Origin of the sequence: Ferrovum sp. PN-J185, from assembly GCF_001581925.1 — a bacterium.
Lineage (GTDB): Bacteria > Pseudomonadota > Gammaproteobacteria > Burkholderiales > Ferrovaceae > PN-J185.
In genome coordinates, this window is the sequence record NZ_LQZA01000005.1 from 1 (window position 1) to 115,343 (window position 115,343).

General features: G+C 41.4%; 120 protein-coding genes, 2 tRNA genes and 1 pseudogene (1 of these 123 running past the window's edge). 39 read left to right on the forward strand and 84 right to left on the reverse strand.

The window, feature by feature from the left end; translation table 11 throughout:
* Nucleotides 1–138: 138 nt before the first annotated feature.
* From FV185_RS08425 to FV185_RS08460, 8 genes are all read right to left on the reverse strand, one after another.
* The gene (locus FV185_RS08425) at nucleotides 139–420 is read right to left on the reverse strand and encodes a transposase (RefSeq protein ID WP_067496421.1); all 282 of its coding nucleotides are present in this window, start codon (nucleotides 418–420) and stop codon (nucleotides 139–141) included.
* A gap of 38 nt (nucleotides 421–458) precedes the next feature.
* Nucleotides 459–779 carry an ABC transporter ATP-binding protein gene (locus FV185_RS08430; RefSeq protein ID WP_067496423.1) on the reverse strand — a complete coding sequence of 107 codons (321 nt, stop codon included), beginning with the start codon at nucleotides 777–779 and terminating at the stop codon, nucleotides 459–461.
* 7 nt (nucleotides 780–786) lie between these two features.
* On the reverse strand, nucleotides 787–1,728 hold the full coding sequence (truB, locus tag FV185_RS08435) for a tRNA pseudouridine(55) synthase TruB (protein WP_067496427.1): 942 nt from the start codon (nucleotides 1,726–1,728) through the stop codon (nucleotides 787–789).
* Nucleotides 1,703–2,071: a 30S ribosome-binding factor RbfA gene (gene rbfA / locus FV185_RS08440; RefSeq protein ID WP_067496428.1), complete on the reverse strand. Its 369-nt coding sequence runs from the start codon at nucleotides 2,069–2,071 to the stop codon at nucleotides 1,703–1,705. Before rbfA ends, truB begins: the two co-directional genes overlap by 26 nt.
* Before the next feature lie 5 nt (nucleotides 2,072–2,076).
* On the reverse strand, nucleotides 2,077–4,881 hold the full coding sequence (infB, locus tag FV185_RS08445) for a translation initiation factor IF-2 (protein WP_067496433.1): 2,805 nt from the start codon (nucleotides 4,879–4,881) through the stop codon (nucleotides 2,077–2,079).
* Nucleotides 4,882–4,898: 17 nt separating this feature from the next.
* Nucleotides 4,899–6,374 carry a transcription termination factor NusA gene (gene nusA / locus FV185_RS08450; RefSeq protein WP_067496436.1) on the reverse strand — a complete coding sequence of 492 codons (1,476 nt, stop codon included), beginning with the start codon at nucleotides 6,372–6,374 and terminating at the stop codon, nucleotides 4,899–4,901.
* Between the two features lie 10 nt (nucleotides 6,375–6,384).
* Nucleotides 6,385–6,825: a ribosome maturation factor RimP gene (rimP, locus tag FV185_RS08455; RefSeq protein ID WP_197457848.1), complete on the reverse strand. Its 441-nt coding sequence runs from the start codon at nucleotides 6,823–6,825 to the stop codon at nucleotides 6,385–6,387.
* 86 nt (nucleotides 6,826–6,911) lie between these two features.
* Nucleotides 6,912–8,372, reverse strand: a complete 1,461-nt coding sequence (locus tag FV185_RS08460; RefSeq protein WP_067496439.1) for a M17 family metallopeptidase — start codon at nucleotides 8,370–8,372, stop codon at nucleotides 6,912–6,914.
* 23 nt (nucleotides 8,373–8,395) lie between these two features.
* On the opposite strand from FV185_RS08460, the gene FV185_RS08465 reads away from it, so the two are divergent.
* Nucleotides 8,396–9,190 (forward strand): thymidylate synthase, encoded by a 795-nt coding sequence (locus tag FV185_RS08465; RefSeq protein WP_067496442.1) that lies wholly within the window; start codon nucleotides 8,396–8,398, stop codon nucleotides 9,188–9,190.
* Nucleotides 9,191–9,195: 5 nt separating this feature from the next.
* Here FV185_RS08465 and clpA read toward each other — a convergent pair whose 3' ends face one another.
* Together clpA and clpS are read right to left on the reverse strand one after the other, a co-directional pair.
* Nucleotides 9,196–11,454, reverse strand: a complete 2,259-nt coding sequence (clpA, locus tag FV185_RS08470) for an ATP-dependent Clp protease ATP-binding subunit ClpA (protein ID WP_067496445.1) — start codon at nucleotides 11,452–11,454, stop codon at nucleotides 9,196–9,198.
* Nucleotides 11,451–11,765 (reverse strand): ATP-dependent Clp protease adapter ClpS, encoded by a 315-nt coding sequence (gene clpS / locus FV185_RS08475; RefSeq protein WP_067496447.1) that lies wholly within the window; start codon nucleotides 11,763–11,765, stop codon nucleotides 11,451–11,453. Before clpS ends, clpA begins: the two co-directional genes overlap by 4 nt.
* A 287-nt stretch (nucleotides 11,766–12,052) precedes the next feature.
* Here clpS and cspE point away from each other — a divergent pair, with 287 nt between their 5' ends.
* Nucleotides 12,053–12,256 carry a transcription antiterminator/RNA stability regulator CspE gene (gene cspE, locus FV185_RS08480; RefSeq protein WP_056929853.1) on the forward strand — a complete coding sequence of 68 codons (204 nt, stop codon included), beginning with the start codon at nucleotides 12,053–12,055 and terminating at the stop codon, nucleotides 12,254–12,256.
* Nucleotides 12,257–12,339: 83 nt separating this feature from the next.
* Here the strand turns inward: cspE and icd are convergent, their stop codons facing one another.
* Entirely contained in the window at nucleotides 12,340–13,578 is a 1,239-nt protein-coding gene (icd, locus tag FV185_RS08485) for an NADP-dependent isocitrate dehydrogenase (RefSeq protein ID WP_067496450.1), read from the reverse strand.
* Between the two features lie 129 nt (nucleotides 13,579–13,707).
* Between icd and rraA the strand changes: the two genes are divergently transcribed.
* From rraA to mnmA, 5 genes are all read left to right on the forward strand, one after another.
* Entirely contained in the window at nucleotides 13,708–14,187 is a 480-nt protein-coding gene (rraA, locus tag FV185_RS08490) for a ribonuclease E activity regulator RraA (RefSeq protein ID WP_067496453.1), read from the forward strand.
* A gap of 30 nt (nucleotides 14,188–14,217) precedes the next feature.
* Entirely contained in the window at nucleotides 14,218–15,495 is a 1,278-nt protein-coding gene (gene aceA / locus FV185_RS08495; protein ID WP_067496456.1) for an isocitrate lyase, read from the forward strand.
* Nucleotides 15,496–15,637: 142 nt separating this feature from the next.
* Nucleotides 15,638–17,239: a malate synthase A gene (aceB, locus tag FV185_RS08500; protein WP_067496459.1), complete on the forward strand. Its 1,602-nt coding sequence runs from the start codon at nucleotides 15,638–15,640 to the stop codon at nucleotides 17,237–17,239.
* A gap of 93 nt (nucleotides 17,240–17,332) precedes the next feature.
* The gene (locus FV185_RS08505) at nucleotides 17,333–17,587 is read left to right on the forward strand and encodes a hypothetical protein (RefSeq protein WP_067496461.1); all 255 of its coding nucleotides are present in this window, start codon (nucleotides 17,333–17,335) and stop codon (nucleotides 17,585–17,587) included.
* A 15-nt stretch (nucleotides 17,588–17,602) separates the two neighbouring features.
* Nucleotides 17,603–18,655, forward strand: a complete 1,053-nt coding sequence (mnmA, locus tag FV185_RS08510; RefSeq protein ID WP_156474227.1) for a tRNA 2-thiouridine(34) synthase MnmA — start codon at nucleotides 17,603–17,605, stop codon at nucleotides 18,653–18,655.
* Nucleotides 18,656–18,742: 87 nt separating this feature from the next.
* Here mnmA and FV185_RS08515 read toward each other — a convergent pair whose 3' ends face one another.
* Genes FV185_RS08515 through queA form a run of 8 tightly spaced genes read right to left on the reverse strand, consistent with a single transcriptional unit; the run spans nucleotide 18,743 to nucleotide 26,754 of the window.
* Entirely contained in the window at nucleotides 18,743–19,354 is a 612-nt protein-coding gene (locus tag FV185_RS08515; RefSeq protein WP_067496467.1) for a glutathione S-transferase family protein, read from the reverse strand.
* Between the two features lie 17 nt (nucleotides 19,355–19,371).
* Complete coding sequence (gene purB / locus FV185_RS08520) at nucleotides 19,372–20,739, reverse strand: adenylosuccinate lyase (RefSeq protein WP_067496469.1); 1,368 nt, start codon at nucleotides 20,737–20,739, stop codon at nucleotides 19,372–19,374.
* Between the two features lie 46 nt (nucleotides 20,740–20,785).
* Nucleotides 20,786–21,442, reverse strand: a complete 657-nt coding sequence (locus FV185_RS08525) for a VTT domain-containing protein (protein WP_067496472.1) — start codon at nucleotides 21,440–21,442, stop codon at nucleotides 20,786–20,788.
* A gap of 11 nt (nucleotides 21,443–21,453) precedes the next feature.
* A complete protein-coding gene (secF, locus tag FV185_RS08530) occupies nucleotides 21,454–22,389 on the reverse strand; it encodes a protein translocase subunit SecF (RefSeq protein ID WP_067496475.1) in 936 nt (311 codons plus the stop codon).
* A gap of 5 nt (nucleotides 22,390–22,394) precedes the next feature.
* The gene (secD, locus tag FV185_RS08535) at nucleotides 22,395–24,272 is read right to left on the reverse strand and encodes a protein translocase subunit SecD (protein WP_067496478.1); all 1,878 of its coding nucleotides are present in this window, start codon (nucleotides 24,270–24,272) and stop codon (nucleotides 22,395–22,397) included.
* Between the two features lie 9 nt (nucleotides 24,273–24,281).
* The gene (gene yajC, locus FV185_RS08540) at nucleotides 24,282–24,542 is read right to left on the reverse strand and encodes a preprotein translocase subunit YajC (RefSeq protein WP_067496763.1); all 261 of its coding nucleotides are present in this window, start codon (nucleotides 24,540–24,542) and stop codon (nucleotides 24,282–24,284) included.
* Between the two features lie 50 nt (nucleotides 24,543–24,592).
* Nucleotides 24,593–25,708: a tRNA guanosine(34) transglycosylase Tgt gene (gene tgt, locus FV185_RS08545; protein WP_067496481.1), complete on the reverse strand. Its 1,116-nt coding sequence runs from the start codon at nucleotides 25,706–25,708 to the stop codon at nucleotides 24,593–24,595.
* Nucleotides 25,705–26,754 carry a tRNA preQ1(34) S-adenosylmethionine ribosyltransferase-isomerase QueA gene (queA, locus tag FV185_RS08550; protein WP_067496766.1) on the reverse strand — a complete coding sequence of 350 codons (1,050 nt, stop codon included), beginning with the start codon at nucleotides 26,752–26,754 and terminating at the stop codon, nucleotides 25,705–25,707. The genes tgt and queA overlap by 4 nt, the downstream gene beginning before the upstream one ends.
* Nucleotides 26,755–26,779: 25 nt before the next feature.
* On the opposite strand from queA, the gene FV185_RS08555 reads away from it, so the two are divergent.
* Nucleotides 26,780–26,866 (forward strand) — tRNA-Leu (locus FV185_RS08555).
* Nucleotides 26,867–27,060: 194 nt separating this feature from the next.
* On the opposite strand, the gene tnpA is transcribed toward FV185_RS08555, so the two are convergent.
* The gene (tnpA, locus tag FV185_RS08560) at nucleotides 27,061–27,471 is read right to left on the reverse strand and encodes an IS200/IS605 family transposase (RefSeq protein WP_067496484.1); all 411 of its coding nucleotides are present in this window, start codon (nucleotides 27,469–27,471) and stop codon (nucleotides 27,061–27,063) included.
* A 48-nt stretch (nucleotides 27,472–27,519) separates the two neighbouring features.
* On the opposite strand from tnpA, the gene FV185_RS08565 reads away from it, so the two are divergent.
* The 12 genes and pseudogenes from FV185_RS08565 (at nucleotide 27,520) to FV185_RS08620 (ending at nucleotide 36,963) form a co-directional block, all read left to right on the forward strand.
* Nucleotides 27,520–28,626, forward strand: coding sequence for an RNA-guided endonuclease InsQ/TnpB family protein (locus tag FV185_RS08565; protein ID WP_067496489.1), 1,107 nt, complete (start codon nucleotides 27,520–27,522; stop codon nucleotides 28,624–28,626).
* A 57-nt stretch (nucleotides 28,627–28,683) separates the two neighbouring features.
* A pseudogene (locus FV185_RS08570) lies at nucleotides 28,684–29,400 on the forward strand (DMT family transporter); the annotation flags it as partial.
* 69 nt (nucleotides 29,401–29,469) lie between these two features.
* Entirely contained in the window at nucleotides 29,470–30,534 is a 1,065-nt protein-coding gene (locus FV185_RS08575) for an NADH:flavin oxidoreductase/NADH oxidase (protein WP_067496496.1), read from the forward strand.
* A gap of 315 nt (nucleotides 30,535–30,849) precedes the next feature.
* Entirely contained in the window at nucleotides 30,850–31,530 is a 681-nt protein-coding gene (locus tag FV185_RS08580; RefSeq protein ID WP_067496499.1) for a response regulator transcription factor, read from the forward strand.
* A gap of 388 nt (nucleotides 31,531–31,918) precedes the next feature.
* On the forward strand, nucleotides 31,919–32,110 hold the full coding sequence (locus tag FV185_RS08585; protein ID WP_067496503.1) for a Flp family type IVb pilin: 192 nt from the start codon (nucleotides 31,919–31,921) through the stop codon (nucleotides 32,108–32,110).
* A 77-nt stretch (nucleotides 32,111–32,187) separates the two neighbouring features.
* Nucleotides 32,188–32,835: an SAF domain-containing protein gene (locus FV185_RS08590; protein ID WP_197457849.1), complete on the forward strand. Its 648-nt coding sequence runs from the start codon at nucleotides 32,188–32,190 to the stop codon at nucleotides 32,833–32,835.
* Complete coding sequence (locus tag FV185_RS08595; protein ID WP_067496509.1) at nucleotides 32,832–33,374, forward strand: pilus assembly protein TadG-related protein; 543 nt, start codon at nucleotides 32,832–32,834, stop codon at nucleotides 33,372–33,374. The genes FV185_RS08590 and FV185_RS08595 overlap by 4 nt, the downstream gene beginning before the upstream one ends.
* Nucleotides 33,371–33,781: a hypothetical protein gene (locus tag FV185_RS08600; protein ID WP_067496512.1), complete on the forward strand. Its 411-nt coding sequence runs from the start codon at nucleotides 33,371–33,373 to the stop codon at nucleotides 33,779–33,781. The genes FV185_RS08595 and FV185_RS08600 overlap by 4 nt, the downstream gene beginning before the upstream one ends.
* Nucleotides 33,774–34,292, forward strand: coding sequence for a TadE/TadG family type IV pilus assembly protein (locus tag FV185_RS08605; RefSeq protein WP_067496515.1), 519 nt, complete (start codon nucleotides 33,774–33,776; stop codon nucleotides 34,290–34,292). The genes FV185_RS08600 and FV185_RS08605 overlap by 8 nt, the downstream gene beginning before the upstream one ends.
* Before the next feature lie 10 nt (nucleotides 34,293–34,302).
* Nucleotides 34,303–35,496, forward strand: a complete 1,194-nt coding sequence (locus FV185_RS08610) for a CpaF family protein (protein ID WP_067496518.1) — start codon at nucleotides 34,303–34,305, stop codon at nucleotides 35,494–35,496.
* Nucleotides 35,493–36,236, forward strand: coding sequence for a type II secretion system F family protein (locus FV185_RS08615; RefSeq protein ID WP_067496521.1), 744 nt, complete (start codon nucleotides 35,493–35,495; stop codon nucleotides 36,234–36,236). The genes FV185_RS08610 and FV185_RS08615 overlap by 4 nt, the downstream gene beginning before the upstream one ends.
* Complete coding sequence (locus tag FV185_RS08620) at nucleotides 36,226–36,963, forward strand: type II secretion system F family protein (protein ID WP_067496524.1); 738 nt, start codon at nucleotides 36,226–36,228, stop codon at nucleotides 36,961–36,963. Before FV185_RS08615 ends, FV185_RS08620 begins: the two co-directional genes overlap by 11 nt.
* Nucleotides 36,964–37,016: 53 nt before the next feature.
* On the opposite strand, the gene FV185_RS08625 is transcribed toward FV185_RS08620, so the two are convergent.
* From FV185_RS08625 to FV185_RS08635, 3 genes are all read right to left on the reverse strand, one after another.
* Nucleotides 37,017–38,612 carry a gamma-glutamyltransferase family protein gene (locus tag FV185_RS08625; RefSeq protein ID WP_067496527.1) on the reverse strand — a complete coding sequence of 532 codons (1,596 nt, stop codon included), beginning with the start codon at nucleotides 38,610–38,612 and terminating at the stop codon, nucleotides 37,017–37,019.
* Nucleotides 38,613–38,621: 9 nt separating this feature from the next.
* Nucleotides 38,622–39,890 (reverse strand): oxalate/formate MFS antiporter, encoded by a 1,269-nt coding sequence (oxlT, locus tag FV185_RS08630; protein WP_067496530.1) that lies wholly within the window; start codon nucleotides 39,888–39,890, stop codon nucleotides 38,622–38,624.
* A 160-nt stretch (nucleotides 39,891–40,050) separates the two neighbouring features.
* Entirely contained in the window at nucleotides 40,051–42,264 is a 2,214-nt protein-coding gene (locus tag FV185_RS08635) for a heavy metal translocating P-type ATPase (RefSeq protein WP_067496533.1), read from the reverse strand.
* Nucleotides 42,265–42,313: 49 nt separating this feature from the next.
* Here FV185_RS08635 and ccmA point away from each other — a divergent pair, with 49 nt between their 5' ends.
* From ccmA to ccmE, 5 genes are read left to right on the forward strand one after another with little or no spacing between them, the layout of a single operon-like run.
* Complete coding sequence (gene ccmA, locus FV185_RS08640; RefSeq protein WP_067496536.1) at nucleotides 42,314–42,922, forward strand: cytochrome c biogenesis heme-transporting ATPase CcmA; 609 nt, start codon at nucleotides 42,314–42,316, stop codon at nucleotides 42,920–42,922.
* Nucleotides 42,919–43,593 (forward strand): heme exporter protein CcmB, encoded by a 675-nt coding sequence (gene ccmB, locus FV185_RS08645; RefSeq protein WP_067496539.1) that lies wholly within the window; start codon nucleotides 42,919–42,921, stop codon nucleotides 43,591–43,593. The genes ccmA and ccmB overlap by 4 nt, the downstream gene beginning before the upstream one ends.
* A gap of 9 nt (nucleotides 43,594–43,602) precedes the next feature.
* Complete coding sequence (gene ccmC / locus FV185_RS08650) at nucleotides 43,603–44,334, forward strand: heme ABC transporter permease CcmC (protein ID WP_197457854.1); 732 nt, start codon at nucleotides 43,603–43,605, stop codon at nucleotides 44,332–44,334.
* Nucleotides 44,321–44,488, forward strand: coding sequence for a heme exporter protein CcmD (gene ccmD, locus FV185_RS08655; RefSeq protein ID WP_067496545.1), 168 nt, complete (start codon nucleotides 44,321–44,323; stop codon nucleotides 44,486–44,488). Before ccmC ends, ccmD begins: the two co-directional genes overlap by 14 nt.
* Nucleotides 44,485–44,937, forward strand: coding sequence for a cytochrome c maturation protein CcmE (gene ccmE, locus FV185_RS08660; RefSeq protein WP_067496549.1), 453 nt, complete (start codon nucleotides 44,485–44,487; stop codon nucleotides 44,935–44,937). Before ccmD ends, ccmE begins: the two co-directional genes overlap by 4 nt.
* 105 nt (nucleotides 44,938–45,042) lie before the next feature.
* Here the strand turns inward: ccmE and ccmI are convergent, their stop codons facing one another.
* Genes ccmI through FV185_RS08680 form a run of 4 tightly spaced genes read right to left on the reverse strand, consistent with a single transcriptional unit; the run spans nucleotide 45,043 to nucleotide 49,195 of the window.
* Nucleotides 45,043–46,284 (reverse strand): c-type cytochrome biogenesis protein CcmI, encoded by a 1,242-nt coding sequence (gene ccmI, locus FV185_RS08665; RefSeq protein WP_067496551.1) that lies wholly within the window; start codon nucleotides 46,282–46,284, stop codon nucleotides 45,043–45,045.
* A gap of 3 nt (nucleotides 46,285–46,287) precedes the next feature.
* Nucleotides 46,288–46,740: a cytochrome c-type biogenesis protein gene (locus tag FV185_RS08670; protein ID WP_067496554.1), complete on the reverse strand. Its 453-nt coding sequence runs from the start codon at nucleotides 46,738–46,740 to the stop codon at nucleotides 46,288–46,290.
* Nucleotides 46,737–47,273 carry a DsbE family thiol:disulfide interchange protein gene (locus FV185_RS08675; protein WP_067496557.1) on the reverse strand — a complete coding sequence of 179 codons (537 nt, stop codon included), beginning with the start codon at nucleotides 47,271–47,273 and terminating at the stop codon, nucleotides 46,737–46,739. Before FV185_RS08675 ends, FV185_RS08670 begins: the two co-directional genes overlap by 4 nt.
* Entirely contained in the window at nucleotides 47,270–49,195 is a 1,926-nt protein-coding gene (locus FV185_RS08680; protein WP_067496560.1) for a heme lyase CcmF/NrfE family subunit, read from the reverse strand. The genes FV185_RS08675 and FV185_RS08680 overlap by 4 nt, the downstream gene beginning before the upstream one ends.
* Before the next feature lie 100 nt (nucleotides 49,196–49,295).
* Between FV185_RS08680 and FV185_RS08685 the strand changes: the two genes are divergently transcribed.
* Entirely contained in the window at nucleotides 49,296–49,724 is a 429-nt protein-coding gene (locus FV185_RS08685; protein WP_067496563.1) for a universal stress protein, read from the forward strand.
* Nucleotides 49,725–49,728: 4 nt separating this feature from the next.
* Here the strand turns inward: FV185_RS08685 and FV185_RS08690 are convergent, their stop codons facing one another.
* From FV185_RS08690 to FV185_RS08715, 6 genes are all read right to left on the reverse strand, one after another.
* Nucleotides 49,729–50,259 (reverse strand): hypothetical protein, encoded by a 531-nt coding sequence (locus tag FV185_RS08690; RefSeq protein ID WP_156474228.1) that lies wholly within the window; start codon nucleotides 50,257–50,259, stop codon nucleotides 49,729–49,731.
* A 100-nt stretch (nucleotides 50,260–50,359) separates the two neighbouring features.
* Nucleotides 50,360–50,809, reverse strand: a complete 450-nt coding sequence (locus tag FV185_RS08695; RefSeq protein WP_067496570.1) for a DUF2721 domain-containing protein — start codon at nucleotides 50,807–50,809, stop codon at nucleotides 50,360–50,362.
* A gap of 9 nt (nucleotides 50,810–50,818) precedes the next feature.
* On the reverse strand, nucleotides 50,819–51,547 hold the full coding sequence (locus FV185_RS08700) for an LrgB family protein (RefSeq protein WP_067496573.1): 729 nt from the start codon (nucleotides 51,545–51,547) through the stop codon (nucleotides 50,819–50,821).
* On the reverse strand, nucleotides 51,540–51,887 hold the full coding sequence (locus FV185_RS08705; RefSeq protein ID WP_067496576.1) for a CidA/LrgA family protein: 348 nt from the start codon (nucleotides 51,885–51,887) through the stop codon (nucleotides 51,540–51,542). Before FV185_RS08705 ends, FV185_RS08700 begins: the two co-directional genes overlap by 8 nt.
* The gene (locus FV185_RS08710; protein WP_067496579.1) at nucleotides 51,884–52,369 is read right to left on the reverse strand and encodes a Dps family protein; all 486 of its coding nucleotides are present in this window, start codon (nucleotides 52,367–52,369) and stop codon (nucleotides 51,884–51,886) included. The genes FV185_RS08705 and FV185_RS08710 overlap by 4 nt, the downstream gene beginning before the upstream one ends.
* A 39-nt stretch (nucleotides 52,370–52,408) precedes the next feature.
* The gene (locus FV185_RS08715; protein WP_067496581.1) at nucleotides 52,409–53,230 is read right to left on the reverse strand and encodes a tetratricopeptide repeat protein; all 822 of its coding nucleotides are present in this window, start codon (nucleotides 53,228–53,230) and stop codon (nucleotides 52,409–52,411) included.
* A 179-nt stretch (nucleotides 53,231–53,409) separates the two neighbouring features.
* Between FV185_RS08715 and FV185_RS08720 the strand changes: the two genes are divergently transcribed.
* A complete protein-coding gene (locus FV185_RS08720; protein ID WP_067496585.1) occupies nucleotides 53,410–54,057 on the forward strand; it encodes an energy transducer TonB in 648 nt (215 codons plus the stop codon).
* 71 nt (nucleotides 54,058–54,128) lie between these two features.
* On the opposite strand, the gene FV185_RS08725 is transcribed toward FV185_RS08720, so the two are convergent.
* The 19 genes from FV185_RS08725 to FV185_RS08815 all read right to left on the reverse strand — a co-directional run bounded on the left by FV185_RS08725 (nucleotide 54,129) and on the right by FV185_RS08815 (nucleotide 70,951).
* Complete coding sequence (locus tag FV185_RS08725) at nucleotides 54,129–54,815, reverse strand: response regulator transcription factor (RefSeq protein WP_067496588.1); 687 nt, start codon at nucleotides 54,813–54,815, stop codon at nucleotides 54,129–54,131.
* Nucleotides 54,800–56,635 (reverse strand): sensor histidine kinase, encoded by a 1,836-nt coding sequence (locus FV185_RS08730; RefSeq protein WP_067496591.1) that lies wholly within the window; start codon nucleotides 56,633–56,635, stop codon nucleotides 54,800–54,802. Before FV185_RS08730 ends, FV185_RS08725 begins: the two co-directional genes overlap by 16 nt.
* Nucleotides 56,636–56,671: 36 nt before the next feature.
* Nucleotides 56,672–58,423, reverse strand: coding sequence for a ShlB/FhaC/HecB family hemolysin secretion/activation protein (locus FV185_RS08735; protein WP_067496594.1), 1,752 nt, complete (start codon nucleotides 58,421–58,423; stop codon nucleotides 56,672–56,674).
* Nucleotides 58,424–58,566: 143 nt separating this feature from the next.
* A complete protein-coding gene (locus tag FV185_RS08740) occupies nucleotides 58,567–59,445 on the reverse strand; it encodes a hypothetical protein (RefSeq protein ID WP_156474229.1) in 879 nt (292 codons plus the stop codon).
* A gap of 8 nt (nucleotides 59,446–59,453) precedes the next feature.
* Nucleotides 59,454–60,290: a DUF4384 domain-containing protein gene (locus tag FV185_RS08745; RefSeq protein WP_067496600.1), complete on the reverse strand. Its 837-nt coding sequence runs from the start codon at nucleotides 60,288–60,290 to the stop codon at nucleotides 59,454–59,456.
* Nucleotides 60,280–62,004: a caspase family protein gene (locus FV185_RS08750; protein WP_067496604.1), complete on the reverse strand. Its 1,725-nt coding sequence runs from the start codon at nucleotides 62,002–62,004 to the stop codon at nucleotides 60,280–60,282. The genes FV185_RS08745 and FV185_RS08750 overlap by 11 nt, the downstream gene beginning before the upstream one ends.
* Nucleotides 62,005–62,334 (reverse strand): hypothetical protein, encoded by a 330-nt coding sequence (locus tag FV185_RS08755; protein WP_067496608.1) that lies wholly within the window; start codon nucleotides 62,332–62,334, stop codon nucleotides 62,005–62,007. It abuts the gene before it with no gap.
* Nucleotides 62,335–62,776: 442 nt separating this feature from the next.
* Nucleotides 62,777–62,852: transfer RNA gene (locus FV185_RS08760), tRNA-Lys, on the reverse strand.
* Between the two features lie 58 nt (nucleotides 62,853–62,910).
* Nucleotides 62,911–63,825 carry a tol-pal system protein YbgF gene (ybgF, locus tag FV185_RS08765; RefSeq protein WP_067496611.1) on the reverse strand — a complete coding sequence of 305 codons (915 nt, stop codon included), beginning with the start codon at nucleotides 63,823–63,825 and terminating at the stop codon, nucleotides 62,911–62,913.
* A gap of 4 nt (nucleotides 63,826–63,829) precedes the next feature.
* Complete coding sequence (pal, locus tag FV185_RS08770; protein ID WP_067496614.1) at nucleotides 63,830–64,327, reverse strand: peptidoglycan-associated lipoprotein Pal; 498 nt, start codon at nucleotides 64,325–64,327, stop codon at nucleotides 63,830–63,832.
* A gap of 101 nt (nucleotides 64,328–64,428) precedes the next feature.
* The gene (tolB, locus tag FV185_RS08775; protein WP_067496617.1) at nucleotides 64,429–65,706 is read right to left on the reverse strand and encodes a Tol-Pal system beta propeller repeat protein TolB; all 1,278 of its coding nucleotides are present in this window, start codon (nucleotides 65,704–65,706) and stop codon (nucleotides 64,429–64,431) included.
* Nucleotides 65,696–66,565 (reverse strand): cell envelope integrity protein TolA, encoded by an 870-nt coding sequence (locus tag FV185_RS08780; protein ID WP_067496619.1) that lies wholly within the window; start codon nucleotides 66,563–66,565, stop codon nucleotides 65,696–65,698. The genes tolB and FV185_RS08780 overlap by 11 nt, the downstream gene beginning before the upstream one ends.
* Entirely contained in the window at nucleotides 66,565–66,975 is a 411-nt protein-coding gene (gene tolR / locus FV185_RS08785; protein ID WP_067496622.1) for a protein TolR, read from the reverse strand. Before tolR ends, FV185_RS08780 begins: the two co-directional genes overlap by 1 nt.
* A 3-nt stretch (nucleotides 66,976–66,978) precedes the next feature.
* Entirely contained in the window at nucleotides 66,979–67,662 is a 684-nt protein-coding gene (gene tolQ / locus FV185_RS08790) for a protein TolQ (protein ID WP_067496625.1), read from the reverse strand.
* The gene (gene ybgC, locus FV185_RS08795; RefSeq protein ID WP_269446650.1) at nucleotides 67,659–68,081 is read right to left on the reverse strand and encodes a tol-pal system-associated acyl-CoA thioesterase; all 423 of its coding nucleotides are present in this window, start codon (nucleotides 68,079–68,081) and stop codon (nucleotides 67,659–67,661) included. Before ybgC ends, tolQ begins: the two co-directional genes overlap by 4 nt.
* Nucleotides 68,081–69,088 (reverse strand): Holliday junction branch migration DNA helicase RuvB, encoded by a 1,008-nt coding sequence (gene ruvB, locus FV185_RS08800; protein WP_067496628.1) that lies wholly within the window; start codon nucleotides 69,086–69,088, stop codon nucleotides 68,081–68,083. Before ruvB ends, ybgC begins: the two co-directional genes overlap by 1 nt.
* Nucleotides 69,085–69,681, reverse strand: a complete 597-nt coding sequence (ruvA, locus tag FV185_RS08805) for a Holliday junction branch migration protein RuvA (protein ID WP_067496771.1) — start codon at nucleotides 69,679–69,681, stop codon at nucleotides 69,085–69,087. Before ruvA ends, ruvB begins: the two co-directional genes overlap by 4 nt.
* Nucleotides 69,678–70,205 (reverse strand): crossover junction endodeoxyribonuclease RuvC, encoded by a 528-nt coding sequence (ruvC, locus tag FV185_RS08810; RefSeq protein WP_082787107.1) that lies wholly within the window; start codon nucleotides 70,203–70,205, stop codon nucleotides 69,678–69,680. Before ruvC ends, ruvA begins: the two co-directional genes overlap by 4 nt.
* Before the next feature lie 17 nt (nucleotides 70,206–70,222).
* The gene (locus tag FV185_RS08815; protein WP_067496774.1) at nucleotides 70,223–70,951 is read right to left on the reverse strand and encodes a YebC/PmpR family DNA-binding transcriptional regulator; all 729 of its coding nucleotides are present in this window, start codon (nucleotides 70,949–70,951) and stop codon (nucleotides 70,223–70,225) included.
* A 131-nt stretch (nucleotides 70,952–71,082) separates the two neighbouring features.
* Between FV185_RS08815 and slmA the strand changes: the two genes are divergently transcribed.
* Nucleotides 71,083–71,655, forward strand: coding sequence for a nucleoid occlusion factor SlmA (slmA, locus tag FV185_RS08820; RefSeq protein WP_067496634.1), 573 nt, complete (start codon nucleotides 71,083–71,085; stop codon nucleotides 71,653–71,655).
* Between the two features lie 100 nt (nucleotides 71,656–71,755).
* Here slmA and dksA read toward each other — a convergent pair whose 3' ends face one another.
* The 11 genes from dksA to FV185_RS08875 form a co-directional block, all read right to left on the reverse strand.
* Nucleotides 71,756–72,175, reverse strand: coding sequence for an RNA polymerase-binding protein DksA (dksA, locus tag FV185_RS08825; RefSeq protein ID WP_067496637.1), 420 nt, complete (start codon nucleotides 72,173–72,175; stop codon nucleotides 71,756–71,758).
* 81 nt (nucleotides 72,176–72,256) lie between these two features.
* Nucleotides 72,257–74,380: a polyribonucleotide nucleotidyltransferase gene (gene pnp / locus FV185_RS08830; protein ID WP_067496641.1), complete on the reverse strand. Its 2,124-nt coding sequence runs from the start codon at nucleotides 74,378–74,380 to the stop codon at nucleotides 72,257–72,259.
* Between the two features lie 94 nt (nucleotides 74,381–74,474).
* Nucleotides 74,475–74,744, reverse strand: a complete 270-nt coding sequence (rpsO, locus tag FV185_RS08835) for a 30S ribosomal protein S15 (RefSeq protein WP_067496643.1) — start codon at nucleotides 74,742–74,744, stop codon at nucleotides 74,475–74,477.
* A 167-nt stretch (nucleotides 74,745–74,911) separates the two neighbouring features.
* On the reverse strand, nucleotides 74,912–76,168 hold the full coding sequence (locus FV185_RS08840) for a type II toxin-antitoxin system HipA family toxin (RefSeq protein ID WP_067496647.1): 1,257 nt from the start codon (nucleotides 76,166–76,168) through the stop codon (nucleotides 74,912–74,914).
* The gene (locus FV185_RS08845; RefSeq protein ID WP_067496650.1) at nucleotides 76,168–76,476 is read right to left on the reverse strand and encodes a helix-turn-helix domain-containing protein; all 309 of its coding nucleotides are present in this window, start codon (nucleotides 76,474–76,476) and stop codon (nucleotides 76,168–76,170) included. Before FV185_RS08845 ends, FV185_RS08840 begins: the two co-directional genes overlap by 1 nt.
* 96 nt (nucleotides 76,477–76,572) lie before the next feature.
* A complete protein-coding gene (gene ggt / locus FV185_RS08850) occupies nucleotides 76,573–78,273 on the reverse strand; it encodes a gamma-glutamyltransferase (RefSeq protein ID WP_067496653.1) in 1,701 nt (566 codons plus the stop codon).
* A 137-nt stretch (nucleotides 78,274–78,410) separates the two neighbouring features.
* Nucleotides 78,411–79,160, reverse strand: a complete 750-nt coding sequence (gene pssA, locus FV185_RS08855; protein ID WP_067496777.1) for a CDP-diacylglycerol--serine O-phosphatidyltransferase — start codon at nucleotides 79,158–79,160, stop codon at nucleotides 78,411–78,413.
* Nucleotides 79,161–79,201: 41 nt separating this feature from the next.
* Nucleotides 79,202–79,849: a phosphatidylserine decarboxylase gene (locus tag FV185_RS08860; protein ID WP_067496656.1), complete on the reverse strand. Its 648-nt coding sequence runs from the start codon at nucleotides 79,847–79,849 to the stop codon at nucleotides 79,202–79,204.
* A gap of 3 nt (nucleotides 79,850–79,852) precedes the next feature.
* Nucleotides 79,853–80,869: a ketol-acid reductoisomerase gene (gene ilvC, locus FV185_RS08865; protein WP_082787108.1), complete on the reverse strand. Its 1,017-nt coding sequence runs from the start codon at nucleotides 80,867–80,869 to the stop codon at nucleotides 79,853–79,855.
* Between the two features lie 16 nt (nucleotides 80,870–80,885).
* A complete protein-coding gene (gene ilvN, locus FV185_RS08870; RefSeq protein ID WP_067496662.1) occupies nucleotides 80,886–81,377 on the reverse strand; it encodes an acetolactate synthase small subunit in 492 nt (163 codons plus the stop codon).
* A gap of 18 nt (nucleotides 81,378–81,395) precedes the next feature.
* A complete protein-coding gene (locus FV185_RS08875; protein WP_067496665.1) occupies nucleotides 81,396–83,105 on the reverse strand; it encodes an acetolactate synthase 3 catalytic subunit in 1,710 nt (569 codons plus the stop codon).
* Between the two features lie 298 nt (nucleotides 83,106–83,403).
* Between FV185_RS08875 and FV185_RS08880 the strand changes: the two genes are divergently transcribed.
* From FV185_RS08880 to FV185_RS09485, 4 genes are read left to right on the forward strand one after another with little or no spacing between them, the layout of a single operon-like run.
* The gene (locus FV185_RS08880) at nucleotides 83,404–83,967 is read left to right on the forward strand and encodes an RNA polymerase sigma factor (protein WP_067496780.1); all 564 of its coding nucleotides are present in this window, start codon (nucleotides 83,404–83,406) and stop codon (nucleotides 83,965–83,967) included.
* Nucleotides 83,964–84,329 (forward strand): DUF3619 family protein, encoded by a 366-nt coding sequence (locus FV185_RS08885; protein WP_067496667.1) that lies wholly within the window; start codon nucleotides 83,964–83,966, stop codon nucleotides 84,327–84,329. The genes FV185_RS08880 and FV185_RS08885 overlap by 4 nt, the downstream gene beginning before the upstream one ends.
* Nucleotides 84,314–84,709 (forward strand): DUF3106 domain-containing protein, encoded by a 396-nt coding sequence (locus tag FV185_RS08890; protein WP_067496670.1) that lies wholly within the window; start codon nucleotides 84,314–84,316, stop codon nucleotides 84,707–84,709. The genes FV185_RS08885 and FV185_RS08890 overlap by 16 nt, the downstream gene beginning before the upstream one ends.
* A 3-nt stretch (nucleotides 84,710–84,712) precedes the next feature.
* A complete protein-coding gene (locus FV185_RS09485; RefSeq protein WP_082787109.1) occupies nucleotides 84,713–85,144 on the forward strand; it encodes an RDD family protein in 432 nt (143 codons plus the stop codon).
* Here FV185_RS09485 and lptG read toward each other — a convergent pair.
* Nucleotides 85,116–86,192, reverse strand: a complete 1,077-nt coding sequence (lptG, locus tag FV185_RS08895) for an LPS export ABC transporter permease LptG (RefSeq protein ID WP_067496672.1) — start codon at nucleotides 86,190–86,192, stop codon at nucleotides 85,116–85,118. The genes FV185_RS09485 and lptG overlap by 29 nt on opposite strands.
* Before the next feature lie 14 nt (nucleotides 86,193–86,206).
* Nucleotides 86,207–88,183: an acetate--CoA ligase gene (gene acs / locus FV185_RS08900; RefSeq protein ID WP_067496676.1), complete on the reverse strand. Its 1,977-nt coding sequence runs from the start codon at nucleotides 88,181–88,183 to the stop codon at nucleotides 86,207–86,209.
* A 179-nt stretch (nucleotides 88,184–88,362) separates the two neighbouring features.
* Here acs and FV185_RS08905 point away from each other — a divergent pair, with 179 nt between their 5' ends.
* Entirely contained in the window at nucleotides 88,363–89,889 is a 1,527-nt protein-coding gene (locus FV185_RS08905) for a fumarate hydratase (RefSeq protein WP_067496679.1), read from the forward strand.
* Here FV185_RS08905 and mfd read toward each other — a convergent pair.
* Genes mfd through FV185_RS08935 form a run of 6 tightly spaced genes read right to left on the reverse strand, consistent with a single transcriptional unit; the run spans nucleotide 89,879 to nucleotide 97,437 of the window.
* The gene (mfd, locus tag FV185_RS08910) at nucleotides 89,879–93,289 is read right to left on the reverse strand and encodes a transcription-repair coupling factor (RefSeq protein ID WP_197457853.1); all 3,411 of its coding nucleotides are present in this window, start codon (nucleotides 93,287–93,289) and stop codon (nucleotides 89,879–89,881) included. The genes FV185_RS08905 and mfd overlap by 11 nt on opposite strands.
* 18 nt (nucleotides 93,290–93,307) lie before the next feature.
* Complete coding sequence (locus FV185_RS08915) at nucleotides 93,308–93,649, reverse strand: HesB/IscA family protein (RefSeq protein ID WP_067496685.1); 342 nt, start codon at nucleotides 93,647–93,649, stop codon at nucleotides 93,308–93,310.
* A gap of 2 nt (nucleotides 93,650–93,651) precedes the next feature.
* Entirely contained in the window at nucleotides 93,652–94,353 is a 702-nt protein-coding gene (gene cysE / locus FV185_RS08920) for a serine O-acetyltransferase (protein ID WP_082787110.1), read from the reverse strand.
* A gap of 15 nt (nucleotides 94,354–94,368) precedes the next feature.
* Nucleotides 94,369–95,139, reverse strand: a complete 771-nt coding sequence (locus tag FV185_RS08925; RefSeq protein ID WP_067496688.1) for an RNA methyltransferase — start codon at nucleotides 95,137–95,139, stop codon at nucleotides 94,369–94,371.
* A gap of 6 nt (nucleotides 95,140–95,145) precedes the next feature.
* Entirely contained in the window at nucleotides 95,146–95,922 is a 777-nt protein-coding gene (locus tag FV185_RS08930) for an inositol monophosphatase family protein (protein ID WP_067496692.1), read from the reverse strand.
* A 9-nt stretch (nucleotides 95,923–95,931) separates the two neighbouring features.
* Complete coding sequence (locus FV185_RS08935) at nucleotides 95,932–97,437, reverse strand: CoA-acylating methylmalonate-semialdehyde dehydrogenase (RefSeq protein ID WP_067496695.1); 1,506 nt, start codon at nucleotides 97,435–97,437, stop codon at nucleotides 95,932–95,934.
* A 106-nt stretch (nucleotides 97,438–97,543) separates the two neighbouring features.
* Between FV185_RS08935 and FV185_RS08940 the strand changes: the two genes are divergently transcribed.
* The 3 genes from FV185_RS08940 to mutS are packed head-to-tail and all read left to right on the forward strand — an operon-like array spanning nucleotide 97,544 to nucleotide 101,809.
* Nucleotides 97,544–98,005, forward strand: a complete 462-nt coding sequence (locus FV185_RS08940; RefSeq protein WP_067496698.1) for a DUF2844 domain-containing protein — start codon at nucleotides 97,544–97,546, stop codon at nucleotides 98,003–98,005.
* A 7-nt stretch (nucleotides 98,006–98,012) separates the two neighbouring features.
* Nucleotides 98,013–99,245: a DUF3443 family protein gene (locus tag FV185_RS08945; RefSeq protein WP_067496700.1), complete on the forward strand. Its 1,233-nt coding sequence runs from the start codon at nucleotides 98,013–98,015 to the stop codon at nucleotides 99,243–99,245.
* Nucleotides 99,245–101,809, forward strand: a complete 2,565-nt coding sequence (mutS, locus tag FV185_RS08950) for a DNA mismatch repair protein MutS (protein ID WP_067496703.1) — start codon at nucleotides 99,245–99,247, stop codon at nucleotides 101,807–101,809. Before FV185_RS08945 ends, mutS begins: the two co-directional genes overlap by 1 nt.
* Here the strand turns inward: mutS and FV185_RS08955 are convergent.
* Complete coding sequence (locus tag FV185_RS08955; protein ID WP_067496706.1) at nucleotides 101,806–102,291, reverse strand: FKBP-type peptidyl-prolyl cis-trans isomerase; 486 nt, start codon at nucleotides 102,289–102,291, stop codon at nucleotides 101,806–101,808. The two genes, mutS and FV185_RS08955, sit on opposite strands and share 4 nt — an antisense overlap.
* Nucleotides 102,292–102,293: 2 nt before the next feature.
* Nucleotides 102,294–102,764, reverse strand: coding sequence for a peroxiredoxin (locus FV185_RS08960; RefSeq protein ID WP_067496709.1), 471 nt, complete (start codon nucleotides 102,762–102,764; stop codon nucleotides 102,294–102,296).
* An 89-nt stretch (nucleotides 102,765–102,853) separates the two neighbouring features.
* On the opposite strand from FV185_RS08960, the gene FV185_RS08965 reads away from it, so the two are divergent.
* Entirely contained in the window at nucleotides 102,854–103,978 is a 1,125-nt protein-coding gene (locus FV185_RS08965) for a cupin domain-containing protein (protein WP_067496712.1), read from the forward strand.
* 52 nt (nucleotides 103,979–104,030) lie between these two features.
* Here FV185_RS08965 and FV185_RS09595 read toward each other — a convergent pair whose 3' ends face one another.
* The 4 genes from FV185_RS09595 to dapA form a co-directional block, all read right to left on the reverse strand.
* Entirely contained in the window at nucleotides 104,031–104,276 is a 246-nt protein-coding gene (locus FV185_RS09595) for a hypothetical protein (protein WP_156474230.1), read from the reverse strand.
* Between the two features lie 66 nt (nucleotides 104,277–104,342).
* Complete coding sequence (locus FV185_RS08975) at nucleotides 104,343–105,101, reverse strand: MBL fold metallo-hydrolase (RefSeq protein WP_067496718.1); 759 nt, start codon at nucleotides 105,099–105,101, stop codon at nucleotides 104,343–104,345.
* A 6-nt stretch (nucleotides 105,102–105,107) separates the two neighbouring features.
* Nucleotides 105,108–106,289 (reverse strand): outer membrane protein assembly factor BamC, encoded by a 1,182-nt coding sequence (bamC, locus tag FV185_RS08980; protein WP_067496721.1) that lies wholly within the window; start codon nucleotides 106,287–106,289, stop codon nucleotides 105,108–105,110.
* Nucleotides 106,290–106,322: 33 nt separating this feature from the next.
* Entirely contained in the window at nucleotides 106,323–107,198 is an 876-nt protein-coding gene (dapA, locus tag FV185_RS08985; RefSeq protein WP_067496724.1) for a 4-hydroxy-tetrahydrodipicolinate synthase, read from the reverse strand.
* Nucleotides 107,199–107,282: 84 nt separating this feature from the next.
* On the opposite strand from dapA, the gene rfbD reads away from it, so the two are divergent.
* Complete coding sequence (gene rfbD, locus FV185_RS08990; protein ID WP_067496727.1) at nucleotides 107,283–108,158, forward strand: dTDP-4-dehydrorhamnose reductase; 876 nt, start codon at nucleotides 107,283–107,285, stop codon at nucleotides 108,156–108,158.
* Complete coding sequence (rfbC, locus tag FV185_RS08995; protein WP_067496730.1) at nucleotides 108,155–108,700, forward strand: dTDP-4-dehydrorhamnose 3,5-epimerase; 546 nt, start codon at nucleotides 108,155–108,157, stop codon at nucleotides 108,698–108,700. Before rfbD ends, rfbC begins: the two co-directional genes overlap by 4 nt.
* A gap of 5 nt (nucleotides 108,701–108,705) precedes the next feature.
* Here rfbC and FV185_RS09000 read toward each other — a convergent pair whose 3' ends face one another.
* The 7 genes in view from FV185_RS09000 to mdcA are tightly spaced (at most 20 nt apart) and all read right to left on the reverse strand, a layout consistent with a single transcriptional unit that may run on beyond the window.
* Nucleotides 108,706–109,479 carry a sulfite exporter TauE/SafE family protein gene (locus FV185_RS09000; protein ID WP_067496733.1) on the reverse strand — a complete coding sequence of 258 codons (774 nt, stop codon included), beginning with the start codon at nucleotides 109,477–109,479 and terminating at the stop codon, nucleotides 108,706–108,708.
* A 3-nt stretch (nucleotides 109,480–109,482) separates the two neighbouring features.
* Nucleotides 109,483–110,391: an acyltransferase domain-containing protein gene (locus FV185_RS09005; RefSeq protein ID WP_067496736.1), complete on the reverse strand. Its 909-nt coding sequence runs from the start codon at nucleotides 110,389–110,391 to the stop codon at nucleotides 109,483–109,485.
* A complete protein-coding gene (gene mdcG / locus FV185_RS09010; RefSeq protein WP_331709093.1) occupies nucleotides 110,382–111,839 on the reverse strand; it encodes a malonate decarboxylase holo-[acyl-carrier-protein] synthase in 1,458 nt (485 codons plus the stop codon). The genes FV185_RS09005 and mdcG overlap by 10 nt, the downstream gene beginning before the upstream one ends.
* A 20-nt stretch (nucleotides 111,840–111,859) precedes the next feature.
* A complete protein-coding gene (locus tag FV185_RS09015) occupies nucleotides 111,860–112,594 on the reverse strand; it encodes a biotin-independent malonate decarboxylase subunit gamma (protein WP_067496742.1) in 735 nt (244 codons plus the stop codon).
* Nucleotides 112,587–113,483: a biotin-independent malonate decarboxylase subunit beta gene (locus FV185_RS09020; RefSeq protein ID WP_067496745.1), complete on the reverse strand. Its 897-nt coding sequence runs from the start codon at nucleotides 113,481–113,483 to the stop codon at nucleotides 112,587–112,589. Before FV185_RS09020 ends, FV185_RS09015 begins: the two co-directional genes overlap by 8 nt.
* The gene (gene mdcC / locus FV185_RS09025) at nucleotides 113,480–113,794 is read right to left on the reverse strand and encodes a malonate decarboxylase acyl carrier protein (protein ID WP_067496748.1); all 315 of its coding nucleotides are present in this window, start codon (nucleotides 113,792–113,794) and stop codon (nucleotides 113,480–113,482) included. Before mdcC ends, FV185_RS09020 begins: the two co-directional genes overlap by 4 nt.
* A 3-nt stretch (nucleotides 113,795–113,797) precedes the next feature.
* On the reverse strand, nucleotides 113,798–115,343 hold the 3' portion of the coding sequence (gene mdcA / locus FV185_RS09030) for a malonate decarboxylase subunit alpha (protein ID WP_067496752.1). Its footprint extends 89 nt past the window's final position; 1,546 of the gene's 1,635 nt are visible here — the last part of the coding sequence; its start codon lies off the right edge, out of view; it ends in the stop codon at nucleotides 113,798–113,800.

Here is a 115,343-nt window from a genome sequence, read left to right on the forward strand (position 1 = left end):
ACAACGACTCATTAGCTACAGACCTTGGCGACAAAGGCTTCTTGAGCCAAGCATAGAAACCGCTTCTATGCACCTTCAGAATGCGACACATGCTCAGCAACCTAAACTCACCTCGGTGTGCTTGAATAAAAGCGTACTTCACCCTTGCTGCTTTGCAAAGTACGCCGTTGCCTTTTTTAAAATATCGCGCTCCTCAGTCGTTCGCTTTAATTCAGCTCTGAGCCTGGCGTTTTCCTCACGAATAGATTTCATGTCGTCAAGCACCGGCTCTTGAGGTAGTCTACTCAACCTGACCCAGTGATATAAAAGTCCTTCGCCAAAACCTAAGCGTTTGGCCACATCAACAACAGAATGACCTTTTTCAACAACTGGCTTTACCGCTTCAGCCTTAAACTCAGCCGAGTAGTGAGTTCGTTTCATGATTTTCCCCTTTCTTAGTTGATAATAATACATGTCTACTAGATTGGGGGAATGCCACCATCTCTTAATTCATTAAACAAAGTGGTTGAAAAACGTAACACACCATACGCAATAATCCATGAAATAGGTAATAACAAGAGTTGATGTTTGGGATCTAGGGCATCGATAATTGATTTTAGTGCAAGGGGAATAGCGACATTAGATACTTTCGCTAGTATCAAACATATTAAAGCAACCAACACACGACCTTTAAAAGCCATTAAGTAAGGAACTAAAGATTTAATCGCTTTAAAATCACTGGCGTTAAATAAGTTTGGAGAGGGGCTAGAAGAGCCGTGTCCATGTGCATGATGTCTCAAGATAAACTCACTTTTGTGTATGTGTTGCCATTAATCGAATTGGACGCAATTTGTTTTCTGTAAATAATTCGCATAAACCCAAAAAACAATTTAAAGGATCATAAACTTTATATAGTCCCAATGGTTTATATTCAGATAATGTGATTATGCGTCCACATTTCATATCCTCTGCATGAACACTGTCTAAATGAAGCGATGATACTCCTGATAAAAGACTATCAGATGGGAGTAAACATTCTCGTCGTTTAGTTTCTGACATAGCCATTAAATCAGATAGTTCTACTGCATCGTGTAACTGATAGGGCCCGGTACTTACTCTTTGCAAAGCAGTCAAATATGCTCCACAACCTAACTTTTCACCGATATCAGAGGCCATTACTCTAATATAAGTTCCTTTACTCACAAGGCACTCTATTGTTAGTAAATCGGTATCTAGAGAGATAAGACGGCAACGTAATATATCAATTACTCTTGGCTGTCGTTCAATAGTTTGCCCTGAACGTGCATAGCTATACAACGGTTTTCCTTGCACTTTAATGGCAGCATGCATGGGAGGTGTTTGATGTTGTACACCAATCATGGCATTGAGGACACCTTCAACCTGAGAGAGATCAATGTTCACGTCAGAGTATTTACTGATAACCCCCTCACCATCTAACGTGTCACTCACATAACCCAGTTTTAATGTTGCAATATATCCTTTTGGTGCATCGAGTATCCACTGAGAAAACTTAGTGGCTTCACCAAAACACAAAGGCAACAAACCCGTTGCATGAGGATCAAGAGTACCGGTATGCCCAGCTTTTTTGGCACGCAACAAATGTCTGGCGCGTTGTAAAGCAGTATTTGAGGTAAGCCCAAAGGGCTTATTAAGAAGTAAAACACCAGATACCTCCTCAAAAGGAGCCTTGAACTGAACAGCGTTAGTCTTTGGGATGTTTACTGTCATCTGCGATAGCTTGGTCAATTAGTGAACTCAAACTAATGGCGCGATCAAGAGTCGTATCAGCAACAAAATGTAATTGTGGTAGTACACGCAATGACAATCGTTTACCTAGTAATGAACGTAGGTAACCCGCTCCTTCTGATAAGGCAGTAACGGAAGCGGCCAATACCTCATTACCTTGAAGAGAGCTGATATAAATTGTTGCATGAGAAAAATCGCGTGATACATCGACATCAGTAATAGTCACCATACCAAGACGTGGATCACGAAAATCCCGTCTTAGTATGTCAGATAAGTCCCGTTGAATCTGATCTGCAATTCGTCGTGAACGAGGAAAATTAGCCATATTAATTAAAGAGAACGAGCCACTTCCACTACTTCAAATACTTCAAGCTTATCGCTCACTTGAATGTCATTATAATTCTTCAAAGATAAACCACATTCAAAGCCTGCCTTAACTTCTTTGACGTCATCTTTAAAGCGTTTCAATGAATCCAATTCCCCTGAATGTATGACAACGTTATCACGAAGGAGACGAACACCTGAACCACGTTTCACTGTACCTTCTAAAACATAACATCCAGCAACCGCACCCACTTTAGAGATTCTAAATACTTCACGAATCTCAACCAGACCAATGATATTTTCTTTACGATCTGGTGAAAGCATGCCAGACAGAGCAAGCTTCACATCATCAACTGCGGCATAAATAATATCGTAGTAACGAACATCCACACCACTTGATGCGATCAATTTTCTTGCTGTGGCATCGGCTCGGGTATTAAAACCAATAATCACTGCTTTTGATGCTAAAGCTAAATTAACATCTGATTCTGTAATACCACCTACCGCTGAGTGAACGATATTAACCCGTACTTCTTCAGTTGAAAGTTTTTGTAATGACTGGGACAGCGCTTCATAAGACCCTTGCACATCAGCCTTGATGATAATGGAAAGAATTTTAGTTCCACTCTCACCCATTTGCTCAAACATATTCTCAAGTTTAGCTGCTTGTTGCTTGGCTAGTTTTACATCGCGGAATTTTCCTTGTCTGAAAAGAGCAATCTCACGAGCTTTACGTTCATCATTGAGAACAATTAACTCTTCTCCGGCAACTGGCACTTCTGTTAAACCTTGTATTTCAACAGGAATAGATGGACCAGCCTTATCAATTGGGTGACCCGTTTCGTCTAACATAGCACGAACACGGCCAAAAGATGATCCTGCCAATACAATATCACCTCGTGTTAATGTTCCTGACTGAACAAGTACTGTTGCTACCGGACCACGACCTTTATCTAACTGTGCTTCAATCACAATTCCTTTAGCCGGGGTGTTACGAGCGGCTTTTAATTCCAACACTTCCGCTTGCAGCAAAACGGAATCTAACAGGTCGTCAATTCCCTGACCCGTTTTAGCTGATACTGGGACAAACTGTGCGTCACCACCATATTCTTCCGGCAAGATCTCATGAGCAACTAATTCTGATTTAATTCTCTCGTAGTTAGCTTCAGGCTTATCAATTTTATTAACCGCTACAACCACAGGAACCTTAGCCGCCTTAATATGATGAATAGCTTCAATAGTTTGGGGCATAACGCCATCGTCCGCAGCCACCACTAGAATAACAATATCAGTTGCCTGAGCACCACGTGCACGCATCGCGGTAAAAGCCTCATGTCCTGGAGTGTCTAAGAAAGTGACAATACCTTTAGCCGTATTAACGTGATAAGCACCTATATGCTGAGTAATTCCACCGGCTTCTCCACTTGCCACTCTGGTACGACGAATGTAATCAAGCAATGAAGTTTTACCATGGTCCACGTGTCCCATAACAGTGACAACTGGGGCCCTTGGCTCAAGTATGGCATCTTCATGCTGCGTACCTGTTTCAGCAAGTAATGCCTCAGGATCATCTAACTTAGCAGGTTTTGCGACGTGACCTAAATCTTCTACCACAATCATAGCGGTTTCTTGATCTAGCACTTGGTTGATGGTGACCATCATACCCATTTTCATAAGAGCTTTAATGACTTCTGCAGCTTTCACAGCCATTTTTTGTGCCAACACCGCAACGGTTATGGTCTCGGGTATGAGCACCTCATGAACCATCGGTTCAGTTGGCGCTGAGAAAGCATGTTGATTATTATCTTGATGTTTTTTGCCGTGTCGTGCCTTAGGGTCACGCCAACCTGTGGTCCCTGACATTACGTCACCGCGTGTTTTAATGGTGCGTTTTTTAACGCCTTCATCCATCCATTGTGGAGATTTTTCAGATACTCCTTTTTTACCCTTCTTGGCATGAGATTTTGCTTCCTCAGTCACAACAGGGCGATGTAGAGTACCTGACTTCTCAGCCTTCGCTTTCTCCGGCTTGGCAGTCTTACTTTTTGCTTTTTCAGCCGCAGCCAACATAGAAGCCTGTGCTTCAGCTTGAGCTTTTTCTTCTGCCTCACGTTTAGCTCGTAAACGTTCTTGTTTTGCTTGCAGGTCTGCCGCTTGTAACGCACGTAATTCAGCCTGTCTTTTCGCTTCAGCTTCACGAATTGCAAGCTGCCCTTCGTCAATAGCCGAAAAAGGTTTTTTAACAATTTTAACTTTTGCTGCAGGAGCTTCCTCTACAGGAGAAGGCTCCTCCTCAACTGGCTGAACTACTGATTCAATAACTTCCTCAGGTTCTTCCACAGAAGGCGCTTCAACTGGCTCTATAACTTCTTCAATAACAGCCTCAATTTCAGGTTGAACAGGAGGAACCACTTCAACTATAGGAGTTTCTACAACAGGCTCAATTATCTGTTCAACGGGTGCTACGGATTCTTCCGCTGTAATAGGCTCTTCAGATTTAAGGTCTTTTGCGTCACGTTTAACTAGAACACGTTTTTTTCTAACTTCAACCTGAATCGTTCTGGCTTTACCAGTGGTTGAGTCAGCTTTTTTAATTTCTGTAGTCTGTTTACGCGTTAAGGTAATTCTAGTTTTAGGTTCACTACGTCCATGCTGCTCTCGTAGGTACTCTAATAATTGAGTCTTGTCTTGCTCAGACAAAGAGTCATCTGCGGATTGTTTATTTACACCCGCAGCATTTAACTGCTCAATCAGCGTTTCAGCTGTAACTTTGAGTTCATTTGCAAAATCCAGAACATTTGTTTTTGCCATTCAAGGTCTCCATGGCCTTACTCGAACAAAGGAGCGCGGGCCGTCATAATTAATTCACGGGCACGCTCTTCATCCAATCCAGTTAATTCAGATAATTCATCGGTAGCAAGATCTGCTAATTCTTGAATCGTGGTTATACCGTTATTTGCAAGAAGATGGGCAGTTTCACTATCCATCCCTTTCATATGTTGCAAATCTTCTGCCGCATGTTCAACTTTTTCTTCTGATGCGATAGCTTCAGTTAATAACGCATTACGTGCGCGAGCACGCAATTCATTAACTGTATCTTCATCAAAAGCCTCTATTTCAAGCATTTCATTGAGCGGGACGTAAGCAACTTCTTCAAGAGAGGTAAACCCTTCTTGAATCAAAATATCAGCCACTTCCTCATCCACATCAAGTCGTGAAACAAATAGATCTCTAAGGTGAGAAGACTCTACATCATCTTTCTCTCTAGCCTGAGCTTCAGTCATGATGTTAAGCTCCCAGCCTGTCAGCTCTGAAGCTAGACGAACGTTTTGTCCACTACGACCAATAGCTAGTGCAAGTTGTTCTTCATCTACAACCACATCCATGCTGTGCTTATCCTCATCAACTCGAATTGAGTTGACCTCTGCAGGAGCCAATGCATTGATCACAAATTGAGCTGGATCTTCAGACCACAAAACAATATCAACTCGTTCACCACCTAACTCACCAGTAACAGCCTGAACACGAGAACCTCGCATACCCACACATGTACCAATAGGGTCCAGACGACGATCGTTTGATTTAACAGCAATTTTTGCACGAATACCGGGATCACGTGCTGCGGATTTGATCTCAAGTAACCCTTCTTCAATCTCGGGAACTTCTAATTCAAACAATTTAACAATAAACTCAGAAGCGATTCGAGAAAGAATCAATTGCGGTCCTCTACCACCACGCTCAACACGCATTAAGTAACCACGCACACGATCACCAACACGTAAGTTTTCTTTTTGAATCATCTGATCACGAGGTAATACTGCCTCAATACGGCCCGACTCCACAATCGCATTACCACGATCCATACGCTTAACTGTACCCGTAACCAAAAACTCTTGCCTTTCAAGAAAGTCATTGAGAATTTGTTCACGCTCGGCATCGCGTATTTTTTGAAAAATAACTTGTTTCGCTGCTTGCGCACCAATTCGACCAAAGTCGATGGATTCCAGAGGCTCTTCAATCACTTCCCCCGCTTGAATATCGGGGTATTGCAACTTAGCTTGGGATAAAGGCATTTCTTGGAACTCTGACAACCAATCTGAGTCATTTACCACACGCCAAACACGGAATGAGGAAAAATCTCCGGTTTGTCGATTGATGCTCACACGTACATCAAAATCTTCTTCACCGAATTTTTTTCGGGTAGCTGATGCCAACGCCATTTCAAGGGCAGTAAATACAATTTCAGGCTCGACGTTTTTTTCACGAGCCAGAGCATCAACTAACAACAAAACATCTTTGCTCATAATTTCCTCACTAAAATTCTGGTACCAAGTGAGCACGCTCTATATCGGCATACTCAAATGACAGCGGTTCTTCAGTTCCCTCAACCAATAAGCTAAACGATGTTTCATTTGCACTTACCAGTTGCCCCACAAAATTTCTTTGTCCGTTACGTGGCACACGAACTTTTAATTTAACTTCATATTCAAGAAAGCGCTCAAAGTCTGCAGGTTTTTTAAGTGGTCTATCTAGACCAGGAGAGGAAACCTCTAACCGATCAAAATCCACCCCCTCAACTGCAAAAGCACGGGTCAGCTGATTACTGACCAAAGCGCAGTCATCAACCGTTATACCCTGGGGCGAATCAATAAATACACGCAACATCCCACGTCCAGAGCGTTCAATATCAACGCATTCAAAAGACATACCAGTTACAATTTTTTCTATCAAACTGTCCACTGCGGAAAGTTGCACTATTTAACCCTCTTACTTTGCTTTGCACGAATAAAAAATGGGCTCAAGGCCCACTTTTTATTGCTCTTTCATATCCAAGATTTTGATTATAGCTCTTTTTTAGCCCAACTGTCTATAAATTGTGCACCCCACAATACCCCAAACCCTGTCACATCAGACAGTACAGCCCCTAACCCCCCTTCATTCCTAGAAGCGGAAAGATCCACATGAATCCAAGGAGTATTATTAATAAATTTAGATAGAAAACGAACCGCTAATATGTGATCCGCTTCTCCCGTCAACGTGCATTGCTTCACGTCAGCTACTTGACTGTCTAAAGCCTCATCGTAATCATCGGGGGCCGGAAAACTGACCACTCTCTCCCCCATGACAGTACCTGCCTCAGTGGCGAGACTAATTAACTCTGGTCGATTTACGAATATTCCACTCATGCGCGCCCCTAATGCTACATGCATGCTGCCCGTTAAAGTTGCAAAATCAATGATTAAATTGGGCTTAGCTCTCTCTGCCATTGTTAGAGTGTCAGCTAAAACCATACGTCCCTCTGCATCGGTATGAACCACTTCGATTGTTGTGCCATTTAAGGCGGTGACGATATCATTTTGCTTGTAGGCTTTAGGGCTTATATGATTTTCTGCAACTGCAAACCATGCATCAATTGCTACAGGCAGTGACAAGTCAATAGCCGCTTGTAGAATACCAAGCACCACCGCAGATCCATTCATGTCTTCATGCATATTATGCATGTAACGAGCAGGCTTTAAATTATGCCCCCCCGTATCAAAACAAATCCCTTTGCCAACCAATGCAATTCGATTAACCGCCCGCTTGGGTTGATAGCTGATTTTTACAATAGCAGCTTGTTGATTGTCGCTTCCTTGAGATACTGCAAGAAAAGCCCCTGCCCCTATCTTTTTTAAACGAGGCTCATTCCATTCTTGAAAACTTAAATTATGTTTTCTGGCAAACTCTTTCAATTGGTCACGGTAAGCAACAGGAGTGAGGTGATTAGGCGCTTTAATAGTCAAATAACGTGTGAGTGTATTAGCTCGGGCTAAGATATAGGCCTTGCTACATGACTCTTTGGTTCCTAGCGGGGCTTTCAAATAAATATGTTGCCAAAGTGGTTTCTTAGTGACTTTATGCTCAATTAGTTTTACGTTGTTAATCAAACAGATATACAACGCGCTCGCTGCTAAACGTCCTGCCCCTTCACCATATAACTCAACAGCAACGTCAGTAACAGCCAAGGAATGGAGCTGCTTAACCACTTTCGCAAGTGAGCTGTGGATATGAAAAGGATCTTGATGGGTGTTGACTGTAACCCAAAAAAAAGTAATCCCATCAGGGTTAGTGGCTAATACCCCTTCTTTAAGAGAAGTACTAAGTTCCCCTTTTCTTTGGCGCACAACCTGTTCTAACAATTCTTTACTGGGAAGCGCAGCTAGTTCGAGCGCATCAGCAATCAGATAAATTATCAAGGGACATCGTTTAACTGCGCCTTGATTCCAATACCATTTTGGCAACGTAAATTGATCATTTTTCATAGAGATAATGTTATCATGTTGCCATGCGACAGTATTTGGATTTTTTACACCATATCTTAAAAAACGGTACGACAAAAACAGATCGTACAGGTGTTGGCACTATCAGTACCTTTGGCTATCAAATGCGTTTTGATTTAGCCTCCGGTTTTCCTTTGGTGACCACAAAAAAACTTCATTTGCGTTCTATCATTCATGAGTTAATTTGGTTTCTCTCCGGTGACACCAATATTAAATATCTCAAAGATAATGGAGTAAGCATTTGGGATGAATGGGCTGACGAAGCAGGTAACTTAGGACCTGTTTATGGCAAACAATGGCGACAATGGCAAACCGCTGATGGCCAATTGATAGATCAAATTACTGATGTCATCAAACAAATCAAAAGCAATCCTGATTCACGACGGCTCATTGTGTCAGCATGGAATGTGGGTGATATTCAAAATATGGCCCTACCACCATGTCACCTTTTATTTCAATTCTATGTTGCTCAGGGTAAATTATCGTGCCAGCTTTATCAGCGCTCAGCTGATGCAGGCTTAGGAGTTCCATTTAATATTGCCTCTTATGCTCTGCTCACTCACATGATCGCACAACAATGCGATTTAGAAGTAGGGGAATTTGTTTGGACTGGCGGTGATTGTCATATTTATACTAATCACATCAACGCAATTGAAGAGCAACTTACTAGAGAACCCTACCCTCTTCCACAATTGGAAATATGCCGACGCCCTAATTCAATATTTGAATATCAATTTGATGATTTTGTTATTCACAATTATCACAGCCATCCCCATATTGCGATGGCTGTGGCTGTGTAATTAACTTAGCTGACTCCCAACTCTTCTGTTTCATCAAAACGCAATTCAACTTCTTTATCTTCATTAACATCAATGGTGACTTTACCACCGGCTGCAAGACGACCAAACAATAACTCATCTGCCAGTGCTCGACGAATGGTATCTTGAATCAATCTTGCCATTGGTCTCGCACCCATTAATGGATCAAAGCCTTTTTCAGATAAGAACTCACGGAGAGCATCTGTAAAGTTAGCTTCAACACGTTTCTCTTGTAATTGGTTTTCTAGTTGTAATAAGAATTTATCCACCACACGTAGAATGACACTCTTATCAAGAGGTGCAAAAGAAATAATGGCATCTAAACGATTTCTAAATTCAGGGGTAAATAACCGTTTAATATCAGCCATTTCATCCCCTTGAGATTTGCTTTCCACAAAACCAATGGTGTTTTTAGTTAATACCTGCGCTCCTGCATTGGTGGTCATGATAATAACTGTATTTCTGAAATCTGCACGTCGTCCGTTGTTATCAGTCAAAGTGCCATGATCCATGACTTGTAATAAGATGTTGTAAATATCAGGATGGGCTTTTTCAATTTCATCAAGCAATAAAACTGAATAGGGGTGCTTAGTAATAGCCTCTGTCAGTTGCCCACCTTGATCAAACCCGACGTATCCTGGTGGCGCACCAATTAAGCGTGAAACAGCATGGGGTTCCATGTACTCAGACATATCAAAACGTATTAACTCCACACCAAGTGTGTACGCCAATTGTCTTGCCACCTCAGTTTTACCAACCCCAGTGGGCCCTGAAAACAAGAATGAGCCGATTGGTTTTTGCGGATTACCCAACCCACTACGTGCCATTTTGATAGCAGCAGATAATGCTTCAATGGCTTTATCTTGCCCAAACACAACCGCCTTTAAATCACGGTCCAGTGTTTTAAGAGCACTCCTATCGTCATTAGATACATTTCTTGGAGGAATGCGGGCAATTTTTGCTACGATATCCTCAATTTCACTTTTACCAATGACCTTACGTTGTTTTGATTTAGGTAATATTCTTTGTGCAGCTCCCGCTTCATCAATCACATCAATGGCTTTATCTGGTAAATGGCGGTCATTAATGAACCGTGCTGATAACTCAGCTGCGGAAGACAGCGCAGTTTCCGAATAACGTACACCATGATGTTTCTCAAAACGTGATTTAAGCCCTTTGAGAATCTGTACAGTTTCTTCAATTGAAGGTTCAACCACATCAATCTTTTGAAAGCGTCTTGAGAGGGCGTGATCTTTCTCAAAAATACCACGATACTCAGTGTAAGTCGTAGCACCTATACATCTTAAAGTACCTTTTGATAAGGCAGGTTTCAATAAATTAGAGGCATCAAGAGTACCGCCTGAGGCCGCACCCGCACCGATCAATGTATGAATTTCATCAATAAATAAAATACTATTCGTATCTTCTTGCAGTTGTTTCAATAGCGCTTTTAGCCGTTGCTCAAAATCTCCCCGGTATTTCGTTCCAGCAAGTAAAGCCCCCATGTCTAAAGAATAAACAGTGGCTTGCGACAATACCTCAGGGATATCCCCTGACACTATTCGGGAAGCCAATCCTTCAGCTATTGCAGTTTTACCAACACCTGCTTCACCGACTAATAAAGGATTGTTTTTACGGCGACGGCATAGAACTTGAATAACTCGTTCAACTTCCTTATCACGTCCAATTAATGGATCAATTTTACCTGCGCTAACTTGAGCGTTTAGATTTAAAGCAAAGCTAGTTAAAGCGCCAGAGGATTGACTATCCGTTTCTTGTTCATTACCGGACTCCTCTTTTTGATTTGTTCCCTGTACTTTTGCAATCCCATGAGCCACGTAATTAACTGTATCCAAACGAGTAATACCCTGTTGTTGCAGATAATAAACAGCATGTGAATCTTTTTCACCAAAAATAGCCACCAGTACGTTGGCACCAGTAACTTCCTTTTTACCTGAAGACTGGACATGCAAAATAGCTCGTTGAATAACCCGTTGAAAACCTAGGGTAGGTTGAGTATCAACCTCATCATCACCAGGCACAATAGGGGTATGCTCTTGTACGAAACCATCCAATTCTTTCCTGAGTGTCTCGATGTCTGCGCCACAAGCGCGTAGTACATCAATCGCCGAAGGATTATCCATTAAAGCCAACAAGAGATGCTCAACAGTAATAAACTCGTGACGCTTTTGTCTGGCGTCCACGAAAGCCATATGTAAACTTACTTCTAACTCTTGAGCAATCATGATCCAATTTCCTCCATGACACACTGCAAAGGGTGTTGATTTTGTTTGGCAAAATCTAGCACTTTCTTTACTTTAGTGGCTGCTAAATCACGCGGATAAGTTCCGCAAATTCCTCTACCCTCTGTATGAACTTTTAACATAATTCGGGTAGCCGTTTCCATATCTAATGAAAAAAATTTTTGTAATACTTGAATAACAAATTCCATCGGGGTGTAATCATCATTTAACAATATGACATTAAAAAGCGAGGGTGGTTTCGCTTTGTTTTTTTGTTTATCTACCAATAATTGATCTTGATTTTTAGTTACCATATTATTTGTAATACTAAGAACGATTTAAGCTGTGTTTGTAGGTTAAATAAGTCTAAACTATTTTTCGAATAATTAATAATTGTGGTTAAGACGCATCATTTCAAGTGGTAAATTGTCTTTTTATGCAAAAAAAACCTTAAACACTTGACTTTTCTGATAAAACGCGTAAAAAGATACGTGGAAGTTTGGTAACAAGAAGTCTGCATCACCGGTATTGCCGTTTGCTGGCCTTGATATTCAAACTGTGTTCAAGGCTCTTGAGAGCATATTTTTGAAGGAAAGCAAACATGGCAACAGGTACAGTTAAGTGGTTCAACGATTCTAAGGGTTATGGTTTTATTACACCCGATGATGGTAGCGAAGATCTTTTCGCACACTTCTCAGCAATTCAAATGGGTGGATTTAAAACCCTCAAAGAAGGTCAAAAAGTGTCTTTTGAAGTCACTCAAGGCCCAAAAGGAAAACAGGCTTCTAACATTCAAGCTGCCTAATATCAGCTGAATCTAAAAATTTAGTTTCCAAGAAAAAGCGGCGTTTAACGCCGCTTTTTTATTGCTAGTGATGCCATAAATAATTACATTTGATTTATCATGGCTTGGCCAAATCCTGAACAGGATAATTGTGTTGCACCATCCATTAATCGAGCAAAATCATAGGTGACAGTCTTGGCTGCTATTGTTTTTTCCATGGCATGAATAATTAAGTCTGCTGCCTCTACCCAGCCCATATGTCTTAGCATCATTTCAGCTGATAGTATCAATGAACCAGGGTTAACATAATCCTTGCCTGCATATTTTGGTGCTGTACCATGGGTCGCTTCAAACATAGCAACGGTATCAGATAAATTTGCTCCTGGAGCAATACCAATCCCCCCAACCTGTGCAGCAAGAGCGTCGGAAATGTAATCTCCATTTAAATTCATGGTAGCAATCACATCATACTCATCAGGGCGTAATAAAATCTGTTGTAAAAAGGCATCTGCAATCACATCTTTGATAATGATACCGTTAGGTAACTTCATCCAAGGACCACCATCAAGAAGCTCTGCCCCGAACTCTTTTTTACACAAGGCATAAGCCCAGTTTTTAAAAGCGCCTTCAGTGTATTTCATGATATTACCTTTATGCACAATGGTAACTGAGCGACGGTTGTTATCAATGGCATACTGAATGGCTTTACGCATCAATCTCTCAGTTCCCTCTTCTGACACGGGTTTGATACCAATTCCTGAGGTTGCCGGAAAACGAATAGCTGTTACTTTCATTTCTTTTTGTAAGAAATCAATAACTTTCTTAGCTTCAGGCGACTCGGCTTCCCATTCGATACCCGCGTAAATGTCTTCAGAGTTTTCTCTAAAAATCACCATATTGGTTTTATGAGGCTCTTTCACTGGACTAGGGACACCGGTAAACCAACGCACGGGGCGCAAACAAACATACAGGTCTAATTGCTGGCGTAGTGCTACGTTGATAGAGCGAATACCGCCTCCTACAGGAGTAGTCAATGGCCCTTTAATTGACACCACATAGTCTCTAACAGCATCAAGTGTCTCCTCTGGCAACCAGACGTTATCGCCATACACACGTACAGACTTTTCTCCTGCATAGACCTCCATCCAAGAAATCTTTCTTTTTCCACCGTAACTCTTCTCAACCGCCGCATCAACGACCGCTTTCATTACCGGAGTGATATCAACCCCTGTTCCATCGCCCTCAAGGAAAGGAATGATTGGCTGATCGGGTACATTTAGGGAACCATTTGAATTTACAGTGATTTTTTCGCCTACAGTAGGGATTTTAATATGCTGATACATGACAGATAATCCTCCAAAATAAAAAAAAGCTTGTGTCCTATGTCTTATATATGATATATCTTTACTTACCACTTCGGGTAGGAAAAAGTGAACATTATTTCCAACCCACTATTGTACAAGGATAGTGACATGATCAATACCGCTGATTTGTGTGATGAATTAGGTGATCGCGCTTTAGTCGCTGACCCTATCTTCTACAATTACGGTGGTTCGACATCATTTCATGGTCAAATTGCGACAGTGAAAGTGTTCGAAGACAATACTCTCGTGCGCGCCACCCTGGAAACCCCGGGGCATGGCCGTGTATTAGTGGTTGACGGGGGCGGATCCCTCCGTTGCGCTTTGGTTGGTGATCAATTAGCTGAATTGGCCATCACGCAAGGCTGGGCAGGAATCATTGTTTATGGCTGTATAAGAGATTCAGAGGCCATTGCCAATATGCCCATCGGATTACAAGCAATAGGGACACACCCACGTAAATCCGTTAAAAAAGGAGAAGGGACTGCTGCAATACCTGTTACGTTCGCCGGTATTACCTTTACCCCTGGTAACTGGGTAGTAGCTGATGAAGATGGAATTGTGGTTTGTGTTAATTCTCCGCTGGAATAACCGTCAATCTTAATACTTTGGAGATATAAAATGAGCGTTGAAGCAGAAATTCAAAAACTAAAAAAAGACTGGGCAGAAAATCCTCGTTGGAATGGCGTAAAACGCCCCTACAGCGCTGAGGATGTTGTCCGCTTAAGAGGAAGTTTGCAAATTGAACACACACTAGCCCGTCGTGGAGCCGAAAAACTCTGGCACAGCTGTACCACAGAACCCTATGTCAATTCTCTTGGCGCCTTAACAGGTAATCAAGCCATGCAACAAGTCAAAGCTGGCTTAAAAGCAATTTATCTATCAGGCTGGCAAGTAGCAGGTGACGCCAATGATTCTCTACAAATGTATCCAGACCAGAGTTTGTATGCAGTCAGCTCAGTGCCAACTGTTGTAAAACGTATCAACAACACCTTACGTCGTGCTGATCAATTGCATTTCGCTGAAGGGAATACCAACATTGATTGGTATGTACCCATCGTTGCTGATGCAGAGGCAGGCTTTGGTGGTGTATTAAATGCACACGAACTGATGAAAGCCATGATTGAAGCAGGAGCCGCCGGCGTTCACTTTGAAGATCAATTGGCGGCAGCGAAAAAATGTGGCCACTTAGGCGGAAAAGTATTAGTTCCAACTCAAGAGGCGGTACAAAAACTTGTAGCTGCTCGTTTGGCTGCTGATATTATGGGTGTTCCCACTGTTTTATTAGCAAGAACAGATGCAGAGGCTGCTAATTTGCTTACCTCAGATGTTGATCCGAGAGATAAACCATTTTGTACTGGTGAGAGAACCTCAGAGGGTTTCTATCGCGTAAGAAACGGCCTAGAAGCCTCTATTGCACGCGGCATTGCCTATGCTGAAGTAGCTGATATGGTTTGGTGTGAGACCGGCAAACCCGATTTAGAGTTCGCCCGTCAGTTCGCAGAAGCCATTCGTAAAGTGTATCCAAACAAAATGCTGGCCTACAACTGCTCACCTTCCTTTAACTGGAAAAAGCATTTAGATGATGCCACTATTGCCAAATTCCAACGTGAATTAGGTGCGATGGGTTATAAATTCCAGTTTATTACACTAGCCGGCTTCCATTCCTTGAACTATGGTATGTATGATCTTGCTCATGGTTACGCACGTGACGGCATGACATCTTATGTTAAGCTTCAAGAAGCAGAATTTGCAGCAGAAAAAATTGGTTACACCGCAACACGTCACCAACGTGAAGTGGGTACAGGTTATTTTGATGAGGTAACACAAGTAATCCAGGGGGGGGAGTCATCTACTACAGCGCTCACCGGTTCTACCGAAGAAGAGCAGTTTCATTAATTAATTAGTCTGAGTAGATGAAGTAGGTGGAAATCCTACCTTGGCGATCCTGAGGTAGGATTTTTTTTGAACCTTTCCTGTCTTATCAGTTTACCTTATACTTATATGTTGCTTGAACTTATCGTTTTTGAATGAGGCTATTATGAACGCACCCGCTTGGCCACAAGGCCTTACTATTACTGCACCGATTCACCCTGATTATGAGTCAATCTTAACCCCTGATGCATTGGCTTTCCTAGCCAATTTAAGTCGTCAATTTGAACCACGTCGCCAAGAATTGTTGGCACAGCGCGAACAACGTCAAAAAGAGTTTGACCAAGGCGTGCGCCCTGATTTTAACCCACAAACAGCCCACATTCGCTCTGGTGACTGGAAGGTAGCACCTTGCCCTGCCGATATCCAAGATCGACGAGTTGAAATCACAGGTCCTACCGACAGAAAAATGGTTATTAATGCCCTTAATTCTGGCGCTAAGGTTTTCATGGCGGACTTTGAAGACTCCACCACCCCAACTTGGGATAATTCCGTACGAGGCCAAATTAACATTCGTGATGCAGTTAACCGTACCATTGATTTTACTAGCCCTGAAGGCAAGCAGTACAAACTAAGTGATAAACCCGCTGTGTTATTTGTTCGTCCACGCGGATGGCATTTAAATGAAAAACATATTCTGATTGATGGTAAGCCGATCTCAGGGGGTATTTTTGATTTTGCCTTGTACTTCTTCCACAACGCTAAAAATCTCTTAGCACGCGGCAGTGGTCCTTACTTTTATCTTCCTAAAATGGAAAGTCACCTTGAAGCCCGTTTATGGAATGATATATTTGTCGCAGCACAACAGGCTATTGGACTCCCAGTGGGAACAATTAAAGCGACTGTGCTCATTGAAACAGTGCTTGCTACCTTTGAAATGGATGAAATTCTTTATGAATTAAGAGATCACAGCGCTGGACTTAACTCCGGACGTTGGGATTATATTTTTAGCTGTATTAAAAAATTCCGTAAAGACCCGAATTTCATTTTAGCTGACCGTAACTTAGTTACGATGACCTCTCCTTTTATGCGTGCTTATGCGCTTCTTTTAGTTAAGACTTGTCACAAACGTGGTGCGTTTGCAATGGGTGGGATGGCAGCACAGATTCCAATCAAGAACAACGAAGCTGCCAATAACGCTGCGCTAACCAAAGTGCGTGAAGATAAAACTCGTGAAGCAACCGACGGCTACGATGGTACATGGGTCGCTCATCCTGGCTTAGTGCCAGTGGCAATGGAAGTATTCAACCAACATATGACCACTCCTAATCAAATCTCACGTCAGCGTGATGATGTGAATAGTAGCGCACAGGATCTGCTTAACTTCGCTCCTCGTGGCCCAATTACCGAGGAAGGTTTGCGGATGAATATTAATATTGGCCTTCAGTACCTTGGTGCTTGGCTTGCTGGCGTAGGGTGTGTTCCGATTCATAATCTAATGGAAGATGCTGCTACAGCAGAAATTTCACGCGCACAAATTTGGCAATGGATTCGCTCTCCTCATGGCGTATTAGCCGACGGACGTAAAGTGACTAACGAGCTGTTCCGTGAATTACTTCCCTCTGAACTCAACAAGATCAAAGAAGAATTGGGTGACGCGCAATACGCTAAAGGGAAATATGATGACGCTGCGAAAATGTTTGATGAGCTAACCACTTCAGACGACTTCGTTGAGTTCCTCACTCTCCCAGGTTATGACTATATTGACTAAAAAATAATACGTTTATTAGTCAACTTGCGTTAACATAATATGGGGTGTCTTATAGGCACCCCAGATTTTTTGTAAGATAAGAAAGGAGTTGTCATGAGAATCGTATCTCTAATATCAGTTGTAGTTAGTGTCCTCTCTGTTAATGTATTTGCAGCAGATGCTCTACCCGCTCAACCCAGTAACGCACCAATGCAACAAATGCCCCTAGCAAGTCCTGCTCCACAGCCTGCTAACGCTGCCATGGATAATAGCGAAGCGAAGCCTAAAAAACACCATAAACAAAGTAAAGCTCACCATGCTAGTAAAGCAGTTAAAAAGCACCATAAAAAACATAAACATAACTCATAAGTACAGATCAGTCTTATCATGACAAAACGTGTCATAGTTGGGATGTCAGGTGGCGTAGATTCCTCCGTCACCGCCCTACTGTTAAAAAAACAAGGTTACGAAGTTATTGGTCTTTTCATGAAAAACTGGGAAGACGATGAAGAGTGTAATGCCAGAGAAGATTTAGTTGACGCCGCATCCGTGGCAGATCTTCTGGGTATTGAGATTGAAGCGGTCAATTTTTCGCAAGAATATCAAGAGCGTGTCTTCCAAAACTTTCTCACTGAATACCGTGCAGGGCGTACACCGAACCCTGATATTTTATGTAACTCAGAAATTAAGTTTAAGGCCTTTTTAGATCACGCCTATTCTCTTGGTGCAGACTATATTGCGACAGGACACTATGCTCGAGTCCGCGAAGTAAACGGTCAATTCCAACTATTAAAGGGGTTAGACCCGAGTAAAGATCAAAGTTATTTTTTATATCGTCTCAACCAAAACCAATTAAAAAATACATTATTTCCAGTGGGTGAACTCCATAAAAGCCAAGTTCGTGAGATTGCCAAAGAAGCAGGTCTTCCCACAGCCACCAAAAAAGACTCCACAGGAATTTGTTTTATTGGTGAACGCCCCTTTAGAGAGTTTTTACAACGCTATTTACCGAAAGAACCAGGACCGATGATGACTCCTGACGGGAAAGAAGTGGGGATACATCAAGGCTTAATGTATTACACCATTGGTCAACGCCAAGGTCTAGGGATTGGTGGTGCAGGAGAACCGTGGTTTGTTGCAGATAAAATTGTAGAAACAAACACTTTAATTGTTGTGCAAGGCCATAATCATTCATTATTACTGAAACAGAATCTGGACGCTCAAGATATATCTTGGATTAGTGGGATGCCCCCCGCAAATGACCACGCTTTAAGTGCTAAAACTCGCTATCGTCAACAGGACGCAACGTGTCATTTAACCAATAGCAGTGACGGTTTTAGTTTATCTTTCACAGAACCTCAGTGGGCCATTACACCCGGTCAATCTGCTGTAGTGTATAGTAATGAAATATGCCTTGGTGGAGGAATAATTAAATAATCCTAAACCAGACGGGATAGTTGTTAAATGATTTAAAAAACCAAAAGCCATTGTTAGTCAACAATGGCTTTTTGCTTAATTACCTGATTAACCTTGCGGTGGGGTATCTTGAAAGGATTTACGTTGAGCTAATTTAGTAACCAAACGATCTAAGTTAGGATACTGTTTTCTCCAATTATGATTTGGGAAACGAAATTCTATCCATAATAGAGCAGAACCAACAGAAATATCTGCCAATGTGAAAGCATCACCCTGACACCAATTTTTTTCACCTAACTGTTGCGACATGTAAGCCATGGCGCGGTCAACCTTGCTCTGTTGTTTATCAATCCAAGCTTGTGAACGTTCAGCTGGATTATCACGACGAGTTTCCAGTAAAACTAATACGGCTGCATCTAACAATCCATCTGACAAGGCCTCCCAACGCTTCACTAACATACGCTGATGTCTGTCTTCAGGAATTAAATGACCAACAGGATTTAATCCCTCTAGATAATCAACAATGACAGCCGAGTCAAATATCAAGGTACCATCATCAAGTTCTAAGGCAGGGACTTTACCTAAGGGATTTACGCCATCAATCATTGGTGGATTGCCGGTTAAATAACCCTGCTCAAGGTTAAAATCAATTTTTTTCTCAATTAAAGTTACTCTTACTTTTCTGACATAGGGACTTGTTACTGAACCATATAATTTCATTTTATTTCCTTAAAAAGTTACACTTTTTTAGCCAATTCAATCGCTTTTCCTAAATAGTTAGTAGGCGTCATAGCGAGCAGCCTGTCTTTATCTTGCACTGAGAGCGGTAAACCTTGTATAAAGTTCTGAATTATTTGGGCATCAATTGCTCGTCCCCGAGTTAACTCTTTTAAGCGATCATAGGCATTATCCACTCCCGCTTTTCTCATAACAGTCTGAATGGGTTCTGCCAGCACTTCCCAGGCCTTGAGTAAATCCTCTGTTAGACGTTGAGAATCCAATTCAACCTTATTGAGACCTCGCAAACACGCCTCATAGGCAAGCAAAGAGTGCCCTATACCGACCCCTAAATTTCTAAGTACAGTGGAATCTGTTAAATCACGTTGCCAACGTGAGATAGGGAGTTTTTCTGCTAAATGTGCCATTAGCGCATTTGCGATACCAAGATTACCTTCTGAGTTCTCAAAGTCAATGGGATTCACTTTGTGTGGCATGGTAGAAGAGCCGACCTCCCCTTCTTTAGGTCTTTGTTTGAAGTAGCCCAGTGAGATATAACCCCACATATCTCGATTAAAATCGATCAATATAGTGTTGATACGCATAATGGTATGCATCCATTCTGCAAGATTATCATGTGGTTCAATTTGAGTTGTATAGGGATTAAATGTTAGTCCATGCCCTACAACAAATTGTTCGCTAAATTTAGGCCAATCAAAGTGCGGATAAGCAGATAAATGAGCGCTATAGTTACCTACAGCGCCATTGATTTTCCCTAATATAGGTAAATTCTTTAATTGTTCGACTTGCCGTTTTAAGCGATACACTACATTGGCTAGCTCCTTACCAACCGTTGTTGGTGTGGCTGTTTGACCATGAGTGCGGGACAACATAGGCATCTCTGCGTAACGGTGCGCACGCTCAGTCAGTAATTCAACTATCTGATTAAGCTGAGGTAACAGTACTTGCTCTCTTGCCCCTTGCAACATCAGTGCATGCGACAAATTGTTTATATCTTCAGAGGTACAAGCAAAATGGATAAATTCCATGGCAGCCACGACTTCAGTATTTGTAGCTAGACGTTCACGTAACCAATATTCCATGGCTTTCACGTCATGATTCGTTCTTGTCTCAATAGCTTTGATTTGTTCCGCATCAGCCACAGAAAACTGTTTAACCAATTTCTCCAATTCCTCAAGAGTTTCTTGTGAAAACGGGGCTAATTCATTGATGGCAGGTTCCATCGACAAGGCAATGAGCCAATCAATCTCTATTTGTACGCGAAAGCGAATTAAACCAAATTCACTAAAAAAAACCCGAAGTGCGTCACATTTTGAAGCGTAACGACCATCAAGAGGAGAAAGTGCTGTTAGAGTTGTTTGCGCCATAACTTATGCCTAAATAGAAAAACTGACAATAAAAATAAGTATAAAGTTACTTTTTCTTCATGTGCATACGTGCTTTTAAACCCGCGTACATGATTGGAATTAAAGTAACCGCTACAATACTAAGTATAACTAATGTCAGGTGCCCCTTAATAAAAGGAACGTTACCAAAATAGTAACCAGCCACAAGCAGTGAGCTGACCCACAATACCGCACCGATTGCATTAAACAAATAAAAACGTTGATGGGTCATATCCCCTACTCCCGCGACAAAAGGGGCGAAAGTACGTAGTAGTGGAACAAACCTGGAAATAACAACTGTTTTACCTCCATGTTTTTCATAAAAGGCATGGGCACTAGCTAAATGATGAGGGTTAAACCAACGAGATTTTTCCCAATGAAAAACCTTAGGGCCAATAAAACGACCAATTTGAAAGTTAACAGCATTTCCCAAAAACGCCGCTAACGATAACACTAACAATAAGTCAGGTAGTCTTAAACCGTGACTATTAGCAGACCCCATCGCAGCTACTGCTCCCGCGACAAAAAGAAGTGAGTCGCCTGGTAAAAACGGAAAAATAACTAATCCTGTCTCACAAAATATAATAAGAAATAAAATCCCGTACACTGCAGGCCCATAGGTTGAACTGGCATCGATCAGATGACTATCCAGGTGCGCTATGTAAGAAAATAAATGACTGATCACTCAAGCAACCACTATGGTTCTGTAGCTTCACGTTCAGCTTTTTTAGTGGTCTGTACAAAATCATCACGATTCATACCAAGCCACATTGCAATGGGGCTTGCAACCAGCACTGAAGAATAAATACCAAAAATAATACCAATGGTAAGAGCGAGCGCAAAATAATGAAGCGCCTCACCACCAAAAAACAGCATAGAAGTGACCATTAATTGAGTACAACCGTGAGTAATAATAGTACGGCTCATTGTACGCGTAATAGCATTATCAATCACTGTAGCGACACTCACACCACGCATTTTACGAAAGTTTTCTCGAACACGATCAAACACCACCACAGATTCGTTGACTGAGTAACCTAAAATAGCGAGTACCGCTGCAAGTACCGGTAGAGAAAATTCCCATTGGAAAAAAGAAAAGAATCCTAAAATGATCACAACGTCATGTAAGTTCGCCACAATGGTTGCTACAGCGGGTCGCCATTTAAAACGAAGAGACAAATAAATGACAATACCCAATATGACAAATAACAATGCCGAGGCACCATCTTTTACTAACTCGTCACCCACTTGAGGACCAACAAACTCAACACGACGAATACTTACCTGCGGATCCACCACTTTCAATGCTTCTAAAACTTGATCAGATAATTTGGCGCTAGTTAGGCCTTTCTTTAGAGGCAAACGAATCAACACCTCACTTGAGGTACCAAAATTCTCCACATTGGCATCTCGAAAACCCAATCCTTCTAGAGCACCACGATAACGGTTAACATCTGCCACATGGGTAGTAGCCACTTCCATGACCGTACCACCCGTAAAATCAACAGAAAAATTCAATCCTCTCGTTACCAAAAAGAAAACACTAATCAAAAAAGTAACTAAAGAAATCGTGGTAGTAATCTTTCCCCAACTCATGAAGGGGATATCTTTTTTAATTCTGAAAAATTCCATAAAGATTATCCCTTACTGTTTTTACTTTTGTCGTTCTGATCATGCCATTTCACATTACCAATTGATAAATTTGAAATCTTACGACGTGAACCATAAATCAAATTTACCAAGCCGCGTGAAACCAGCACACTACTAAACATAGACGTCATAATGCCTAACACCAATACCACAGCAAAACCTTTTACCGGACCAGAGCCAAAGGCAAATAAAGCAATACCAGCGATACCTGTTGTTACATTAGAATCAAGAATAGTAGCAAAAGCGCGCTCATATCCAGCCGCTATGGCCGCACCCGGAGAATTCCCATTGCGTAATTCCTCACGAATCCTCTCGTTAATTAATACGTTTGCGTCAATTGCCATACCCACTGTTAGTGCGATACCAGCCATACCAGGCAGTGTTAACGTAGCTTGTAACAGTGACAAGATTGCCACTAAAAGTAAAACGTTACAGGCTAGAGCAACAATAGAAATAAAACCAAATAACAGGTAGTAAGCCACCATAAATAGGGTAATGGCAGTAAAACCTATCCAAGTAGAATGAAAGCCACGAGCAATATTTTCAGCACCTAAACTTGGCCCAACGGTTCTCTCTTCAATAAAATCCATCGGTGCTGCTAAGGCACCTGAACGCAATAATAAAGCCAAGTCATTGGCTTCTTTTGGCGAACTCAACCCTGTGATCTGAAAGCGAGCACCTAACTCATCTTGAATGGTTGCCACACTAATAGCTTCGGTTTTATTTTTTTCAATCAATAAAATAGCCATGCGTTTCTTCAGATTATCACGGGAGACCTGACGAATAATTCGCGCCCCCTTTCCATCCATACTAATATTCACTGAAGGACGGTTAGTTTGCGAATCAAAACCTGCTCCTGCGTCAGTGATGACGTCACCTGTCAGTACCACTGTTTTCTTAACAAATACAGGATAGCCATTGCGCTCAACAACCAACTCATCTCCATAGGGAGGGATCTCTTGAAGGCTAGTTGGGTTAGCGTGATCTTCATCCACTAAACGGATTTCAAGAGAAGCTGTTCGACCAATAATTTCTTTTGCTTTCGCTGTATCTTGTACGCCAGGAAGTTCAACAATAATACGATCCAATCCTTGCTGTTGAATAATCGGTTCTTTTGCACCTAATTCATTAACGCGATTTTTAAGTGCCAAGATATTTTGCTTAATTGCTTGTTCTTGAATTTTACTCAACGACTCTTGTTTAATGATAGCCACAATTTCGTTGTCGCCTGCAGAGCCTTGGTCATTAACAATAAAATCCTGCAGAAGGTTATCAATTACCTTATGTGCTTGTTGACGGCTAGATTGGTCATGAAATACCAATACTAAACGCTGCCCCTCTCGTTTAATCGTGTCGTAGTAAATACGTTGATCTCTTAATTCCGTGCGAATTTCAGACAACATACCGTCTAATTTCTTATCAACTGCCACCTTCATATCAACTTGCAGGAGAAAATGTACTCCACCTGACAAATCTAACCCAAGATACATGGGTAACGCACCAAGATCTCTCATCCATTTGGGAGCATTAGCGACCAAATTAAGTGCCACTACATAATTGGCATTATGCTCATCAGGGTTGAGTGTGTGATCTAAAATATCTCTGGCTTTAAGTTGCGTGTCTGCATCGGCAAAACGCACTTTTAGGCCATCTCCCTCAAGGCTAACCCGGATAGGAGTAAGATGATTGGCTTGGAGATCTGACTCCACCTTAGCCATCAAAACTGAATCAACTTTTACGCCAACTCCTTGGGCTGAAATTTGTACCGCAGGGGACTGGCCATAAAAATTAGGCAGAGTATAAAAAAAACCTAATAGTAGCACCGCCACTATTAGGGTGTTTTTCCAGAGAGGAAACTTATTCATAATGTTTATTTAATTTTTAAAAGTGCCTTTAGGCAAAAGAATAGATACAGCAGCACGTTGAACTTGAACAACCACTCCTTTAGCCACTTCAAGACGAACATAATTATCATCAAGATCAGTAATTTTACCCACCAATCCAGACACCATCACTTCGTCTCCTTTACCAAGAGCGCTTAACATGGCTTTAAGCTCTTTTTGACGTTTCATCTGTGGACGAATCATCATGAAATAGAGCACAGCAAACATCACAAAAATAAAAACCATATTCATACCAAGATCAGGTGCCACAGCTTATCCCCTTAAAATAAAATCAAAAAAACTTATCCTGCTATTTTACCATGGAGTTGTCGATTTCCATGAAATTCCTCTTGAAAGCTCAAGAAACGCTTTTCGCTTATAGCTAAACGCATATCAGCCATTAGCTCTTGATAATAGAAAAGATTATGAATGGTATTTAAGCGCGCACCCAGAATTTCATTGGCCTGTTGCAAATGATGTAAATAACTACGCGAAAAATGTTGGCACGTATAGCATTTACAGGTTTCATCTAATGGTTGATGATCATGCTTATAACGCGCATTACGGATTTTTATATTCCCAAAACGAGTAAAAAGCCAGCCATTTCTCGCGTTTCTTGTGGGCATTACACAATCTAACATATCAATACCCGAGGCTACCGCTAACACTAAATCCTCTGGAGTTCCCATACCCATCAAATAGCGAGGCTTATGTGTTGGTAACAATTGGGGCGTATGAGACATAATGCGCTCACGATCTTCTTGTGGTTCTCCCACTGATAATCCTCCCATGGCGTAACCTGGAAAATCCATAGCGACCATAGCACTGGCTGAGACTTCTCTTAAGTCCTCATACATCCCGCCTTGAACGATGCCAAACAAGGCATTACTATTTCCTTCATGTCCTTTAAGTGAGCGTTCAGCCCAACGTAAAGAGAGTTCCATGGATTGCTTTGCTTGCTCATGAGTAGCAGGATAAGGCGTACATTCATCAAAGGCCATCACAATATCGGAATTCAAAATACGCTGGATACGCATTGATTCCTCTGGAGTTAAAAACAAACGATCGCCGTTAATGGGTGAGCGAAATGTCACTCCTTCTTCTGAAATCTTACGTAAAGCGCCTAGACTAAATACCTGAAATCCCCCTGAATCCGTCAAGATAGGCTTATGCCAGCCCATAAATTGATGCAACCCACCGACTTCCTCAAAGACATCTAAACCAGGACGTAACCATAAATGAAACGTATTCCCAAGAATAATTTGTGCACCCAATTCAACCAATTCATGAGGTGATACGCCTTTAACTGAACCATAGGTGCCAACTGGCATAAATACAGGAGTTTCTACAACACCATGGGCTAATTCAATGCTACCTCGACGTGCCAGGCCATCTTGTGTATGTAAAGTAAACTTCATAGCTCCTCACTGCGCGTCAATAGCATGGCGTCACCATAGCTAAAAAACCGATATTGTTGTTGAATAGCATGCTGATACGCTCGTCGAATACGTTTCAATCCTGAAAAGGCAGAGACTAGCATTAACAGAGTGGATTTAGGTAAATGAAAATTAGTGACTAACATATCAACCACTTTAAATTTAAAGCCAGGTGTAATGAAAATAGCCGTCTCCTGAGAACCTGGCGTCAGTTTCCCTTGTTGGGCAGCTGACTCTAATGCACGCATGCTAGTGGTTCCCACCGCCACCACTCTGCCGCCCTGGCGTCGACAGTCGTGAATGGCTTGCACCGTCTCTTCAGGGATGTGGTACCACTCTTTATGCATAATATGTTCATCAATATAGTCTACTTTTACCGGCGCGAAAGTTCCCGCCCCTACATGCAACGTAATACTTGCCCGTTTTATTCCCTTTTTTTTTAATCTGGCAAACAGCTCTTCATCAAAATGTAAACCTGCCGTAGGCGCCGCTATGGCACCTGGAACTTGGGCGTAAACAGTTTGGTAGCGCTCTAAGTCTTCCTCCGCTTGAGAGCGCTCAATGTAAGGCGGGAGAGGCAATACCCCATCTTGTTCCATCCACTGAAAAAAATCCTGTGGACCATCTGGATTATGGCATATCAACTCCACATCAAATAAATCCTCAACACGTCCTAGTACTTTAAGCGAAATACCATGCTCAAAGAGGACTGAAGAATTGGACTTAGGGGCATGACTTGCACGAAAATGAACTAACGCGCGTTGTAAGCTCACTACCTTTTCAATTAAACACTCAACTTTGCCGCCACTTTCTTTTTTACCAAATAAACGGGCCTTTAATACTTGTGTGTTGTTTACCACCAATAAATCATTAGGTTGTAACCATTGGTCTAATTCATAAAAATGTCGATCCTCATCGACAGTCTCTCCCACTATCAATAAACGGCTTTGCGTTCTATTGTGAACAGGGGTCTGGGCAATTAAATGCTCAGGTAAAAAATAATCAAAATCATCTGTGCGTAGTTTCATAATCGTAATATAATAACGGATTACTGCCCGGGTGGCGAAATTGGTAGACGCATCAGACTCAAAATCTGACGCTGGCAACAGTGTGCCGGTTCGAGTCCGGCCCCGGGCACCATCTAAAAGTATCGTCGAACTTCTTTTAGTCCATTTAGATCATTCATTTCAGGCCACTGATATGACATCTGCTTTTTCATGAAACCATCATTATTTAAAAACCCCTATTTTTTATCTGTCGTTGCCGTAAAACCACCGACTTCAGGCGGTGGATATAAGGCAACTCCGTAACCATGCTTACGCACAGAAAGTTGTTTAGTGTGGTGTATTCTGCTGTTCAATGTACTGGCGGATAATCTCAATTGGAGCACCACCACAACTACCTGCAAAATAGCTAGGCGACCATAACGCATCGCCCCATAACTGCTCTTTAATAGACGGATATTCTTTTTTACGCAATAACCGACTAGACACGCCTTTCAAGCTATTCACCAAGCTAGAAATAGCCACTTTAGGCGGATAAACCACCAATAAATGCACATGGTCGCATTCACCGTCAAACTCAACTAATTGTGCCTCAAACTTTGAACAAACTTCCTCAAAGATAACCTGCATATCGTCTAAAATCTCTTTAGTGAATACTTTTCTGCGGTATTTAGCCACAAAGACCAAATGCACATGAAGATTGTAAACAACGTGTCTACCACGTCTTAAATCGTTTGACATATAATTAGACCAACTGTAAAATATAAAAATCCAATTATACTTAAACCTATGAAAACACTCAAGCTACGCATACGAGACAAACACACAGACCAACTAAACCGCCTAAGCGGTTCGGTTAATTTCGTGTGGAATTACGTCAATGACTTGAGTTACAAGCATCTGCAAAAAACTGGCAAATTCTTTTCAGCCTACGACCTAAACGAATACACTAAAGGTAGCGGTGAATTACTTGGCTTGCATAGTCAAACCATTCAAGCCATCAACGAAACCCACGCCAAATCTAGAAAACAATTCAAAAAAGCCAAACTATCATGGCGAACCAATAACCCAAAATCAAAGCGTAAATCGCTTGGTTGGCTACCATTCAAACAATCGGCTATTAAGCATATCGCTACCCATCTCACAGGCAAAAAGGGCTTAAAATCCACCTTGCAACTATCCTTAGCCAAAGGACAAAAACTCATCATTGATATGTGGGATAGCTACAATCTATCGCTGTATCAAATCAACACCTGCGAACTGGTACAAGACGCACGTAGTCGATGGTATGCGTGTATCACCGTCAAAGAATACCCAAAAACCGAGTGCGGAACAGGTAGTGTAGGCATTGATTTAGGTTTAAAAGACAGTGCTACCACCTCAAACGGTGACAAGCTCACAATCAAACAAACGCTCAAATACGCCAAAGATTTAGCCATTGCTCAACGAGCTAAAAACAAAAAACGTGTCAAGGCTATCCATGCCAAAATCAAAAACACACGGCAAGACCTAATCCACAAATTCACCACAGGGTTAGTCAAAGACAACGCCCTAATTGTGGTTGGCGATGTGAAAACAACACAATTCAACAGCAAAAAAGGCAAACTAGCCAAATCGGTTTACGATGCAGGTTGGTTTGAACTCAAACGACAACTGACTTACAAATGCGAGAACGCAGGTTGTCGTTTTGAAATCGTAAATGAACGATACACTACCCAAATTTGTTCGTGTTGCGGTCAAATTGACAGCAATAGTCCGAAAGGTAGAGCAGGTTTGCGAATAAGAGAATGGACTTGTGCAAAGTGTGGCACATGGCATGATAGAGATATCAATGCCAGTAAGAACATTCTTGCGGTCGGGCTTGACCGTCTTGTAGAAGGAATCCCCTCACTTTAGGGAGGGGAGGAAGTCAAAGTTCCTCAATCACTTGGAGACTTAAAACAATATCGAGAGCAGTTAGTTAGTCACTGGAAAATCCTCTTCACTCTAGGTATATTGGGGATTGGAGGCTATAATACTTTTGCTTATCTTGGCTTACAAACCACCACGGCCACCAATGGGGCGCTATTAAATTCTTTCATACCGATTGCTACGATTTTGTTGTCTTGGTTATTGCTTAAAAAAAATCTTTCAACCGGAGAATATCTGGGTATCGTCATTTCCTTTATTGGCGTTATTACAATTGTTATTAAAGGAAATTTGACCGGAATAACGCAAATTCAAGTGAATATTGGTGACTTTTGGGTACTTGTGGCTGTTATCGATTGGGCTCTTTATACAGTGTTACTTCACTATCGACCCAAGACGATCACTCCTCAGTTGTTACTGTCAGCGATGGTGATAATTGGCATAGTTACTCTTATCGCTCCCGTTTATTGGGAAATTAATCACTTAAACCATACTCTTCACTTTTCACCAAACACGATTATTGGTCTTATTTACATGGGCATCTTTCCAGGTTATTTAAGTTACGTATTCTATAATCGTGGCGTAGCAGAAATAGGTCCTGGAAAAGCCAGTTTATTTATACATTTAATGCCAGTTTTTGGCACCTTATTGGCATTTATTTTTTTGCATGAGAGCGTTCATTTATATCATGCATTAGGGATTGTTCTCATCATGGCAGGTATTGTCTTGACTATGTGGGTTAAAAAGAAGGCTACTTCATAGATAGACCTGTTGTCTTTTCATAAAATAGATTAATATAATTCGGATACGTACTAATTAACGAGGTTTACTATGAGTTTACTCTTCTCCCCTTACCAGCTGGGTCCTCTATCTCTTGCCAATCGTTTGGTTATTGCTCCGATGTGCCAATATTCTGCTGTCGATGGTGTCGCACAAGATTGGCACTTAATGCACTTGGGGAGACTGGCTATTTCAGGTGCAGGTCTTGTTATCGTTGAAGCCACTGGGGTTAATCCTGAAGGACGAATTACACCTTACTGTCTTGGCTTATATAACGATGAACAAGAAACCGCCTTAAAACATATTATTGAGTTTGCCAATCATCATGGCCAAGCAAAAATGGCCATACAATTGGCTCACGCGGGACGAAAAGCCTCTACGCGTCGTCCGTGGGAGCCAGGTAATCCTTATCTACCCGAAGAGGGCGGATGGCAAACTTGGGCACCTTCAGCGATTAAATTTTATGAGGAAGGCATGCCTCCTCACCCCATGAGCTTGGATGATCTAGAACAGGTTAAAAAAGACTTTGTGCAAGCAGCTAAACGAGCAGAACGTGCTGGATTTCTGGCAATAGAATTACATGGCGCGCACGGCTATTTAATACATCAGTTTCTCTCACCACTCTCTAATCAACGTCAAGATCAATATGGTGGCTCATTAGAAAATAGAATGCGTTATCCCTTAGAAATTTTAGCGGCTGTAAAACAAGCTGTATCTTCTCATGTTGTTGTAGGGATGAGAATTTCTGCCGTGGACTGGGCTCCTGGTGGGTTAACTCTTGATGAGAGTATCGTTTTTTCAAAAGAGTGTGAACGATTAGGTGCAGGATTTATTCATGTGTCAACTGGCGGACTGGTTGCGCATCAACAAATACCAGTTGGTCCTGGATATCAAGTTGAACATGCACAAGCGATTAAACAACAGGTTTCTATTCCCACTATGGCTGTAGGATTAATCACAAGTGGTATACAAGCAGAAACTATACTTAAATCAGAACAAGCAGACATGATTGCTATTGCCCGTGCTGCACTAAAAAATCCGCATTGGCCATGGACCGCAGCCCTTGAGCTAGGAGATAAACCATTTGCGCCACCACAATACCAGCGAGCACGCTAACTGTTTGCTATTCTAAACCATTAACCCCTCATGAATTGTCTGAACAATCAATGAGTTCATGAGGGATAATCAACCTGATCATTATTACAAACTAGGTCAAATAATTTGTTATTTAACAACAGCCTAATCTACATTTAGAAAGTGTAATACCCAAATATTACATCCTTATAAAGACTAAATAAATCACAAGAAAAACCATCCAATCTTTACAATCTTTACAAATCTTTTAATTACTTTCGTCATTAAAGTCGATAGTATAAATGCCATAAAAACACTAATCATACTTATTACTTTTTTATAAATCGGAGAGAGAGTATGTCTGAGTCATCTGCAGTACGTGTGTTTGCATCAAGCCAACATCACATCGCCATCCTAGGTGTACGCTCCTTAATAGAAAGCACACAACGCCCTCTTTACTGGATGGGAAATGAGCCGCCTAGTCACACTATTCTAACTACCCTAGAACGTAAAAAACCTCATGTTATCGTGGCTGACCCCAGCATACTTCAATTTAATTTTGATCTACCAAATCAACTTCATAACAAAAATATTGGGTTACTCATCATGGTTCCTGATCGTAATCTAGTACAACAGGAGACACTCATTAAAGCAGGCGCAAAGGCAGTGGTATCCTGGAACGAAACCCCAGGCACTTTTATTAGCGCCATAGAACAAGTGGCACAACTTAAACCCTGGTTCTCCCCTGAGCTTGGCTTAAGACTGATGGAGCGAGCCATAAGCGGGTATATAGATGAGAATATTTCTCACGAAGAAGTACTAATAAGAAAGCTAAGTAATCGTGAAAAACAAATTATTGCTTATGTTGTTCGCTACCCAGATGCCACCATTCGTGAGTTGAGTCAACTAATCCATTTAAGTCCTTCTACAATAAGGAACTACTTATCTGAAATTTATAAAAAGTTAGAGCTAAAAGGCAAAGCAGCTCTAATCGCATTCTCCCTGGAACGACAGATAATTCTTCCGATACCCAATTGATGCCATCCTAACCTGTGCAAAATAACAATAGGGTTATAGCTATAGAAAATGGCTATTTAATATAGAAATGACTCACCTGAATAAAACGAGTATGCGATAACGCCAAAGTAACCTCATAATAAAAAATAACGATAAGACTCGTTATGATGCTTCATTTTAAGATAATTACATCAATATTTTTAGGTATTAACATATCAATCATCAGCCAATTGTTAGTTGTGCGATTAAAAAAATCTATCTGTCTATTTAGAGGCGGTTCAGATAATTGTCATAGCAATTTCAGGATATAACACCCTCATAAATTAGGAGCTTTGTCCCTATTTTCTGCTCTACAAAAACACTAACCTGAATAAACATCGAATAACGATGAGTCAACCTGGAGAATGTTATGAAATATGTAGAGCGCTTTTATCAACAATTACACTCATTTTTAATAGAAGAAGATGGCGTAACCGCCATCGAATACGGACTAATTGCCTCATTGATAGGTTTAGCAATTATAGCGGGGACCACTTTATTAGGGAGTAACTTAAATGCCAAATTTACGACGATTGCAACCACTATAGCAGCAGCAGTATAACTATTGGCTTAGGAGAAAATGAATCAATCATTTTCTCCTCAAAACAAATGCCGCCCCTCATGAAATTCGTTCTTTCTATGATAAATCAGTATAAAACCTGGTGGTGGGTATGGATTGTCTCTCTATTAGGAAGTCTCATTACTGGATACTTGGTATTTTTTGCAAACACTCCTCATATTACACTTTATACCGCTAAAAATGACTTATCAGTAGGGCATATTATTAAAGAGAGTGATCTTGTAAAAAATACATGGCCTATTGATACTGCACCTAAAAGTTACTTTACCGAGAGTCAATTGCTTATCAATAAAACCATTACAGAGCCTGTAAATCAAGGGTTACCAATTGTCCCTAATAATATAAAAAACCTATCAACCTCTATAGAGAATCAAATTCATCAAACAAGATTAGTCACTTTAACTATTAACGTAGGAGAGATTGATACCGATATAGTTATGCAAGGGGATAGAATAGATTTATGGTATCGACAAAAAAACAATACTCAACTAAGTCACCTTATTACCAATGTAGAAATACAACATCTACATATAGATACCACGACACATACTATTTACTTAACAATTAAGCTCTCAGCACAACAATTAACACTATTACCTATTAACCACTCAGATTGGCAGTTACAACTACTTCTGCATCCTTCTCATCATAAAGCAATACCAGTCAGACCCACCTCAATAGAGATTATCCGTGGAGTCATACCTTGAAAAACAATCATCACTCATTACAACATGGCAGTATTAGTATTTTGACGCTCATTATCTTACCTTTATCTATAAGCTTAACTGTAATGGTGCTGTTTATTGGCCAAATTACCAAACAAAGAATGGATCTTGATCGAGCAATAGATGATGCTACCCTAGCAGGAGCTATGGAACTAGATCAAACCAATACAAGTTTCACACGATCCATTAATGTTATTAATACTGTTTTACAACATAGTCATCTCAACTCACCCATCGATTTATCTCAAGTACGTATCAGCTTTGGTCACTGCCCTCACCTATCTAGTACGCTTGATGGTGTGATTAATCAACAACAACTTAATTGTACTTTTGTTCCTGCAACAATTGCCGTTACTAATCCACAAGGCTTAATTTATGTGGCCGTTGATAGTGGTAATCAGCAAGGAAGTATTATTTTATCTATTCTTAGTAACTCATTATCACTTCATCCAGGAACGCTGATTCACTCTTTAGCTGTTGCAGGATGGATTAGCCCCTTTTCATCGAGACTAACTCAATGACAACACATCAACGAGGGGGTGCGACTATTGAAATGATTATGGTTTTACCCTTTTTTTTATTGCCACTCTGGCTTACTGTGCATAGCATCATTTTAGAATGCTACCGCTTTCAGTTAAATAGTAAAGCAGAACTCATTGCCCGCTCACTCTCTCTTAGTTCAGCTAGTCAATGGCCAAGCAATCTATCCACTCTCACCACTATGAATAGCTATAACAGTACATTATCTTCCTTTCTCACACTTCAGTATGGCGTGAACTGCTATAACGCTCTGGGACAATTATTTGCAACCACTAATTGCATGGTGACCAATAATATGCCACCCACTTATATTGAGGTGACTATCCAAGGTACATTAAGTGACGCTGAGGTGATACAAGGTATCTCTAATTGGGTTCGTCATGGCTAACACATCATCAGAAGAAGGTGGCGTAATAGTTGAGTTTGCCTTAATTCTCCCTATTTATTTACTCATTATTTTTTTCTATTTAGAGGTATTGCTTGTTTCATGGGACAGCTCAATGAGTCAATGGGTTTTATGGCGAGCAACGCGTTTAGAAAGCACTCAAATCGTATCACCTCAACAACTACTAAATACATTAACAACTAATAGCATAGGACAAAATCTATTATTTAACAGTACATTACTAAATAGTAATAACTTACATATCAACTTTATTAACACAATAGGAGAAACGATTTCCCTACCAGCTAACTTTTCCCCTAGCAACAACGAAACCAATTGCCAGTTAAATAATAGCTTTTGTATCCGTAGTGTTAAGGTGCAGCTATGCCAAGGCGCTGTTACTCCCTGTCAAAACTTAAACTCCCCCTTTGCTTTATTCGGACTTAATTTTAATTTTGTTATGAATCAATTAACACTCATTCGTCCCCTTGAAGCTGCAGGTGGATTCTATTAAGGATATCAATATGGATCTTATTCAACTACGTCAACAACTCCACCAACGTATTATTGATCATCCTCGTATGCTTCAATTGGCATCTTTACCGGAAGAGAACAAACGTTTTGTATTAAAAGGATGGATCAAAGACTCATTGACAGAGTACTCACCTAGCCTATCAAAAGAACATAACAATTGTCTTATTGAACAGCTTGAGAATGAAATATTAGGTTTAGGTCCACTTGAAACACTGCTACAGGATTCCTCTATCAGCGATATATTAGTCAACGGACCTAAACAAATTTATGTTGAAAGACAGGGACTGTTAAGCCTTCATTCTGATACATTTGATAATGAACAACATGTAAAACATACCATTGATAAAATCATTTCTCCTCTTGGTCGACGGTTAGATGAGAGTCATCCTATGGTCGATGCGCGACTTAAAGATGGATCAAGACTCAATGCAATTATTCCACCCCTAGCCCTACACGGACCCATTCTATCTATTCGCCGATTTAACCAACAATGGGCAATGAATTTTGACACATTAGTTGAACACGATACATTAACCTCCATAATGGCTAAGGTATGTTATGACTACGTAAAGTTGGGAGCTAATATTTTAATTAGTGGAGGAACGGGGTCAGGAAAAACCACTTTACTTAATATTCTTGCTTCACATATTGATCCGCTAGAACGATTGATAACCATTGAAGATGCAGCGGAGCTTAATATTCACCATCCCCATGTCGTTAGTCTTGAAACGCGGCCCGCTAATATGGAGGGATCAGGAGAAGTTACCGGTGAACAACTACTAAGAAATGCCCTACGCATGAGGCCCAATCGAATCTTATTTGGAGAATTACGAGGTCGAGAGGCATGGGATTTAATGCAAGCTATGAATACAGGACATCCAGGCTCTATGACTACCATTCATGCTAATAGTGCAGAACATGCTCTTATTCGACTTCAACAATTGATTGAAAGCCACCAAGGTACGCACCTCCATAATCTCAACCAACAGCTAATTCATACTCTAGATGTCATTATTCATCTTGAGCGTGATAAACAAGGGAGACGAAGAGTTATGTCTATTCATGAAATACAACCCAAAAGGCATGCCCCTTTAGTGTGTCTTTTTTATTTTGATGGCGATCGATTTATCAACAAACAACAGCATTCAAAATATCACCCTAAAAAACAATCAATTGTTTTATGACACTCTTATCAGTTCTCTTTTTTATTAATGTTATATTTTGTCTGGTAACAGGGCTAGTTCTATTTAAACGTCATATATCTCAAGGTGAGGATATATCTATTGTTAGTTTGCCCAGCTTTACTCTGGACACGGTCAACTATAAAAATAATTCTCAATCTCTGCTTACCAAACTCTTTCATCGTCGTTCTTATACTATACCAATTGAGGAGTGGTGTCGTTTTTTTGATCTGCTTGGTTTTTCTTTAAAAAGTGGACTTACGCTACGACAAGCATGTGACAGTGTTTCTCCACATATTGATGGACTACAAAAAAAGGGAGTTGAACAACTTTTGCAAGATATGACCTTAGGTTTGTCTTTCGTTAACGCTCTTTGTCGATGGCAAGACACTCTTCACGACCCTCTCCTTAAACGTTTTATTTTTATTGTTGAGCTCCATGAAACCACTGGAGGAGATATTATTCATTTGCTACAAAAATGGACATATCAATTAAGACAATATCAACAAATTCAAATTCATATTGAACAGTCTACCAAAGAGGCTCGTGCATCCGGTGTTATTCTCTCACTGCTCACCCCCTTAATTGCTCTACTCACTTGGTATTTACATCAAGATTTATGGCTTAAGGCATTGCATAGCCATTTAGGATTAAGTCTTTTTATTGCCACATTGTTACTGTGGTTGTCAGGTGTGGTGTGGACAAGATATTTAACCAATATTAAGGTCGGTGATGATGACTAATTATCAACTCATTTATCAACTATTATCTAATAAAACACTTACTAGTAACCTTGCTCTCTCTTTATATCAAAGAGGTTGGGTAAATAACGTATCACAAGAGAAAGTTCAACGTGGCGTGAAGCAGTATGTGACTCTCTTTATTATCTTACTCGTTATAGGTGGAATTAATATATGCATTAAAAGAAACAGCTATATTGAATGGTGCTGTATTTTTCTTGTATTTAGTCCATTATTTTTACTTAATTTATTAGCCAGTCGTAAAGACCTATATCAGCGTCAAATTAATCATAGTCTACCTACTACTTTAGAAGGATTACTGTTGTGTAATGGCGCAGGACTCTCTATTCAACAGAGTATTGACCGATTAAGTCACTTTTTAGATAAACGTTATGTATTACAACGTGAATGGATGATTGCCTCGCACCAATTGCGCTCTGGTCTCAACTTGGATCACGTATTAGATACACTATTACAACGTAATCCTCATATTGGGCTGGAAAGATTGGTTATTTTATTAAAAAGCCAATATCGTTTTGGTCATGAATTAGAAAAGGGCTTACTTGATGAAATAGAACAACATCACCGCGAACGAGAACAACATATCCAACAACTTACTGCTACCCTAAACTTAAAACTTTTAATGCCTCTATTAGGATGCTTTCTCCCTTCTCTTGTCATGATGATTCTCATTCCCTCGATAACACAATTAACCTATCTACTCAACTAAAACGCCTCGCTAAAACATCACGAGGCGTTTTAGGAGAGTGTCATGTGATTATGTTAAAAAGAGGCCACAACCCCATTAGAACGAGGGTCACTTGCCCCTTCAAATAAACCGTTAGGATGACGAACAACGGCTCCGGCATGCCCAACAGTTTCATCAAAGTCATTTAATAATTCAACATCATGACCACGACGCTTTAACTCATTAACAATATCAGCGGAAAAGCGAGACTCCAGTTTTAATGTATCCGAGGTTTGCCCCCAGGTACGACCAAGTAACCAACGAGGTGCAGTCACTGCCTGCTGCAAGGGTTGACCAAATACCACATGGCGGGTAAACACTGCTGCTTGAGTTTGTGGTTGTCCATCCCCACCCATGGTGCCATACACCATAACTCGTCCATCTTTTAATTTAGCTGCCGCTGGGTTCAAAGTATGAAAAGGTTTCTTAAAGGGCGCTAAAGCAAGTAAATGATCCTTATTGAGACTGAAAGATGCCCCTCTATTCTGCCAATTAAGCCCTGTCGTAGGTAATACACAACCGCTACCATATTCGTGATAAATACTCTGAATAAATGAAACGGCCAAACCTGTGTGATCAATTGCTCCTAACCATACTGTATCAGCCGGGCCCTTACCTTGTCCCCAAGCGAGTGCTTGACTTAATTGAATAGCATCAGCTCCGGCAGATAAATGGTCTTCACTTAAAATACGTTGCGGCTCAATCGGGGCTGTCTCAGGGTCAGTCACAAAACGATCTCTTAACTTGAACGCTTGTTTAGTGGATTCCACCAGAAGATGAACATAATCCGCGCTCTCTTCTTCTATACCCTGCCAACCAAAACGCTCAGCAATGCCTAAGATAGCCAGCGACACAGCACCTTGCGTGGGGAGTGTCATGTTGTAAATTGAACCCCATTGCGAATCTAAATACAACGGTTTAACACAAGGGGCTTCATAGCGCTTTAGATCTGCAAGAGAAACGGGGGAACCAATTGCTGCCAAGTCCTTAGCAATATCCTCAGCCAATGGGCCACGATAAAAACTATCTAACCCCTCAGCCACCAAACGCTCGAGAGTAAGAGCTAATTTGGGTTGACAGAATTTATCACCAACCGCATAGGATTGACGGTTCTTTAAAAAAGTCTCTGCAAATCCTGGTTGATCAATCAGTTCTGGTAATTTTTTAGCTGTTAACAGAGATTGGCTGGGCGTTACGGGAATACCTTCTTTAGCATAGGCAATAGCATCCTTAAGGAGAACGGATAAAGGTAATTTACCGCCACGTGATTGACTCACATCTAAAGCGCTTTTCCAGCCACCAATAGTCCCTGCCACCGTATTGGCTGCCCAGGGACCACGAAAGGGGATCGATTTTAAACCTTGGCTTGTATACGCTTCAATGGTGGCTTTTTCAGCAGCGCCACCACAGGCACGTATGGCAATAGGTTCTCCATCAGGAGGAACAATCACCCAAAAACCATCACCACCGATGCTATTCATATGCGGATAGACCACTGCGATAGTGGAGGCTGCTGCCACCATTGCTTCAATAGCATTACCACCTTGTCTTAATACTGCAAGCCCTGCCTGTGATGCAAGAGAATGGGGGGCAGTAACCATTCCCTGTGTGCCATAAACTGTATTGAGCATACCTTTTCCTTAATAATAACGTACCTTACGACGCAAAGGCTTCAATACAAACAAGGCCAATAAAGCTGCCATAATATCCAAAGTGATTACCACTGCAAATACTGGCAACCAACTGTGCGTTGCCTCATGTAATTGAGCTGCCATGGGACCGCCTAAAATAGAACCGACCCCTTGCGCCATGTATAACAATCCATAATTACTGCTGGCGTATTTCTCACCAAACGAATCTGTTAGTGTAGAGGGAAATAAAGAAAAAATCTCGCCCCAACCAAAAAAAACTATACCAGTTAATAGCACAAATAACAGCGGGTCATCGCGAAACTGTAACCAAGCCAACATGGCTAAACCTTCCATTAAAAATGCGATAAACATGGTGTTTTCACGACCGATACGATCTGATAGCCAACCAAAAAATGGACGGGTTAATCCATTGGTTATTCGATCCACCGATAACGCTAACGGCAATGCAGCCATCCCCATGACCAACACATTAGCCACACCAAAATCTCTAGCAATTGCTGCAGTTTGAGAGATTACCATTAACCCTGAGGTGGAAAGCATGGTCATCATGATAAACATCAGCCAAAAAAGCGGAGTTTTTAACATTACATTAGCTCCCACCCCTTGCTCGTGACTCGCCACTTCACTGGTTACGGATCGATCGATTGAGTAATCGGGTTGTTTTAAGCCTTGTGCAGCAACCGCACCGATTAACGCAAAAATTAAACCATAAATAATTAAAGTGGACTGATAACCATAATGACTAATGCCGTAGGCTACTGGAAAGGTGGTTAAGAAAGCACCGAAACCATAGCCTGCCGCAACCATTCCCACCGCAAAACCACGTCGATCAGGAAACCATTTAACCATCTGAGCGATGATACCGATATAGACAATCCCTGTGCCCACCCCGCCAATTAATCCATAGGTTAAATAAAGTCCTGTTAGCGTTGAAACATAAGAGGCCAATACCCAACTTAAGCCACTTAATACTGTGCCAATGGTAATCAAAAAACGTGGTCCAAAGCGGTCAACAAAGTAGCCTTGCAAAGGCGAGAAAAAAGTTTGAATCACAATCAATATGGAGAAAGTAATTTGGATTTCCGATAACTTTGCCCCAATACTAGTCATTAAGGGCTTGGTAAATAAAGTCCATGTATATTGAGGGCTGGCAATGGCCATCATACAAACAATCCCTAATATCAATTGTATCCAACGGGTACGGCCAGTTAGAGGATCGGCAAGGGACTCTGAAGTGTATCTAGCTACTGTGCTCATGGATCATTTCTCCTTATTCACTAAAAATGAAGTACAACTTGAATAAAGCAACTCTCGTGCCACAACAAACAGCTATTACTAAACAACGCCATTGAGGCGTTGTTATGACCTTATTATTTTTAGACTATGTCTCAGAATAGTGCGAATACAGCGTGTTTGTCTATTTGCGGCGCAATAATAGTGCATTCGTCACCACAGTGACGGAGGAGAAGGCCATGGCGAAGCCCGCGAGAACTGGGCTCAAATAGCCCATAGCAGCCAATGGAATACCAATAACGTTATAAAAAAATGCCCAAAAAAGATTTTGTTGAATCGTTCTCCAAGTGACACGGGATAAACGTATGGCCTCTGCCACCAAACGTAAATCGGGACGCAGTAGCGTCACAGATGCAGCAGAATTAGCTACATCAGTACCAGAACCCATGGCTATCCCCACATTAGCTTGCGCTAGTGCGGGAGCATCATTAATGCCATCACCCACCATAGCCACAATATGTTGATGTTGTTGCCACTCTTTTAGTGCGTTGAGTTTTAACTCAGGAGTGAGTTCGGCCTTTACATCAGTAATACCTAATTGTTTAGCAACATGCCAGGCCGACTGGTGATGATCTCCCGAGAGCATACTAATACTTAATGATTGACTTAGTAATTGCAGAATCGCATCCCGGGCTTCAGGACGAATAGGATCTGTAAAAAGAAATAGAGCCAAGGCAGTAAGTTGATTGTCATTCGTCACTAAAGCCAAAACAGATTGCGTGTAGATAGCGTGAGTGTGCTCTGAATAAGACCCATCATTGAGTTCTTCAGGTAGGCTTCCTCCCCACTCCTTAAAGCGATAGAGGCTGATTAATCGATAGCGCTCTGTTAGTCCATCCTTATCAACAATCACTCCCTCTATCCCACTGCCTGCGAGCACAATTGACTCTTTACAAGGTAATGCGACAACCCCTTCTTTATCTGCATAGTGAAGTACCGCCTGAGACAAAGGATGGGTCACCCCCGTCTGAAGCCCTGCACTAATTGCTAGCGCCCGTGCTTTACTCAACGAAGGGACTACCGTCACATCAACTAGCTGGGGAGCTCCTTCAGTTAAGGTTCCTGTCTTATCAAATACCACACGTTCAATACGGTGTGTTTCCTCTAGGGCACTGGCATCACGAATAAGAATCCCCTTCTGCGCTGCCAGTCCAGTCCCTACCATAATCGATACCGGTGTGGCTAAACCCAATGCACACGGACAGGCAATAACTAACACTGATACTGCTCTTATTAAGGACAAATCCCACGTTTTACTGTACCAAAAGTTAAGTATAAATGTGATCAGTGCGATGACCAGTACCACTGGAACAAATACTTGACTTACACGATCAACCAAACGTTGAATAGGGGGTTTATTAGCCTGGGCGTCAATCACTCTACTAATAATTTTAGCTAATACACTCTCTCCAATAGGAGTGGTCACTGTAATAACCAAACGCCCCAAGCCATTTAACGTACCGGCTATAACTTGATCTCCTTGACGTTTTAAAACAGGGTTACTCTCCCCTGTTATCAATGACTCATCCACTTCACTTTGCCCTTCATCCACTAGACCATCACTACCAATACGCTCTCCTGCTGGAACGAGAATACGGTCACCTGGCATGAGGTATTGGGTAGGAATAAGTCGATTAAAACGTACTGGACGACCAGGATCAATTAGACGAGACATCTCGGGTCTTAGGGATTGCAAAGAACGTATTGCTTCACTGGCTTGCCGCCTTGCACGATGTTCTAAGTACTTACCTAAAGATACCAAAGTAATCACCACTGCACTGGCTTCAAAATAAGTTTCGTGACCACCTAATACCAGCCATTGATATGTACTTAGACAAAAAGCCGCAAGCGTACCAAGACTTACTAGTACATCCATGTTGGCGGAGCCATGACTAAGTTGACGCCAAGCTCCTTTTAAAAAGCGCCTACCATAATAAAACTGTACGGGCGTTGCCACCAAAAAGGCGATCCAATTAGGTAACATCCAGTTGATATTAAACAAAGAGACCAGCATTGACAGTACCAATGGGGTTGAGAGAAGAATACTACCCATTAGCTCGCCTCGCTCAGCAGCTAACTCTAGAGCAAAGCGTTCATTTTCTTGATCAAATATATCCTCTTTAGCAAGTTGAGCGCCATAACCTGCTGCCACCACAGCGCGCACTAACTCTGCCTCTATATTGCCTGGCACATTGTCATCAACGACACTCACCTCAGCGCTCTCAGTGGCCAGATTAACCACTGCTTGATTGACCCCTGGTACCCGCAAGAGCGCCCCTTCTACGTGGGCCACACAGGACGCACAGGTCATACCAGAAATAGACAGCTGTTTTTTCATAAAAAAGGGATCGCTCGGGAATTCACTGTTTTTATTGTAGAATAGCCAAATGAATTTGTCAGTGAAAGATCTTAGTTGCCAGCGCGGTGAGCGTTTATTGTTTGAGCATGTTTCCTTTCAATTGGAGCCTCATCAATGGTGTCACGTTACAGGCGAAAATGGTGCCGGGAAAACCAGTTTATTAAGACTGTGTGCCGGGCTAAGCTCGCCACTATCAGGTAGTATTTCTTGGGGGGGAGTCAATATCCCTGATGATCTGGATGGCTTTCACAAAGATCTTTTGTATCTTGGTCATGCCAGTGGATTAAAAGAAGAGTTAACTCCATTAGAAAACCTCACGCTCATGAGCCAAATTGATGGCCAGCCTGCCACGGAAGACACTATTTTAAGTGTTCTATCCTTTTGGGGATTAGCAGGACGTGAGGACTTACCTGTCAGAGTCTTATCAGCAGGACAACGTCGTCGTGTTTTATTATCCCGTTTGTTATTAAAATCCTGTCCATTATGGATTTTAGATGAGCCCTTCAATGCTCTTGATAAAAAGGCTATCAATACACTCTATGACTTGTTGACCAACCATGTATCTAAAGGTGGATTATTACTGGTTACCAGTCATCAACCCATGGAAATGGCTGAAGGAATTGTATTGAGCCTATGAATTTGTTCTCAACCATTTACTGTATGGCGCGTCGTGATTTGACTCTTGCGCTACGTCATAAAACAGAAATTCTTACTGCCCTGTTCTTTTTTGTGATTGTGGTCAACCTATTGCCGCTTGGTGTGGGACCAGACCCTAAATTACTGAGTAAAATAGCGCCTGGAGTAGTATGGATTGGTGCCCTCTTAGCAACGCTTTTAGGTCTACCACGTCTGTTCGCCCATGATTATCAAGACGGGACATTAGAGCAACTCTCCCTCTCTCCTCGCTCATTTACACTCATTGTACTTGGTAAAATCATGGCACACTGGATTGTAGCGGGGCTCCCTGTTGTACTAATTACCCCATTACTTGGAATTCAATTTAATTTATCTGGTCCAATTATTGGTGTATTAATGCTCACCTTAGTGTTAGGTACCCCGGTATTGTCGCTAATTGGAGCCATTGGTGCTGCACTCACTTTAGGCGTACGTGGTGGTGGAGTACTGTTATCATTACTCATTTTGCCTCTGTATATTCCTGTCCTCATTTTTGGGGCAGGAGCGGCGGAAGCCTATCGAGCTGGACTTGATATGACAGGATACTTGTGGTTATTGGCAGCGCTAGATTTATTGGCTTTATTTTTTGCCCCTTGGGTGAGCGCTATTGCCCTCAAGGTTGCTTTGGAGTAGAGAATGTCGATGGTTAATTGGTTTAAATACGCCTCACCGGCTAGTTTTTATCCACTTGCAGGAAAGCTGATTCCTTTTTTTACAGCTATTACTGCTATTTTGTTGGCTGTAGGTCTATGGATTAGTTTTTTTGTGGCCCCCACAGACTTTCAGCAAGGCGAAGGATACCGAATTATTTTTGTTCATGTTCCTGCAAGCTGGATGTCCATGTTTATTTATTGCGTCATGGCCTTTTGGTCAGCTCTCGGTTTTATATTAAATACTCGCTTATCCGGCATGATGACTCAAGCCTTAGCACCAACTGGGGCTATGTTTGCTTTTCTCTCTTTGGTGACTGGTTCTCTCTGGGGTAAGCCCATGTGGGGGACTTGGTGGGTATGGGATGCGCGCTTAACCTCTCAATTAATTTTATTTTTCTTATATTTGGGCTTTCTTGCACTGACCTCAGCGATTGACGACCCACGTCGTCGTGATAAAGCTGGCGCTATCTTGTCATTAGTGGGAGTTGTTAATATTCCCATTATTTATTTTTCTGTTATTTGGTGGAATACCCTCCATCAAGGTGCCACGGTTTCCATGACTAAAGCCCCTACCATGGCGCATACCATGCTAATGGGTATGTTAATTATGGCGTTGGCTTTTTGGGGGTACACCATAGCTATTGTATTAAAACGTGTACGTTGTATTATTCTAGAACGTGAAATTGCTAGTGAATGGGTTAAGAAAAATGCATTGGAATAGTCTGTCAGAGTTTTTTCATATGGGTGGTTATGGCCTCTATGTATGGGGGAGTTTTGGTATTTGTACCGTTGCTATGATCATTGAACCCATAGTACTTAATGCCCGTAATCAAAAAATAAGACGTCAAGTGAAACGTCAAGGAGGACAGTGGTGAAACCGCGTCAAAAACGTATTATGTTTATTGTTGGCGGCATGCTAGTGCTTGCCGTTGCAGCAACCTTTGTTGTCAAAGCGTTTCGCAGTAATCTTGTATTTTTTTATACTCCAACACAAATTGCCGATGGCCAAGCACCCCATGACAAAGCCTTTCGTATTGGTGGATTAGTGAAACAAGGCTCTTTGAAACACGAAGGGGTTATCTCTTATTTTGTGGTCACTGATACCCGTAAAGATTTTCCAGTCAGCTATACCGGTATTTTGCCTGATTTATTCAAGGAAGGACGGGGAGTCGTGGCAGAAGGAAAGCTTGGTAATAATGGCGTCTTTGTGGCTTCAGAAGTCTTAGCAAAACATGATTCAAACTATATGCCACCAGAAGCTAAGGCAGCTCTAGATCAAGCTAAACAAGTTGAAGAAACCACTAAAACACTCAAAATGAATTAACTAAAAACCATTCATATAAAAAGGGGCTTTGCTTAAGCCCCTTTTTTATTTTCTCCATTATTGTGAGCGTTCAATCCAACACCCAACTTAACTAGTTTTAAAATACTATTGAGCCACTTGATTAATAATCAATTTAATCCCTGAACTACCTGGCTTCACAGGTTCGCTTTTACCGAATAAATCACCAGCAGAAGGAGTAGCCGATCCTGACTTACTAATTTTTGCTTCTACAGTGACTTCACTTACAGTAGCCAAATTAAAATTAGGACTCATAGCCATATTTTTAGTCAGTTCAAAATGATAAGGCAATTGAGACACTGGCACACGAAGAACAGCCAAAGGCATACGTGGTCCATTGGTGGCTCTTGCAAAAATAAAGACTATTTCTTGACCGGTTAACTGTGCTTTCAGTTTAGGATCCAATGATACTTCACCACTCAGAGAAGTCGCCTTTAAATCTTTAGATGATGCCAATGTCTCGGGAGTGGTTACCGGCCCCTCCTCCCCTTGAAAATCGTTCATTGTTAAAGCAGCCAAGTGTTGTTTTATCCGCGCTTGATTAATACTATCCAAAACAAACTTGGCATCAGGCGATGAGGGATCAATCAACGGCATGAGTTTTTTCCAACTCTGCTCAGCACCTTTATAATCATTTTGTGCAAACAAAAATCCGCCATGTAAATACAATCCTTTAGGATTCCCTGGTTCAAGTTTTAACACCTGGGTAACCAACACCTGCGCATGCACGAAGCCTTTATCAACACCACTTGCAACCAAGGCTTCTGCATAATCTGCCATCAGAGTGGGATCATCCTTCATGGTGCTTTCAATATGAGCAAAAGCATTTACTGCATCAATGGGACGATTGAGTGTCATGTAGGAGTGAGCCAGCATGGCCCATCCTTTAGCGTCATTGGGGTTCTTAGCCAACTTTGCCGCTAACCCTTCAACCATGGCACTGATTTGTTGGTCGGACATTGGGGTATTGTCTGGATTAAACACTTCTTTATGTCCGCGCCACATATAAATTGATACACTTAACACTGGAATAAGTACTACAGCACCCCACACCCATCGACGATCAGATTTGTTTTCTTTCACCGCAGACTCGTCAGTGGTATCTTCCAATAAACGTCGTTGTATTTCACTATTGGCCTGCTCAAAGTCTTCTTTAGAGATAGACCCTGCATCAAGTTCTGCCTGTAACTCAAGCAATTGATCTTTGTACACGGCTATATTAAGAGCTTGCTGATTATTGTTAACTTGGGTTTGGCGACGAGCTACCCAGACTAAAACACCAATAATAACGAGTATGAGAACAGCAGCAGAAATAATAAAAGAAATCATAAATTACTCACGTAAGAGTTCTGTGGCATGTTGTTGTTGTTGAGCTGACAAAGGAGCTTCTTCTGATTGGCTATTACGCTTTCGCACTACCGAAATCAATACTCCGATACCCACTAATAGCAATAGGAACGGGCCAAACCAAAGAGCATAGGTAGTGGCATCAACAGGGGGTTTATAACGGATAAAATTACCATATCGTTGAACCATATAGTCAGTTATTTCTTTATCTGTTTTACCTTGATTAATCAATTGACGAATCTGATCACGTAAATCTTTCGCGAGATCGGCATCGGAGGCAGCGAGTGATTCATTTTGGCAGACCAAACAACGCATATCCTTTGATAGATCAATAAGACGTGCCTCTGTAACAGGGTCACGGGCAACAGGGGTTGCTTCTTTGGCTAAAACAGAGACTGAGATAAATAGCGCAACTAAAAGAGTACCTAGTGTTTTCATTGTTGTAGCTCTTTAATTAAAGGTAACAAGGTATTTTTAAGTGCATCCTCTGTGATAGGGCCAATTTGCTTATAACGAATCACCCCTTTTTTATCGATCACATAGGTTTCTGGTACTCCATACACACCATAATTAATACCAACACGCCCATCTAAATCAACAGCAATTTTAGTATAAGGATTACCATAATTCGTCACCCAACCCTCACCATCTTGCGGCCGGTCTTTGTAGTCAAGGCCGATTAAAGGAATGGAGTAGTCACGAGCAAATTTTAATAAAATCGGATGCTCATCGCGGCACGACACACACCAAGAGGCCCACACATTTAGAAGCCATACTTGTCCTAATAAATCATGCGGAGAGAAGGTTTCACTCTTCCCTAATTGAGGCAAAGTAAAGTCAGGGGCGCTCTTGTTAATTAAAGGAGAAGGGACTTCATGTGGATCATGGCGTAACCCTAACCCCATGAAAGCCACCAATCCAATAAAAACCAATAAGGGAATCACATACCAAAAGTTGATGGGTTTTTTCATGCTATCTTTTTCTCCCGTTTTGCCTGGATACGATAGCGTTTATCGCTGGCAGCTAGAATACCCCCTAAGGCCATAAAGATGCATCCACCCCAAATCCAATTAACAAATGGTTTGACATACACTCTCATACTCCAAGAACCATCACCCAATGGTTGTCCCAAAGAGACATAAATATCACGGGATAAGCTTGAATGTATAGCAGCTTCTGTGGTGGGCATGGCAGAGGAAAAATAAGAGCGTTTTTCTGGAAAAAGCTGGCCATCTAATTGACCGTTATTCGCGTAGGTGACAGTTCCTCTGACAGCTGAATAATTAGGCCCAGGCACCTGCTCAATGCCTACCAATCTAAAAGTAGTGCCGTCAACCGTTAATGTATCTCCAGGGCCCATTTTCACATCGCGCTCTAACTCATAGCTTTTAACCATGGTGACACCAATCACAAATAACGCCAAGCCAAAGTGAGCAAGTTGCATTCCCCAAAACCAAGAAGGAATTTGTGACATCTTTCGCCACGCCCAGAGTTGTTTGGTTACCGCAAGAATGATCCAAGCGGCCACAGCAATACCCACAGCAGACATGAGATGAAATTGTCCCATTAAGACTGGAGTGACTCCCCCCACCACCAATGCAATCACGAAGTCCCAGCGTAAATCCTTAATCAATTGCCAGATTTTATCGCGCTTCCAATTAGAGGCTGTTCCAAGAGGTAAAACCAATAGCAACGGTAACATTAATGGTACAAAAACCAAATCAAAATAAGGAGGGCCTACCGAGATTTTCCCCATGTTCATGGCATCAACGATCATTGGGTAGATGGTTCCTAATAGTACAGAGGCCGCAGCCACCACCAACAACACGTTATTAACTAACAGAAACGTTTCTCGTGAGACAAGTTTAAAGGTACCGCCATCACCCACCTTAGGAGCGCGCCAAGCAAAGAGTGTTAATGACCCGCCAATAACAAAAGCTAAAAATATCAAGACAAAAATACCGCGTTTAGGATCAGAGGCAAAAGCGTGTACTGATGTAAGTACTCCTGAGCGTACAATAAAAGTACCTAACAAAGATAAAGAAAAAGCACTGATTGCAAGTAATACAGTCCAGCGTTTAAAAGCGCCTCTTTTCTCTGTCACGACTAAAGAATGAATTAGCGCTGTTCCCATCAACCAAGGCATAAATGATGCATTTTCCACTGGATCCCAAAACCACCAACCACCCCATCCTAATTCGTAATAAGCCCAATGGGATCCAAAGCAAATGCCTAGTGTCAAGAAAATCCACGCTGCTAGAGTCCATGGACGTGACCATCTAGCCCATGCTGCATCGAGTTTCCCAGAAATCAACGCAGCAATAGCAAAAGCAAAAGCTACCGAAAAGCCCACATATCCCATATACAGCATAGGTGGGTGGTAAACCAAGCCAGGATCCTGTAGCAATGGATTTAAATCTCGTCCCTCAGTTGCAGCTGGGATTAATCGATCAAAGGGGTTAGACGTTAATAAAATAAACAATAAGAAACCTAGTACAACTAATGCCAGTACACCTAATACTCTTGATACAACTGGATCAGGCAGGCGCTGAGAAAACACTGCCACGGCAGCAGTCCAAAGAGTTAAGAGTAACACCCATAAGAGCAATGATCCCTCATGACCACCCCATACCGCAGACAATTTATATTGAACAGGAAGTTGCGAGTTAGAGTGTTGTGAGACATACAACACGGAAAAATCATTAGTAATGAATGCGTAGGCTAGACAAACAAATGACAATCCCACCGTCAAGAAAAGCAATATTGCCATAGGTCGAGATAATGCAATCCACAACGCTGAGCCTCTCTGCGCGCCCGCAAGAGAAAAAAACGATAAAAACAAAGACAAACACAAAGCAACGATAAGTGAAAAGTGGCCAAGTTCTGGAATCATTCTTTTATAACCTTTCTAAAAACCTATAACAGTTTACCTTGAGATGAACGCTCACGCTATAATTGATTTGTATCTTATATTTCAGTTCCGGGAGATTGTCATGTTTCAACATATTCTTATTCCCATTGATGGGTCTACCCTATCCCACAAAGCCTTAGTAGGAGGTATTGCTATGGCTAAAGCGCTCAATGCAAAAATTACCATTTATACGGCCGTAGTTGAGTTTTTACCTATGACTGAGTTTGCTGTGGAGACTCCGCAAAGCGTCATGGAAGAATTAGAAAAAGAAGCCAATAAACACCTTAAAGTAGCACAAAAAGAAGCTACAACTGCAGGAGTTCCTGTCAATGTAATTAAAACCACTGAATTCTCACCTTATCAAGGGATTATTAATACGGCAAAAGCCGAAAAATGCGATTTAATTTTAATGGCCTCTCACGGAAGACGTGGCCTAACAGGATTCTTGCTGGGCAGTGAAACACAAAAAGTTCTCACTCACTCAGAAATCCCTGTATTAGTTTACCGCTAAACAATTATCTAACTGCTCCGGGCGGTACTAAGGGCAAATGTTGCCATGCTCCAGGACAGTTCTTAACTTGCGGATAGATGCCTTTATTGTCTGGACAGAAAAAATAGCCTGTATTTTGTGCTGGTACAGATGAAGGAGCCATTGTGTTCAACCCAGTAGGAGGAATGTAAGTTGTTCCTTGAGGTGTTATGGGAGGCGATGGCGGTTGTGTTACCACGACTGTTGGAGCAGGAGGATAATACATAGGAGCGTAATAAGGAAAAGGCGACCAGAACGGATCTCCCCAAAAAGGTGGGCCAAAACCAAAACCAAAGCCTACGTAATTTCTTTCAAACCCCTCACGACCATACCATCCTTCACGACCACCCCATCCCTCATGGCCGTAAAAACCACCACGCTCATAACCTCGCCCCTGAAATGCTGCATGTCCTCTACCGCCACCATGGCCAGCAAAAGCCCATGCACTGGCTGATAGAGCACAAAATAAAGTTAAAAAGGCTATTTTGGATAAAGTGATAATTGTATTTTTAGTCATGATCGTTCCCATTTATATCCCTTACCAATTTGACTTGAGTCAATAAGGTAAGTTCTTCATATTATTAGGGAAAATGTTAATAAAAGTAAATCTGTTATGGCTAAGATTCTTTATATCGAATTGAATAAGAGGCCACAAATACTTCAATCAATAAACACAGCAATGACAATACAAATGAGCCAATCCCTACAACGAAAGTATTTAATACCACGTGGGACAGCTGCAAGCGTCCTGAGGCTGTCTCACTAACAAATAGGCCTAACACAGTAAGGCCGATAGATAACCCACAAAAAACCACTAATGCCATGGAAACATTAATAAGTTTTCCGCGCAGAGCAAGGTGTCCTAATTCTTTTCGATAGTCCTCTTTATCATAATGTGGATGAATTTCGTCTTTTAATAAACCCTGTAAAAAACGTGAGCGATCCACAACGCGCGATAAGCGTGAGGTCAGTGCTGATACTAAGGTTGCCACGGCAGTTAATAAAAACACGGGCGCTAAGGCTAGTTGTATACCTTGGCTTAAGAAAGAAGGTTCTAAATTATTCATAGCGCAAACTTAGTAAGGGATATATGATGCAATAAAAGGAATCACGACTGCCCCTAAAATACCATGTAATCCCATGGCAAGACTTGCATAGGTACCCGCTTCAGGATGCACACTAAAAGCTCTTGAAGTACCAATACCGTGAGCGGCAAGCCCAATAGCAAACCCTCTTTGCCACCAAACTTTCATACCTAAAATATCAAATACATAACGCGCAAATACAGCACCTAATATGCCAGTAATCACGGCAAATACTGCTGTCAGGGTAGGTGAAGTATGAATACGCTCAGCAACTCCCATGGCAATAGGCGCTGTTACAGATTTAGCTATTAATGCACCAATAATATCGTTACTGGCCCCCATGTAACGAGCCACTGATACGGCAGAGAATATTGATGTCATCGCACCACATACCAATGCAATCACTAAGGGAATCATTCTACCTTTCAAGCCTCTGATCCCACGATAAATTGGGATAGCTAAAGCAACAGTTGCTGTGCCCAATAAAAAGTGTACAAATTGTGCTCCTTGAAAGTACTTAGAGTAAGGCATATCAATGACCTCTAAAGCACTTGCTACTAAAATAACTGCAATAGCAACGGGGTTAGCAATAGGTAGTCGATTACTCTTTTGATAGATAGTAAAACCAATTTGATAAGCAGACAGGGTTAGAATTAAAGCCAGTAATGGACTACCTGACAAATACACCCAAATCTCATGAATTTGTAATGGTTTATTCATGGGGTGTATTCCCACTCAGTAACCTTAATACAATCACTGTAACCGCTACGGTCGCAATAACACTTACTACTAAGGCCGTGAATACTGCAAGTGCATGTTCTCTGAGTTGCGGTAAAAACAAAATAACACCGGTTGCCGCAGGAACAAACAATAACCCCAAATGCTGGCTTAATCCATCGGCGACCAAGCCCATTGCATCAGGTACACGATCACGCCAAATTAAAAAAACCAGTAGTAGAACAAGCCCTATAACGGGGCCTGGAATGGTTTTTAACCATTCGTGAGAGATCAACTCCCCTAGTCCTTGCCACAATAATATTTGAACAAGTCCTGAAATCATGACTCAAGAAGAGATCTCAACATCCAAGCTGTTTTCTCATGAATATCCATACGTTGAGTAAGTAGATCAGCTGTAGGTTGGTCATTCGCTTCACTCGCTACAGCAAAAATACGTCTGGCTGTAGCGGCCACTTTTTCATGGCCTTTAATAAGTGTTTCTATCATTGTCACTGCTTTGGGAGGTTTAGCGGGAACATCCGAAAGGCTCGTTAATTTTGTAAATTGAGCATAGGAGCCGGGCGCAAAAAAACCCAGAGAACGAATACGCTCAGCAATAGGATCCACAGCATTCCACAATTCTGTATATTGCCCCATAAACATCGTGTGTAACGTATTAAACTGAGGACCTGTTACATTCCAGTGAAAGTTATGAGTGGTTAAATAGAGTGTATAGGTATCAGCTAGTAATTGACTTAAACCATCGGCAATATGCTTGCGTTGCTTTTCAGGTATACCAATTTGAATGGACGTAGTTTTAGCCATAATCAGCTCCTTGTACTTATTAGTTAAATAACTTTAACTTTAAGACCAATCTGATCCACCGCCAGAATCAAATCCACCACCTAAATCACCACTGTTATCCCATGATGAACCAGAGGAATCATCCCATGACCCTGAGTTAGACACACCAAAATCTTGTCCACCCATGTCATTATTAACATTCGAGGATCCAGTAAATCCGTCATTAACCACTTGATTAGAGCCTGGGGCACCATCAACCAAACGGTGAGCAAGCGCTTCTCCCGCAACCATGCCCGCACCTAAGGCCGCACCTGTAGCAAGAGAGCCCATTAACCCTGACCCCATCCCTCCACCACCTGATGGATACATGGGTTGACCTCCGCCCATTGGCATACCATTGGGATAATAGCCACCACCCTGTGGATTTTGAGTAACTACCACAGGATTTTGTTGTGTCATACGGCGCACCATCCAGACAATAACAAACAACGCGATGATCCCGATAATTAAAATAGTACCCCATGAAGTACCTGATTCACGGTGGGATGGTAGCGCTTGAGGGGACAAAGCAATCTCTTGTTTTAATGCCGTTACAGCATTGGGGTTTGCAAAGGGCAATCCTGGCTCAAGTTTCTCTGCAACAGCCAACTCAGAGCGAGCTGTCGACATATCACCTGAGCGCGCTAATACTTCGGCATTAACGTAATGTGCTTTAGCGCTGTTAGGGTGAGCTTGAACAACCTCAGCCATCATGCTTCTGGCTTCAGACAAATGACCAGTTTTGGCTGCGTTATATACCTGATCCATAGTAGGTTCAGCAAAAGCAGTATAAGTAAATCCCAAAAAAAGTATTACGAAAAAATAACTTACAATACGCTTCATAAGGTCACCTCAAAATTGGGAAGCAAATCACTTTATTAATCATGCCATATTTTGATAGATTGGGATAATAATCATAATTTCAAGTATATAAGCTTTACTTATATACTTTGATAAAAACTCGACAAAACAAACAAAATTCTGACATATAATAGTTCAATTCATCTAAATGCATTTTTGTTGTGTTAGAAAACAATAACTCTAATTTATCCAAATCGACGGTTTTATTTTTAGTATGTCTAATTCATATAGTTATTGTCTATACAATTAACCATCAAAAACCGATTAAAAGTAATACAAGCAAAACAGTAACCATTGAGTTATTTACTATTCCACGCAGCATTAACAGTATAGAAAAAACAAAACCAGCACAACAACCCGTTCAAAAGAAAATAGTAAAACCTATTTTCAAAAAGCCACTAATTTCAACACCTATTAAAGAAAATACCAAGCCTATTACACCTAAAATTGAAGACACCACAACGTCGAGTGTTTCTAATAATACCTCTAATAGCGCAAAAAAACTGTATATAGCCCCAACCAATGATAAAACAATACAAATACCAAAAGCATTATTCAATCCTAAACCGCCTTACCCAGGGGAAGCATTTGATAAAAAACAAGAAGGCACGGTTATACTTGACATAAAAGTTACAAAAAATGGCCGAATAAAGGATGTAAAAATTTACAAATCCAGTGGTTACACATTACTTGATGAATCAGCTTTAGAAACAGTCAAAATTTGGATTTTTGATCCTTACTCAATAGATCAAGCCAATGATTTCCAATGGATAAGAATTCCCATCAACTTCAATATTGTTAAAAACTAAATACAGAAATAATAAATTTGAGCAATCCAATTAGCACTAAAAGTTAATTAATTTAAATCCAGCTAACCAATCTAGATAACTTTGATAGATACAGTCAATTGGTATCCTTCACCACGAATAGCTTTTAAACAATCAGGAAGCGCACCTGCTTCAATTAGTTTTTTTCTAAGACGTGTAATTTGTACTTCGAGCGTAGATTTAGAACGATCATCTACCTCCTTACCGGTAACCTCTAACAATCGAAAGTAAGGTAAACGATGCGATTCTGATTCTGCCAACGATTTTAATGTTGCTGTTTCTTCTTGATTAAGATTAATAACTTCCTTACCTTTAAGAAACATCTTTCTAACATCTAAAATTATTTGGTCTTTAGAAAAAACGCGGCTTTTAATGCGCCTTTCAATTGTCTTAATCGTAGCCAATAGCTCATCTTGAGAAATGGGTTTAGATAAATAAATATCTGCACCTTGGTTATATCCGTTTATTCTATCTTTTTCAGTGCGTCTTGCTGTGAGCATGATAATAAATAAGTTAGGATTTACATCTTTAGTTCTTAATGCAATACTTAAACCATCTTCTCCAGGAAGGTTAAGATCTAAAATTAATAAATCAAAATGGTTTTTTGCACTTAATTCATCAAATGCTTCTGCGCAGTCCGCCTCAAAAACTGAGTAACCTTGTGTTCGTAAACCACATGCAATCAACTCTCTTAAGTCCTGATTGTCTTCAATTAGTGCAATAGTTAGATTGGTATCCATACCTCAAAAGCTACCTTATTATTTTTATGACTAAACTCAATCTCACCATTAAGAAGATTAACCAGTGAGTGAACTAAATATAGACCAAGACCTGTACCTGGAACTCTTGATGCTTTAGTATTTCTATAATATTTTTTAAACACAAAATCAACATCGGGGATCCCTGCAATACCAACGTCATTGGTAACGGAGAAATAATATCGCTGATCTTTAATCCTTGAGCTAACCTTAATAGGAGAATCTACTTGTGAATACTTTAATGCGTTCTCTAGTAAATTATTAAAGATTAATTTTAAAAGAGAAAGGTCTGATGAAATAACAATTGCGCTTTCCTGTGTGAAAACAAATCGGTCAAACTTATTTGTTGCTGCAATTAATTCAGTGATTAACTGATTAATATTTATCTTTGTAAAATGTAGAGTGATTGAATCACTATCTAATTTGTCGCACTCTACAATACGATTTATCAACTCATCAATATTGTTGATTGCGCGATTGGCATACCCCTCTACTTCGCTATGTTTTAAGTGACGATCAACAGCCAATTTTAATACAGACAGCGGAGTCTTAATTTCATGTACCAGTATAGACATGAGCTGTTTTTGTTGATTATGGGCCCATTTTTCTTTCTCATGCTCTAAGGAGAGTCGGTTTAATTTTGCTTCTATAGACAAATTACGATCATAAACTAATTTTAGTAATAAAATTGTAGACAGAAAGCCATTACCCAAGTTGGCATACAAACTCCATATTGACGCATTTCTTAAACCATAAAATGGCATTAAACCAAATGTGAGGGCTGGTCCGACAATAAAATAAATAACAGCAACGCTTAATGTATAAGTTTTTTCTTTTCGTAAAAAATAATCAATCGGCACAGCAACTAACAATATACCTACGATAATTACAATTAGTACATTATATTTGAGTGCCAATTGCTGGTAGCCTAATATATATAGAATTATCAATATACAATCCCATATTATAAAAAGGGTAATCCCTTGTACAAATAGTTTATTTTTAATTTCTTGTTGTATAAACTCTCGGTGAAATAAGAGTCCAAATAAAACACTAAATAAAACTGATAAGCTTGTTACTTTATCGTTAATTAACGCTGAGCCTGGTAATAAATAGTGACCACCTAATCCTTCAATAAATAGTACAAATAAAAACTCTACTAAAATCATCAAAACAAAGAAGAAAATGGTTTTTTCACGAAATCGAAAAAGCATAAATAGAGACCAAATCGATGTCATTAGAATCATTGCAAGATAAGCACTTAAAATAAGATCCCTAGCACTTTCACTTTCAAGTAGTTCTTTTTCATTTATGATTTCCGTTGAAATCAAACTAGTACTGGTAGTAGTTAATTTTATATAAATATCAGACTGGTTAAGACGTGGATCTACCTTAATTGCAAACGCTGTTACTGGATAATCAAAAGCCTCGTAGTTATGACGGTCACCTACTTTGTTAACTAGCCATTGATGGTTAATGTGTTGATAAACTTCTATATTGTCCAAATAAGTTGGCAGTATACGAATAGCTAATTGTTGCGTTATAGGGAGACTGACACGTAAACGAATCCATAAAGGATAACCTATATATCCTTTATTAATTAACTGTGATTGATAGCCTGTAAATAATTGCTTATTAATATCAGCTATAGTAAAGCTATTGGTTTTATCAACCAAATAAGCACGATCAATGATGTAATTTGATTTAGAAAAACTATATTTAGGTAGAAACAATAAAAAAAGGGCTACGAGCCCTAAAAATAACCACCCATTGTATTTTAGACTTCTAATATGTATTGACATGGGTGGTATTCATTATTTATTTTCAACAAATAAGTTTTAAAAAGGTAACATCGCTGACATCCAAAATTGATTATAAATCAATGAACCAGCTTGATCTAAACCAGTTGTAGTTGGATTTGGATTACCGCCAATACGATGTGACCATATTAGCTTGAGTAATGACTTATAAGGTCCAATATACGTTGCCATTAAACCATAACCACTTAAATGATATGCATTCACGAGATTTAATGCTTGCCCAGATGCAGAGTAGTTATTTTTATTTTGTGAAACCATACCATTATCTAAAAAACCTGCAAACTGCAGTCGATTATTAACCTGTTTTCTTAATTCTAAATTTTCTATATAACCCACATCTCCACCACCTTCACTCAAAGGATATGCTCTAACACCAGTTGGTCCACCTAAATATAGTTTTTCAGAGGGATCTAAGTTTTTATTGGCAAATTGTCCTTGAAAAGAAAAATACATTGAGTAATCTTGCGTTAATGTTTGCGTTCTATTGAGCGCCAATCTTAAGCGCTGATAACCACCATTCGTTTGTGCATTCAATGAATCAGATACAAAGTTTGGTGAATTAGCCAAATCAACACTACCAATACCATAATTTAACGATGTTACTGTTGTACCACCACCTAACCAGTCGTCCGTTTTAACTTCAGTTAAACCAATCGTATATACCTGAATGGTGTAATCACTACTTGGTACAAACCCTCCCGTAGAACTGAGATATTGGTTATTAAAATACTTGTAATCGAAGGTACTGGTAAGTGTCAGATTATAAGATTGTGTTCTAACTAACGGATATTGCGTATCCAATCCATATGTTGATGAAAGACCTTTAGGTTGAGTTGCTACGAAGTCTGAAGTAATTAAGTGATAATTTAAATGACTGGTATTAACACCCAATCTCCATCCGTCATATCCCAAAGGTAATGCGTATTCTAGTCGACCGTACTGACTACCATCAGTGTATAAACCAGATAGGCTAACTAGATCACCAATCCCTGTTGGACTTGCTATCAATAAATCAGCCAAAGCTCTGTTTTGACCAGTTGCTCGAGATCCCCAATTATCAATTGTTACATCACCTGATAGAAGAGGCTTATCACGAGCGTCAACCGCAACTTTAGTTTCTCCTTCAACATCTCCAGGGACCAAGTTACCTTGAGCCTCTACACCGGGAAGATCATTGGTAATAAGAATTGCACGATCAAGTTTTTGTAATGACAAGGGTTGCGTTACCTGTTGACCGTTACCCATGAAGCTTTCTAGGACATCAGGATTAACTCGGTGTAAGTTATTTTCTATTCTCTCAGGAAGTAAAATTCCACCGTATTTAGCCTCATCTACCTCTATTGTAATAACACCATCAGTAACATCCTGTTTAGGTAAACGAGCAACGGCCAGGTACCCTTTATTTCTATAGAAAGTAGATACTTCTGCTGCTACGTTTTGCAAATCCTCAATAGTCAACTCTTTACCAATATATTGCTTAACAATACCAGCAAGTTCATCTTGAGTAAATAAATGGTTACCTTTGAAACGAAAACCCTTTACCATAACTTTGGCTGTGGATTTCTGAATCTCTTTGGGAGCTGGTTTAACTTCTGGAGTAGTTGGCAACACCTGTTGAGGTTGTAGTTGCTCAATTTGCCTTAATATAGATCCAGCTGATGGAGTACCTAAGGGAAGAGGATCTGTTGTATTACCGGCTAAGGCAAAATCAGACAAAAAAATACTCGTTAAAACAACCGTAAGTTGTGATTTTCTATAGAAAAAAGACATACCAACCTCAATTTAATTTTATTTTGAGGCTGATTGTCTAGATATCCATAAGAAAAGTCAAATAATTTTTAAATAACAAATAAATTTTCTTTATTTTTCAAAGTATTACAAAAAAACTACATTTTATTTTTACACCTTATAAATCAAAGAGATGTTTGATTGACTCCTCCCTTTATAGACGAATTGTCAGGAAAGGTTGATGGCGCAGGTCTTGATGGCATCAATTCAGGAGCTGGAATAGGATTAGGCTTAACAGGTGTTACTGTTCCAATATTAATATCAGATGAAGAACTATTTGAAGACGATCCTGTTGTTGCGTTTTGACTTGTTTGTTCTTGATTAGAACCGACCTGATTTGATTGTTGCTGTTGTTTTTGTATTTGATCAATTTGCTGTGAATTTTGATGTTGTCCTTGTTTTACGCCATTTACTTCAGCCTCTAATTCCTGAAATGCTTTAGATTCACGTACTTTTGAATCCAAAACCGCATCATGCTTAGCTTTTTCTACGATAATACGGTTAGCTTCACCCAAGGGATAACGTATTAATACAAATGTGCGATAACCATTAAGTTGTTGCTGTACTTCTTTTTTCTCTATGACGTAACCTGCAATGTCTGCTCCATTAACTAGCTCTGAAGCGACTTTCTCTACTTCACGCACTAATACAGGATCATTGGCAGTCCCCGTCTCTCTCGCAAAAGATTTAAACTTCATACTCACTTTATCACTGAGTTGACTGGCAATCTCCCCTTTAGCATCTACTGCCGCTTTCTCTATCGAGAATTGTAAGTCTCTAGAAAATGCTGTAGCAACACCATAGATGGCATCATTGGCTACGGGTGGTTTTAAATACCAACTAGGCGCATTATCTAAGGTTTGCGTGGCAGCCCTACTTTGTTCCTTATAGGTATGTTCAGCTTGTTCTTGTGCATATTCTGCCGTACCGTATTTAGGGCCACAGGCACTAAGTAACACGGCGGAACCTGTAAGTAACATAATTAATAATTGTCGATTCATCATCTTCTCCCTTACTGAGCCTGTTGAGGGACCATAATCTGAAACCCTCGTTTAAATAAACGTACTTGATCGATAGGTAGTTCTGCTAATTTGTTTCTGAATTCATCAAATGAATAATGATCCTGCCAAGCAATAGGGTTTTGTGACACCACGACCATGACATACTCATCAAGTACTCGGCGATTTGCCGGGATCCTGTCAGGTAAATCCACACGCCAATGATCATATTGTTTACTTGGTAGGGTTAACTCATGACTTACGTGATTGTTCTGTTCCATCTTGTTCGGAAAAATTCTTGTTACTTGTTCTGCTTCTTTCTCATAAGGAATCCAATTAAATACAGTCAAATAAACCGGTTGCTGTGGTGCTATTTGAAGAGTTAACTCTTCTCCTGGACGATAAATAGATTGGTTGAGTGATACCATAGAGTCTAGTGCTGGATTATTTACTCCAGGTATAACGCTGACTTGAGCAGTAATGTTCACTTCGCAACGACGTTTACCTAGCTCATCACTGACCACTTGTTTGATCACATGTAATGATTGGATATCTCCACCAATTTGCGACCACGTCAATTTATTCAGTAAACATTGCGTTGCTGCATCCCCACTCTTTTCATTCTCACTACACATCATGGTTTCATCTTGACTAAAACGCTCACCACCCACGTTTCTTAAAGCATCTAATTTGGCGGCCTCAAGGGCTGCTTGGCAGGCACTGGCTTCAGAGGTCTCTGGACCAAAGTAATACACTCCATTTCCTTCTTCGTTCTTTGACCACGCATATTGAACTGAACACAGCAACAGAAGAGCAATAATACTTTTTCTAAGTTGGTTGTTATTGTCCATAAATTATTACCTCATTTATATTGCCTATTACCACAGGGGTCTGCTCTAGTCCCTGACGAATTGACTCTTTACTAACATGTTGCTCAACATATTGATAAAGTTCTTCTGCAGTAATATTGTGGTCATGATTAATGTCAGCATCTCCTTGCATACCACGCATCAAGTAATAAGAAAAAATACCATGCTGCGCACTCACTGATACACCAGACAATTGGTCTCCCTTTGATGAACTAAAAATAGTGACATCTTTAGGTGGTGCCTCTAGATCGGAGTACACCATAATAGGGCGCATTGCTGACAGTAATGTATTACCCGTTTTAGTTCGGCCTGAATAACAACTGTCTAAAAACAAGGTTAATGATGAAGGTTGATAACTTTCTATAATGTTAATTAATTGATTTTGTGAAATAGCAGTATCTTCAAGTAGTGACACATTGGTATCAACAGGTAATAAATATCTCTTTTTTCCATCAAAGGATGCAAGGCCATGCCCAGAATAATACACATATACTTTTGTCGAACCGTGATTCACTTCTGCAGCAAGCCAATTTTTAAGTGTTAATAGAATATTACTTCGGCTTGCCTCCCCTCCTGTTAACAATTTTATTTTTTCTGGCGCAACACCAAGCCCTCTTACTGCATAATCATAAAAGCTTCTCGCATCGTTATCTGAAAACTCTGACTGCGGTAATTGGGTATATTGTTGTGCTCCAATGATTATCGCTACTGCGTCCTGTCTTTTAGCTAGCGGCACTTGCTGAGGATTTAATGCTGGTAACTCTACACCTGCATTACTAACAGTACGATGTACCAAATACTGTTTAGTGAAATGATGTTGTTCACTATCTTGGGCATAAACATCCACATAACTATCACCTACAGGTACATAGCGGGTTATGGATAAATTAACTTGGTTTTGTGTGTTTATTTCCTGACCATTGATTCTTAATAAAGATATGGGCAATTGATTGATGGCACTAATTGTTAAGGCAACATTTCCTAAAGGATCAACCTGACTTATATTAACTTGTAATGGTAAGGTGTTATTAACAGGTGGTAGCGCAGAAGGCAATAAACCTAAGTTTACTAAATTATTTTGAGCTAAACGCTTTGCTTCACTATTTTGTTGTTGATCAACTGCTCTTTGTAACCAATACTGCGCTTGCAATGGATCCATAGCAACACCTCGTCCTGTAGCGTAAGCCCAACCCAAGTTGTTTTCTGCCATAGGCTCATTTTGCTCAGCAGCTTTCTTCCACCATTGAGTTGCCTCTTGATCACTTTGGATCACTCCCATTCCTTGACTATAGAGTGTTCCTAAGATGTTTTGCGCTTTAGGTAGTCCTGCAACAGCAGCTTTAGTCATCCACAGTGCTTGTGTTTGTAAATCAGTTTTACCTAATTCGCCAGAACCAAACAATACCGCAAGATTATATTGAGCAGAAGCCAAATTCTGTTGTGCTGCTAATAAAAACCATTTCTCTGCTTCTTGGCTATTTTTTTCAACTGCTAATCCCTGGCGATATAAAAATCCGATGGCATTTTGGCAATCACGATTACCACGAGTCGCTGAGTCAATACATTGTTGATAGGCTTTGGGATAATCATGTTGTAAAAATGCTTGTTTAGATTCCATGTAGCCTGCAAGTGCGGAGTTGTTTATTCCCCACAAAACCATTAAAAATGATAAAGATGTTGAGTTTAGTTTTATCATTTAATACTCCAAACTCTGATCTGATCCGATTGGAGAAGTCGTGGTGTTAGGCTGATTGATTTTTTGTACTTCCTTTTGATTCACGTTACCAGGCGTTTGGTCTTCAATAGGAGGTGATGCTTTAGCACTACTATCCCCGGTAAAGAGATATATCAACAGTCCAGCCACTAATACGCCTGCGATAGCTAATCCCGCTCCCCCGCCACCCCCTCCACCTCCACCACTGGAAGAAGTTGAGTCATGGGCGATAACTTGACCGCCATCTGCAAAAACTGATGTATGTGTTGATAAAAAAACAACAGTCAACAAAGCAATTAAGATACGTTTCATTATAAGCACGTTAATTTATGTGAATTTTTCCCATATTTCACATGAGTTTACCAAGTAATGCAAGTTATTTTTATTTTTTTAAATAATAAAACCAGTATTAAATTAAGAACCTTAACCTATGCTTAAGGACAACTTTAAAGCTAACAATTAACTACGGTAATCACTCTGGGGTTTGTACAGTTTAGATGACGTACAAATATTGTGTAATCGACTGAATACAGTTTTATATATATAAAACAATTATTATTTTGGATTGTAGAGATCAGTCTGGTCAAACCAATGATATTAAAACAGCGAAAATTAGCCAAGCCATTATAGGATTAAAACTGCTCCCTTAAAAGAGAAAGAGCCAAAGAACCTGGAACTGGTAAAAGGAATAAGAGTGTGTAGTAAGTGTATAGTAAAAGAAAAAGCGGGCAATTGCCCGCTAATCTTTGTTATTTGGTGGGTCGGGCGAGACTCGAACTCGCGACCAACGGATTAAAAGTCCGCTGCTCTACCGACTGAGCTACCGACCCTCAAAATCAATCCAAAATTTTAGCTCGACTTAGGGTCTCTAGTCAAATAAAAAATACATTATTGATGATGTTTTTTAAGCTTTGCCGCTGCATCGCTATCTGGATATTTGGTTTCTAATTGATGTTCAACGCTTTTTGCTTTACTTGTATCACCTAACGCTTTGTAAGCGCGGGATAAGTTAAGCATTGCATCAGGGACTTTACTTGAATTGGGGTAGTCTTTAATAACACGTTTATTTACTAATACCGCTTCTTTATAATTTTTCAGAACGATATCGTTCAAACCAATCCAAAAAAGTGCATTGGGTACTTTTTCATCATCTGGATTAGCAATAATAAAGGCTTTAAGTAGTTTAACTGACTGCTCATAGTTGCCTGCATTAAAGGCATTTAACCCACTATCGTAACTCGGTCCCTTTTGAGCTGGCGCTTCTTTTATTTTACTTTCATTACTACTGGCTTTGTCAGCTGCAGCCTTATCGTCTTTTTTTCCATCAGCAGATTTTGTCTCACTATTGGTAGGATTAGCATCTGCCAATACTTTATCTGTTTTAGTTGCTTTTACTTCGTCACCAGGCTTGGCTGATTTGCTGGTATTAGCTTGAGGATTTCCGCCTTCAAGCACTTTTAGACGTGAATCAAGATCAAGATAGAGCTCTTGGTTTCTTTTGGTTATTTGATCTAACCGATTGTTAAGTTCATCTAACTTACCTTTCATTTCCGCCAAACTTTGCGTCATATGATCAAACTGACTAACCATATCTGGCAGATTTTGATTGGCTGACTCCATTCGGCCAACACGATCTAATAAATCCTGTACCTCTTTATTGAGGTTATTTTGTACTGCTTTAATGTCAGCTAACTGCTGATCATCAGAAAAAATACCTGCCCAAGCACTGTTAATGCTCAGAAAAATAAAAACAATAGCCCCGAGAAACCTCGGGGCTAGAGCTGTATAACGAACCGCTTTCAACTAATTACTCACCACGGTAAACGATGTCGGTACGACGGTTTTCAGCCCAAGCTGCTTTGTTATGACCTGGGTTACGTGGTTTTTCTTTACCAAAAGAAATGGTATCAATTTGGTTGGCGCTAACACCACTTGCCATCATTAGTTTTTTAACGCTATCAGCACGACGTTGACCTAAAGCCAAGTTGTATTCACGGCTACCGCGCTCATCGCAGTTACCTTGTAAGGTAACGTGAGCAGCTTTGTGGCTGGTCAAGAAGTTAGAATGAGCATTTACGATAGGAGCATATTGCTCTTTAACAGCAAATTTGTCGAAATCATAATATACGCTACGTTGACCTAACGCACCGCCTACACCTTTGGCTGGGAACAATGCTTCAGCTGCAGTATTGGTATTTGCAGCTTCAGTTTTAGAACCGGTATCAGCGGTTGGTGCTGGGGTTGGGGTTGAGCTACATGCAGCTAATGCACCAGTCATAGCTAGAGCTAACATTAATTTTTTCATAATTATCCTCAGGTTGTTTGTTTAAAGTGAAATAAGCTTACAAAAAAAACCATTATAAATCAAAATTTTCTACAAGTGTAACGCACAATAACAATTTTGGTTTACTCGAAAGGGCCCCATACGGGTTCATACACATCCCCTTTGGTGGTTGCCAAGGACTGGCGGCTTCGTCCATCACTACTGACAATAGCCAACTCACCTCTCTCATGAATCCTTGTGGCGTATAGAATATACTGCCCATTAGGAGCAAAAGTAGGAGATTCATCCAAATCTGTATCAGTCATAATTTGACTGGTATTGGTACCCAAATCCATTTGCATTACATGAAATGACCCTTGATCACGTTCAATATAAACCATCTTTCTACCATCTGGACTTAATCGTGGTGAAACACAATAAGTACTACCGTAAGTTAAACGAGTTGCATCCCCCCCATTAACTGGGATGCGGTAAATTTGAGCATTACCCCCACGATCTGAGGTGAAATAAATAGATTGCCCATCAGGGGAAAAGGTTGGTTCGGTATCTATACTTTCGCTGTAGGTAATACGCTTTGGATAGCCTCTTCCGTCTGATGGAATTAAATACATTTGAGCAATACCTTCCTTAGACAACACCACTGCTAAATATTTTCCATCAGGAGACCAGGCAGGAGCACTATTATTACCACGGTACTTAGCAACAATGACTCTTTTTCCGGTAGCTAAAGTTTGAATCACAACCATAGGCCTACCGAGCTCAAAGGTCACATAAGCAATCTTTTTTCCATCAGGTGACCAACGTGGTGAAATAATCGGCGCTTTGGCACTTAAAATAGTGATTTCATTATACCCATCACTATCAGCAATTTTTAATGCCCTCAATTCACCTTGTTGTTCTACATAAGCTATTTTGGTACTAAAAATCCCTCTAATGCCTGTTACATCCTCATAAATCACATCTGCGATATGATGCGCCAATGCGCGATATTGGTTGGGAGTACCTGTAAAAGATAACGCTTTACGAGATACTTGACCGTTTACATCCCATAATCTAAAAGACACTTGGAACTGACCATTACCCGTTGAGGTCACGCTGCCATCAACCAAATATTGCGCATTACGAGACTTCCAATCAGCCCAGGCAATGTTGGGTGAATCAGGAGCGATTGGTTTCACTTCAGTGGCATCTATTACTGAAAAAATACCAGAGCGTTTCAAGTCAGCTCTTACTACATCAGTTAAGCCTTTACCTAAATTTTGTTCATCCACAAAATTTAGTACCGCTATTGGATACTGCTGGGCACCCTCTGTAGTGATATCAAGGGCAAGCTCCGCATGGGCCTCAGTAAAACATAATGCCAATACAATTAACACACAACGAAGTAGTTTATTTTTCATGGGTAAAGTTGAGTTCCATATCTCTAAATTGTCGACGCAATTTTACGTCATTTGGCAATGGTAGTGGTTGAGATCGATCAATCCCATCCAATACCGCCTGATCATATGCTGGATTACCACTAGCATGAGTAATCACTTTATTTAAAACTGTGCCATCAGGTAAAACTGTAATTTTAACTACCGTAGTGCTTCCTTTGGGCACAGTCAAAGGGACTTTTGTATGATGTTTAATTTTAGCAATAATCGCCAATTTAAATGCATCCAATTGTACTTCTTGCTCTGCAGCCTGCTGAGCGGCGGCGGCTGCAGCTTTTTTCTCTTCTAATGCTTTAATCTTTGCTGCAGCGGCTTTTGCTTTCTGACGCTTTTGATCATCAAGAAGTTCTTTTCTGGCTTCCTCTTGTTCTTGTTTAAGCATTTCTTTCATTTGTTTTTCATGCGCTGCTTTTTTCGCCTTTGCTTCTTCAGCTTTTTTCTTTTTCTTTAACGCAATATCACTATTTTCCTCTTTAACATCCACTTTGGGCGGCGTAGTAACTTGCTTTTGTGGCACCACTTTTTCAGGCACGGGTTTAGGCTGAGGAGGAATAGGTTTGGGTGGCTCAGGCTTAGGGGGCTCAGGTTTAGGGTGAGGCTGAGGCGGTTCAGGTTGAGGCTGAAGTGTAGGATGACGACTACCTGGCTCTTCTGGTTTTGGTAAATCAGTCCATATCTCAGCCTGGAATGTTCCGCTCACAGAACGATGCCAAGACACACCAAAGATTAAAAATACAATAAATGCAGCATGAACCAATAAAGCCAATATCAGTGACTTGGTTTTATCTTGATCAACTGAAGAACGTGAAACTGATCGCTGCATCAAAGTGCCTTAGGAGTAGCTAGTAGACCAATATGTTTGACCTGAGCTTGTTTGAGAATATCCATCACTTTGAGAACTTCTTGGTAACGGATATTTTTGTCAGCAGCAATCACAACCGGACGATTAGCATTGGTTTTTTGCAAATCAGTAATTTTTGCAGCTAAATCTCCTCGCGCAATGGTTACCTCTCCAGAACCATCATAAATAAGGCTCACATCGCCATTGAGGTGGAGGTTGACTTGGATAGGAGTGGCAGGGGTGGCCATACTCTGCCCCACACTAGGTAAATCTATTTGCCCAGGATTAATCATGGGGGCTGTAACCATAAAAATGATTAACAACACCAACATCACATCAATGTAGGGCACCACATTGATTTGGTTCATTAAACGACGGGGTTTACGCAACATGGATTATTTTCCTTGTTGAATTTGTCGTTGCAAAATATTAGAAAATTCTTCCATAAAGCTCTCAAAACGAATGGCCAAACGATCAACTTCGTGAGCGTAACGGTTATACGCTATCACAGCAGGAATAGCAGCAAACAATCCCATGGCAGTGGTAACTAAGGCCTCTGAAATACCTGGTGCCACACTAGCTAAGGTTGCTTGACCTACGTTTGATAAACCACGAAACGCATTCATGATCCCCCATACCGTTCCAAACAAGCCTACGTAGGGACTAACTGATCCCACAGAGGCTAGAAAAGCAAGCCCATACTCAAGCATATCCATTTCTCGTTGAAAGGTGGCTTTCATGGCACGTCCCACACTACTTGTGACCATTGCTGGATCAGCATAACCTGCTTTTAAGTGACGCATAAATTCACGAAAGCCTGCTTCAAAAATCTTATCTAGAGAACCACTGTAGCGATCAGAAGAGACTCGTTGATACAGCGCATTTAAATCTTTAGCTGCCCAAAACTCTTCTTCAAATAAAGTCGTATCCTGTTTGGCACGCTTTAGCATGAACATTTTTCTAAAAATAGATGTCCAAGAAAATAGTGAAGCTAACAACAATAGCGCCATTACAATCTGTACTAACACACTGGCATTAGTTACCAGAGACATCAAAGATATATCCGTTGTTACGTTCACAGTATCACTCCTAAAGCTTGTTTCATTGAATCGGGCACATTAATTGATTTGAAGGTTTCTGTCGAGACACTGACTACCCGCACCAATGCTCTAGATAACTCTTGTTCGCCACGCCATACTCGCTGATCAAAGGTAAGTAACCCACGGTCAAGTGATACAAGCTCTGCACCGACAGTTAATAAATCAGCTAGTATAGCAGGGGCTAAATATTTAATTTCAATTGATCGCACAACAAATAACAATTGATGCTGTTCTTTTAGAGTATGCGGATCAAACCCTCTTTCTCTTAACCACTCAGATCGAGCACGTTCCATAAAACGTAAATAGTTGGCGTGATAAACCACTCCACCTGCATCGGTATCTTCATAATACACACGACAGGACAGTGTTGTTATTTTATGTGTTGAATCAGTCATCATTATTTATCCAACAGAATGCCTAAATGGTTGTAAGCCAGAGGGGTTGCCACTCGACCTCGAGGTGTGCGTTGTAAAAATCCTTGCTGTATTAGGTAAGGTTCCAAGACATCTTCAATAGTATCTCGTGCCTCACCTAATGCTGCAGCCAAATTATCCACCCCCACAGGACCACCGGCGAACTTTTCAATAATAAGAGTTAATAGTTTGGCATCCATGATATCTAAACCCTGCGTATCCACTTCAAGCAATGTTAATGCCTGTTGGGCAACCGACAAATCAACCACACCACGCGCTTTAACTTCTGCAAAATCTCTCACTCGTTTTAATAAACGATTGGCAATACGTGGGGTACCGCGAGAACGACTTGCCAACTCTTTAACACTCACCTCATCAATATTCATCTGCATTAATTGAGATGATCGGCCAACAATTTTCGCTAAGTCGGTTGTATTATAAAATTCAAGGCGCGCCACAATACCAAAGCGATCACGTAACGGATTAGTTAACATACCAGCGCGCGTTGTCGCTCCTACTAGGGTAAAGGGAGGTAAATCAATTTTTACAGAACGGGCTGCAGGTCCTTCACCGATCATAATATCAATTTGATAGTCTTCCATTGCAGGATATAGGATCTCTTCCACCACAGGACTTAAGCGGTGAATTTCATCTATAAATAATACATCCCCCGCTTCCAAATTAGTCAACAAAGCGGCCAAGTCCCCAGCTCTCTCTAAAACAGGGCCAGAAGTTTGTCTTAACTGCACGCCCATTTCATGAGCAATAATATGTGCAAGAGTGGTTTTCCCCAGACCAGGTGGGCCAAACAACAAGGTATGATCGAGTGCTTCCCCCCTTAATTTAGCCGCCTCTATAAAAATAGAGAGTTGCTCACGAACCTTGTGCTGACCAATATAATCATTGAGCTGTTTTGGGCGTAGAGCGCGATCAAGCATGTCCTCATCACGCGACTGACTTTTTGCATCTAACAATCGTTCTGATTCAATCACCGTGTGCCTCCTGTGCGCATTAACAATTTAAGCGTCGCTCGAATTCCCTCTTCAACAGAAGATACATCGTTAACCTGTTCGATAACTTTGGTCGCTTCCCGCTCTTGATAACCTAAAGCCAATAAAGCCTCAATAACTTCGTCTTTAACAGAGGGCGTGTATATGGTAGGGGATGCTGTTAACTCAGCAAATTTCACTACACTTTGCTTAAGTTCTAGCATTAAGCGCTCAGCTGTTTTCTTGCCCACTCCAGGAATATGCGTCAGTCTCACATGATCTTGCGTTAAAATTGCTCGATGCAACTCTTCAACGGAAAGACCTGAGAGTACGCTCAAAGCCAGTTTGGGCCCTACTCCAGTAATTTTTAATAACTGTCGAAACCATTGACGCTCAAGATCAGTATAAAAACCATATAATAATTGGGCATCTTCCCGCACCACGTGATGAATAAGTAAGGTAACACTTTGATTAAGTGGTGGCAGTTGATAGAAGGTACTCATGGGTACATCAACTTCGTATCCCACTCCCGCCACATCAATCATTATTTGTGGTGGCTTAGTCTCAATCAGAACCCCTTGCAGACGGCCAATCATTGTTTCACCCATCGACCATGACGCCAGCTCATGCCTTGTAAACGATTAGGAAGTGTTGGGTTAGCTTGTTCATGAGCATGTCTGATAGCGCAAGCCAAGGCGTCAGCAGGATCAGTCGCAGGTCGTTTGGGCAATTGTAATAGTCGCATAACCATTTCTTGAATTTGTGCTTTTTGGGCGTGGCCATAGCCTACCACCCCTTGTTTAATTTGTAACGCAGTGTATTCAGCAACAGGGAGGTGATGATGAACCGCCGCAGCAATAGCCACCCCTCTGGCCTGCCCTAACAATAACGTTGATTTTGGATTAATGTTGACAAACACACTTTCAATTGCCACCTGATGAGGTTGATATTCCTCAATAACCTGACACACTCCTTCGAAAATAACTTTTAGTCGTTCAGGTAGCGTGTCAGTAACCGTTTTTATAGTACCGCTAGCAACATAGGTCATGTGTGATCGTTGTTGATCGATCACACCAAAACCTGTGTTTCTCAAACCAGGATCAAGTCCTAAAATACGAATCGGGTTTTCTCCCCTTGTTATTCATCAACGATCACAGCCGTCGTATAGACAGCCTGAACATCATCCAAATTCTCAAGTGCATCGAGTAATTTTTGCATTTTAACTGCATCATCACCGGTTAATTCCGTTTCATTTGCGGGTTTCATCGTGACTTCAGCAAACTCTGCAGTAATACCTGCCTTTTCTAACGCGCCTTTGATCTGTGAAAACTCATATGGCGGAGTAATCACCTCAATACTTCCATCATCATTAGTCACTACATCTAGCGCACCTGTATCAAGAGCAATTTCCATAACGAGATTTTCATCCGTACCTGGAGCATACATTAACTGCCCACAATGAGTAAAAAGGAAAGCAACTGATCCATCTGTACCCAAGTTACCACCGTGTTTAGTGAAAGCATGACGTACATCAGCAACAGTTCTAACTCGATTATCTGTTAAGCAGTCCACCATGACTGCAGCACCATTAATTCCGTATCCTTCGTAGCGTACCTCTTCATAATTGACGCCTTCTAAATCACCAGAGCCGCGCTTAATTGCTCGCTCAATGGTGTCTTTCGGCATGTTTTGGTCATAGGCTTTATCCACAGCCAAACGTAACCTAGGGTTAGTAGATAAGTCTCCTCCACCTAACCGTGCTGCAACCGTAATCTCTTTAATTAGACGTGTAAAAATTTTGCCACGTTTTGCATCTGCCGCTGCTTTTTTATGCTTAATATTGGCCCATTTAGAATGTCCTGCCACAATTGCCACCATCTAAAATATCAAAACAGTATTTTAACATGGATGTTCAATTTGACACCCTGTTAAAAAACTCTAAACGCTTTTCCTGTGATACCATGCCACAATAAATAACTAATTCGTGACAGTTTATTATGAGTGGCGAAAGACGCAATCAAATTCTCCAAGCGCTAGCTAGTATTTTAGAGCAACCCCTGCTAGCTAAAACCACCACAGCATATTTAGCTGAAAAACTAAATTTGTCTGAAGCGGCACTCTATAGACACTTTGCCAGTAAAGCACAAATGTTTGAAGGGTTAATTGAGTTTATTGAAGAAACACTCTTTACCCGCATGAATCGAATCATTGAAGAGCAGCCTCAGCCACTCAATCAAATTGAATCCATTCTGACTTTACTGCTCGCATTTGCTGAAAAAAACCCTGGTATGACACGGGTATTAATTGGTGACGCTCTGGTTCATGAGAACGATCGCTTACAAGTACGCGTTAATCAAGTTCATGACCGAATAGAGGCCACACTAAGACAGGCGATACGATTACGCTTTACTGAACTTAACCAATTGACTACTCCACAACCCTCAATTCATGCCAACACATTAATGTGTATTATTATTGGCCGTTGGCATCAATTCGCCAAAACAGGATTCAAACGTCGACCTCTTGAAGGATGGGATGAACAGTGGCGACAACTAAATAGAATTCTTTAAACCAAATTAGTTTAACCATTATCCGACTTCGATGACCAATAAAAAACCCTGCTTAAATTAGACAGGGTTTTTTATTTAGTACAACAAAGAAAGCCAGTAACTATTTGGCAACTTGACGTTCACGCATTTCTTCAAGCTGTTTACAGTCAATACATAAACTTGCCGTGGGACGAGCCTGTAAGCGATTCAAACCAATTTCCACCCCGCAACTGGCGCAGTAACCATAATCTCCTGCTTCAATTTTAGCGATGGTTTCATCGATTTTTTTAATCAATTTACGCTCTCTATCACGGTTACGTAACTCTAAGGCCATGTCGGATTCTTGACTAGCACGGTCATTAGGATCAGCAAACACAGTGGCCTCATCCTGCATGGTATGAACCGTACGATCAATATCCTGACTCAACTCAGATTTCCAGTCCTCAAGGAGAGCCTGGAAATGCTCAAGCTGCTTTTTGTTCATGTAGCTTTCGCCCTTTTTGGGTACGTAGGGCTTAAATTGTTTTAATGTTTCAGCCATAACCTTGAACTCATTTTTATGTTAATCAAGTTAACTCACTATTCTAAAGAATTAGTCTAACACAGCAAATTGAAAGCTGTGTTACACCCCTTCTTCTTGAGTAGGCTCTGGTGCAACAGGAGGTTCCACCAATGCCTTCATACTCAAGCGCAAGCGTCCCTTCTCATCAGCCTCTAGTACTTTCACTTTAACCTGCTGTCCTTCTTTCAAGTAATCACCCACTGCATTAACACGCTCGTGAGCAATTTGAGAAATATGCAACAAACCATCGCGTCCTGGTAATACACTGACTATAGCACCAAAATCTAACAACTTAAGAACAGTCCCTTCATATACATGACCCACTTCTACTTCCGCTGTTAAATCTTGAATACGTTTTTTCGCTAACTCACCTGCTTCACCATTTACACAGGCGATACTAACAGTACCATCATCCTGAATCTCAATAGTGGTTCCAGTCTCTTCTGTTAGAGCACGAATCACTGCCCCGCCCTTACCAATCACATCACGAATTTTTTCTGGATTGATTTTCATGGTAATGATACGTGGTGCAAAACTAGATAACTCCTCACGCACACTGGGTACAGCTTGCTTCATAATGCCTAAAATGTGCATACGTGCTTCCTTAGCTTGCGCTAGGGCCACTTGCATGATCTCTTTGGTAATACCGGTGATTTTGATATCCATTTGCAGGGCTGTGACACCACTATCCGTTCCTGCTACTTTAAAATCCATATCACCTAAGTGATCTTCATCGCCCAAGATATCTGTTAATACAGCAAAACGATTGCCTTCTTTAATCAAACCCATGGCTACACCAGCTGTATGCGCTTTAACAGGAACGCCTGCATCCATTAATGCAAGGGAGCCACCGCATACTGAGGCCATAGAACTTGAACCATTTGATTCGGTGATTTCTGACACCACGCGCATGGTATAGGAGAAATCTTCAGGTTTAGGTAGCGTTGCCACAAGAGCGCGTTTTGCGAGACGACCATGTCCAATTTCACGACGCTTAGGACTACCCACACGTCCTGTTTCTCCAGTGGAGTAAGGTGGGAAGTTATAATGCAACATAAAACGTTCTTTATATTCACCTTGAACGGCATCGATAATTTGTTCATCTTTGGCGGTCCCAAGGGTAGCAATAACTAAAGCTTGTGTTTCTCCACGGGTAAATAAAGCTGAGCCGTGGGTACGAGGTAACACTCCAACACGTACAGTAATTGGACGAACAGTTCTGGTATCACGTCCATCGATACGTGGTTCACCATCTAAAATCTGACCGCGCACGATACGCGCTTCAAGATCACCAAACAATGTTTTAATACGGTTTTCGGTATCAGCATCAGCACCTTCTGCTAACAATGCTGTTAAAGCCTTTTCACGTAACTCGCCAATTCTCGTGTTTCTCTCTTGCTTTGCGCGGATACGATAAGCTACTCTCAAGTCTTCTTTAACCAAAGCCTCTAACTGACTAATTAGTGCTTCATCTTTTGGTGCCGCTTGCCAATCCCAATCATCACGACCAGCCTCTTGAGCCAACTCATTAATTGCTTGGATTGCTGCCTGCATTTGTTCATGACCAAATACCACTGCACCTAACATCACATCTTCCGGTAATTCATTGGCTTCTGACTCAACCATCAAAACAGCATCTTTAGTCCCTGCTACAACCAAGTCCATTTGTGACTGAGGTAATTCGCTAGCTAATGGGTTTAGCACATACTGGCCATTGATATAACCGACACGGGCGGCACCAATAGGTCCATTAAATGGAATACCTGCTAGAGCCACAGCAGCAGAGGCACCAATCATGGAAGGAATATCGGGATCAATTTCATTGTTACTGGACATTACAGTAGCAATAATCTGCACTTCGTTATAAAACCCTTCTGGAAACAAGGGACGCAATGGACGATCAATTAAACGTGATGTCAGCGTTTCTTTTTCTGTTGGACGTCCTTCGCGCTTAAAGAAGCCACCAGGAATTCTACCGCCTGCATAAAAGCGCTCTTGATAGTCAACTGTTAAAGGGAAAAAATCTTGACCAGGTTTAGCTGATTTTTGTGCAACACAAGTAACAAGTACCACTGTATCGTCTACGCTGATCATCACAGCGCCATCGGCTTGGCGAGCAATCTCACCTGTTTCAAGTGTTACCTGATGACGACCCCACTGAAATGTTTTTGTGACTTTATTCACAGGACAATCCTCCTGAATGCTGAATTAAAATTAAAACGCGGTGTACCTTAGTGAGGCAACACCGCGTTTATCAATGATTGGGAAAGAATCCCAATTACTTACGAATACCTAAACGACCGATCAATTGACGATAGCCGTCAACGTTCTTACGCTTAAAATAATCAAGCAAACTACGACGTTGGCTCACGAGCTTGAGCAAACCACGACGTGAATGATGATCTTTAACATGTGATTTAAAATGCTCAGTCAACTGATTGATGCGGTTGGTTAACAACGCGATCTGAACTTCAGGTGACCCAGTATCATTAGGGGCACGACGGTAATCTGCCATGATTTGTGCTTTTTCTGCTGCACTGCTTGCCATGGATATCTCCAAACTGTATTAACTTTATAAGAAAGCTTTGCATTATACGTCTAAAACATACTTTTTTGCAAACTAATGATTAGGTTCGATTTTCTCACTTATTTACGGGACTTAAAAAGGTTTTTTCTTTTCCGATTATGAGAAAGCCCTAATTTAGCTCATTCTGTTTAACTTAAAAGATAACTATTTTTCTTAATTATTGCGCTAATACGTTTGGCTGTATTGCGCCGAACCGGATAATTCAAGAAAAGTCCAATCTGGTCATGGATGATATTAATAATACGATCAATAGTATGTTGCGCGAAGCGTTGCGTTAATCCTGAATTCAGCGCCAAGTCAATAATATGCTGACGTGTTGGCTGCCTACTTTCACCTTCGATATCCATCTGATGATGTCCATTGATTCCTGTGTTAAATGTTAAATCATAAGCAGGAGAGAGCGTCCAATTTCCGCGACTATCCATTAAATAGCTAAAGTTCTTAGTGTGATCATCGCGATTATTCATGCATACATTAAAAACGCAACGTATAAATGCATTTTGTACTTCAACTTCACTCTTAGTCAAAAAACGTGTTGTGCGCAAAAACGTGCTATAGCTACAATCAGGTACACGAAAATTTGCATGCAATACGCCAGCCAGACTATGCATAGGCACACGTGTCTCACCATGACGATCAAAACGACGTATTAACAGGGCGCTTAGTTTATTGTTGATGGAAAAAAAATGGTTCTCAGGAACAACCAGATTACAAAGTTGCGCTACATGTAAATATGCTGCCTCAAGCGCACTGACTTCTTTATGTTCATTTTGTCCAGGAAACTTAACTAGCCAAGGCTCAGAACCAACAAAAGGATGAGTGCTCATCGCCTTTGTTGCAGGTGAATAATACACAAGGGCTTTCGGTCTCGCCCCTTGTGGCGATCCACCCATTAGCGCTAACTCCTTGAGAATTACAGTATCCCTGTCTTGTTGTACATTCACAACTGCCTTAGCAAGATCCACCATATTTAAATCTATAAGGTTGCTATCGAGACCCATACTAGGTTGGTAAGTTAAGGCTCCCATAGTATGCTGCCCTAAAAAAGCCAATCGCTCCAAGGGGTGGATTAAATGGGATTCTCGATTATGATAACGTTTAAAATATCGATCTATTAGCAGCATTCCCCAGCCATCTGGCAAGCTATCGGTGAATAACCCCGCCAACTGAAAAGGTTGATCTTTAAAACTAAAAGTTTGGCTTGATAAAGGTAAATGACGAGGAGAGAATTCCAAACCATGGGCTAGCGCTTCCTTAGAATATTCAAACAAAGTCTGCTTTCTATCTGAGATAAGTGTACCAAGCGGCCAGCTCTCACCCCAACCTTGATATTGAACCGTCAGTTTATAAAGCTTATCACCTGTCTTAATAGACACCATAGTCATTAGGATTTCTTTTTCGCAACACGTTTACGATCTTTTAATGCATGGTATTGCTCTAAGGCATTAATTGTCACATCTTTAGTTTGCGCCAAAATATCTAATTCTTGAATCGCGCCAAGAGCTGTCATCAAACGAATAAAAGTACTGAGCGTTGCCCCCTCACCCTGCTCAAAGCGTTGCAATGTGGCGATACCAACACCAGCTTTTAAAGCCAACTCTGACTGAGTCAAGCTTTTGGCTATACGTAATTTCGCTAAACGTTGACCAAGCTCCACTCTGATTTCTGATTCAGTTGAAAAATAAAAGTCCATACCAGCATTATATCATTTTTGATGTTTATAATTCATTTTAATTACTTAAAAAATCAATAATGATTTTTTAAAATGGTATAGGCTGTTAAATTGTCTTTATTGATATCCGACCGTTCCATCGCGTCTTGGGTCTGCAGCCCCCCAATAACTCTTATGCTCCTCATCGAACCCCACTGCTTGAACAGACCCCTGCGCTTCAGGATTAATTGTAAATTGATGTCCTAACTGCTCTAGATCTGCTTTAAGTTGCTGCGGAAAGTTTTTTTCAATAAAGGTTAAGCCGCTACCATTCATGACTGCGTAACGAGGTGTATCAATAACCTGTTGCGGAATGTCATGTAGATCAAGTAATCCTTGGCTAACCTGTACGAGAGTACTGATTATAGTCGGCCCACCTGGAGAGCCATAGGCCAATAGCCAATGACCTTTGTGAAATACCATAATAGGAGACATACTACTGCGCGGGCGAAGTCCCGCTTTAACTTGATTAGGTGACGCCTTACCGTTAGGTAGAGTAGGATTGGCATCAAAATCAGTTAATTCGTTATTCAAGAAAAACCCATATTGTGGCACCCATAATCCACTACCCCACAATTGCTCAACAGTACTCGTGCAACTCACCACATTACCCTCTTTATCAACAATTGAAAAATGGGTGGTATTAGTTCCACTTGGTGTGGGTGGTAATACAGTGTGAACTGGCAACTGTCCTTCCACTAACAAACGTGAGCGCTGCGCTAAAAATGAACGATTGAGTACTTGCGTTGGATCAATAAGCATTTGTTGAGGATCACCAAAATAATCGGCTCGATCCTGGAAAGCCAATGACAACGCTTGTAATGACATATGGTCTCGATACAGCGCATCATGCCAATTGTTTTTGGTGGCGTAGGATTCGAGTAAACCCAATGTTTCAAATAAAGTGCTGGCTCCAGATGAAGGAGGGGGCATCCCTACAATATGATAATCACGGTAATTGAAACTCAACACTTTTCTGAAATAAACGTGATAGTGATCAAGATCATTTAAGGTCATCCGCCCCCAACCTGCCGGCCCCATACTTGAGTGGCGTTGAGTGCTGACAATAGCCTGAGCAATCTCTCCTTTATAAAAAGGATCGATCCCTTCTTTTGCAATCAACTCAAATGCGTGAGCCAGTTCTGGCTGAACTAAACGTTGTCCTACATGTAAAGGTGTTCCATCTTGATTAAAAAACCGCTCTTTTGCCTCTTTGGACAGCGTTGCTCGTGAATCCTTTAATGCTCCCGCCAAATAGGGGGTAACAATAAACCCCTCAGCAGCCAAATGAATTGCAGGTTGTAACACTTGACCTAAAGACAACTTACCCCATTGAGAGACAATAGCGTTAAATCCTGCCAAGGTTCCTGGGACGCCCACGCTAATTCCACTTGTTGAATTTTGTGCAAAGCTATGACCCATAAATTGATCAGGAGTGGCCATCAGAGGAGCAGATTCTCTGGCATCAATAGCGTAGACTTGATGAGTTTTGGCAAGATACACCAAAATAAATGCGCCACCACCAATACCTGAAGATTGGGGTTCCACTACATTTAATGCAAACTGAACAGCTGCGGCGGCATCAATGGCATTACCCCCAGAGCGCAAGACAGATAGACCCGCTTGTGTTGCAAGGGGATGAGAAGTAGATACAACACCATCTAATGAATCAGCGTGAACCGTGATTGAAAGAACTGTCACTATCTGCAACAAAGCAATAACAAAAAAATTCTTTATAAAAATCAGTCTGTTAAAAATATTTAAACGGATTGGTTTCATGGTTTCGTTATAAATATTTACAATTAAGTTAATGGAAAAAGAGGTTTTTTAAAGTCACCTCTGTTATTGTAATAGGGCAGACAGTGAAATCAGAGCTATAAGTTAAGGACAATTTGTAACCCAAGTTGTCCTTTTTTTTAACTGTTAGCTTGTTTTTGTTGTTGTCTACTTATCCAGCCTTTAATGGAAACCACATAGCCTGAAACGGCGTAGATCAAAAAGAAACCCCACAGTACGCGGGCTTGATCAATACTAACCACAACAAAACCCAACAAAATCAACAGTACAGCCCAAAAAGGGACGCTACGTCTTAAATTTAAGTCTTTAAAACTGTAAAAACGAACGTTAGACACCATAGACAAACCGGCAAATACAGTTAACGCCCATACTAACCATGCGATTTTTCCACCAGGAACCTGATAACTGGCATCCATAACCCACACCATTCCTGATAACAGTGCCGCAGCAGCAGGGCTTGGCAGACCAGTAAACCAGCGTTTATCTGCTACCCCTAATTGAGTATTAAAGCGCGCTAAACGAAGAGCTGCTCCTGCACAGTAAACAAAAGCAGCAATCCAACCAAGCTTACCTAAACCACGCAAAGACCATTCATATATCACTAACGAAGGTGCTGCACCAAAAGACACCATATCAGAGAGAGAGTCATATTCTGCACCAAACGCACTCTGCGTGTGCGTTAAACGGGCTACTCGACCATCTAATCCATCAAATATCATGGCAATGAAAATGGCCTCGGCTGCCATCTCAAAGTGTCCGTTCATACCTTGGACGATAGCAAAGAATCCGGCAAACAATGCAGCAGTAGTGAATAAATTAGGTAATAAATAGATACCGCGACGACGCGAGGCGCGCTCTTTCAAAGACATATTCAGATACGCCTGAGAGTGCTCTTCTTGTTCCTCCACGCTTACTCTCCCCATTGAGCTAATATGGTACTACCTGCCCATACTCTATCACCAATAGCAACCTTAATGACAGAATTTGTCGGTAAATACAAATCAACTCGAGAACCAAAGCGAATGAAACCGTAACGCTGTCCAGGTAAAAGACTCTGGCCAACATTGACATAACAAAGTATTCGGCGTGCAATTAACCCTGCCACTTGAACACAGGATAAGCGCTTACCATTTTCAGCTCGGATAACGAGCGCATTGCGCTCATTGGCTTCAGAGGCTTTATCTAGATCTGCATTCACAAATGCGCCAGGAAAATAACGAATCTCTTCAACCACCCCAGATACAGGGCTGCGATTTGAATGCACATTAAATACATTCATGAATACACTCACTTTAATAGCGTCACATTGAAGATAGGGATCACGGCAAGGCATAACAGCAACAATACGACCATCTGCAGGTGAGATGATGCCAGGCTCACTTGGTAGCTCACGCGCTGGATCTCTAAAAAACTGTACTACAAATAGTAAAATCAAATAGAGAGGCAACGCCACAACCCACCCAAAATAATGAGTAGTAAAGAGCGAAAGAAGGGCGACACCCACAATATAGGGCCACCCTTCGCGAGCAATAATAGGGTAAGGGTAAGGTGCTTTCAAGGATTAATTTTTAGTTTGATCAACTAATTTATTTTTCTTAATCCAAGGCATCATTTCACGTAGCTTAGCACCCACAACTTCAATGGTTGACTCAGCACCGATACGACGCATTGCGTGCATTGAAGCAGCACCTGCTTTATTTTCTAAAATAAACTCTTTAGCAAACTGACCGGTTTGAATTTCTGTCAGAATTTTACGCATCTCCCGGCGAGTTTCTTCTGTAATAACACGTGGGCCACGAGTCAAATCACCGTACTCTGCCGTATTGGAAATTGAATAACGCATGTTAGCAATACCGCCTTCATACATTAAATCAACAATCAATTTCAATTCATGTAAGCACTCGAAGTAAGCCATTTCAGGAGCATAACCAGCTTCAACGAGTGTATCAAAACCTGCCTGAACTAAGGCTGTAGCACCACCACACAAGACAGCCTGTTCGCCAAATAAATCGGTTTCAGTTTCTTCACGGAATGACGTCTCAATCACCCCTGCTCTTGCGCCACCATTTGCTGCCGCATAGGAAAGCGCTATATCACGCGCTTTACCTGATGCGTTTTGGTAAACAGCGATCAGACTAGGCACTCCACCACCTTGCGTATAGGTTGAACGAACTAAGTGTCCTGGACCCTTTGGTGCAATCATAATGACGTCAATGTCTGCACGGGGAACAATTTGCCCAAAATGAACATTAAAACCATGTGCAAAAGCAAGAGCTGCTCCTGCCTTAATGTTTGGAGCAATCTCATCTTGATACACTTGCGGCTGACTTTCATCTGGTAACAGAATCATTACGAGATCAGCACCTTTAACGGCCTCAGCCACTGTTTGTACTTTCAAACCCGCTGCCTCTGCTTTCTTCCAGGATGCACCACCACTACGTAATGCCACAGTCACATCTACACCAGAATCTTTTAAATTATTGGCATGTGCATGCCCCTGAGAGCCATATCCAACAATAACAACTTTCTTACCTTTAATTAATGATAAGTCAGCATCTTTTTCATAAAACACGTTCATCTTCATTATCTCCCAGTTAAACTCTTAATATCCATTCACCACGACCAATACCGGATGCACCCGTTCTAACAGTCTCAAGAATCAAACTGTTATCAATGGCTTCTAAAAATGCATCTAATTTATCGCGTGGACCAGTAAGCTCAATAGTATAAGTACGATCAGTCACATCAATCACACGCCCTCTGAAAATATCAGCAGTACGCTTAATTTCCTCACGGTCAGTTCCTTCAGCGCGTATTTTAACAAGCATTAACTCACGCTCTATATAGCGACCTTCATTTAAATCAAAGACTTTAACTACATCAATTAATTTATTTAATTGTTTTGTGATTTGCTCGATCACATCATCTGAACCACTTGTCACAATAGTCATACGTGATAAGGTAGGATCTTCTGTTGGAGCCACACTTAAGGCTTCAATGTTATAACCACGAGCAGAAAATAAACCGGCAACTCGAGACAATGCTCCCGATTCATTTTCAAGTAATAAAGACAAAATATGACGCATTATTAACAATCCTAATTTTTACAGATCTTCAGCGCCGAGTAACATTTCAGTTAAACCGGCTCCAGCTTTAACCATAGGGAATACATTTTCCGTTTGGTCGGTGAGAAAGTCTAAGAATACGACACGATCTTTGAGCGAAAAAGCTTCTTTAAGAGCACCTTCAACATCAGCTGGGTTCTCAATTCTCATACCAACGTGACCATAGCTTTCCGCTAATTTCACAAAGTCTGGCAAGGCATCCATATATGACTCAGAATAGCGATTACCATGTAAGATCTCTTGCCACTGACGAACCATACCCAAATAACGATTATTCAAGTTCACAATTTTCACCGGCAAATGATATTGTTTACAGGTAGACAATTCTTGAATACACATTTGTATACTGGCTTCTCCTGTCACACAGGCAACTGGCATATCAGGAAACGCTAACTGAGCTCCCATTGCAGCAGGAAGACCAAACCCCATTGTCCCCAAACCACCTGAGTTCAACCAACGGCGAGGTTTATCAAATTTATAATATTGTGCTGCCCACATTTGATGCTGCCCCACGTCTGAGGTCACAATGGCATCACCCTGTGTTGCCTCGTACAATTTTTCAATGACGTACTGAGGTTTAATAATTTCAGTTGAATTGGTATATTTAAGACACTGACGCTCACGCCACGTATTAATTTGCTGCCACCATTGTTTTAAGGCTAATGCATCAACACTTACTGTACTTTCTTCAACAAGTTTTAACATCTCATTGAGTACGTCAATTATGTTTCCCACAATAGGTACATCCACACGTACTCGTTTTGAAATACTTGAAGGATCAATATCAATATGAATAATACGACGACCTTCAACGTAAAAATGCTGGGGATTACCAATAACACGGTCATCAAAGCGGGCCCCTACTGCTAGCAATACATCACAGTGCTGCATAGCAAGGTTAGCTTCATAAGTACCATGCATACCGAGCATCCCTACAAACTGCGGATCAGTCGCTGGAAATGCGCCTAGTCCCATCAATGTGTTGGTACAAGGATAACCTAAATCTTTTACAAGCTTTGTGACCAAATGAGATGCGTCACCAAGAATAGCTCCACCGCCAACATAAATCATGGGGCGCTTGGCTTCCATCAGCATTTGAACGGCTTTTTTAATTTGACCAGTATGACCCTTGTTAACAGGGTTATAAGAACGCATAGAAACTGACTTTGGATAGTCAAATTCAGTGATGTGCTGAGACACATCTTTAGGAATATCAACAAGCACCGGACCAGGACGTCCTGAAGTAGCCACATAAAAGGCTTTTTTCATAGTCGAGGCTAACTCATCCACATGCTTAACTAAAAAGTTATGCTTTACACAAGGGCGAGTAATACCAACAGTATCCACTTCTTGGAAAGCATCCAACCCAATTGCAGGGGTTGGCACTTGACCAGAGATAATAACCATTGGAATAGAATCCATATATGCAGTGGCAATCCCTGTTACAGCATTGGTTACCCCAGGACCGCTAGTTACTAACGCCACTCCTGGTCGACCCGTGGCTCTTGCATAGGCATCAGCCGCATGCAAAGCCGCTTGCTCATGACGCACCAGAATATGTCTGACCTTATCTTGATTAAAAAGGGCGTCATAAATATGGAGCACCGCTCCGCCTGGATACCCAAAGACGTAGGGAACGTTCTCTTCAACTAAACATTGAATTGCTATTTCTGCACCGGTTAATCGCATGAGCCAATCACTTTCTATCTAAGTTAAAGTTAAATTTATGTCTAGTACGAATACTTAAAGGCAACACGTACTGAAAACCTATCAGCGTATCCTTTTCAGCGCCTGCGGTCAAGAGCTGACCTCAATTACACCCTAATGCTTAAGCGCATACTAAGCGAAAACGTTATTTAATTTCTGTTTTTCAATACTCTTTTCTTATAAAGCCAAAAAATCACTTAAAATTAGTTAGCAAACACCCAATAGGCCATTGCTTCACACTCTATCTGTTACACTACGCAATTTTAAGGAAGTAATTACTCTGGCTACAGCACAAGAATTGTCGACATTTTTAACGGAAGTTCAACAACGGGCTTTCAAACACGCTCTATTTGCCGTTAAAGATGAGGCATCAGCATTAGATTTAGTGCAAGAGTCCATGTTTAAATTGGCTGAAAAATATAGCCATCTTCCTGCAGCAGAATTACCCCCTGTATTTCAACGTATTTTACAAAACACCATTCGTGACTATTACCGTCGTCAAAAAATACGCAATTGGTGGACGCCCTTATTTAGCAGCTTCCAAAACCAAGATGAAGAAACAACAGACCAAGAGTGGATTGAACAACTTCACCAGCAACCAGAGCAAGCAACACGACCAGACAACTCATTAGAACAAAAGCAAGTTATTGAAATCATTGAAAAAGCTGTAGAAAAGCTACCTTTACGTCAACGCGAAGCTTTTTTGCTGCGTTATTGGGAAGGACTCGATGTGAGAGAGACGGCAGAGGCCATGGGTTGCTCTGAGGGTAGCGTTAAAACCCATAGCTCTCGCGCCCTAGCAAGCTTAACTGCTCTACTCCGTCAAAAAGGAATAACACCATGAATGATGAGCAAATAATTCAATTTGTGCGCAACTCGCTAAATCATAGTAGCCAGCAAATTTCTGATAAAACACGTGAAAAACTCGATAAAATCCGAGAAAATGCGCTTAAAATAAGCTTAAAGAACAACAAAAAACCAGCTTACACTGGTTACAGTATCGCCTTGAGTAGCGATACACTGCGCCAACAATTTGTTGCCATTGTCAGTTCTTTATTACTTATCTCAGCCATAGCAACTTATAGTGCTTGGATACATGAAAAAAACGAGGATGATCAAGGTTTTTTAGATGCCAAATTATTAGCCAGTGATTTACCAATTCAAGCTTTCACCACCTCAGAGCTTAGTCAATGGTTAGAAAAATAATCCTCATCGTGATGACCAGTGGGCTCATTTTATTCACGTCATTCATTCCGGCCCATGAACCTAATATGCATTGGGATAGTTTGAGTCCTGAACAACAACGTATTTTAGAGCCTGCTCACACTAACTGGGAACATCTTTCCTTACAAAGACGGCAACGTTTAATTAATGCTGCAAAACATTACAATAAACTCAATGCCCAACAACAAAAACGTTTCCAAAAAAATATTATTGTTTGGTCTAAACTGCCCACGGACGCGCAAGAAAGAGCACGTAAAAACTATAAAAAATGGCATCATTTACCTAAAGCTAAAAAAGAAGCCATCAAATCTCAGTGGTCTGAAAAACACACTACCCCAGAACCAAACACGATCAACCCCTAATTCATGCCGGCTAACATTTCTACTCGTCTGATCTGCCTTGTCTACGAAACACTTATCGTACTTGGACTTGGCGTACTCTCTGGGCTCCCTTTCGTCTACCTAACTGATTACCCACATCATCCAGAGCTGCGCTCATGGTATCGTGGGTATCTTTTTATTATCTACGCCATCTACTTCGCTTACCAATGGCATCACACAGGACAAACTGTGGCCATGAAAACCTGGCGTCTAAAAATAATCGATAGACAAACACACACTCCCCCAACTTATTTACAAGCATTGAGACGCTATGTTCTAGCCACCTGTTTATTGTTTTCGGGGATAAGTTTGATATGGCTTGTTATTGACAGGCAACATCGCTGGCTACACGACATATTAAGTGGTACTGAAACCGTCCGCATACAACCTACAAACGTTGCTCCTGCCAACGATTAATAGCAAAGGCCAATAATAAAAACATTAAGCTTGGGGTAATAGTACTAAATAATGGCCACCAGTCATTTAATTGCCCTAGGTATGCAAAAAAACGACTCAGTAAATAAAAACTTAAACCAAGCGCTATACCAATTAACATACGCGTTCCCACGGCTCCTGAGCGAGGTCTTGATAAAGAAAATGGCACCGCTAACATCATCATGACCAATATAGAAAACGGATAAATTAACTTACTATATTGAGCAATTTCAAAACGACTGGTTTGCTGATTATTTTCTTTTAAATGTTTAATGTAACCAAACAAATTCCATATGGACATTTGCTCAGGCTCCACCAGTAAAGTAGATAGCACCGAAGGAGTCAGCACCGAGTTCCATTCCTCACTGGCATCTTGGCTCACACTGACTCCATCTTGATTAAAAAAAGTATGTTCAACTTTGATTAAACGCCATTTATGCTCACTAATAAACGTCGCCTTATGAGCACGAGAAATTTCCTTTAAGCGGCGGTTATCATCAAAACGATAAATACGAATATCATGCAGCGAGTTATCCGGCAACATTTCACGTACATTGATAAAACTACCACTGTCTTTAACCCAAATACCCGAACGAAATTGAGTGGCCACAAAATTATTTAATGCTTTCAAACGCCACTGTTGAGCTGCTTCTTCGGTAGCTGGAACGATAAACTCCCCCAATACAAAAGCAAAGAGAACAAAGTACAGCCCTATTTTAATCATCGACTGATTGAGCTGTGCTTTAGACATACCTGAAGCTCGCATCACAGTAATTTCAGAGTGTTGCGCTAAATTATTTAAACCATACAAGGTGCCAATTAAAGCAGCGATAGGAAATAATTCATAGCCATGCCCTGGCATGGCGAGTAATACATACACAACAATTTGAGTAATCTGATAACTGCCTTTACCCAAATCATTCAATTCATGAATAAAATCGAAAAAAGAAAACAACGACACCAATGCAGCAAACACCAGTGCCGTCCCAAATATGACCTCTCGGGCAAGATAACGATGTAATAACCTCACCCGAGAATCACTCCTTATGCGCTTTCTTTAAGTTGTTGCAAAATAGCAGGGTTTTCGAGAGTTGATACGTCCTGAGTAATTTCCTCGCCTTTGGCAATCACTCTCAACAAACGACGCATGATTTTACCAGAACGGGTTTTAGGTAGGTTGTCACCAAAGCGAATTTCTTTTGGTTTCGCAATGGGGCCAATCTCTTTACCCACCCAATTTCTTAACTCATTAGCGATTGCTTTTGCCTGTTCACCAGTTGGACGAGGTTGTTTTAGTACCACGTAAGCGACAATCGCCTCCCCAGTTAAGTCATCAGGGCGTCCCACTACAGCGGCTTCTGCCACCAAGGTATTGGCAACCAAGGCTGACTCAATCTCCATGGTCCCCATACGGTGTCCCGACACATTCAACACGTCATCAATACGACCTGTGATAGTAAAGTTACCCGTATCCTTATCACGTATCGCCCCATCACCTGCTAAATAGTATCCCTTTAATTCATCAGGATAGTAACTCTTACGAAAACGTTCAGGGTCGCCCCAAATGGTTCGAATCATCGAAGGCCAAGGTCTTTTTATAACCAAAATACCACCTTGTCCATTTGCCATATCTTGACCTGTTTCATCAACAATAGCGGCTTCAATACCAGGTAAAGGTAGCGTACAAGAACCCGGTACCATAGGAGTTGCCCCAGGCAGAGGAGTAATCATATGCCCACCTGTTTCTGTTTGCCAGAAGGTGTCAGCAATGGGGCAACGCTCCCCGCCCACTTCTCGGTAATACCACATCCAAGCTTCTGGATTAATGGGTTCTCCCACTGACCCTAACAGTCTAAGACTAGATAAATCAAAATGTTTTGGATGGACATTCACATCACCATCAGAGGCTTTTATTAATGAGCGTATTGCAGTAGGAGCCGTATAAAAAATTGACACCTTATGTTTCGCGATCATTTCCCAGAATCGTCCAGCATGAGGATAAGTGGGGACCCCTTCAAAAACAATTTCAGTAGCCCCTGCCGCAAGCGGTCCATACACAATATAAGAGTGCCCGGTTACCCAACCAATATCTGCCGTACACCAGAAAATATCCTGATCTTTGATATCAAAAGTCCAACGCATAGTCAGTAATGCCCACAGTAAATATCCTCCTGTGGCATGTTGTACTCCTTTAGGCTTACCTGTGGAGCCACTGGTGTAAAGTACGAATAAGGGATGCTCAGCCTCAACCCATTCAGGCTCACACTGATCATTTTGACCGTTTTCAACATCATGAAACCAAATATCACGCCCACTCACAAAAGGAATATCCCCTCCCGTGCGACGATATACAATCACTGTCTTTAAAGCGTCACAACCTCCTAGGGCAATTGCATCATCGACAATGCTTTTAAGTGGTAAGCGTTTACCACCACGCACTTGCTCATCTGCAGTAATAAGAGCAATAGCGCCGACATCAACAATCCGTTCTTGTAAGGATTTTGCTGAAAAACCACCAAACACCACAGAATGAGTAGCGCCAATTCTGGCACAGGCTTGCATAGCCACAATGCCTTCAATGGACATGGCCATATAAATAACCACACGGTCACCCTTTTTAATCCCTTGGGCTTTTAATCCATTGGCAAAGCGGCATACTCGAGTGTACAACTCTTGATAACTTACGCGTGTGACATTGCCATCATCAGCCTCAAAAATAATTGCCGTTTTATTACCCAGACCTTTTGCAAGGTTTCGGTCTAAACAGTTATAAGAGGCATTAATCAAACCATCATCAAACCATCGGTAAAAAGGAGCCTGTGATTCGTCTAGTACACGCGTAAAAGGTTTATGCCAATCTAAGTTTTCTTTTGCTAATCTTCCCCAAAACGCCTGAGGATCGCGTCGCGCTTCGTCACATAGCGCTTGATATTGGGCCATACCTTGAATATTTGCTTGAGAGACAAACTCAGGACTTGGGTGAAATACACGGGTTTCGTGTAATAGAGCTTCTGTAGACATAAACCTCCTCCGTATTTTATTTTATTTGGTTTTTAAAATTATTTTAATGTTAAAGGCATAACCAATACTATTTCAACCCTCATTATAGCCATGAGATACCTGTTTTGAGGATCCTTCCGTAAAATATCTACACAGGTTATAGTAGAGGGCTTAATGTTTAACCACTTCAGGAACAAAACATGACTACTCTCATTCGCGAAGAAGACTTTATTCAAAGTATCGCTGATAGTTTGCAGTTTATCTCCTATTACCACCCTGTAGATTACATCAAAGCGCTCGGCAAAGCCTATGAGCTTGAAGAGTCTGAAGCAGCAAAAGATGCTATTGCACAAATTTTAACCAATTCTCGTATGTGTGCTGAAGGTCATCGGCCTATCTGCCAAGATACGGGGATTGTTGTTGTCTTTGTTAAAGTAGGCATGAACGTGCGTTTTGAGACTAACAAGAGTATTGAGGAACTAGTTAATGAGGGAGTACGCCAAGCCTATACCAATCCCCTTAATCCATTACGAGCCTCAATTTTATCTGATCCTGCGGGAGCAAGAAAAAACACGAAAGACAATACTCCAGCAGTTGTCCATATCAATCTTGTTCCCGGTAATACAGTAAGTATTGATATCGCCGCTAAGGGAGGAGGATCTGAGAATAAATCTAAATTCGTTATGTTAAACCCCTCAGATTCGATTGTGGATTGGGTACTAAAAACTGTACCTACTATGGGCGCTGGGTGGTGTCCCCCTGGAATGCTTGGCATTGGTATTGGTGGCAGTGCTGAAAAAGCGATGCTACTTGCTAAAGAGTCTCTTATGCAGCCCATCGATATGGCTGAACTTAAACAACGAGGACCTCAAAACCGTGCTGAGGAATTACGCATAGAGATTTACGATAAAGTTAATGCACTTGGAATCGGTGCTCAGGGGCTTGGTGGATTGTCAACTGTTCTTGATGTGAAAATAATGGATTACCCCACTCACGCAGCAAGCTTACCTGTGGCCATGATTCCCAATTGTGCAGCGACACGCCATACTCATTTTGTACTCACAGGTGAAGGCCCTGCAACGTTTATCCCGCCCTCCTTAAGCGACTGGCCTCAAGTAACCTGGAGTCCTTCCGCCAATTCACGCCACGTTAATCTTGACGAGATTACTGCAGAGGAAGTGCATTCATGGAAGCCAGGGGACACCCTTCTTTTGTCAGGGAAATTATTAACAGGCCGTGATGCCGCACATAAACGCATACAAGACTTACTTAATCAAGGGCTCCCTCTTCCCGAGGGACTGGACTTTAAAGGGCGCTTTATTTATTACGTAGGACCAGTAGATCCAGTGGGTCAAGAGGTAGTCGGTCCAGCCGGTCCTACCACAGCAACTCGTATGGATAAGTTCACTGGCATGATGTTAGAAAAAACAGGATTACTTGGCATGATTGGTAAGGCTGAGCGAGGGCCTACAGCCATTGAGGAGATTAAAAAACATCGCTCTGTTTACTTGATCGCTGTAGGTGGAGCAGCTTATCTTGTGGCTAAGGCAATCCGTGCTTCACGCGTCGTGGCTTTTCCTGAACTTGGCATGGAAGCTGTGTATGAATTCACTGTGGAAAACATGCCAGTTACCGTTGCGGTTGATAGTCAGGGTGATTCAGTGCATCAGTCAGGCCCCAAACAATGGCAAGGTAAGTTTAAAGGAATATCCGTGGTTAGTGCTTAACAACCAGTTTTTCCAAGTCGGCTAATACCTCTTTGACATGAGTCACTCGCTCTAATGGCGAGTGACTCTCGCGATTGACACGTAATTTATCTTGCCCTGACAAACGGTATCGACCATCGCGTTGTAACAACATAATTAAATCCTGTGGCTCTAAAGGTGTATCTTTACCAAACTGTAAAACTATATTTTCATCATTGGCATCAATTTTTTGGACTGCCAAAGGCTGCCCTAACAACCTTAACGCATGGCATTCAAGTAATAATTGTGCCGGTTCTGGTAACAAACCAAAACGATCAATCAACTCGATTCTTAATTCATCAAGAGAGGCCATATCATCACAATTAGATAAACGTTTATACAATACTAAACGCTCTTGTACATCCCCACAAAAATCATTAGGCAATAGCGCTGGAGCATGTAAATTAATTTCTGTGCTAATACTCAATGGTGCTTCAAGATCCCAGTTATCTCCTTTTTTCAACGCTTTAACGGCTTGAGTGAGCAAATCATTGTATAAAGAAAATCCCACTTCAATCATATCGCCACTTTGTGAATCACCTAGAACTTCACCAGCACCACGAATCTCTAAATCTTGCATCGCCAAATAAAATCCTGACCCCAATTCCTCCATCATTTGAATGGCCTCTAACCTCTTTTTTGCAGCAGCAGTTAACGCATCACTTGGAGGAGTAAGTAAATAGGCATAGGCTTGATGATGAGAGCGACCAACTCGACCTCTTAATTGGTGAAGTTGAGCTAAACCAAAACGGTCTGCACGATTAATTAATATAGTATTCGCAGAAGGAACATCAATACCAGTTTCAATAATAGTGGAACACAACAAAATATTAGCTTGCTGATGATAAAAATCACGCATCACTTGTTCCAACTCTCGTTCTCTTAACTGACCATGAGCAACAGCAATACGCGCCTCTGGCAATAACTTGACCAAATGATCACGCATGTTTTCAATGGTATCAACTTCATTGTGTAAGAAATATAACTGCCCACCACGTTTAAGCTCTCTCAGCGCCGCCTCACGAACTAGACTATCACTATAGGGATAAACAAAAGTTTTAATTGCAAGACGCTTTTGTGGGGCGGTAGCAATCACAGAAAAATCTCTCAATCCCTCAAGAGACATGGCTAGCGTTCTTGGGATAGGAGTTGCTGTTAGGGTTAATACATCTACTTCAGCACGTAACGCTTTTAAACGCTCTTTTTGACGAACCCCGAAGCGGTGCTCTTCATCAATAATCACCAAGCCTAAATTTGCAAACTGTACCTCATCAGAGATTAATTTATGAGTACCAATTACAATATCTACCACACCTTGACGGATACCCTCAAGGCTTGCGGCCATTTCTTTACTCGAACGAAAACGGGAAAGTTCCGCAATTCTTACAGGCCAATCTGCAAAACGATCTGAAAAATTATTAAAGTGTTGCTCTGCAAGTAGCGTGGTTGGCACTAAAATAGCCACTTGTTTACCAGCACTCACTGCAAGAAATGCAGCACGCATAGCGACTTCTGTTTTACCAAAACCGACATCACCGCAAATAAGTCGATCCATTGGCCTGCCAGAACGCATGTCATTCATTACAGACTCAATAGCTGACAGTTGATCGGGCGTTTCTTCAAATGCAAATCCTTCGATAAATGCCTCGTAATCATGATCCTTAATGGGAAAAGCAAAACCTTCTCTAGCCTGTCTTTTGGCGTATAAATCTAATAACTCCGCTGCTGTATCACGGGCACGCGTAGCCGCTCTTTTCTTGGCTTTTTGCCATTGCCCACTACCTAACTTATGAAGTGGTGCCTGATCCTGTGGGCCACCAGTGTAACGAGTGATAAGATGCAATTGAGTCACTGGCACATACAGTACATCATTATCTGCGTACTGTAAGTGCATGTATTCATTCACTCCTTCACCAAAATCCAGATTAACAAGCCCACAGAATCGTCCAATACCATGATCTAAATGGACCACAGGATCATTAATTTTTACCTCGGATAAATCTTTGAACAACGTATCTGTTGAACGAGTGTTACCTTGCCGTCGTCTTGTTTGACGTATCTGGCTTGCAAACAATTCAGCTTCAGTTATTAAAGCAATCTCATCGGCAATAAAAATAAACCCGTTGGCAATAGGGCCAACCAATAACGAAACTTTTGATGTTGAGCTCAGCGCCTCCTGCCAGGTTTGTACTAATTTAAATGATAAACTATGTTCATTAAGTAACGTCATCAAACTCTCACGGCGTCCAAGACTCTCCGCCATGATAATTAAACGTCCATTAAACTGTTCTGAGAATTCTCTTAAGTATTTAACAGGATCTTGATCGCGACGATTTACAGATAAAGCAGGTAGTGCCTGTGAATCCAGTAACAGTGGATAGTTACCTGTAGCGCATAATTGATGAGGTTTTATATCAATACGTTCAACGCCCTGTATGCCCTTAAAAAACTCTTCTTCAGTTAAAAATAATTCATTGGGGTCCAAAACAGGATGAGCACGATTACCTTTTAATAACTCCCAGCGAGGTTTTACAGATTGCCAGAATGATTGAATAACCTCAGCCACATCGGCGTTGAGATAGACCAAACTTGATTCAGGTAAGTAATCAAATATACTCGCCATACCCTCAAAGAAAAGCGGTAAATAATATTCAATACCGCCTGGAGCAAGGCCATTACTGACATCCTTATAGAAGTCAGAGCGTGACGGATCACCTTCAAATCGATCACGAAAACGCTGGCGAAACATTTTTCTGCCAGCATCATCCATTGGGTATTCACGAGCAGGGAGTAAACGTATTTCACTTACAGGATAAAGTGTTCTTTGGCTATCTACGTCAAAGGTACGAATACTTTCAACTTCCGTATCCATTAACTCAATACGAAATGGCAACACACTGCCGGTTGCAAACAAATCAATTAGCCCCCCACGCACACAATACTCACCTGGCCGCAAAACTTGCGTCACGTGAGTATAGCCTGCAGTAAGCATTTGCTCTTGAAAAGCCTCGCGATCAAACTCTTGTTTACGCGTGATAAAAAAGGTTCTTGCTGCCAAATAAGAGTGGGGAGGCAAACGATTTAACGCTGTTGCTAATGGAATGAGCGCCACATCAAATTGTTTTTGACTAAATTGCCAAAGCGTAGCTAAGCGCTCAGAAACAAGATCTGGATGAGGAGAGAAATGATCATAAGGTAGCGTTTCCCAATCAGGAAAAAAGTAAACTCCCGCTTCTGGGTTAAGCCATTTTAATTCTTCAAGCAAACGTTGGGCATGGGCAACGTTCTCTGTAAAAACAACTAACGGCTGTCCTTTTCCAATTTTTTTAGAAAAATAGAACGCGTCAGCCGATCCATGCGGAGCACAAAATACTTCCTTCAAGATAATAACTCGTTAAATTTATGCGTTGTCTGAGCGGGTGGTAAAACTTTCACCACAACCACAAGCATCAGTTACATTGGGATTATTAAACTTGAATACAGAATTAAGCCCTTCTCGACGATAATCTAACTCAGTTCCATCAACGAAAGGGAGATCGGTTTGTTTTACAAGAATCACCACATTATCTTCTTGTTTAAAAGTAATATCCTCTGGATCAACCTGGTCAGCATAATCCAAAATATAGGCCAAACCAGAACAACCAGATTGCTTGACACCAAAGCGTAAGCCAATGCCTCCGCCACGTTTATTGAGCGCTTGTCGCACATGTTGAAGTGCTGCTGGAGTTAATGTAATCGCCATAATTAATGTCCTTCTTGACTACGATTAAGACTATCTAACTGTTTTGAAAGTTCTTGGCTCTTTTCTTCTAACTCTCGACATTGTTCCATTAACTGATTGACTAGCACAACTAATGGATCTTTATCATTGTCAGTGGGACCATAGGCACTAAATTGCATCGCCTCTTTTTTGATTTTTTGTGAAAGATCTTCCTCAACCACTCGCCCAGGAATACCAATCACTGTAGCGCCTTGAGGGACTTCTTTTACCACCACCGCATTCGAGCCAACCTTAGCCCCCTCACCTATCACAATGGGGCCTATAATTTTAGCACCAGCTCCTACAATGACACCAGGCATGAGTGTAGGGTGACGTTTTCCTTTTTGCCATGAGGTGCCGCCGAGCGTCACTCCTTGGTAAAGGGTGCAGTCATCACCAATTTCAGCAGTTTCACCCACCACCACACCCATCCCATGGTCAATAAATACTCGTCGTCCTACCTTGGCACCAGGATGAATCTCAATACCCGTTATCCCCCTTGATAACTGAGAGATAAAACGAGCTAACCAAAACCACTGTTTACCCCACAACCAATGAGCTAACCAATGTAATAAAATGGCATGAAAACCCGGATATAAAGATACCACTTCCCAACGACTTCTCACCGCAGGATCACGGTCGAAAACGATATCAATTTGTTCACATACTCTAGACCATATTGCCATTTTTACTGTCAACCATTAATCACTTTTATTTTGCGAGCGATGGCGCTCACTACCTAGCATTTTCACATCAGGAACTAATGCATTTAGCATACCACGAAGGATATTAACTTCCTCATGTTCTAATCGTGCTCTTGCAAACAAACGTCGTAAACGCGTAGTTAAACGTCCTGGATTGCTTGGGTCTAGAAATCCTGTATGTAGTAGTACTTTTTCTAGATGAGCGTAAAAATACTCTACTTCATCGTGACGCGCCAAAGTGGGTTTATCTGTACTGACTATTTGTTGATCAAATAACGCCATACGTGCCTCGTAACAGGCTATTTGTATTGCTGCAGCCACGTTTAATGAACCAAAATGTTGTTCTGTGGGAATGGTACATAACACCTGGCATAAGTCACATTCAGCGTTACTTAATCCAGACATTTCGGTACCAAAAACCAAAGCCACCTTACCTTCTTTTACTTCCTGTGGAAGACGTTGGGCCAGTTCTTTAATGTTAATTTGTTCATGAGACAACTCTCGAGAACGCACCGTCATTGCCACAGCATAGGTAGTACCTTGCAAGGCCTGAGCGAGTGAGCTTACCACCTCAGCTTGTTCTAATATATCGTCAGCACCTGATGCCAACGCGCTAGCTTGATCGTCAGGAAAATATTTGGGTTGAACCAAAACCAGATGACTCAGACCCATTGTTTTCATGGCACGCGCTGCTGCCCCAATATTGCCTGGGTGTGTTGTTTGACACATGACAATACGGATATGTTGTAATCCGTTGGACTCAGACATGGGAATCTATGCTTTGGTAACCAACGTTAACAATTGCGAGAAAATTTTAGGATTACCCGCCACAATATGACCTGTTTCTAAATAACGTTGTTCACCATCTAAATCCGTAACCAATCCACCCGCCTCTTGAATTAACAAAACACCAGCGGCCATATCCCATGGTTTTAACCCTAGCTCCCAAAAACCATCGTAGCGCCCTGCAGCCACGTAAGCTAAATCTAAGGCAGCGGATCCTGGTCGACGTATTCCTGCACTTTCACGCATTATCACAGAGAGCATTCTCATATAGCGCTCTTGATTTTCCATGCTGCTATAAGGGAACCCCGAACCGATCAACGCGTCTTCCATCTTGATTTGTTGACTGACCCGAATGCGTCTTTCATTAAGATAAGCCCCTGCACCACGTGTTGCAGTGAAAAGATCATTTTTGACAGGGTCATAAATCACGCCCTGCGTTAACACTCCCTTGTGCGCTAAGGCAATGGATACCGCGTACATGGGGAAGCCATGTATAAAATTGGTTGTCCCATCAATAGGATCAATTATCCACTGATAGTCAGACTGACCTAAAGCACCTGACTCCTCTCCCAAAAAAGAATGATCAGGATAAGCATCCTGTAGAACGCTTATGATTGCCTCTTCCGCCATTTTGTCTATTTCCGAGACGTAGTCTGCCGGCCCTTTTTTAGCAACTTTTAAGCGTTCTAAGTCAAGCGCCGCACGATTAATAATGTGCCCAGCACGTCGTGCGGCCTTTACCGCTGTGTTCAGCATAGGATGCATAACAGTCCTCTACTTCATGGTTGGCATAGCAAATTGAGCACCTGCCTCAATACTTGCTGGCCAACGTTGAGTAACTGCTTTTTGGCGAGTATAAAAACGAACTGCCTCTGGGCCATGTGCATGATGATCACCAAACAAGCTACGTTTCCAACCACCAAAACTATGGAATGCCATGGGTACAGGGATTGGCACATTTACACCAACCATCCCTACTTTCACACGTGAAGCATATTCACGCGCAAAACCACCATCACGGGTGAAGATCGCGGTACCATTACCAAACTCATGGTTATTAACAAGTTCTAATGCAGCGGCAAAGTTAGGTACGCGAACCACACACAATACTGGGCCAAAAATTTCTTCTTTGTAAATAACCATGTCAGGGGTAACGTGATCGAACAAGGTACCGCCCAAGAAGAAACCATCCTCAAAACCAGGCACTGTAAAACCACGACCATCAACAACGAGTTTAGCGCCTTCTTTAACGCCCGTGTCAATATAACCTTGAATTTTTTGACGATGAGCAGCAGTCACAACAGGTCCCATTTCAGCGGATAAATCCATTCCTTGGGTCACTTTCAATTCTTTAATACGTGGCACCAATGCTTCAATAAGAGGTTCAGCAATATCGCCCACTGCCACAGCAACTGAAATTGCCATACAACGCTCACCTGCAGAACCATAGGCAGCTCCCATCAAAGCATCGACTGTTTGATTAAGATCAGCATCAGGCATCACAACCATATGGTTTTTAGCACCACCAAGCGCTTGCACACGTTTACCTTGAGCTGTACCTGTTTCATAAATATATTGAGCAATTGGGGTTGATCCCACAAAACTAATCGCATCTACATCAGGATGATTCAGTAATGCATCAACGGCTACTTTGTCACCATTAACCACATTGAAAACTCCATCAGGAAGCCCCGCTTCTTTAAGTAACTCAGCCATAAAAAGACTGGCTGAAGGATCACGCTCGGAAGGCTTTAATACGAAGGTGTTACCACAGGCAATAGCCATTGGTAGCATCCACAAAGGAACCATTACTGGAAAATTAAAAGGAGTAATACCAACAGTGACACCAATAGGTTGACGCATGGTCCAACCATCAACGCCTGTTGCGATTTGTTCTGTATATTCGCCCTTAAGCATTTCAGGAATACCACAGGCGTACTCCACCACTTCTAAACCACGAATCACTTCACCCTTGGCGTCAGTGAATACCTTACCGTGTTCTGAAGTAATGATCTCAGCCAAACGATCGTGGTTTTTTTCAAGTAATTCCTTAAACTTGAACATGACACGTGCGCGACGCAATGGGGATAGCCCTGCCCATGCCGGGAAAGCTGCTTTTGCTGATGCGACCGCTTGGTTGACTTCATCGGTCGATGCCAACGCCACTTGTCCAGACACTCTACCTGTAGCTGGATTAAAAACATCAGATTGTCGACCACTAGTTCCCGCAACGGGACGACCTTGAATATAATGTCCAATTAAAGCAATTGATTGAGTCATAATGAATCCTGTTGTACAAGAGTAAAGAACCTTTTATTTTACGCCAATTCTAATCATTTAGGCGAGCTTCATTACAAATAAAGTAATATTTAACAGTAGGAACTCTATGATTTTTATAAGAAAACTACAATTAATACTGGTTACGCTGTGTGTTTTTATAAGCCTTGATTCAGGCGCGACTTTAGGTGGCGTGCCTTTGGCTTTAATTGATCCATATACCATCCTTAACCAAACAGTAGAGCAAACAAATCAAGGTATTCCTTATCAAGTTGTTATTCAACAAAACACTCGAGGTATGGTTTTAAAAGAATTTGTTTACCAAGGTAGTGTTTTTGCTCAATTATGGTTTGGAGCAGCGGTACCTGATTTAACAGTTCTACTTGGAGACACCTATTATCCCCGCTTTAATAATGCATTGAGTCAGGCTACACTAAAAAATCACCGCCAACTTAAAGTGATCGATAATGAATTAGTTGTTTCTAATTACGGGCGTATGGGAGACTTTTGGGGAATGAGTTATTTAAGCAATCGCTTTCCAGTAGGCTTTTCAGTCAATAATATTCAATAAACAAATTATGAAAAAATCATACTGTTGGTTATTTACCATCATATTTGTTGCTTTATTAAACGCTTGCGGAGGTGGCGGTGGTGGTGGTGGAAGCACAACTTCTGTTACACCGACAAGCGTTAGTTTAACCAATCCAGCTAGTGGCAACAATGTTGCTAATATAACGGTCAGCTCTCAGCCACAATCCTCAGGACTGCCTAATAATGTAAACATTCCTATGGTCAGCGTTACAGTTTGCCAACCAGGCTCCAACACCCAATGTCAAACAATTGATAATGTACTGGTTGACTCAGGTTCTTACGGGCTCAGAATTTTTAGCAATCAAATTACTAATTTTACTCCTAGCTTTTTACAGTCTGGGTCGAGTACGGTCACTGAATGCGTTCAATTTGCAGATGGCTACACCTATGGTCCAATCGCCAATTTGGACGTAGCAATCGCAGGGGAAAAAGCCAGCAATATTCCGGTTAATATTATGGCATCGCCAAGCTTCACTTCTACCCCAAGTGGCTGCTCAACGGGCTTACAAAGCTTACAAAGTCCAACTAGTTTTGGTTCAAATGGGGTACTGGGTATTGGTGATAATGCCAACGATGGCGCATATGGCTTATATTACTTTTGTAATGGCAATACATGTACTTATCAGAACAACGTCACTAACACTTCATCATTTGTTGTGGTGAATCCTGTATCTAAATTTGTTGTTGATAACAATGGTGTCATCATTTCAATGCCTTCTATCACCGCGGCCACAGGAAACAGCAGCGCCTCCGGACAATTAATATTTGGGATTGGAACACAATCAAATAACGCACTTCCAAGTAACGCCAACGTCATCACTCCTGATGCGAATAACTATTTTGTTACAACACTTAACGGCACAACTTACAACTCTTCATTTATAGACAGTGGTTCTAACGGACTCTTTTTTAATACTAATATCAATCTTAATCTTTGCTCACAAAACAGTAATTGGTATGGTTTTTATTGTCCTAACACAACACAAAATTTAACGGCACAAATTACATTGTCAAATAATACAACGACAGGGGTTAATTTTTCTGTTACCAGTCCGCTAAACTATCCCAATACTGCTTTTGCTTTTGATGATCTGGCAGGAACTCAACTCAACGGCAATATTTATAACAATTCTTTTGATTGGGGACTACCCTTCTTTTATGGAAAACAAGTATTTGTCAGTATTTCTAATAATCCTTATATCGCTTTTGTAAATAATTAATGACCACCCTACAGCATACTCCCATGATGGCCCAATACTGGACTATCAAAAACAATCATCCTGATTACCTATTATTTTATCGTATGGGAGACTTTTATGAGCTCTTCTATGAAGATGCAGAAAAAGCTTCTAGGCTGTTAGATATCACGTTAACTCGACGCGGACAATCAGCAGGACAACCTGTTCCGATGGCTGGCGTCCCTGTTCATGCAGCAGAGCAGTATCTAGCAAAATTAGTTCGTCTTGGTGAATCTGTGGCTATCTGCGAGCAAGTAGGGGACCCTGCCACAAGTAAAGGTCCTGTTGCCCGTGAAGTGGTAAAAATTATTACCCCAGGCACTTTAACTGACTCCTCTTTATTAGATGAAAACAAAGATACCTTACTCGCTGCTGTGTTTTTTCATGAAAATTTAATTGGTATTGCTGTTATAAATGTATTAACCGGTATGCTGACTCTAACTGAACAGTCGTTATTTGATTTATCTTCTACCATAGAGCGTATCGGTCCTGCTGAAATACTCATTTCAGAGGGACAAAAAAATTCCCATCAAGAATTACCATACTGTTTTGTAGAACGTCCTCACTTTCATTTTGATGCCGAACGCGGAAAAAAAATGCTATGCGAGCAACTTGGGACTTTCGATCTTAATGGCTTTGGCGCCCAATCCTTAGCTCTCGCACACAGTGCAGCGAGTGCACTCATTTACTATATAGAGCACACACAAAAACAAACCAATCGAATTATTCATGCCATTACTGTAGAAAACCCTACTGATTTTGTACAGATGGATCCCAATACTCGTCGTCATCTTGAACTCACAGAGACGTTGTCAGGAGACATGAGCCCCACCTTACTCTCTGTCATGGATACCTGTAAGAATCCTATGGGGAGGCGCCTATTACGTCATTGGTTACATCATCCTTTGCGTGATATAACTCAGATTAAACAGCGTCAAACTTGGATTGAGGTGTTGGTTGCTCCTGAACACTATGACAGCCTACAACAATTAAGAAAAATACTACAACATATTGCTGATATAGAAAGAATTGTAGGACGCATAGGTCTAAAACAAGCCCGCCCTCGAGATTTAAGCGCCTTAAGAGAGTCTCTTGCTCTACTTCCCTCTATTGAAGCACTTTTAATAAATTGTAATCAGTATGTATTTGGAAATTTCATTAATGCACTAAAAAACACTCCCAGTGAACCCTTAACACTATTACAACGTGCCATCAAGATTGAACCTGCTGTGTCACTTAAGGACGGCGGGGTAATCGCAGAGGGTTTTGATACAGAATTAGATGAACTGCGTCTTATTCAACACAATCAGGGAGAGTTTTTAGTTGCTCTTGAGCAACAAGAAAAAGAACGCACTAATATTCCCACGCTAAGAGTGGAATATAATCGAATTCATGGCTTTTTTATAGAAGTATCACGATCCTACTCTGATCAAGTTCCTCTTGACTATCAACGTCGGCAAACACTAAAAAACAGTGAACGCTACACCACAGAGTATTTAAGTGCTTTTGAAGAAAAAATTCTTCATGCTAATGAAAGAGCGCTTTCACGCGAGAAGTATCTTTTCGATCAGGTCATCGAAGAACTGAATAACTCTCTCTCAGCGCTTAAATCTCTCTCAGTACAACTTGCTACGGTTGATGTTATTTGCACTTTGGCTGATAGAGCAATCGCTCTCAATCTTGTTAAACCTATTATGACAACAGAGCATGAGATTCTCATCACCGAGGGACGCCATATTGTCATTGAAGGACAAGTTGAACGATTCATCGCCAACCACATTGAACTTCATACACAACGTCGTTTATTAATGATTACAGGACCTAATATGGGTGGTAAGTCCACCTACATGCGTCAATGTGCTCTGATTGCGTTATTAGCCCATGTGGGTAGTTTTGTTCCTGCCAAAAGTGCCACCATTACTCTCCTCGATCAAATTTTCACTCGCATCGGTGCCAACGATGATCTGGCCTCTGGTCGCTCTACATTTTTAGTGGAAATGTCAGAGGCTGCCACTATTCTTAATCGAGCCACTCTAAATAGCCTCGTGCTAATTGATGAAATAGGTCGTGGGACATCAACCTATGACGGACTGTCATTGGCCCATGCCATTGCCACCGATTTAGCTCAGCGTATTGGTTGTTTTACGCTGTTTGCTACTCACTATTTTGAGTTAACAGAATTAGCAACGCAACTAGAGGGAATCGTCAATGTGCACTTTGATGCCGTTGAACACGGGGAACATATTGTCTTTCTTCATACGCTAGAGGAAGGGCCTGCCTCACGCAGTTATGGTATTCAAGTGGCTCGTCTTGCAGGTATACCGAGAGACGTCATTTATCAAGCACAACGCAAACTAAACATGCTTGAAAACTTTACGCCAACAACTAAACCTACCACCCCTCATTTAGCCGTTGTAACACAACAGGATTTATTTCAAACTGATCCCATTCTTGAAGAATTAAAACAACTTAAGGTCGATGAGCTTACTGCGCGCCAAGCATTAGAGATACTCTACCGTTGGCGCGAGGAATTAGATCAGAATTAATGGTGATGACCGTGTTCACCATGGACATGACCATGAGCCAATTCTTCTTGTGAAGCTTGACGTACTTCTTCAATTTTACAACTTATAGTTAGTGTTTTTCCCACTAAAGGATGGTTCCCGTCCACCGTCACCTTGTCATCAGTAATTTCAGTGACTGTATATAAAATAGTTTCTTCCACTCCGCCGCCTTCAGGTTGCCCTTCAAACTGCATACCTACTTTAACATGTTGAGGAAATAAATTACGTGGTTCAATACGCATTAAACTCTCGTCATACTCACCAAATGCTTCATCAGGTGCCATTGTAATAGTACATTCATACCCTACGTTTTGACCTTCTAACGCTTCTTCTACAATCGGAAAAATACCGTCATATCCACCATGTAAATAACTGATGGTTGGATCGCTTTGCTCAAGCAGTGTGCCGTCAGAGTCGGTTAGTGTATAACTTAACGTCACCACAGAATCTTTACAAATTTGCATTGTTAATTTAGCTCCTTCACAAGTTTTAACACCTCTGCAATATGCTCCTTACCATGCAACGAGGCGGGTATTGCATAGCGAACTACTCCTTGGCGATCAATAATATAAGTGACTCGATCCACACAAGTTCTTTTAAAACCATCTGAGTTTTTTTCATGGAGGACGCCATAGCGTTTACATACTTCTCCATCCACATCAGATAACAACTTGGCATTTAAACCATTGGCTTCACAAAAATCCGCATGACACATCACATCATCTTGCGATACACCGATAAGTACTGCTCCTTGATCTAGAAAATCCTCTTCTCTATCACTAAAGTTGATCGCTTCATCAGCACATTGAGGCATACTATCATGCGCATAGAAAAACAGAACAACTTTATTTTTCCCTTTAAAGCGCCCCAATGACACCATTTCCATGGTCGCGTCCGGCAACTCAAATGAAGGGGCTTTCTGTCCAGTTTTCAGCATACCGCTCTCCTTGATATCAATAGAATTCTATCTAAGGCAAACTTCCCTGTATCATAAGACAACATAATCATACTGCGAGAAATAGTTTTATGGGTAATCAGGTACTTGGTTCTTTAGGTATAAAAACATTTTTACAACACTATTGGCAAAAAAAGGCCCATTTGTTTCAACAAACTGTACCAGATTTTTTAGGCTTTCTCACTGCCAAAGAAATCAAACAACTTGCCACCCAAAAAGATGTGCAATCACGCCTTGTTATTCGTCAAGGAAAAAACTATACCCTCAATCACGGTCCTTTTCGTCCCATTGATTTAAAGGGGCTAGGAAACAAAAATTGGACTCTACTCATCCAATCACTTAATCATTGGCTACCGGAAGCGGATAGTTTATTACAGGATTTTCGTTTTATTCCTTACGCTCGCCTTGACGATATCATGGTAAGTTACGCCACACCAGGAGGCGGAGTAGGCCCTCACTATGATCATTATGATGTGTTTTTATTACAAGGCTATGGAGTGAGGCGCTGGCAGATTGCCAATACAGAGGATTTAGCCATTCGTCCTAACCAATCACTTAAATTATTACAACGATTTAAAGCACAGCAAACCTGGGATTTAGAAGCGGGTGATATGTTATATCTTCCCCCTAAATGGGCGCATCATGGCATAGCGCAAACAGAATGTTTTACCTATTCAATCGGCTTTAGGGCCCCAACATATCAAGAGTGGGTTAATGCTATGCTTGATTACTTAAGGGATGAATTTCAAATTGAAGGGAATTACACTGACCCTAACTTGAAAGAACAGCGCCATCCTGCCAAATTACCAGACGAGTTAATTGATCAAGTTTACGCTATAACTCAAAAAATCAAATGGGGAAAAAAAGATATCGCCAATATGGTTGGGCGGTATTTAAGTGAACCTAAACCGCACGTATTTTTTGATCCAGAGTTTGAACCCGTATCGTTACTACAATTTAGTCAACACTGGGCCAAATACGGGCTCAGATTGGATGCAAAAACACAAATTCTTTTCCATCAGGCTCATTTTTTTATTAATGGTGAAAAACTAACTCCACCAATTAACTGTTTTCCACTATTGACCAAATTGGCTGATCATAAAATACTGTCACCTATGGAAAAAAGCAAACAACCGAAAGAGCTAACTTTACTCTTACACGAATGGTATACCCAGGGCTGGTTACATTTAGGCTAGTTGCAAAGCAACAAATTTAATTCTATAATTTTTTTATAAGATTAGTAGAATCTTATTTTAGCTCTGTTTTTTTAACTATCGATAGGAACAAAATCATGAAACGTAATCTTCTCATCGCTGCCTTATTTGCTGTTGCATTGGCTGCATGCAGCAAACCTGAAGCTCCAAAAACCGACGCTGCTGCTCCTGCACCTGCCGCTGCTCCTGCACCTGCCGCTGCTCCTGCTGCTGATGCAAACGCACCTGCAGCTGCTCCAGCCGCACCTGCTGCTGCTCCAGCTGCTGCTCCTGCAGACAAGAAGTAATTCTTATTTAGCAGATAAAAAAGCCGATCAATTGATCGGCTTTTTTTTGAGCTATACAGTCAAAGTATTACCCAACCCAATCCTTCTTCTTGCGTTGCAATAGCAAAACGTTCTTTCTCCTTAATGACCGCCATAAATAATTCTTCAACAATTTCTGGTTTATTATTGTGTTGGCTTAAGTGAGCTGCCACCACATTAGCTAATCGTTCATGATTAAGTTGTTGTAATAGGCTTACTGCTTGATCATTACTTAAATGACCAAACTCACCTTTTACGCGTGCTTTTAAATGCTGTGGATAGCGTCCTTGCACCAGCATCTGTTCATCATGATTACTTTCTATTGCTAACCCATCAAGATCACTAAGACTGACTAACATATGTTGCGTCACGTGCCCTACATCAGTAACAATCCCCAAACGATGGTTATAATCATCAAAGACAAATTGCAAAGGTTCTCTCGCATCATGAGGTACCAAAAAAGGATTAACTTGAATGTCTCCTATTACCACTGGACTATCGCTAAACAGCTCATTACAAAGATGAGAGGGAATATCGTCGCGGCAAAAAGATAGCGTACCAAAACTTGCGTAAACGGGTATATTGAAACGCTTAGCAAGACGAGCGACACCTGACATGTGATCACTGTGCTCGTGAGTAACGAGAATTGCCGTTAAGTCCTCTGCTAGTAATTCTAAACGCGCCATACGGCGTACGACTTCGTTAACAGAAAACCCGCAATCAACCATTAAGCGGGTTTTATTTGACTCAACCAGCCATGCGTTACCTTCACTACCACTTCCAAGTGAGGCGAAACGCATGGTGTATTACTGTAATTGTGCTGAAATCAACTTCAAGATTTCTTGGTTAATTGAACTCGCGACAGGCTGGTTTAATTCATTACGCACATGAACTTCGGAAGGCGTACCCACTCCCTTGGCACTCACCACCACACGATAAGTTTGCGTTTCCTTAGACTTATCATCGGAGCGCCAGAAAGCAAGGTTTTGTAAAAAGGTTTTTTTCTTAGCCAGTACACCTTCAGTATCGGTATAACGAACATAGTAAATACCAGCCTCTCTATCCCTATCTTGTACAGTGAATCCTGCACGATCAAGAGCAAGCCCCACTGATCGCCATGCTCGATCAAAAGGATCATTGACAACCAAATACTCTTCACCATTATCTGTTTTACTTAAAGTACGTTCTGCGGGTGCTTTTTGAGCAACCTGCTTATCTTCTTTAATTTCTTTATCGATAACGGGTTGCTGAACACCAAGGCTTAAGGCTAGACGACGAATAAATTCATCCTCAAGCTCAGGGTCAGAGGGACGCAGCTCCCATACAGAACTCGATGCATCATTACTTAACACCTCTTCCATCCCTTTGTGAGTAATAAAGACCTCAGTGGTGCCTGGTGTTTTACCTTGCTCAATTCGTGTTCTGAATCGATCTCTTAGTGATGAAGAATATAAATTAGTAATCACTTTACTTAGCATTCTCTGCACAAAGTCTTGCGGCATATTGGCACGGTTTTCGTTCCAATTGGTTTCCATCACCCCAATTTTTGGATCATCTGTAGTGAGGGTAAACCCATTTTTAATCCAAAAATCATGCAGTTTAGGCCATAACTGTTGAGGGGTTTGATGAATCACTAACCAACGCTGCGCTCCATCTCTTTCAATTGTCACCATGGAAGAGGTTTTAGGTAAAACTTGGGCATCCGCTGCAGACAGTGTTTCAACTGGTGTGGTCTTTTGATGTTTTTGGTATTGAGAGTAAGTCTGCCCCTCTTGCCCTGGAACGCTATAGCGATCATCTTCTTGAGCTGGAGTTAAATCAGGAGGAACCTCTAATCCTTGTTGAGGAACAGTCTTTGCATCACTTTGATAGTCAACCTTTTTGGATTTAAATAAGGTGCTGTTGGTCGTGGAGCAAGCGGATAACACGCAAACCAATAATATTAACCAACTGTGTTTTTTTTCACTTATTTTGCGTATTAAACCCATAATCTCCCTCGTAATCAAACTGGTTCAAACTAGTTACACTATGTCGGCACGGCGTAAAGCGGCGCGGATTGTGTCATGATGTTGTTCAGACAACGCTGTTAAGGGTAAGCGGATATATCCACTCATTTTCCCCATTTCAGCCAAAGCCCATTTAACAGGAATCGGATTGGCTTCAACAAACAAGTCGCGATGCAGCGCCAAAAGCTTATCATTTACTGCGCGAGCGATCTTCGTATCCCCTTGAATAGCATGGTGACATAATTGAGCCATTAAAGCGGGCGCCACATTGGCCGTTACAGAGATAACTCCGTGCCCACCCATTAGCATGAATGCAGCAGCACTGCCATCATCGCCAGTGTAACAAGCAAAATTTGCCGGGACACGAGAAAAAAGATCACTGGCCCGATATAAGTCAGCGGTTGCATCTTTAATACCAACAATATTGGAAATTACAGACAATTTGATGACAGTATCATTGGCTAAATCAGCAACGGTGCGTCCCGGTACATTGTAAAGAATAATTGGAATAGATACCGCTTCGGCAATAGCTTTAAAGTGTTCGTACATCCCCTGCTGAGTAGGTTTGTTGTAATAAGGAACAACGGATAAACTATAATCAGCACCGACACTTTCAGCGTAACGAGTTAATTCAATGGCTTCAGCTGTTGAATTAGCGCCTGTACCTGCTATAACAGCCACACGACCACGAGTATATTTGACTGTGGCTGCAATTAATTCTTTATGTTCTTCCACAGATACCGTCGGTGACTCGCCTGTGGTTCCAACAATCACAATTCCTGCTGTGCCTGATTCAATATGCCATTCAATCAATGACTCTAGCGCAGCAAAGTCTAACTCACCATTGTCTTTCATGGGAGTCACAATGGCCACAAGACTACCTTGTAACATACGTCTAATTCCCAAACATAAAAGTTCAATTCTACACTAAAATAGGTATGATTCAGTTCTTACTTCTTTATTTAATAATCGACTATGAAAATCCTCATCACAGGTGCCAATGGACAATTGGCTACGAGTCTTATTGCCCACCTAGCTCCCTTAGGGGCCGTTGTGGCTTTAACCCGCCAAGAGTTTGATTTATGTCATTGGGAAGAAAGCGTTGCCACACTGACGCGGCTGCAACCTGACTTAATTGTCAATGCCGCTGCTTATACGGCTGTAGACCGGGCTGAAGAAGAACAGGATCTGGCTTTTCAAATCAATGGTATAGCCCCAACCCGTATGGCAGAGTATTGTCAAAACAATCACTGTGCACTCATTCATTACTCTACTGACTATGTATTTAATGGCCAGCAAAACACCCCTTATCGAGAACAAGACCCCACTGATCCAATCAATGTATATGGGCAAAGTAAACGCCAGGGAGAAGTTGGGATACTAGAGAGTAACTGTGCTGCCTTAATATTCAGAACAAGTTGGGTATACAGTCTTGTCGGGCGCAATTTTTTAAACACTATGTTAAAGCTTGGTTTAGAGCGCGATGAACTACGAATTATTGATGACCAACGTGGCAGTCCTACTTACACTGAGTCTATTGCTGAAGCCACAGCCTTAATTCTGAGTCAAAAACCCGCCCACCAATCTATCGTGAATTATTTAGACCAATACCGTGGCATTTATCATATGACCAATCAATCTGATACCACATGGTATGGTTTTGCCCAGGCTATTTTTGCTTTGCGTCCTACACGGGCACGATTAACTGCTATTACAACAGATCAGTATCCTACTCCAGCCCAACGCCCGCACATGAGCTGTCTTGATAATAGTAAGTTAAAACAGACCTTTGACATAACGCTTCCTCATTGGCATGATGCCCTTGTAGCTTGCTTAACTCAATCATTATGAAAATTATACCTACTGCAATTAACGATGTATTGATCATTGAACCCACTGTATACGGGGACGACCGCGGCTTTTTCTTTGAAAGTTTTAACCAAAGAGTGTTTGAGCAGTTAACAGGTGTCAAAGAATCCTTCGTGCAAGACAACCACTCCTCATCTGTACGGGGTGTATTAAGGGGATTACATTATCAACATCAATTTCCTCAGGGGAAGTTAGTACGTGTCATTGAAGGAGAGGTCTTTGATGTGGCAGTGGATTTACGACAACATTCACCCCATTTTGGTCAGTGGGTTGGGGTAAATTTATCAGCAAGTAACAAACAAATGCTGTGGATTCCAAAGGGCTTTGCTCATGGTTTTGTCACGCTAAGTGAACGCGCTCAATTTTTATACAAAACCACTGATTACTGGCATCCTGAAGATGAGAACGCCATTCAATGGAACGATACAACTTTAAATATTTCCTGGCCCATCGATAATCCACCTACACTTTCAAAAAAAGACAGTCTGGGTGTGGCCTTTGACAAAGCCCTTTATTATCCATAACAGCGCTAGCGTAGAAAAAGCCACAGGGTTAATACTAAACCAATCACAACCACATAGGTTTTTAACCAACGGTTAGGGATATGTTGAATTAACCATGCGCCAATCCAAGAACCACCCAAGGCCCCAATAGCAAGAGCGATGGCGATAGGCCAGTTTACTCGCGCTGACAAACTATAAATCACAAAAGACATGGAAGTGATTGCCACCACCAAGACATTTTTTGTGGCGATAGCGCGTCTTGCCTCAAGACCACTCATGGTTAATGCAGCAAGCATTAAAAAACCAATCCCAGCTGCAAAATATCCCCCATAAACAGCAATTAAACTTTGCGAAAACAGTAACCGCTTTTCAATTACTTGGCGTTTTTCTTCCTCATGAATACCAGGCCCTGCTAATACCGGATTTGGTCGCATCAGTGAACCCCATGCAAATAAGACGGTTGCAAAAAGAGTTAACCAAGGGACCAGATGACTAAATATTTTAGAGGGCGTGATACTCAATAAAATAGATCCTGTACAGCCACCTAATACGCTAATAATCAGTAACTTTTTTAATGACAGTGTATGTACTCCGGAGGCAAGCTGTCGGCTAACATGAGCTGAACTCAATTGATTAGGAAACAGCCCCATCGCTGCAGTCATACTCGCTGTAACTGGATCAAGACCAATTAACAACAGTACGGGAAAAATAATAAATGTCCCACCCCCTGCCATAAAATTTTGTGCTCCGGTATACACTCCCAACAGCACCACCCCAATTAACACTGACATCGGCTCCATGGACTAACCCCAACGTTGTAACCAATCAAGTACAGCCTCGTCATGACTAAATTCGTCTATTGAACGTGCCATAATAGAAGAATCCAATTCACGAATCATTTTAGCTAACGCATTTCCAGGTCCTATTTCCAATACCACATCAGGACGATACTCACTAATTACTGACAAACAGTGTTGCCAATTTAATGTATGGCATGTTTGATAGCAAAATGCGCGAGCCAACTCCTCGGGCGAACTCATTACCGATGCACTCCCTCCAGCCAACAATGGGATAGTAGGTATGGACCATGGCAATGTAGATAAATACTCAAATAGCGATTGTTCGACAGTGTGTAAGAGTGGGGTATGTGATGGAATACTAATTGGCAACCAGCGCATAACATCTGACTTTGTTAACACCTGCTGTTCAAATGCCAATAAATGCTTATGTAACCCTGCAATCACTGCTCCACCATGAGGCAGACGAATTGCCTCATACACATGATGCTGAATCATTGCCTTCTGAATCCACTGATCATCACTGTGTTCTAAATAAGCCATGGCACAGGTGCCAATACTTCCTACTGCACTATCCATTAAGTGTGCTCGGGTACGTGCTATTTGTAAGGCCGCGATATCACTCCATACCCCCGCGGCATAATAGGAAGCAGTTTCTCCTGCGGAGTAACCTGCTATGAGTAGTGGCGCGTGAGTGAGTTGACGACTAAAGCGTTGCCAACGTGATAATTGAATGGCAGTAATGAGTGGTTGCGCAATGCTATTCACTGATAATTCTTTTTCACTAAGGGATGAATGGCTAAAAAGTGGCTCATAAAGTAGCGCTTTATACTCTTCATGTACGGTCAACTGTAATTCTTCATAATGGGTTGATTGCTGGGCGCCTTGTCCACTAAACATGACCACTAAACGCATAGTAATTCTCGCGTATTCATAGAGCCGGTTTGACTATGTACGTCACTGTCTGTGGCATAGTTATTGAGCGCCATGATAAATGCCAACAAATCAGCACTACCACCTGGACTTAATTTATTGTTAATCATGCGATAATGAAAAGCTAACCACCTTGCCCATACTTTACTGTTTGTCATTGGTCCCATCTTCAAAATGTATCGGGCTTCTTCTTGCACCGCCATTAATGCTCCCTCTCCACCGCGCCATAAAATAGTTGAATCATCCACATACGCGATTAAAAACAATAAGGTACGCGATCGTGCGTAAAACTCATGATCTTGTGCTAGAGCTTGACGATAAAAAGGGAGCGCGTCATTAACCACAAAAGCATATCCAGACAAGGCCATCTCGAGAGCCCCTGGTCTATGCCATTGTTTAAATACCAATTGTCCATGACTATTTAGTGCGCGCGTTTGCATTTGGTGTCTTGTTAATTCCTCTCCCCACAGCTCTAAAATTCTGGCACATATTTTTTGAGCAGTAGTAGCAGGTTGAGAGGCGCGCGCAGCAAGTAACAATCCCAAATGAAAAATCCCACCGCGATGGGTATTCACTCCAGCAGTTCTTGCCAGCATCTTGTTTTCAGCTACTATACCTTGCTCTCTTAACTTATCAAAGGGAGCCTGTTGTTGGCCAAGATCAATAATGGCTAAAAAATAATGGCGTAGAGCAAAGACACTTCGCCATAACAAGTGCATGTCCATATCATGGTGAGATCCCGTATCAAGTGGATTGACCAAACCGGGCTTTGGACATAAACGTAATTCATCATATAGCGCTGTTAGGGTAATTTTTGCTAACCGTATACGCTCTTGCCCTACCCTACTTGCTAAACTACTACGCTCCACCAATTTAACCTCATTGATTGATTTCACCAGACATTGTTTAAACTTGATTTCAGCATATTCTCGCCACGGAACATCTGTGTCTAACCAACGAATTTCTCCATCAATCATGGGCTTGGGATAAACACGGGTAAGCTCAATCAGCTCTGCTAAAAACCCATCAACTTGGGAACGTTTAGATGGGACAAACAAGAGATCGACATCACTCTTCTCTCTAAATAGGTCATGCGCCAATAGTGGTGCATAAGCCGCGGCGCCAAAAACACGAACTATTATGTGATACTGTTCGGCTAACCGAATAACTGTATTGAGGGGTTCTTGCCAAGACGGCGGAACATACTTAACGACATTCTTTAATAGAGGTGGTGCTTGATAGTTCTTTATGTATGACCAAGGAACACTAATAGAAATACGTTTTTTATCCCCAGCGGTATAAAGACTTACTCCTAGCACACATTGTGTCGTATCTGATTGACGTGTTACCCAAAAAGGACGCCCTGTCTTATGCCAATTGATCACCCATGGCGATTCTGTAACTGGAGTGATGGAACACGCTTCATCTATGGTTTTTTAAAAAAACCAAATCATGTCTTTGTAGAGGAAGTGGTAGCATGTATTACTCGTTTGGCCACTGACGATGCCAGCTTTCTTCCTTGTCGCTCTAACCCAAGCTGGGGCCGTTGATCCTCAGTTGATCCATGTAACTCTTTCAGTAAGCACTCTTCCCAATTATCCTCAAGCCTCCAGATTTCATGAATACCACCCATACGCCAATAATTTTCGGGGCCAGGAGCAAACACAGGAGAATGTTGAGCAAGCTCTGTTAGACGAGTGTAATCAATACGAGTGATTCTCGACATGGCTCGTAAATCCATGACGCGCACTTCCACTTGCGGTAGAGCAATAATACGGTCAGCCAACAAACCAAAGGCAAGAAAACCACCCGACACAGCTTCTCCATGGATTAATGTAATCAGCCGATGTCCCTTGATACGGGCCGCTTCAACACAACGTGCAAGATGGGCAAAATAGCCATTTAATCCTAATAATTCCTCACGTCTTGATAACTCTTGTCCTTGCGTATCAGCGATCATCACAATAGGTAAAGGATGACTCTGATCTTGTTCAATACAGTTAAGAATTAACTGAGACAAATCTAAAGCAATCTTAGAGTTCACTGCCACATGATTAGTGGTTCCAATAACATGCACCGTCCCCTCTCGTGTTTGCCCCACACCAGAGAGAGTGTTACCTGTTACTTGTATATCAAACCCTGACGGGAATAAACGTGCCCAAAGAGAGGTTAAGAGATCAGTCATGGGTTGTCTCCGCCAATTGTTGATTAAATTGGGCAACACTCATTAGCGATACCTCATCACGGCCCAACCCCATACTTGCCCATACTTCGCTACCCTCGCGTATATGAGCGGGCATCAGCGAGCGATTAAGTAAGTCCTGTTGTTGCCTCATCAACTCATCTACTGCAAAGCTTTTTTTCTTAACCCCATCCACAATCAAACCTTCTAATGCCGCTCTGAAAGAAGGAATGCTATCCTCTACCAGCACTTGAGCTTCGTTAAGAGTACGACGAATTTTGCCACCGGTGACACGCCATACTAATGCGCGGTCTTTAGCATCAAACTCGTCGACTCCTTTAACAGTCTCAATGACTTCTGGGCCAGATAAACCCATTCGTCCTTCCTCAGACATAACAATCACATCACACAAGCGCGTCACAATACCCATTCCGCCAAAGGCACCGCAACTGCCGCCCACTAAAGCAATGACTGGAATACCCGCTTGTTGTACACTAAAGAGTGCGCGCATGATCTCGGAAATGGCAATCAATCCAGCATTGGCTTCATGTAAACGCACACCACCTGAATCAACAGCGAACACCACATAATCCACAGAAGTAGTGACCGCCCTTAATAAAGCGCCACGGATTTTAGCACCATGTACCTCACCTACAGCGCCACCATTGAAGAGTCCCTCCTGGGCAATCATAACGGCTTTTCTGCTCATTATGGTTCCTTCACCGACAACAACTCCATCATCAAAGGAGAGAGGCGCACCCAATGCTTCCAGGTGAGGACTGGTAAGTCGTTCCACAGGACCCAACCATTCGTTAAAACTACCTAAGTCACACAGACCACTAATTCGCTGCCTAGCTGAGGCTTCTCGATAACTGCGTTTGAGTGAGTTCATGATGGTTGACACCAATTTTGAAAAGCTTGATCCAAACGCAAACTAACTACTGCAGGTGTTGCCCCGGCATCATTGATAGCAAAGGACAACCCTCCCACAGGGTGGCGTTGCGCAAAATCATGTAATACCGCTTGCCAGACCTCAGTAAAACCATGGGCAGCTGTCTCTACGTCAAAGAATGCATGAGTGTGGTCAGTATGAGTTTCAACTAATATCTCTAAGTTACCAGAAGCCACCACGCCACATAATATCGATGCGGCAAGAGAGTGGGGGTGCGGTTGAGATGGGCATGAAAGAGTAATGTGTTCCATAAATCACCAGTTTCTAAAACGTTTCGGAGGTTGATAGAGTCCGTGTGACGCAATGACTAAGTCCTTAATGGACCTTGCTGCAAGCCAATCACGATTGGCTTGCGCGGCATTGATACCGATATCTTGAGGGCGTTGAATGACACCACGATCACGTAAGTTTTCCACCATCCGATGATCTCTTTTCATACCCACAGGGGTATAGCCTGCGACACCACGAATAGCGTGCTCACGTTCTTCAAGATTACGCGTTAACAATAAGTTAGCTATTCCCTCTTCAGTGATCACATGGGTAACATCGTCGCCATAGATCATAATTGGTGGCAATGCCATGGCCATGTCATCCATTAATTGCCAGGCGTCCAAGCGTTCAACAAAAGTAGGTTGGTTCGGGGCTTGCCATGTTTCAAACATTTGTACTACTAATTTTTGTCCGCGAATGAGTGGCGCATCTCCTGCTTTTTGCTGCCCCGCCTTAAGCCATGCATGACTTGCATGGCGTCTACCTCTGGCATCAGAGCCCATATTTGGCGCTCCACCAAAACCGGTAATTCTCCCTAGCGTGGCAGTTGAACTATTAGCCTGTAAATCCATTTGTAGGGTTGAGCCTATAAATAAGTCACAGCCATATAAGCCAGCGGTTTGACAAAAGGCTCGATTCGAGCGCATTGACCCATCTCGCCCGGTAAAAAACACATCAGGGCGGGCTTTGATATAGTTTTCCATACCCACTTCTGAACCAAAACTATGAATACTTTTTACAAACCCAGCTTCAATGGCGGGAATTAGTGTAGGATGCGGATTAAGTGCCCAGTGCTGGCAAATTTTTCCACGCAAACCAAGCTCAGTGGCATAAGTGGGTAACAATAATTCAATCGCTGCCGTATCAAAGCCAATACCATGGTTCAAACGTTGAATGTGATAGGGAGCATAAATTCCTTTGATCGCCATCATCGCCATTAATACTTGAACTTCAGTAATATGTTGAGGATCTCGCGTAAATAAGGGCTCCACATAACTAGGACGTGGTGCTTTGACACAAATATCTACCCAATCGCGCGGTATATCAATACGTGGTACCTGTTCGACAATCTCATCCACCTGCACAATGACAATACCACTTTTAAATGCAGTGGCTTCAATAATGACAGGGGTGTCTTCTGTATTAGGACCTAAATATAAATTCCCCTCACGATCAGCACTTGCAGCTGCAACCAAACAAATATGGGGAGTTAAATCAATAAAATATCGACCGAATAATTCAAGATAAGTGTGTATTGCTCCAATCTCAATTTTCTTGTTAGTAACAAGACGAGCTAATTGATGTGATTGTGGCCCTGAAAAAGAAAAATCAACTTTTTTAGCAATACCTTTTTCAAATAACGCAATATGACTGGGTAAGGCTAAAACAGACTGCACAATATGTAAGTCATGCACTTTATCAGGCTGACACCGACTTAATGCGTCAGCAAGAAAGTCAGCTTGCTTTTGGTTGTTTCCTTCGAGGCATACACGGTCTCCCGGTTCACAGAGTGCCTCAAGTACCTCGGTA

Coding starts and splice junctions, on each gene's coding strand:
- FV185_RS08425 (WP_067496421.1), bottom strand. CDS start 420: ATGAAACGAACTCACTACTCGGCTGAGTTTAAGGCTGAAGCGGTAAAG.
- truB (WP_067496427.1), bottom strand. CDS start 1,728: ATGACAGTAAACATCCCAAAGACTAACGCTGTTCAGTTCAAGGCTCCT.
- rbfA (WP_067496428.1), bottom strand. CDS start 2,071: ATGGCTAATTTTCCTCGTTCACGACGAATTGCAGATCAGATTCAACGG.
- infB (WP_067496433.1), bottom strand. CDS start 4,881: ATGGCAAAAACAAATGTTCTGGATTTTGCAAATGAACTCAAAGTTACA.
- nusA (WP_067496436.1), bottom strand. CDS start 6,374: ATGAGCAAAGATGTTTTGTTGTTAGTTGATGCTCTGGCTCGTGAAAAA.
- FV185_RS08460 (WP_067496439.1), bottom strand. CDS start 8,372: ATGAAAAATGATCAATTTACGTTGCCAAAATGGTATTGGAATCAAGGC.
- FV185_RS08465 (WP_067496442.1), top strand. CDS start 8,396: ATGCGACAGTATTTGGATTTTTTACACCATATCTTAAAAAACGGTACG.
- clpA (WP_067496445.1), bottom strand. CDS start 11,454: ATGATTGCTCAAGAGTTAGAAGTAAGTTTACATATGGCTTTCGTGGAC.
- clpS (WP_067496447.1), bottom strand. CDS start 11,765: ATGGTAACTAAAAATCAAGATCAATTATTGGTAGATAAACAAAAAAAC.
- cspE (WP_056929853.1), top strand. CDS start 12,053: ATGGCAACAGGTACAGTTAAGTGGTTCAACGATTCTAAGGGTTATGGT.
- icd (WP_067496450.1), bottom strand. CDS start 13,578: ATGTATCAGCATATTAAAATCCCTACTGTAGGCGAAAAAATCACTGTA.
- rraA (WP_067496453.1), top strand. CDS start 13,708: ATGATCAATACCGCTGATTTGTGTGATGAATTAGGTGATCGCGCTTTA.
- aceA (WP_067496456.1), top strand. CDS start 14,218: ATGAGCGTTGAAGCAGAAATTCAAAAACTAAAAAAAGACTGGGCAGAA.
- aceB (WP_067496459.1), top strand. CDS start 15,638: ATGAACGCACCCGCTTGGCCACAAGGCCTTACTATTACTGCACCGATT.
- FV185_RS08505 (WP_067496461.1), top strand. CDS start 17,333: ATGAGAATCGTATCTCTAATATCAGTTGTAGTTAGTGTCCTCTCTGTT.
- FV185_RS08515 (WP_067496467.1), bottom strand. CDS start 19,354: ATGAAATTATATGGTTCAGTAACAAGTCCCTATGTCAGAAAAGTAAGA.
- purB (WP_067496469.1), bottom strand. CDS start 20,739: ATGGCGCAAACAACTCTAACAGCACTTTCTCCTCTTGATGGTCGTTAC.
- secF (WP_067496475.1), bottom strand. CDS start 22,389: ATGGAATTTTTCAGAATTAAAAAAGATATCCCCTTCATGAGTTGGGGA.
- secD (WP_067496478.1), bottom strand. CDS start 24,272: ATGAATAAGTTTCCTCTCTGGAAAAACACCCTAATAGTGGCGGTGCTA.
- yajC (WP_067496763.1), bottom strand. CDS start 24,542: ATGAATATGGTTTTTATTTTTGTGATGTTTGCTGTGCTCTATTTCATG.
- tgt (WP_067496481.1), bottom strand. CDS start 25,708: ATGAAGTTTACTTTACATACACAAGATGGCCTGGCACGTCGAGGTAGC.
- queA (WP_067496766.1), bottom strand. CDS start 26,754: ATGAAACTACGCACAGATGATTTTGATTATTTTTTACCTGAGCATTTA.
- tnpA (WP_067496484.1), bottom strand. CDS start 27,471: ATGTCAAACGATTTAAGACGTGGTAGACACGTTGTTTACAATCTTCAT.
- FV185_RS08565 (WP_067496489.1), top strand. CDS start 27,520: ATGAAAACACTCAAGCTACGCATACGAGACAAACACACAGACCAACTA.
- FV185_RS08575 (WP_067496496.1), top strand. CDS start 29,470: ATGAGTTTACTCTTCTCCCCTTACCAGCTGGGTCCTCTATCTCTTGCC.
- FV185_RS08580 (WP_067496499.1), top strand. CDS start 30,850: ATGTCTGAGTCATCTGCAGTACGTGTGTTTGCATCAAGCCAACATCAC.
- FV185_RS08585 (WP_067496503.1), top strand. CDS start 31,919: ATGAAATATGTAGAGCGCTTTTATCAACAATTACACTCATTTTTAATA.
- FV185_RS08590 (WP_197457849.1), top strand. CDS start 32,188: ATGATAAATCAGTATAAAACCTGGTGGTGGGTATGGATTGTCTCTCTA.
- FV185_RS08600 (WP_067496512.1), top strand. CDS start 33,371: ATGACAACACATCAACGAGGGGGTGCGACTATTGAAATGATTATGGTT.
- FV185_RS08605 (WP_067496515.1), top strand. CDS start 33,774: ATGGCTAACACATCATCAGAAGAAGGTGGCGTAATAGTTGAGTTTGCC.
- FV185_RS08610 (WP_067496518.1), top strand. CDS start 34,303: ATGGATCTTATTCAACTACGTCAACAACTCCACCAACGTATTATTGAT.
- FV185_RS08615 (WP_067496521.1), top strand. CDS start 35,493: ATGACACTCTTATCAGTTCTCTTTTTTATTAATGTTATATTTTGTCTG.
- FV185_RS08620 (WP_067496524.1), top strand. CDS start 36,226: ATGATGACTAATTATCAACTCATTTATCAACTATTATCTAATAAAACA.
- FV185_RS08625 (WP_067496527.1), bottom strand. CDS start 38,612: ATGCTCAATACAGTTTATGGCACACAGGGAATGGTTACTGCCCCCCAT.
- oxlT (WP_067496530.1), bottom strand. CDS start 39,890: ATGAGCACAGTAGCTAGATACACTTCAGAGTCCCTTGCCGATCCTCTA.
- FV185_RS08635 (WP_067496533.1), bottom strand. CDS start 42,264: ATGAAAAAACAGCTGTCTATTTCTGGTATGACCTGTGCGTCCTGTGTG.
- ccmA (WP_067496536.1), top strand. CDS start 42,314: ATGAATTTGTCAGTGAAAGATCTTAGTTGCCAGCGCGGTGAGCGTTTA.
- ccmB (WP_067496539.1), top strand. CDS start 42,919: ATGAATTTGTTCTCAACCATTTACTGTATGGCGCGTCGTGATTTGACT.
- ccmC (WP_197457854.1), top strand. CDS start 43,603: ATGGTTAATTGGTTTAAATACGCCTCACCGGCTAGTTTTTATCCACTT.
- ccmD (WP_067496545.1), top strand. CDS start 44,321: ATGCATTGGAATAGTCTGTCAGAGTTTTTTCATATGGGTGGTTATGGC.
- ccmI (WP_067496551.1), bottom strand. CDS start 46,284: ATGATTTCTTTTATTATTTCTGCTGCTGTTCTCATACTCGTTATTATT.
- FV185_RS08670 (WP_067496554.1), bottom strand. CDS start 46,740: ATGAAAACACTAGGTACTCTTTTAGTTGCGCTATTTATCTCAGTCTCT.
- FV185_RS08675 (WP_067496557.1), bottom strand. CDS start 47,273: ATGAAAAAACCCATCAACTTTTGGTATGTGATTCCCTTATTGGTTTTT.
- FV185_RS08680 (WP_067496560.1), bottom strand. CDS start 49,195: ATGATTCCAGAACTTGGCCACTTTTCACTTATCGTTGCTTTGTGTTTG.
- FV185_RS08685 (WP_067496563.1), top strand. CDS start 49,296: ATGTTTCAACATATTCTTATTCCCATTGATGGGTCTACCCTATCCCAC.
- FV185_RS08690 (WP_156474228.1), bottom strand. CDS start 50,259: ATGACTAAAAATACAATTATCACTTTATCCAAAATAGCCTTTTTAACT.
- FV185_RS08695 (WP_067496570.1), bottom strand. CDS start 50,809: ATGAATAATTTAGAACCTTCTTTCTTAAGCCAAGGTATACAACTAGCC.
- FV185_RS08700 (WP_067496573.1), bottom strand. CDS start 51,547: ATGAATAAACCATTACAAATTCATGAGATTTGGGTGTATTTGTCAGGT.
- FV185_RS08705 (WP_067496576.1), bottom strand. CDS start 51,887: ATGATTTCAGGACTTGTTCAAATATTATTGTGGCAAGGACTAGGGGAG.
- FV185_RS08710 (WP_067496579.1), bottom strand. CDS start 52,369: ATGGCTAAAACTACGTCCATTCAAATTGGTATACCTGAAAAGCAACGC.
- FV185_RS08715 (WP_067496581.1), bottom strand. CDS start 53,230: ATGAAGCGTATTGTAAGTTATTTTTTCGTAATACTTTTTTTGGGATTT.
- FV185_RS08725 (WP_067496588.1), bottom strand. CDS start 54,815: ATGGATACCAATCTAACTATTGCACTAATTGAAGACAATCAGGACTTA.
- FV185_RS08730 (WP_067496591.1), bottom strand. CDS start 56,635: ATGTCAATACATATTAGAAGTCTAAAATACAATGGGTGGTTATTTTTA.
- FV185_RS08735 (WP_067496594.1), bottom strand. CDS start 58,423: ATGTCTTTTTTCTATAGAAAATCACAACTTACGGTTGTTTTAACGAGT.
- FV185_RS08740 (WP_156474229.1), bottom strand. CDS start 59,445: ATGATGAATCGACAATTATTAATTATGTTACTTACAGGTTCCGCCGTG.
- FV185_RS08745 (WP_067496600.1), bottom strand. CDS start 60,290: ATGGACAATAACAACCAACTTAGAAAAAGTATTATTGCTCTTCTGTTG.
- FV185_RS08750 (WP_067496604.1), bottom strand. CDS start 62,004: ATGATAAAACTAAACTCAACATCTTTATCATTTTTAATGGTTTTGTGG.
- FV185_RS08755 (WP_067496608.1), bottom strand. CDS start 62,334: ATGAAACGTATCTTAATTGCTTTGTTGACTGTTGTTTTTTTATCAACA.
- pal (WP_067496614.1), bottom strand. CDS start 64,327: ATGAAAAAATTAATGTTAGCTCTAGCTATGACTGGTGCATTAGCTGCA.
- tolB (WP_067496617.1), bottom strand. CDS start 65,706: ATGAAAAATAAACTACTTCGTTGTGTGTTAATTGTATTGGCATTATGT.
- FV185_RS08780 (WP_067496619.1), bottom strand. CDS start 66,565: ATGCAGCGATCAGTTTCACGTTCTTCAGTTGATCAAGATAAAACCAAG.
- tolR (WP_067496622.1), bottom strand. CDS start 66,975: ATGTTGCGTAAACCCCGTCGTTTAATGAACCAAATCAATGTGGTGCCC.
- ybgC (WP_269446650.1), bottom strand. CDS start 68,081: ATGATGACTGATTCAACACATAAAATAACAACACTGTCCTGTCGTGTG.
- ruvA (WP_067496771.1), bottom strand. CDS start 69,681: ATGATTGGCCGTCTGCAAGGGGTTCTGATTGAGACTAAGCCACCACAA.
- slmA (WP_067496634.1), top strand. CDS start 71,083: ATGAGTGGCGAAAGACGCAATCAAATTCTCCAAGCGCTAGCTAGTATT.
- dksA (WP_067496637.1), bottom strand. CDS start 72,175: ATGGCTGAAACATTAAAACAATTTAAGCCCTACGTACCCAAAAAGGGC.
- rpsO (WP_067496643.1), bottom strand. CDS start 74,744: ATGGCAAGCAGTGCAGCAGAAAAAGCACAAATCATGGCAGATTACCGT.
- FV185_RS08840 (WP_067496647.1), bottom strand. CDS start 76,168: ATGACTATGGTGTCTATTAAGACAGGTGATAAGCTTTATAAACTGACG.
- FV185_RS08845 (WP_067496650.1), bottom strand. CDS start 76,476: ATGGACTTTTATTTTTCAACTGAATCAGAAATCAGAGTGGAGCTTGGT.
- ggt (WP_067496653.1), bottom strand. CDS start 78,273: ATGAAACCAATCCGTTTAAATATTTTTAACAGACTGATTTTTATAAAG.
- pssA (WP_067496777.1), bottom strand. CDS start 79,160: ATGTCTTTGAAAGAGCGCGCCTCGCGTCGTCGCGGTATCTATTTATTA.
- ilvC (WP_082787108.1), bottom strand. CDS start 80,869: ATGAACGTGTTTTATGAAAAAGATGCTGACTTATCATTAATTAAAGGT.
- ilvN (WP_067496662.1), bottom strand. CDS start 81,377: ATGCGTCATATTTTGTCTTTATTACTTGAAAATGAATCGGGAGCATTG.
- FV185_RS08875 (WP_067496665.1), bottom strand. CDS start 83,105: ATGCGATTAACCGGTGCAGAAATAGCAATTCAATGTTTAGTTGAAGAG.
- FV185_RS08885 (WP_067496667.1), top strand. CDS start 83,964: ATGAATGATGAGCAAATAATTCAATTTGTGCGCAACTCGCTAAATCAT.
- FV185_RS08890 (WP_067496670.1), top strand. CDS start 84,314: ATGGTTAGAAAAATAATCCTCATCGTGATGACCAGTGGGCTCATTTTA.
- FV185_RS09485 (WP_082787109.1), top strand. CDS start 84,713: ATGCCGGCTAACATTTCTACTCGTCTGATCTGCCTTGTCTACGAAACA.
- acs (WP_067496676.1), bottom strand. CDS start 88,183: ATGTCTACAGAAGCTCTATTACACGAAACCCGTGTATTTCACCCAAGT.
- FV185_RS08905 (WP_067496679.1), top strand. CDS start 88,363: ATGACTACTCTCATTCGCGAAGAAGACTTTATTCAAAGTATCGCTGAT.
- FV185_RS08915 (WP_067496685.1), bottom strand. CDS start 93,649: ATGGCGATTACATTAACTCCAGCAGCACTTCAACATGTGCGACAAGCG.
- cysE (WP_082787110.1), bottom strand. CDS start 94,353: ATGGCAATATGGTCTAGAGTATGTGAACAAATTGATATCGTTTTCGAC.
- FV185_RS08925 (WP_067496688.1), bottom strand. CDS start 95,139: ATGTCTGAGTCCAACGGATTACAACATATCCGTATTGTCATGTGTCAA.
- FV185_RS08930 (WP_067496692.1), bottom strand. CDS start 95,922: ATGCATCCTATGCTGAACACAGCGGTAAAGGCCGCACGACGTGCTGGG.
- FV185_RS08935 (WP_067496695.1), bottom strand. CDS start 97,437: ATGACTCAATCAATTGCTTTAATTGGACATTATATTCAAGGTCGTCCC.
- FV185_RS08940 (WP_067496698.1), top strand. CDS start 97,544: ATGATTTTTATAAGAAAACTACAATTAATACTGGTTACGCTGTGTGTT.
- FV185_RS08945 (WP_067496700.1), top strand. CDS start 98,013: ATGAAAAAATCATACTGTTGGTTATTTACCATCATATTTGTTGCTTTA.
- mutS (WP_067496703.1), top strand. CDS start 99,245: ATGACCACCCTACAGCATACTCCCATGATGGCCCAATACTGGACTATC.
- FV185_RS08955 (WP_067496706.1), bottom strand. CDS start 102,291: ATGCAAATTTGTAAAGATTCTGTGGTGACGTTAAGTTATACACTAACC.
- FV185_RS08960 (WP_067496709.1), bottom strand. CDS start 102,764: ATGCTGAAAACTGGACAGAAAGCCCCTTCATTTGAGTTGCCGGACGCG.
- FV185_RS08965 (WP_067496712.1), top strand. CDS start 102,854: ATGGGTAATCAGGTACTTGGTTCTTTAGGTATAAAAACATTTTTACAA.
- FV185_RS08975 (WP_067496718.1), bottom strand. CDS start 105,101: ATGCGTTTCGCCTCACTTGGAAGTGGTAGTGAAGGTAACGCATGGCTG.
- bamC (WP_067496721.1), bottom strand. CDS start 106,289: ATGGGTTTAATACGCAAAATAAGTGAAAAAAAACACAGTTGGTTAATA.
- dapA (WP_067496724.1), bottom strand. CDS start 107,198: ATGTTACAAGGTAGTCTTGTGGCCATTGTGACTCCCATGAAAGACAAT.
- rfbD (WP_067496727.1), top strand. CDS start 107,283: ATGAAAATCCTCATCACAGGTGCCAATGGACAATTGGCTACGAGTCTT.
- rfbC (WP_067496730.1), top strand. CDS start 108,155: ATGAAAATTATACCTACTGCAATTAACGATGTATTGATCATTGAACCC.
- FV185_RS09000 (WP_067496733.1), bottom strand. CDS start 109,479: ATGGAGCCGATGTCAGTGTTAATTGGGGTGGTGCTGTTGGGAGTGTAT.
- FV185_RS09005 (WP_067496736.1), bottom strand. CDS start 110,391: ATGCGTTTAGTGGTCATGTTTAGTGGACAAGGCGCCCAGCAATCAACC.
- FV185_RS09015 (WP_067496742.1), bottom strand. CDS start 112,594: ATGACTGATCTCTTAACCTCTCTTTGGGCACGTTTATTCCCGTCAGGG.
- FV185_RS09020 (WP_067496745.1), bottom strand. CDS start 113,483: ATGAACTCACTCAAACGCAGTTATCGAGAAGCCTCAGCTAGGCAGCGA.
- mdcC (WP_067496748.1), bottom strand. CDS start 113,794: ATGGAACACATTACTCTTTCATGCCCATCTCAACCGCACCCCCACTCT.